A 115,343-nucleotide genomic window follows, 5' to 3' on the forward strand; every position below is an offset into this window, starting at 1 on the left:
CGTCCCCCCGCGACCGGCGCCCGGCCGAGGTCGCCCCCGGTTTCGCGTCGCTTCGGAAGCGCCCGGGAAGCACGGGGGAAGTGCGCGGAGCCGGATGATTCGGATCGCCCGCAACGGGCGGAAGCGGACGCGTACCTCAAGGGGGGAACCATGCCGGCTCCGAACGACGCCGAAACCATCCTGAACCTGCAGTCCGACGACGTCCCCGTCGTCATCAGCTCCGACGGCACCATCCACGCGGCCTCCGACGGCACGCGCGGCGTCTCCATCCACGACGCCAAGGGCGACTACCACGACCGGACCACGAGGTGACCGCCATGTCGGACTACGACTACGTGGTGCCGCGCGGCATGCTCATCATGGAGGGCGACGCCTCCAAGCGGCTGTACCTGGAGCAGCAGAAGCTCAAGACCTACTTCCCGCAGTTCGGCTTCTCACAGTCGTCGCGGACCGGCGAGCTCGGCGTCACCGGCCGCCTGCGCACCAACTCCGGCGCCCGGTACCCCCTGAGCCTCCAGCTCACCGAGAACTACCCCTACGAGTTCCCCTACGTCTTCCCGGTCGGCTGGGACTCCACCTGCCCGCACGTCTACCCGGCCGGGAACCTCTGCATCATGCGGCCGGACCAGTGGCGGCCGTTCTACTCGATCGCCTTCGCCATCGCCAAGTCCGCCATCTGGCTGAACAAGTTCGAGGTCTTCAAACGCCGCGGCTACTGGCCGGGCAACGAGCAGGACCACTGACGGCGCCGCACGGTCCGTACGGAAGGAGACCTCATGACCGACGCCCTGATCGGCGCGTCCACCGCCCTCGACACCGCGCGCATCGACCACCTGCTGGACGGCTTCGACGTCCGCGACGTCGAGATCACCCTCGTCGGGCTCGGCAGCGGGGGAGCGTCCCTGCTGCTCCCGCTCGTCATGTCCGGGATACGCCGCTGGCACCTGTACGACCCCGACGTGCTCGAACCGGTCAACCTCGTCAAGCACCCGGCGACGCGCGAGTGGCTCGGCAGGCCCAAGGTCGAGGCGATGAAGGCGTGGATCCTCGACCGCAACCCCGAGGCCGAGGTGGACGCCCACGCCGACGACGTGCGCAGGAGCCCCGGCTTCGAGACCGACGCGCGCGCCTCGTCGCTCGTCGTCTGCGCGGTGGACGACCCGGTGACGCGTGGCTGGCTGAACGCGCGGTGCGTGGAGACGGCCCGGCCGTGCCTGACCGGCTCGGTGATCCGCACCGGGCTCGGCGGCCAGGTCTACCTGTACGTCCCCGGCCAGACCGGGTGCTTCTCGTGCATGCAGCTCGTCGCCGACCGCAACCACGCCAACCTGGAGGACGCCCTCGACCTGACCGACGAGGAGCGCAGGCACCGCTACGGCCTCGGCGAGACCGGCTTCACCACCTCCGGCCTGGCCATCGACATCACGATGGTCGCCTCCTTCCAGGCGCACATGGCGTGGAGCGTGGTGGCCGGCGGCCGGTCCCGGTACGTGCCCCGGCTGACCTTCAACTGGCTGACCCTGGGCATCCGCCCGGAGAAAGGGGTCTTCTCCTTCCACTACCAGACCAACCGGATGCTCGTTCAGCCGCAGCGCGACTGCGTGCTCGGCTGCGGAGGAGGCGGCGCGTGAACTACCAGAACCTCCGCGCCACCGCGCGGGGACGCTTCGCGTCCCGCTACCTCGCCGGGCGGCGGCCCCTGGCCAGGATGCGGCTCGAACTGCACGAGGACGTCGTCGCGCGGGCGCGCGCCGAGATCAGGGCCAACCCGCGCATCGAGGTCGGCGGGAAGTTCGTCGGCTTCGTGCGCGGCCGGTTCTCCGCGACGTCCGAGGACTGGCGGACGGAACTGGAGGAACTGCAGATCTCCGTCGTCGCCTACCTGGACGCCGGGCCGGGCAAGGACCGGTCGGCCGTCCACCACTATTCCGACACCGACTACCAGTTCCGGCTGTTCCAGGATGTGGCCCGGGATTTCCCCGACCTCGATTTCCTCGGCATCTGGCACAGCCACCATCCGAACGGGCTCGGCGAACTCAGCCGCGGGGACGAGGAGACGGCGACGGTCACCGTGAGCAATCCCGGCCACGGGCACGATTTCCTGATCTCCTCCCTCGCGATCGACGAGCGCGGCCTCATGGCGGGCCGGCACTTCGTCTTCCTGCGGGGCCATGCCGATTTCCTGGAGATAGATCCGGATTTCGTGCAGGTAGTCAGAGGGCCGAATCCCGTCGCGGAAAGGGTGGAGGCCGCGGCCCGGCGGTTGCACGCCGCCGGAGACCGTCCGGCTCCGCCCCCGGCCGCGGCGCCGTCCGTTACCCGGCCGCCGGGCGGGACGGCGTCCTGGACGGCCTCCGCCGAGGGCAAGGCGATCCTGGCCGCCGACAAGGCGTGGCTGGGCGAGTTCCCTGACATGCGTCCCTTCATGCGCGGCGGATCGCTGGTGTGGCGGGGGACGGCCGGGGCGGCGGGGGTGACGGCCCACTGCGAGTACATCTGCCCGGAGGGCTTCCCCCAGGTCAGCCCGGTCGTCGACGTGCGCACCGCCGACGGCGCGCACGCGGTGCGGTACACGCTGCCGGACTCGTCGCACCGCCGCGAGGGCTTCCACCACGCCCTGCGCACCCTGGCCGGCCTGGTGGCCGCGGGCGGCGGTCAGGAGGACGGGGGAGAGGAGGGGGGCGCGGATCCGGACGCCCGGGAGGACGCGGCTTCCGAGGTGTAGACGGCGTGGATTGATCGCCGGTTTCGCGGCGGGGTCGGCAGGAATGCGGATCCGTCGCGTGGAAGACAGTCGGGATATTTCTGACTTTGCGGTGCTATGCGCATTAGGTGAGTATGCGCCGTTGATTGTCCAAGTACATCAGGTGGCCTTAGGGTATTAATCGAAAGACCAAAAGGTTCGCCGAACCGTACATTGCTAGGCTCGCTTCCACCGCTTTAGGGAGGAAGCGGGAGGATGACTGATCTGGGAGGCCTGGGTGGCGCGCATCCACGTAGGCGTTCTGGGACCCGCCACCTTCCACCGTGACGACCGCGAGATCCGTCTGACACCGTTCACGGTCAAACTGCTGCTGCGGCTGGTCGCCGCCGAGGGCGAACGGGTGTCGGCCCGGGAGCTCTACCACGACCTGTGGGGCGCCCCCGTCGGCAGGTTCGGCAGGGTCCACCGCACCGAGGTGCAGAAACGCGTCCTCGAACTGCGCAGGGCGATCGAGCCCGGCCAGCAGGCCGAGCCCTCCGCCGTCCTGCGCACCGAACAACTGCTCAACGGACGCGAACCCGAGTCCGCCTACCGGCTCGTCCTCGACGGCGACCAGCTCGACTGCCGGGAATTCGAGGACCTGGTCAACCGCGCGGCGCACGCGGCGCCCGCCACGGCCGTCGTCCTGCTCTCCCGGGCGCTCGCCCTCTGGCGCGGCGGCCCGCTGCCCGAGCTGAGCGAGGCCGAGTTCGCCGCCCCCCTCGCACACCGCCTGACGGCGACGCACCGGGCCGCCCGCCAGGCCCTCGTCCGCGCGTACACCGAGCTCAGCCACCCCGACCTCGCCCTCCCCCTGGCGGAAAGACTCGCCGCCGAGGACCCGGGCGACGCGGACGCCGCGGAGACGCTGCGCGGCCTGCGCGAGACCCTGCGCGCCCGGCACGGCGACGAGGTGTTCCGGCGCGAGTTCCCCCGCCTGCGCGTCACCGTCGTCGTCAAGCACGGCGACCTGTTCGCCCAGGACGACGCCAACCTCGTCGCGGGCTTCGGCGACACCTTCGACACCACCACCGACCACGACTTCGTCATCAGCAAAGAGAGCGTGCAGGGACAACTCCTGGAACGCCTCTTCCGCGGCGACCGCGAACTCCTCGACAAGGAGCTCAGGCGGGGGCTGCGCCAGGTCACCCCGGTCGGCAGGGAGACCGTCCAGGACAAGCCCCGCGGCAAGCGCACCCGCTACCCGATCGGCACCGTCGTCCCCATCCCGCTCCCCGGCCGCAGGGTCTTCGCCGTCGCCTACTGCCACCAGGGCAACGACTACGTCACCCGGTCCACCGCGGACGACCTGCGGCTCGGCCTGGAACGGCTGTGGGCGTCCGTCATGGTGCACGGGCTGCTCAAACCGGTCGCGATCCCCCTGGTGGGCTCCAAGCTCGCCCGGATCACCGAGCTCGACTGGGAACAGCTCATGATAATGATCATCGACACGTTCGTCGCGAGCTGCCGCGACAGGACGGTCACCCCCGAGCTGCGCATCGTCATCCGGCCCGGCGACCTGGCGCGCATCCGGCTGTCGGTCGTCGCCGACCACCTGAACTCCCTCGACGAGGACGGACGCCCGGCCCATGCCTGACCCTTCCGCACACCTAGTGGACGACGCCCGGGAACTGCTGGAGGACGTCCTCCAGTGGCAGATGTCCCCCGCCCGGTGGGACCACCTCGCCGGCATCCTGGACGCCGCCATCGCCGCCGCCGAATCCGGCGACCTGGACGCCCTGGACGCCGCGGTCGTCCGCATGGAGGTCGCCGGGCCGGTCCGCGTCCAGCGCATCGGCGAGGAGTCCGCCGACCCGCCGCCGCCCGTCGTCCGTGACCGCGTCAACCACCTGGTCCACCTCCTCGCCACCCCGCCCGGCGCCCCCTCCGGCCAGGCCGGCGAGTGACCCCACCGGCCCCCGTCACATCCCGGCCCGGCGCGCGATGACCACGATCCTCGACCAGCAGTTGGTGGCCCACCTCTACGCCCCGACCGACGGGCCCGACGCCGGGGCCGCCTACCGGGCACTGCGGGAGATCTGGCGCTACTGCCGGCTCTCCCTGCACATGACCGAGCCGATCCCCGGCATCGGACTGCCCAACCTGCTCCCGGAAACCCCGGACTCCTTCCCCGCCGGCGGCGAGGTCGCGCTGGCCGCGCAGGAACGCCCCGGCGCCGACTGCCAGGCCGTGCTGCGCCGCCACCACGACCTGTTCAACCTGTCGATCGCGCTCGCGCCCCCCGAGGCCACCGCCCCCGACGACGGCGACTGGCCCTGGTGGCGCATGCTCGACCTGCGGTGGGACGCCGTTCTCGCCCAGCACGGGCCACACCTCGTCGGCGAGGCCCGCCTGTACCTCGCCCGGGTCGGCGACGAGGCCGGCATCCGCGCCGCCGACCCCGCGCTCTACGACCACCTCAACGACCTGCTGCCCGAGGCCGCGCGCGGCCGGCTCGGACGGCGCGGGGTCTCCGCCTCCGACGGCCTGGCGCTGTGGGAGACCGTCCCCGCCCCTGACGAGCGCCCCGCGCGGCGCTTCCTCCTCGCGATCGCCCCCGACGCCGACCCCGCCGCCAGCGCCTGGGTCTGGTCGCGCGGCGACACCGCGATCCCCCCACTGGCCCGGTACCTGCTGCACGCGGCCAAGATCCGGTACGAGCTGCGCGTCTGGCTGCGCGACGGCCAGGCCCGGCACCTGCGGGACACGATCGAACGGCTCGCCACCGAAATGCGCCGGCTCGGCGCGGGCGCCGCCGCCCAGGCCGAGCTGCTCCGGCTGCGCCGGATGGACGCCCTCATGCTGCACACCGACCTGCGCGCCCTGCGCCACACCGTCGACATCGCCGCCGACAACCTCGGACGGGCCTTCGACCTGTCCGCGCTCATGGCCCCGAGCGGCCCGTTCGCCGACGACGCCGGCCTCGCCCGCTCCCTCCTCGAACGCCTCGACGACGAACTGGCCTACCTCGCCATGGCCACCGACCGCGCCACCCACCTGACCACGCACGACATCCCCGTCCTCACACCCCCCGCCACCGCCGTCATCCCCCCACCCCCCGCCGGCCTTGTCATCCCCCCACCCACCAAGCCCGAGGCCGCCTCCATGGCCGCCCGGCCCTCGATCGCCGTCCCCCTGGGGGTCCCGCCGATCACCGGGGTCGCCGACGCCAAGAACGTCTTCGTCGTCTACGGCAGGGACGAGCCCGTCCGCCAGGCCGTCTTCACGTTCCTGCGCGCCCTGGACCTGCGCCCCCTCCAATGGGAGGACCTGGTCAAGATGACCGGGAAGCCCTCGCCGTTCCTCGGCGAGGTCGTCGCCCGGTCCATGCTCCTCGCCCAGGCCGTCGTCGTCGTGATGACCCCGGAGGACGTCGTCCACCTGCACCCGGACCTGCACGAACCCCAGGAGTCATCCGCCGAGGCGCGCCACTCCCTGCAGGCCCGCCCCAACGTCCTGCTGGAACTCGGCATGGCCCTCGCCGTCCACCCCGACCGCACGCTGATCCTGCTGATCGGCGACCAGCGCCCCGTCACCGACCTCGGCGGACGCAACTACGTCCGCGTCACCGGCACGCCCGACTTCCGGGTGAAGATAGCCAACCGCCTGCGCCTGGCAGGCTGCCCCGTCGACACCACCGGCACCGACTGGCTCACCGCCGGCGACTTCACCACCCTCACCGCCCACAACCGCACACCTTGACCCCCGTCAGGTGTCGAAGCGGCGGCGGGAGTCCTCGATGTGACCGAGGTACCGGTGGGTCCAGTCGCACATCCTGTGGACCGTCTCCCGCAGGGCCCGGCCGGGCTCGGTGAGGGTGTACTCCACCCGCGGCGGCACGGTGGGATGCACGGTCCGCTCGACCAGCCCGTTGCGCTCCAGCATGCGCAGGTTCTGGGTGAGCATCTTGTGGCTGATGCCCTCGACGTCGTCCCGCACCTCGCCGAACCGCAGCGTGCTCTCCCCGAGGGCATCGATGATCAGGAGCGCCCACTTGTTGGCGACGTCCGAGAAGATCTCCCGCGCCAAGGAGTCCGCGCGCGTGAGATCCGCGTCCTCGGGCGAACCCCTGAACTGCTTGGTCACCATGAGGTTCCCCAGTCACCGAAAAGTGCGTTCTTCCATGTCAGCGTTCACTCTCCTACGGTTCCCGAGTAACCACAAGAAACCACGAGCGGGGGCGACCCCGTGAAGGCGAGCCCACGCGCTCGTACGACGAGGAGGCGGACGAATGGCCATCACCCTGGTCAACCCCAGCGGACTGCCGCGGATCGACGCCTACCATCAGGTGTCCATCGCCACCGGCTCCACGCTCGTCTTCGTCGCCGGACAGGTCTCCTGGGACGCCGACGGCACCACGGTCGCCCCCGGCGACCTCGCCGCCCAGGTGGAACAGTGCTACCTCAACATCGCCACCGCCCTGGCCGGCGTAGGCGCCTCCTTCGCCGACGTGGCCAAGCTGACCGTCTACGTCGTCGACTGGACCCCCGAAAAGATGCCCTTGCTACTGGAAGGCATCACCCGCGCCGCCACCAAGCTGGGCACCACCCCCACACCCCCCGGCACCCTGCTCGGCGTAGCCTCCCTGTCCTCCCCAGACCACCTGGTCGAAGTAGAAGCAACCGCCATCCTCGACTGACCCCAACTTAGATAAGGCGGCGGTATCTCAGTTCTGGGACTACTTCGTCGTGTACGTGCCAGGAGAGTTCGCCGCCGTCCCAGTGGAAGCCGGCGCGTTCGTAGAAGCGGCGGGCGCGGTGGTTGTCTCTGAGGACCCAGAGGGAGAGCGACGGGTATCCCGCCGCGTCGGCGCGTGCGACGAGCTCTCGCATCAGGGCGCGCCCGACTCCGGCGCCGATCACGGGGGGCGCCACGTACAGGGCGTGGATCTCGCCGTGGTCGCCCTCGCATCCCTCGTCCCGGCACGGCCCCACGACGCCCCATCCGACGACCTCGCCGCCGAGCTCCGCGACCAGGTTCTGCACGCGGGCGTCGCCGCCGAAGGAGTCCCTCCGCCGCTCGGCGTCGGCTTCGACGCTCATGCGGTCCAGGTAGCCGGCCGGGACGAGTCCGGCGTACGCCGCCTTCCACCCGGTGACCCGCACCGTGGAGACGGCGAGGACGTCGTCGGGCGTCATGCTCCTGACGACGGGGCTGTCAGCACGTCCAGCAGTAGACGCTTTCACCAGGGCTCCTCTTGCGGCGGATGAGGTCGGTCAGTCGGCGCAGGGTGTCCAGTGCGGTGAACGGGTCGAGGGCGAAGCCGTCGCGTGCCTTCTCCTCCGCCCACCATTGTGCGAGTTCTTCTATCCGCGGGTCCGACGCGGCCCTCAGCGCGCTCACGAGCGTGTCGGACAAGGCGAGGACCACGGCGTTCCCGCCGTCGGCGACGGTTTCGGGGAGGTCGTCCTCGGCGAGGTCGTCGAACGAGCGTCCGGTGAGGTGGGACTCCCAGTCCAGGAGCGCCTCCTCGGCGTCGAAGTCGCCGGACGAGGCCGTGGGAAAGGAACGGAGCGGGCCGGAGCCGAGGACGCCGGCCGCGTTCGGCCGCGTCGTCACGAAGAAATCCACGATCTTGTTCATGCCCGTCCTCGCCCTCGGCGACCGGTAACGCGTGCGCGTGCGTGTGCGCGTGCCAATTCTCCGGCAGGCATGCGCCTTCCGCGGCCGCCGCCTGTCGGCGCCCAACGTCCGGCACACGGCACCGCTCCGAATGCGATTCTCCTGCGGGTCTTGCGGAATCCGCATAAATTCGGAGGAATGGGGATCGGTAAAGCGTGTGTGATTCCATGCGCATAATGGCCACCTGATCGCCATTCCCGGATCCCGGACAAGTGCGTGAAACGGCTACGGACTTCCGTGGGCCCCGGCCGATGTACGGGTTTTCCCGGATGGCGTTCGATCACCCGGCGTCGAAGCATGGCATTGACGCGGGGGACAGGTCGGCCGTGGTTTTCGGGATGGTGGGAAGCCTGGTTTCCCATCGCCCTGAAAACCCGGCCCCGATCCGCGCGGGACAACGGGAATTTCGGATATGACTCCCCTGTATCCCCTCTCCTACCATGTCATCTGTTCACCTGACCAATGCTCCGAACCGGGAGTTCCCTCTTATCGGACATTTCCATTGTTTCTTATAGGCATCATTGACATGCATGTGGTGTGACCGTAAGAGTGGTAGTAATGGGGCTCATGAGGTGTCACTTACGGAAGTGGTGAGCGGGCGGGCTTTCGTCGTCAGAGGTATGGCTTTTGTCGTGACGGCGGTGCCGGGCGGACGTCCGGCCCACGTGCGCTTTCTTCCCCTCAAGTGACTTCTGCGGTGAAATGCCGCGCTTATTGGAGGTGCGATGCCGGTCACGCCGACCTATCCGGGCGTCTACATCGAAGAACTGCCGAGCACCGTCAGGACCATCACCGGGGTCTCGACCTCGGTCACGGCCTTCGTCGGGTACACCCCGCGCGGCCCGGTGAACACCCCTGTCACACTGACCGGCTTCGCCGACTACGAACGCCGGTTCGGCGGGCTCGCCGCCTCCAGCCTGCTGAGTTACGCCGTGCGGCAGTTCTTCCTCAAGGGCGGCGCGACGGCCATCGTGGTGCGGCTGGCGAGCGGCGCCGCGTCCGCGTCCGCCGTGATCCCCGGCGCCGGGGACGGCGGGTCGCTCACCGTCTCGGCCAGGGAGCAGGGCGCCTGGGCCGACTCGCTGCGCGTCGCGATCGACCCCGCCGGCGAGGGCGCCTTCGACCTGCGCGTCTTCGGCCCGTCGGGAGCGGTGCGCGAGACCTACGCCGGCCTCTCGCTCGACCCCGAGTCGCCCCGTTTCGCCGAGTCCGTGGTCGGCCAGTCGTCCGGCATGGTCACCCTGAAGGTCACCGGCACCGCATTCCCCGCGTACTCGGGCACGGTCTCGGCGCCGATCGGCCTGCCCCTTCCCGACGTCGCCGGACAAGAGATCACCGCGACCGCGGGCGGCGAAAGCCACACCTTCACGCTGTACGACGAGAACAGCCCGGACAAGCCGCGCACGTTACCCCAGCTCGCCCTGCTGCTCGAACGCAGGATCCGCGCCGCCGCGCCGACCGACCGCGCCTTCTCCGCCGCCCGGGTGCACGTCAGAGGCGACCGTCTGCACGTGCTCGCCGGCGACCCCGGTGCCGCCCTGAACCTGACCGGTGCCACCGCTTTGAACCTCGCCTCGTCCGTCCGCCCGCCCTCGTTCCCCTTCTCCGGCGGCGGGGACGGCTCCCCGCCCGGCGCGGCGGACTTCATCGGCAGCCCCGACGCCAAGACCGGCATCCACGCGCTGCGCGACGTCGAGGACGTCAACCTGCTCGTCCTGCCCGAACTCGCCGGCGAGGCGTTCGACGACACCCGGATCGACGTCATCGCCCAGGCCGTCGCCCTCTGCGAGGAGAAGCGGATCTTCCTCCTCCTCGACGCCCCCCGCTCCTGGTCCACCCTCGACCGCGCCCGGTCCGGCCTGGCGGAGTTCGACTCCGTGCGCAGCGACCACGCCGCGCTGTACTTCCCGCACATCCGCGTCACCGACCCCCTGACCGGCAGGCTCCGCGACCTCCCGCCCTCCGGCGCCGTCGCGGGGGTGTACGCCCGCACCGACGTCGACAGGGGCGTCTGGAAGGCCCCGGCCGGCACCGAGGCGACGCTGCCCGGCGTCCGCGCCTTCAACGTCCCCCTCACCGACCCGGAGAACGGCCTGATCAACGTGCTGGCGCTGAACGCCCTGCGCGCCTTCCCGGTCATCGGCCCCGTCGTGTGGGGGGCGCGCACGCTCGCGGGCGCCGACCGCGTCTCCTCCCCGTGGAAGTACGTCCCGGTGCGCCGCCTGGCGCTGTTCCTGGAGGAGAGCCTGTACCGCGGCACCAAGTGGGTGGTGTTCGAGCCGAACGACGAGCGGCTGTGGAGCCAGATCCGGCTCAACGTCGGCGCGTTCCTCCACACGCTGTTCCTGCGGGGCGCCTTCCAGGGCACGTCGCCGCGCGAGGCGTACTTCGTCCGCTGCGACGCGAGCACCACCACGCAGGACGACGTCAACCGCGGCGTGGTGAACGTCGTCGTCGGGTTCGCGCCGCTCAAGCCGGCGGAGTTCGTGATCGTGCAGATCGAGCAGATGGCCGGCCGGCTCCAGGTCTGACCGCCGGGCCCTTCCTTCCGACACAGGGGTGACAGTCGATGGCCGAGTTCACCGTGAACGCGCAACGCTTCGACCCGTACAAGAACTTCAAGTTCCTGGTGCTGTGGGACGGCAAGATCGTCGCCGGGATCAGCAAGATCAGCCCGATGAAGCGCACGACCGAGGTCGTCAAGCACCGCAGCGGCGGCGACTCCAGCTCGCCCCGCAAGTCGGCCGGGCGCACCGAGTTCGAGGCGATCACTCTGGAGCGCGGGGTCACCCACGACCCCGAGTTCGACCGCTGGGCCAACAAGGTGTGGCTGGTCGGCGCGGGCCGCGGGTCGGAGTCCTCGCTGCGCGACTTCCGCAAGAACATCGTGATCCAGGTGCTCAACGAGGCGGGCCAGGTCGCGATCGCCTACAACGTGTACCGGGCGTGGGTCAGCGAGTACCAGGCGCTCGGCGAGATGGACGCCAACGCCAACGCGGTCGCCATCCAGAGCCTGAAGCTGGAGTGCGAGGGCTGGGAACGCGATCCCGAGGTCCAGGAGCCGGAAGAGCCCACGATCACGCAGCCGGCGTGATGATCACGGCGGCCGACCTGCTGTCCGTCTGGGAGTCGGGCGCGGACGCGGGCAACGCCCAGCGCGCCGTGCTGCTGCACGCCGTCGCCCGGCCGGAGGCCCCCGACCTGCTCGACGCGCCGGTCGGAGCGCGCGACGCCGAGCTGTTCGCGCTGCGCCGGTCGCTGTTCGGCGCCCGCATCCCGGTGCTGCTGTCCTGTCCGGAGTGCGGCGAGCGGCTGGAGTTCGACTTCGACACCCGCGCCGTGCCCCCGCCGGAGCCTTCGCCGGTCGAGCCGATCACCCTCACCGTGGACTCCTGGACGGTCGTCGTGCGCGTCCCGACCTCCGGCGACCTGCTGGTCGCCGCCCGGTCGGCGAGCCCGCGCGCGGTCCTGCTCGAACGCTGCGTGCCGGAGGCTCGGCGGGACGGCGAGCCGGTCCCGGTGGCGGCGCTGCCCGCCGAAGTCGTCGCCCGGGTCGCGGAGGCGGCGGGCTGCGCCGATCCGGGGGCCGACGTCCGGTTGGACGTCCGGTGCCCGGAATGCGGTCGGATGGTGCGGGCCGGGCTGGACATCACCCTCTGCCTGTGGACCGAACTGGACGCCTGGGCACGTGCCACGTTGCTGGAGGTGTCCCTCCTCGCCGCCTCCTACGGGTGGGATGAGGCCGACATCCTGGCGATGAGCTCGGCACGGCGACGCTGCTACCTGGAGCTGGCCGGCCATGCATGACCACTTCGACCGTCTTCTGGCCCGGGTCTCGGGCGAACCGGGCCCGTCGCCGTTCGTACGCCCGCGCCTGCCGCACGTCTTCGAGCGGCCCGCCACCGGACCCGTCGCCGACCTGGAGGCGCACGACGAGGTGACGCCGCGTCCCTTCCTCACGCCCACCCCCGAGCGTCCACCCGGGGTGCCGGGGCCGGTCCGCCCCGAGCCGTCCGCGCCGCCTCCTCCCGCTCTTGTCGGCATACCGGAACACCGCGCCCACGGCCCGGCCGACGCGATCCCGGAGGGCATGCGGGCGGTGGAGCGGACGGAGCCGATGGGGGTCGCCGAGGCCGTGCGCCGCCTGGTCGAGCGCATCGAGGTGCGGCGCGGCCCGCTGCTCGCCCCGGCGAGCGTGCCGGGGCCGGTTCCGGCGGCGGGCGAGCGTTCCGCGCCGTCCGTCACCTCGCCGGGGACGCCGTTCTCCCATGCCGGAAACCCGGCCGTCCCTCCGGCGGGCGCCGCGCCCGGCGAGCGGTGGCGCGTGACCCCGGCCGTACGGCAGCGGGCCGAGCAGGGCCGCGAGGTCCGCATCAGCATCGGGCGCCTCGAAGTGAACGCCACCAGGCCCGAGCGTCCCACGCCGCCGCCCCGGCCAGGCCGTCCCGCCCCGACGGTCAGCCTGGAGGCCTACCTCGCCGGAGGGGACGGGCGCCCATGAGCAACTACCTGGCGATAGCCCAGACCACCCAGGCGTTGTGCGAGTTCATCGCCCGCTCTCTGCAGGCCGACGGACTGGAGCTCGGCGCCCAGGTCGTGCCGCGCAAGCCGCCCGCGGAGCCGCCGCAGGAGCCCCTGGTCACCGTCTTCCTCTACCGGACCACGCCGAACGGGGCGCTGCGCAACCTGGACGCCCCGACCCGTGGCCCGGACGGCACGCTGCTCACCAAGCCGCGGGCCGCCCTCGACCTGCACTACCTGATCAGCTGTTACGGCAACGAGGACGAGCTGGAGCCCCAGCGCATGCTGGGTTCGGTCGTGCGCGGGCTGCACGAGGAGCCGATCCTGTCCCAGCTCGACATCCGCGAGGCCGCGAACCGCCCGTTCCTGGCCGGCGGCGACCTGGCCGCCTCCCTGCAGAAGGTCCGCTTCACGCCCGCCAAGCTGGACCTGGACGACATGTCCAAGCTGTGGTCGATGCTGTTCCAGACCCCGTACGCCTACTCGGTGGTGTACGACGCCACGGCCGTCCTGCTGGACGGGCACGGCATTCCCGCGGCCGGTCGGCCGGTGCTGCGCCGCACGATCCGCGCCGTCCCGGGCACGCGACCGCACATCGCCCGCCTGCGGTCACGCCCCCGCGGCTCCTCCGCCGAACCACTGGAAGGCCCGTCCCCCGCCGACCACGAAATCTGGCTGGAGGGCGACTCCCTCACCACCGGCGAGGCCGTCCCTCCCGCCGTCGGCGAGGCGGTCTCCTCCTCCGCTGACGAGGCGATTTCGTCCGCCGGCCGAGAGGACGTCGGGGCCGCCGGTGGGGGAGTCGCCAAGGTCGCTCCTGGGAGAACCGCCCCTCTCTCGGTCGGCGAGGTCGTCGTCCGGGTCGGGGACCGGGATGTGACACCGGACCGGGCCGGCGCGGAGCGGGTCGTGTTCACCCCGCCCGAGGACCTGCCGCCCGGCATCTACCCGGTTCAGGTGCGGGCCGGCGTCGTCGAGTCCAACGCCGTTCCGCTGACCCGCCAGCCCCGCGTCACCGGCCCGGTCGAGGCGAGCGGGGACCCGCTCGTGGTCACCGTCCGCCTGGACATGCCCGTACGGGACGACCAGCGCGTCGAGTTGCTGCTCGACGAGCTGGACCCACCGCCGGGACGCCGCCCCGAGAGCCACCGCTTCCCCGCGACCCACCCACTCGACCGGCCCCCAGGGACGGACGACCACGTAATCCACGTCCCGGTCCACGGGGTACGCGCGCCGCTCACGTACCTCGTGCGCGTCCAGGTCGCGGGGGTGGCCGGCCGCACCGGCGACGACCTGCGCACGCCCGTCCTGGACCTGGAGGTCTGACCGTGGGGGAGGAGTCGCACGGGCACGCGCTGATGGCCGAGGTACGCGCCGTGCTGGCCGCCCTCGACGCCCACGCGTCCGGCCACTCCACCCCCCACCGCCCCCGTCCTCCAAAGCCCCGACGCACCACCCGCCGAGACACCCACCCGGTTCCCCCTGCAACCCCTCACCACCCGGCGACCGAGACGTCCACGCCACCCGCACCGACCACGCCACCCGTACCGGCTGCGCCAACCGGGTCGGCCGCGCCAGCCGGGCTAACCGGGCTATCCGGGCTATCCGTGTCATCCGGGCCGTCCCCGTTATCCGGGCTGACCGCGCCAGCCGGGTCATCCGCGCGATCCATGCCATCCGGGCGGGCGGACGCCGGGGGTCCCGGGATGTCCGGTGGGGCGGTGGAGCGGACGAGTGCCCTGGACATGTTGTGTTCGTGCTTCGGGCTGACCGTGTTCGAGCGGGACGTGCTCGTTCTCGCCGCCGCCATGGAGGTGGACGCGACCACCGCGTCGCGCTGCGCGGCGGCCGCGGGGGATCCGTACCGCGCCTACCCCACCTTCTCCCTGGCTCTCGCCGCGTTCCCCGACCCGCACTGGAGCGCGCTCACGCCCGTGGCCCCGCTGCGGCGCTGGGGTCTGGTCGAGCTGGACGCGACGGTGTCGCCGGTCACCGGACGCCTGCGCGTCGACGAACGCGTCCTGCACTTTCTCGCGGGCATCTCCTACCTCGACACCCGCCTGCGCGGCCTCGTCACGCCCGTCCCCGAACCGCCCGATCTGCCCCCGTCACACGCCGCGCTGTCCGCCCGCGTCGCGGACGCCTGGCGCGGCGCGCACGCCCGCCCCCACGCCGAGCTGACCGGCGGCGATCGGCGCACCCGCGAGGAGGTGGCCGCGGTGGCCGCCTTCCGGTCGGGCTTGACGCTGTACGCCGCCGATGCCGCCGACCTGCCCGCCCATCCGGACGAGAGGGACGCCCTGCGGCGGCTGTGGGAGCGGGAGGCCGTCCTGCTCCCGGCCGCGCTGCTGGTGGAGACCACCGCCGCCACCCGTGCCGCCGCCGACGCGTTCGCCGCGCCGCTGGAGGTCCCCGTGCTCGTCTCCGGCGCCGACCCGGGCACGGGCGATCGCCATCGGGCGCGCTTCACCGTCCCCGCGCTCACGGCCGACGAGCAGCATGACCTGTGGTCGGCGGCGCTGAACGGTGATGCGGTGACCGGTGATGCGCTGAACGGTGACACGGTGAACGGTGATCCGCTGAACGGCGACGTGGCGAACGGCGCACGCCCGGTCGGTGACGCCGAGCTCAACCGCCTCGTCGCGCAGTTCTCGCTGCCCGCGCACGTCATCCGCGAGGCCGGGCGCGCGGCGCGTACGGCGTCCGGCCCGGAGATGTCCCGGCTGGCGTGGCAGGCGGGGCTGACCGAGGCGCGCATGGTGCTCGACGAGCTGGGGCACCGCATCGAGCCCCGCGCCGGCGCCGAAGACCTGGTGCTGCCCGCGCAGCAACGCGGCGTGCTGGCCGAGATCGTCGCGCACGTCCGGCAGCGCGGCACCGTCTACCACGAGTGGGGATTCGCCTCGGTGCTGCGGCGCGGGCTCGGCGTCACCGCGCTCTTCGCCGGGGGCAGCGGGACCGGCAAGACGCTCGCCGCGGAGGTCGTCGCCGGACGGCTCGGGCTGGACCTCTTCGTCATCGACCTGTCCCAGGTGGTCAGCAAGTACATCGGCGAGACCGAGAAGAACCTGCGGCGGGTGTTCGACGCGGCCGAGCGCGGCGGCGCGGTGCTCCTCTTCGACGAGGCCGACGCGTTGTTCGGCAGGCGCAGCGAGATCAAGGACAGCCACGACCGCTACGCCAACCTGGAGGTCAGCTACCTGCTGATGCGCATGGAGGCCTACCGCGGGCTGGCCGTCCTCACCACGAACATGAAGAAGGCGCTGGACCCGGCGTTCCTGCGCCGCATCCGCTTCGTCGTGGACTTTCCCTTCCCTGGGCCGGCCGAGCGCGCCGAGATCTGGCGCCAGGTCATCCCCGGCCGCGCGCCGACCGGAGACCTCGACCTGGCACGGCTGTCCCAGCTCACCGTGACCGGCGGCAGCATCCGCAACATCGCGCTGTCCGCGGCCTTCCTCGCGGCCGAGGAGGGGACGGCGCTGGCCATGCGCCACATGCTCGCGGCGGCCCGCACCGAATACCTGAAGCTCGACCGCACCCTCACCCCGGGGGAGATCACCGGATGGGTATAGCGCCGCGGCGGATCGTCGTCCACGTGGACGAGTTCGCGCTCAACGGGTTCCCCATGGCCGACCGCGACCGGGTGGCCGCCGCCTTCGAGCGTGAGCTGACCCGCCTGTTGTACGCGGCCCCGCTGGACGGGGGCTCCTCACTGCCGGAGGGATCGCTGCTCGCCAGGTCGAGCCGGTCGCTGGACGCGATCGCGCTGCCCGCGCTGCCGCCCGCGGCCTCCTCCCGCAGGCTCGGAGAACTGCTCGCCCGCGCCGTACACGACGGGTTCACCCGAGGGGAGACGGACGCGTGAGGACCACCTCCGCCCGCCGGCGGACCGCCCCCGAACGGCGAGCCAAGCGACCCCGCGCCACCCGGCCCCCCGAGACCAGGGACGCCCTTATGCCGTCCCAGCTCACGGGCGTCCTCACGCCGTTCGCGGTCTCGGGCGTCTCCACTCGCTCCGCGGTCTCGGGCCTCTCCGCGCCATCCGCGGTCACGGGTATCCCCGATGCCGGCGTACGCCGTGGTCTCGCGGAGAGGCTGGGGCACGACCTTGGCCGGGTGCGCGTCCACGCGGGCCGCGATGCCGCCGCGCTGCTCGACCCGGCCGCCGTCGCCGACCGCGTGGTGGCAGGGGTGCTGCGCAGCCTGCGCGGCGACCCCGCGGACGCGTCTCGGCGGGTACGGCTGCAGGTCGTCCGGCTCGCCACCGGACTGCGCGAGCTCGTCCTCGACCGGCTGCGGGTCCGGCTGTCCTCGGCCGAGTACGGGCGGCTGCTCACCATGGTCCAGGAGACGGACACCGCGGCGGCCGGCGGTCCCGTCGAGTCGGCGATGGCGCCCGAGCCCGTACCCGACGCGACGGAGGCGGCCGACTCGGAGCGCGAGGCCGCGGAGGAGTCCCGCCAGGGCCTGGCCGAGCAGGACGAGCAGCGTGCGCGCGACGACGCCGAGGAGACCTGGGGCGAGGAGGAAACCCCTGATCGGGAGACGGCTGACAAGCAGGAAGAGCACGGGAAGCAGCGGGCGGCGAAGGAGTCCCGCGATCAGGAGGCGCCGGACGAGGCCGCGAGCGAAAGGGAAACCCGCGGCGACGGGGATCGGTCTGGAGAAGACGACGGCAAGCGCTCTACAGAAGGCGACGGCGAGCATTCCGCAGAGGGCGACGGGGAGCGCTCTGCAGAGAGCAAGGGGGAGCGCTCTGCAGAGGGTGACGGGGAGCGGTCTGAGGGGGGCGTCGAGGGTGCTCGGGCAGAGGCCGCTGGGGAGTCCATCGCCCAGGGGCTCGGCGCTGCAGGAGGCATGCCGTCCGCGTCGCAGGGACCGGCCGCGGGTGCGACCCCGGTCGCGGAGACGGGGGCCGGGCAGGCCGTAGTGGCCGGGGCGCAGCCGGTGCGTCCTGAGCGTGTGGAAGAGGCGGCCGGCGCGTCCGACAGTTCTCTCGTACGGCATGGCCTGCTGGGGCGCCAGGAGAACGACCCTCCGGAGGAGGCTGAGAGGCCACTCGGGTTGGAGTCCGGCGCGGACGCCGAGGTGCCGGTTCCTGAGGGGGAGTCCCAGGGAGCCGAGGATGAGCGTGACGCGGCCGGCGCCGGTCCCGATGCCCAGCCGGATCCCCGGCCCGAGGACTACCTTCCCGCCACCGACCTGGACGTCTCCGACGTGCCGACGGTCGGCGACACCGTCCGGGAGGGACGGACACCGCCACCGGCCGCCGAGGCCCCGGCCTTCCCCGCACCACCGCCCACCAAGGCCGAACAGCAGAACGACGAGGACGCCGAGTCCCCTGCCACCTCCGATACCGAGTCGCCTGCCGTCCTGGACGCCGAGTCCTCCGCCACCCCCGCTACCGAGTCCTCTGCCGTCCTGGACACCGAACCCTCTGCCACCCCGGATATCGAGTCCCCTGCGACCCCGCACACCGAGTCCTCAGCCGGCCTGGACGTCGAGTCCGCTTCCACCTCGGACGCATCCCCCATCGAGGCGCCGAACACCGCTCCCGAACCGTCCGTCGACTCTTCGATTTCTGCTGCCACGGGGCCGTCGGGGGAGGAGCCTTCCTCCGCCGGGTCGGGGTCGTCCGCCGAGACAGTGGGCGCCCGCGTCGCTTCCGCTGTGGGCGGCGATGCCGAGGTGGGGGGTGGTACGGGGGACGTGGGGGCGGTTGCGCCGGAGGCGTCGTTGGAGTCGGGGGGCGGGGCCTGCGCGGGGGCGCCGGAGGCGACGACCGAGGGGGCCAAGGCAGAGGGCGGTCAGGGGGGCTGCGCGGCCGGTGGGGGTGGTGGAGCGGGCGGGGGTGGGGCCGCGGCCGAAGAGAAGCCGCCCTCCGTTCCGGACGTGTCGGGGCAGCGGCCGGAGGCGGCGCTGGCCACGGTTTCGACGTTGCCGCCCGTCGCGATGCGCGGGTCGCTGGCCCAGGTGGACGGGGCGATCGGCCGGGACGTCGGGGAGCGGCAGGCCGCGCTCCAGGCCGCGCCGCCGACGGCCGAACGCCCGTCCGGAGCCCCGCGCACGTTGTCGGGCCCGCCCGAGGCGGCGCCGCCCGGCCACACCGAGCCGGTCAAGCCGGCGAAACTTCAGGCCCGGCAGGCGGAGCGGCAGAAGCAGGAGCGCGCCAGGGAGGTCCAGGGCAGCGACCCGGCCGCACGCGCGCCGCGGCCCCAGGTGGCGGGGACCGCCGACGGGAAGCTCTCCGAGCAGGAGGCCAGGAACGTCGAGCGGGCCGTGGACAGCGTCCCCACCAGCGATCCCGCGTTGCACGCCACCGTCGGCCCCGCGCGGAAGGTCGAGCTGAAGGGCGAGACCGACCCGGTCAGGACCGACGAGCAGTCCGCCGAGCTCGCCGAGGCGTCCCACGAGATCCACCAGGGGGGCCGCGAGGAGGCGGCCAAGCCGCTGGGAGAGGACCAGATATATCCGGACGTGCCCGCCGAGACCCTGACCGGGGATGTCCCCGCCCCAGGGAGCGGCGGGGGATCGGTCACCGGAAGCTCCGCAGGTAGCGGGGGTGGGGCGGTCACGGGGGGCTCGGCAGGTGGTGGGGGCGGACCGGTCGGGGAGGGCGGCGCGGGGCAGGCCGTTGCCGTCGTGGCGCGGCAGGAGCGCGGGGCGCAGATCCAGGCCGGGTTCACCGGCGGGCAGGCCCGGATGGGGTCCGAGCGGCAGAGCCAACGGCAAGGCGAGGCCGAGGCGAACGCCCGGCACCAGGCCGAGACGGCGCAGGCCGTCCAGGAGAACACGCAGGCTCAGGCGGACCAGCGGGGCAAGGTCGCCGAGGACGTCGCGGCGCGGCGCGCGGAGTGGCGGGCCGAGCAGGACGAGAAGGTCCGGGACACCGGCGTCCAGGCGGGCAAGGAGCACGAGAGCACCCGGTCCGGCATCCTCAGGGAGAAGGCCGACACCGACCGGGAGAACGAGGAGCGCAGGCAGCAGGACGACGAGCGGATCGCCCGCGAACGCGAGACGGCCGAGGCCAAGGCGCGCGAAGAGAAAGAGCGCAGGAAGAGGGAGTCCAGCGGCGGCGTACTCGGCTGGCTCGCCTCCAAGGTCAAGAGCTTCTTCGAGGCCCTGCTCACCGCGATCACCGCGATCTTCGACGCCGCGGTCAGGCTGGTCAACGGCATCATCAAGGGCTTCGCCGACTTCGTCACCGGCCTGATCGACCGGGCCAGGGACGCGATCGTCGGCCTGATCGGCAAGCTGGCCGATTTCCTGATCAAGCTGTGCGACGTCCTCGCGGTCTTCTTCCCCGAGCTGGCCGCGCGGGTCCGCAGGGCGATCGAGAGCCTGCGGGACGCCGCGATCGCCGCCGTCAACAGGCTCGCCGACGCGCTCAAGGCGGGCGTCCGGTTCTTGCTGAACAAGCTGGCCCAGGCGCTCACGGGACTGTTGCGGCTGCTGGAGGCCGGCCTGAAGGCGGCGGTCGAGGCCGTGCGGAGCGTCGTGAACGCCGCCGTCGAGTTCGCCAGGGCCGCGATCCAGATGCTGGGCCAGTTCGCCGAGATCGTCGCCGACATCGCGTCCATCGGGGTCGGGCCGTGGCTGGGACGGCTGGGCGGCGCGGCCAGGGAGGGCGTCCAGGTCCACCTGTGGGGGGCGATCAAGTCCGCGGTCAGGCAGTGGTTCGACCAGAAGGTGGAGTCGATCCTCGGGCTCGGCAGGACCGTGATGAACGTGCTGGTCAAGGGCTGTGTCTCCATGGCCAAGATCAGCAGGATGGCGTGGGACGCCCTGATCGCGTCACTCCCCGCGCTCATCGTCACGGTCGTCGTCGAGCGGCTGGTGTCGCTGATCGTCCCGGCGGCCGGGGCCGTGCTCGCGGTCGTGCAGGGGCTGATCGCCGCGTGGGGGACGGTCGGCAGGATCCTCGCCGCGATCGGGAAGTTCCTCGCCTTCCTGAAGGCGGTCAAGGCGGGGCCCGCGGCGTGCATGTTCGCCCGGGCGCTGGCGGCGGGCGTCGTGGCGCTGCTGGACTTCGTCACCAACTTCCTGATGTCCAAGCTGGCCGCGGCGGCCAAGGGGGTCGGCCGCACGCTTACCGGGATGGCCACAAAGATCCTCGCCGGGCTGCGGCGCGCGGGGAAGGGCGCGCGGAAGGCGGCGGGGAACGCGGTCAACGCGGCCCGTCGCGGCCTGCGCGCCGCGGGCGCGGCGCTGCGGCCGTCCCGCCGCGGTCCTGTTTCCAGCGGTCCGGGTAACCGCCGCCTCGGTCGCGTGGGTACCGGGCCGCGGGGCGGGCGCGTACGCGAGACGCCCGGTCTTCACAGCGGACGCCGGCGCGACGGCCGGGGAAGTGGCGGCCGGGAGACCGGGCGGCAGGAGGCCGGCGGGCGGGGACCCGGACGCCGGGAGCCCGGGCGGCAGGAGCGGCGGGAGATCAGGGGGCGGGAGTCCGGACGCCGTACCGTGGCGAGTCCGGGAAGCGGGGCACGTCAGGCCCTGCGCCTTAGGGGCGCCGCGGTCCGCGACGGCATCCGGAGGACCGGCGCGGCGCTGCGCGGGATCGGCCGGAGGCTCGCCGGGGGCAGGCTCGGGCGGGCGCTGCGTGACGGCGCGAAGAAGCTCCGTGACGCCTACCGGCGCACCCGTGAGCGGATCGAGGACAGGCGGACCAGGCGCGCCGAGCAGGACCGCCGGCGTCGCGACGATCGGCTCAGGAAGCGGGAGCAGGCGAAGAAGGACCGCCTCGCGCTCGTGGTGGCCCGCATCAGGCCACGCGTGGTCGGCCTGCTCCGGCGTGGTGTACGGGAACGCGTGATGGCGGCGGTGCTGGCGGGCCTGCGCGCCTGGTACCGGCTGACCGCCCTCACCGCCACGGCGTCCCGCGCGCCCCTGATCACCGCGACGCTGAACCCCGAGGCGGACGTCGCCAAGGCGCGCCGTGAGCGGGTCAAGGAGATCCTCGGCCCGGCCGCCGGCCAGGTGGTGGATCTGGAGGTCTGGTTCGACTTCCACAAGGGCAAGGACGAGGAGGCCTTCGAGAACGTCCTGAACGAGATGCGGGAGGCGCGGCGGCTGGCGGACGAGAACCCCGGCCGGTTCATCCACGCCGCCCGCGAGGAGACCGCGCCGCGCCGTGCCGGGACCGGCGACCCGTTGAAGGAGTTCGACCTGGCGCTGTCCGGGAAGCGGGTGCTCACGCCGGGGGTACAGGGCGGCGCGCGGCCCGCAGCCGCAGGACCTTTTCCTCATACCCCGCGGAAGGCAGGGCCAGAGTCGGGGCGGACATCGCAGGCAGGGCCCGAGCCCTTGCGAACACCACAGCCCGGTCCAGGGTCCTTGCGAACATCGCAGGCCGGACCAGAGTCCTCGCGAACGCCGCAGGCGAAGCCGGAGAAGGCGTCGCGTCCGGACGTGGAGGGGCCCGCGGCCGGGGACATCGAGCGGAGCGTCGAGGTCACGACCGTGCGCGCGGAGGTCACCCAGTTCAGCAACCTCAGCGAGGGCGTCCGGCACGGGGCGAGGAAGGCGGCGCAGCGGGCGGAGGCGGGCGTTCCGATTCCCGGGCGGAAAGAGGTGAGCATCTATATGCGGCTCGGCGTCGGCGAGAGAACGATGAAGAAAGGCCAGACGCGGCGCATAAATGCGGACGGAACCGTGCAACTATTGCGGCCGGACGGCACCCTGGTGACGTCCGATAACATCTACCACGCGTTCCAGAAGAATTTACCGAAAATCCAGGGGACCGAGCACCTGGACCGGGTCACGATCGTCGATCCCGATACCGGTGTGGCGGCGATGTTCGAACGGCTCGGCCAAACATGGGAAAGGGTGAGGTGAAACGATGGGCGACGCTCGCATGCGCGATTTCCCCGGCGCCGTGGTGCGCCTGGAATCGGAGGCGGACGTCCTGCAGGACCCGGAGGACCAGACGGCTCACGCCCGGTACGCGGTGGAGGGCCTGCTGGCGTTCTGCGATGAGTTCTGCGAACCGGTGTCGATGGACCTGTCGCTCGCCTACCACGAGCGCGATTTCGACTACCCCATGAGCGATCCCGTGCCGCCGAGGCCGTTCCACCTGCTCAGGGCCGCGTCCGTCCCGCCGGGCGTCGAGGTGCGGCCCGCGTGGGCGGGCGCGAAGGCCGCGGTCGTGGACGAGTTGTCCGTGGACACCGTCACGGATTTCGTGGCCCGCGCGCTCGACCAGGACGTGCCGGGGGGCGGAAGCCTGGGCTGGTACGAGTCGGCGTTCCGGGCGACGCGGGTGCGCCTGCCCGAGCCTCTCGGGACGCGCGGGTTCGTCGAATTGCAGGCCGAATCCGATGCCGTGCGATATCCGGTCGAACGGCGCGGCGACGGCCTGTGGGTCTCCGGGCCGGGCCCGGCGGGCGTGCTGAACGCGCCGATCGAGCTGAGAATGACCAAAGAATCGGGACTGCTCGTCTTCGAGGCGTCCGTCTATTGGTCGCTGTGGGCCGAGGACGGCCCGGGCCGCTCCTTTGTGAAGGACGGCGTCGAAAGAATGCGCGGTCTCGGCTGGACGGCCGCCGATGAGGGCTGACGGGCGGCGCGGCCGATGACCGCTTTTCTGGACATTCCAAAGCCGATCCGGTCGGGAATCGTGGTGCTCGATCCGGAACGCGGCACCCCGCGGCGGGTCATCGTGATGCAGTTCAACCCCGAGACGCTGGAGCGGTCGCTGACGCCGCAGGCGGCCGGGGGCGAGCAAGGGGACAGGACCGAGGTGCTCCGGCTGAAGGGGCCGGCGATCGAGACGTGGAAGTTCACGGCCGAGATCGACGCCACCGACCAGCCCGAGGTCCCGGCGCCGGACGGCGTCCATCCGCAGCTCGCGGCGCTGGAGATGCTGGTGCAGCCGCCGAGCGGCCGGATCCGCGCCGACCGGGCGCTCGCCGAGGCGGGCACGTTGGAGATCACCCCGGTCGAGACTCCGCTCACCCTGTTCACCTGGGGGCGGAGCAGGGTGCTGCCGGTGCGGCTGACCGAGCTGTCCATCGTCGAGGACGCGTTCGACCTGGACCTCAACCCGGTCAGGGCGACGGTCGGCGTGGGCATGCGCGTGCTGTCGTCCAGCGACCTGCCGGCCGGGCACCGCGGCGCCGAACTGTATCTGGCGCATCTGTCGCAGAAGGAACGCCTCGCCGGCGCGGCGCCCGCGGGCCGGTTGGACGCGCTCGGCGGCCTCGACTTTCAGGAGAAGTCATGACATATCCCCCGCAGGCACTGGCGCACGACCCGGCACGCACGCCGTACCCGCGCACGAGCCGGTACTTCGGCATCGCCCCGGCCGTCCACACCGACGCCTCGGGCCAGGCGATCCCCTACCTTCCGCCCCGGCCGGCGCCGCGGCCGGACGCCTTCGTCACCGTCCAGGCGCACGAGGTGCGCGTCGGCGACCGCGCCGACATCCTCGCCGGCCGCCATCTTGGCGACCCCGAGCAGTGGTGGCAGCTCGCCGACGCCAACCCCGTGCTCGACCCCCGCGACCTGACCGCCACCCCGGGCCGCCGCGTCCGGATCACCCTGCCCGCCGGCGTCCCGGGGAGCTGACGTGGACGACGTCACGCCGATCCGCCTCACCCTGCTCATGGGCCCGCAGATCGTCGCGCCCGCGCCGCGGCCGGTGACGGACGCCCTGCTGTCCGCCCAGGTCACGGTGACCGCGGGGCAGCGCAGCGGCTTCCAGCTCTCCTTCGACCTCAGCCGGGACGGGCTGATCAACCGCGACCTGCTGCCGGGCGGCGCGTTCGACCCCCAGGTCAGGGTGGTGCTCGCGGTCACCGTGCGCGGGACGGTCACGGTGCTGATGGACGGTGTGATCACCCGGCAGGAGGTCGGCGTCTCCAGCGCCCCCGGCCGGTCCACGCTGACCGTCACCGGCGAGGACCTGACCGTGCTCATGGACCTGGAGGAGCGTGCGGGCGTGCCGTACCCCGCCATGGGCCCGGCCGCCCGCGTCGCCGCGATCATCGACGGGTACGCGCAGTACGGCATCACGCCCCTGGTGATCCCCGAGCTGATCCCGCAGACCCCGATGCCCACCCGGAGGATCGACTTCCAGAAGGGCACCGACCTCGCCTACCTCAACGAGCTGGCCAAGGCCAACGGCTACGTCTTCTACCTCGACCCCGGCCCGGCGCCCGGGGTCAGCCGCGGCTACTGGGGCCCCGAAACGCGCATCGGCGTGCCGCAGCACGCGCTCACCGTCACCATGGACCACCTGTCCACCGTCGACCAGCTCACGTTCGGCTTCGACGGCACGGCGCGCGAGGAGCCGGTCGCCCGCGTGCAGATCCCCGCGACCAAGACCGACGTGCTGCTGCCGGTCCCCGAGGTCGGCGTCCTGCGCCCGCCCCTCGCGCGGCGGCCCGCGCCCGCGCTGAAGAAGAGGGTGATCGCCGACACCGCGAAGAAGGACGCCGCGCAGGCGTTCGCCGAGACCCTCGCCAAGGTCGTCGAGTCCTCGGACGCGGTCAGCGGCTCCGGCCGGCTGGACGTCACCCGGTACGGCCACGTGCTGCGCCCCCGCGAACTCGTGGGCGTGCGCGGCGCCGGCCTGACCTACGACGGCGAGTACTACGTCAAGAGCGTCACCCACGAGCTGCGGCGCGGCTCGTACACCCAGGACTTCACGCTCGCTCGGGAGGGCCTGGTCGCGCTGCGCCCGGCCGTCGTCCCGTGACCCACGGAGGAGGCACATGCCCCGCGACAACCGGTACCTCGGCAAGTACCGGGGGACCGTCGTCAACAACGCGGACCCCCTGCGGCAGGGCCGCATCCAGGTCCGCGTCCCCGACGTGCTCGGCGAGGCCACGTCCTCGTGGGCGATGCCGTGCCTGCCGGTCGCCGGGCCGCAGATGGGCCTCTACACGGTGCCTCTGGTCGGGGCGGGGGTGTGGGTGGAGTTCGAGCAGGGGGACGTGAGCTTCCCCATCTGGGTCGGCTGCTGGTACGGCGCGGGGGCCGAGGTCCCGTCCGAGGCGCTCGCCGGTGACCCGGGCCGTCCGAACATCCTCGTCCAGACCGGCGGCCGGCAGACGCTGCTCATGTCCGACCTGCCGGGCGGGCCGGGCATCACGCTGCGCGCCTCGTCCGGCGCGTCCATCGTGATCAACGACGCGGGGATCGTGCTCAGCAACGGCAAGGGCGCGTCGGTCTCGCTCGCCGGACAGACCGTGACCGTCAACGACGGCGCTTTCACGATCACCTGAAGGGGGTGCGCGATGCCAGGGAACCTTCTGCACGTCAACGCGACCGTGATGTGCCCGCACGGCGGCCGTGCCATTGCCCGGCCCGCCCGATCCGGGGTCCTGGTCGAGGGGCAGCCGGTCGTCACGCTCGCCGACTTCCACACCATCACCGGCTGTCCCTTCAACGTCTCCGGCACGCCGCGGCCCTGCGTGACCGTCCAGTGGGCCGGGGCGAGCACGCGGCTGCGGGCCGCGGGCTCCCCGGTGCTGCTGCGGGACTCGCCCGCCATCTGTCACAGCGCCGAGCGGATCCCCCAGGGCTCGCCGCTGATCACCGTCGTCCAGCAAAGGGGAAACGGGCAATGAGCCTGCTGAACATCGCCTTTCCTTTCCACACCGACGGACACGGCCACACCGCGGCGGCCGGGTACGACGACCACGTCCGCGACATGATCCTCCAGGTGCTGTTCACCAGTCCGGGGGAGCGCGTGATGCGTCCCGGTTTCGGCTGCGGCCTGCTGGACCTGGCGTTCGAGCCGAACAGCCCCGAACTCGCCGCGACCCTGCAGCTCTCGGTGCGGGCCGCGCTGCAGCGGTGGCTCGGCGACGTCATCGACATCGACGCGCTGGAGATCGTCGCCGAGGACGAGGTCTTACGCGTGCACCTGGCGTACGTCGTCACGGCCACCGGCACCCGGCGTGCCGACGTCTTCGAAGTGGGGGTGCCATGAACGGCCGCAGAGCGGACGTCCGGGCCGCCGGGCTCAACGGGCTGGACGGGATCGAGGTGAGCGACGACGGCACCGTGCTCACGGTCGCCTTCCTCGGCCGCGCGCCCCAGGGGCTCGGGCCGAGGAACATCCGCATCGACGGAGGGCGCCGCGTCACCGGCGTCCGCGCGGTGGCCGTCGCCGTGGACGCCGCCCGGGACCCCGGCCTCGACGACCGCATGCGCGTCACCGTCGACACCGCCGGGGACCACTCGCCCTACACGATGACGATCGTCGAGCCCGGCCCGCACGGACGGCCCGGCACCACGCCGTACCACGGCTTCGACCCCAGGTACGCGTCGGCGACCTTCACCTTCCGGCCCGCCTGTCCCACCGGCGCCGACTGCGCCGCGCCCCCCTGCGAGAGGGAGGAGCCGCCGCCCGCGCCGCCGGTCATCGACTACACCGCGCGCGACTACGCGTCGCTGCGCCGGGCGCTGCTCGACCGTATGACGCTCACCCTGCCCGGCTGGACCGAGCGGCACGCGGCGGACCTCGGCGTGACGCTCGTCGAGGCGCTCGCCTACGTGGGCGACCAGATCGCCTACCAGCAGGACGCCGTCGCCGGCGAGGCGTATCTCGACACCGCGCGGCACCGCGTATCGGTGCGCAGGCACGTGCGGCTGGTCGACTACGCCATGCACGACGGCTGCAACGCCCGCGCGTGGGTGGCTCTGCGAACCGGCCGCCCGCTGACGCTGGACGCGGGACGTTTCCGCTTCGCCGCCATCGACACCGGCGCGCTCGACCCCCGTGACCGGCCCGTGCTCGGCACGGTGATCGGCGAGGACGCCCTGGCGGCCCTGCCGCCCGCGGTCACCGTGCAGATCTTCGAACCCGTCCTCGCGGGCCCCGTCCGGCTCCGCCCCGAGCACAACGCCATCCGCTTCTGGACCTGGGGCGACGAGAAGGCATGCCTCCCTGAGGGCGCCACCTCCGCCACCCTCCGCGACACCTGGACCACCCCCACCGAGGCCGATCCCGACAACTCGCCGGACGTGCCCGCCGAAACCGCCCCCGGTGTGGCGGGACGGCGGGGGCGGGCATTGCGGCTGGCGCCGGGGGATGTGCTGGTCATCGAGGAGGCGCTCGGGCCGGGCACCGGCGCGGCGGCGGACGCCGACCCCGCGCGCCGCCAGGCCGTCCGCCTCACCTCCGTCACCCGGGTCGTCGACGCCCTGTACGACCAGCCGGTCGTCGAGGTCACCTGGGCCGAGGAGGACGCCCTGGAGTTCACGGCGTGCCTGGCCACCCGGGGCGGCCCGGACTGCGGCCCGCTGACCGACGTCACCGTGGCCACCGGCAACGTCGTGCTGGTCGACCACGGCGCGACCATCGCGTGCCCGGAGGAGTTCGACGTCCCTCCGGCCCCGACGCCCGCGTCGTCCTGTGCCCCGTCCGGCACCGGCTGTCCCGACCGGCGCGAGGAGGGCCCGGCGGTGGCCGCGATCCACGCGCTTCTGGTCAGGACGAAGGCCGGCGAGCCGCTGACCGGCGACGACGTCTCCCGGCTCGTGTCGCTGCTCGACCAGGCCGCGATCGACCGGGCGGGCCTGGTGGCGGACGTGCCCGCCGCCGAGCAGGTCGTCGCGCTGCGGGCCCTGATCGCGCGGCTCACCTACCCCGCCCTGCCGCCCCGCTTCCGTCCCGTGCTCCGCGACCGGCCGGTCACCCAGCGCACCGCCTTCCCCGAGCTCGCCCAGGTGGCGAGGTCCCAGGCCCGCCTGCTGGCCGCGATCCCCGACCGGGCGCGCGCCTGGCTGGACGCGCTGTGTCAACGGGTGCGCGACGGACACCGCCTCTCCCACGCGGACCTGGCACGGCTCCGCGTCCTGTTCGGCGACTCCGCCCTCCACGAGGTGGGCCTGGACGAGTCCGCTCCGGGCGACACGGGTCCGGACGGGGCACGCGAGGTGGACGCGGGCCCGGACGGGGCGCGGGAGGTGGACGCGGGTCCGGACGGGGCGCGGGAGGCGGACGCGCTGACCGAGCTGGGCGCCCGGTTCGAGCGGCTGCTCGCCGGGAAACTGCGCCGCGTCGCCACGCTCGCCGCGCGGGCCCGCGCCGGGGCCGTGCTCAGGGACGACGTGGCCTGGGAGGTCCGCCACGCCTGGGGAGCAGCGTACGCCGACGGGCTGACCCCGGCCGACCCTCGCCTTCTCGGCCCCGCCCGCGCGGCCCTCACCCAGAACCCCCGCACGGCGCTCCCCGCCGTCCAAGCCCGCACGGTCGAGCCGGCGACCCCCGACGCCGAGTCCGTCGGGGGCGAGGGGCCGGCGGTCTGGGAGCCGCGCAGAGATCTGCTCGCCGGCCGGCGGGAGGACCGTCACTTCGTCGGCGAGCTGGATGACGACGGCGGGCTCGTGCTGCGGTTCGGCGACGGAACGCAAGCCACTCCGCCGCCGCCCGGCTCCCGGCTGCGCGTGCGCTACCGCGTGGGCAACGGACCCGCGGGCAACGTGGGCGCGGACGTCATCAGCCACCTCGTGCTGAGCCGGGACATCGGCGAGAAGCCGGACCAGGGCGGGGGCGAGAGCCTGGACCCAGAGGTGGGTCGGGGTGTGCGGGATGGGGTTCTGGGGGTTCGCAATCCCATGGCCGCGGTCGGGGGGACGGAACCGGAGCCGGTGGAGCAGGTGCGGCAGGTGGCGCCGCTGTCCTCGCGGCGGGTCAAGCTGCGCGCGGTGACGGCGGCCGACTACGCCGAGCTGGCGGGCCGCGTTCCCGGCGTGGCGCGGGCCGCCGCCCAACTGCGCTGGACGGGCACCGCCGAGGAGGTCCACGTCGCGATCGACCCCGCCGCCCGTCCGGCGGCGGACCGCGCGCGGCCGGACGCGGCGCCCGGCTTACCCCAGGCAGTGGCCGGCTCACCCCAGGCAGTGGCCGGCTTGTCGCAGGTGGTGGCTCGGGTGGCGGAGGGTGGCCTGCCGCAGGTGGTGGCCGAAGTATTGGAAGGGTTCCGCAGGGTCGGGCATCGGGTGGTCGTACGGCACGCGGTGCTGGTGCCGGTCGATCTGGAGCTCCTCGTCTGCGTGGACCCCGGGTACCAGCGGGGGCACGTGGCCACGGCCGTGCGGCGGGCGCTCGGCGCCGGGCTGCTGCCGGGCGGACGGCCCGCCTTCTTCCACCCGGACGCGCTCACGTTCGGCGACCCCGTGCGGGTGAGCGCGCTCGTCGCGGCGGCGAGCGCGGTGCCCGGGGTGGTCGCCGCGCACGTCACCCGGCTCGAACGGCTCTTCGGCCCCCCGGCGGGCGAGCTGGAGGACGGCCTGCTCACGGTGGGCCCGCTGGAGATCGTCCAGATGGACGGCGACCCCGGCCGTCCGGAGAACGGCAGGCTGTCGATCAGGCTCGGAGGTGGACGATGAGTCGCGGGTGCGGGTGTCGTGGCGGAATCGAGATGGCGACACCGGTGCGGGACGCCAACCCACCGGGGCAGGACCACGTCTACTTACGGGTGGGGACGCACGCCGCGTTCCTGTCCGGTATGCGAGCCCGGCTGTCCAGCCCTGCCTACCCCGCGCTGGCGGGGCTGACGGCCCGCTCCGGCGACGACTTCGCGGTCGCGTTGCTCGACGCCTCGGCGTACCTGGCCGACCTGCTGGCGTTCTACACCGAGCGGTTCACCGGCGAGGGCTACCTGCGCACGGCGGCAGGTGAGCGCTCGCTGCGCCTGCTCGGCCGGCTGGTCGGCCACGTCCCGAGGCCGGGCGTGTCGGCGAGCACCCACCTGGCGTACACCGTGGACGAGGATCCGGCGCGCGGCCCGGCCACCGAGGTGACGATCCCCCGAGGGGCGCGCGGGCAGAGCGTGCCGGGGCAGGGCGAGGAGCCGGTGCCGTTCGAGACCGGCGAGGACCTGGTGGCCCGGCAGGCGTGGAACGACCTCGCGGTGCGGCGCCGGCGGCCCTACCAGCTCTCTCTGGCCGGGTTGGGGGAGCGGCGGGAGGTGCGGCTCGACGGCACCGCGAACAACGTCAAGCCCGGTGACCGGCTGCTGTTCGTCTTCGGCGCCGAGCGGGGCCGCCAGCGGCTGGTGGTCGTGCCGCGGGTGCGGATCGACGCCGAGGCCGGGGTCACGGTGGCCGGGCTGCCCGAGGCCGCGCCGGCCGGGTTCGCCGTCCTGGTCGAGCGGTTCCGCGCCGTGGTGCGGGAACTGCGCGGCGACCCGGTCCACGACCGCAGCCGCATCGTCCGCCGGTACGCCGAGGGAGTGCTCGGCCCGCTCGACCACGACCTTCCCGCCACCAGGGACGGCGGCGCGGCGCGGGACCCGGACGGTCCGGTGACGACGCCCGCCGAGTTCGCGGCGCGGCTCGACGAGGCGGTCCAGCGGCTGGACGAGACGGCCGAGCTGGCCCGGCCGTACGCGAACGTGTACCGCAGGCTGTCCGAGCTGCGGGCGGCCCTGTCCGACCTGCGCGCCCAGGTCGCCCGCCTGGAGTCCCCGGACCGGCGCTCGCCGTCCACGGCCCTGTCGCCGGGGGACCACGACGCCACGCCGCGGGACGCACGCGGTCGGGATGGGCAGGGGCGTCGCGGGCCCGGGTCGCTCTACGCGGACCTGCGGCTGGACCGGGAGGCCGGTGGCCGGACGCCGCCCGCGTTCGCGGGGCTGGGGGCGTTGCTCGGCGCGCTGCGGCTGCCGCCGTCGCGGACGCCCGACAACCCCCGGGACCTGGACCGCGACCCGGCCGCCCTCTACGGCCCCGGTTCGGATCTCGGGGCGCGGCTGCTCGGGCTGCTGGACGCCCGGCTGCGCGACACCCTGTACCCGGCCTGGCGCGGCGTCGATCTCACCGTGCCGCGCCGGTTGCGGGACCTCCAGGCGATGCGCGTCACGGCGACCCCGTTCGGCGCGACGGCCCCGCTCAAGCCGGACCACGACGCGGCGGGCCGCCCGATCGGCCAGGTGGACTGGCCGCTGCTCGGCAACCAGGTCCTGGACGTCAACGTGCTGTTCGAGGGCGACACCCCGCAGCGTGCCGTGCTGAACTGGAGCGACGCCGGGCAGACCTCCCGCAGCGAGCAGCGGCTGGAGACGGGCGTGCCCGCGTTCGACTTCGGCCCGGGCAGCGTGGTCATCGACGTGCGGACGCCCGGGCCGCCGGGCGAGCGGGGCGTCCTGTTCACCTTCCGGCCCAACCTGCCCGCGCGCACGGTGTTCGTCTCGCGTGTCGCCGACGGCGTCGTCCACCTGCGGGTCGGCGAGCCCGCCCAGGACTTCCGGCTGGCCGAGGGCGAGACCGTCCGCGTCCCGCACGGAGGGCTGCAGGTGACGATCCGGCGGCTCGCCGCCACCGCGACCACGCCCGCCTCCGTGGCCGTCTCGTTCGAGGCGTCGCTGGCGCTGAGCGCGCGCAACGTGCTGGCGCTGGACGCGCAGTACGAGGGCATCGCACCGGGAAGCTGGGCCGTGATCCAGCGCCCGCGCAAGGGCCAGGAGGGCGGGGTGCCCGGCGATCCCGCGCTGAACGAGGTGATCACGCGGGTGCGCGGGGTGCGGGTGGTGTCCAAGGCGGACTTCGGGATCACCGGCAAGGTCACCGAGCTGACCTTGGAGGCCGACTGGCTCGACACGCAGGACACGCTGCTGTCGCACATCAGGGACGCCACCGTGTACGTCAGGGGGCAGTCGCTGGACCTGGCCGCCGAGCCGATCACCGGCGACGTGGCCGGCCGCGTGATCGAGCTGGCGACCCTGTACGAGGGGCTGGCCCCGGGGCGCGGGCTCGTGGTGACGGGCGAGCGCACCGACGTGCCCGGCGCCTCGGGCGTCGCCGGCACCGAGCTGACCATGATCGCCGGGGTGACGCAGTCCGTGGACCCCGACCTGCCAGGCGACCACGTGCACACGATCATCACGCTGGCCGCCCCGCTCGCGTACGCCTACCGCCGCGACTCCGTGCACCTGTACGCCAACGTCGCGGCGGCCACCCACGGCGCCACCAAGGACGAGCCGATCGGCAGCGGCGACGCGGGCAAGGCCGGCCAGACGTTCACCCTGTTCTCCGGCCCGCTCACCTGGCTCGCCGACGACACGCCGCGCGGCGCGGCGAGCACCCTGGAGGTCCGCGTGGACGGGGTGCTCTGGCGGGAGGCCGACGGCCTCGCCGGGCGCGGGCCGCAGGAGAAGGTCTACGTCACCGGCCTGGACGACGACGGGCGGACCACCGTGACGTTCGGCGACGGCGTCCACGGCGCCAGGCTGCCCACGGGGAGCCAGAACGTGCGGGCCGCCTACCGCGTCGGACTCGGCCGCGCGGGGAACGTCGCCGCGGGCCGGATCACCCAGCTCACCACCCGGCCGCTGTGGGTGTCCGCGGTGACCAACCCGGTGCCCGCGACCGGTGGCGCCGACCGGGACGGGCCGGAGCACACCCGGCGGGCGATCCCGCTCGCCGTCACCGCGCTCGACCGGCTCGTCTCGGTGCCCGACTACGAGGACTTCGCGCGGGCCAGGGCGGGGATCGGGCGGGCGAGCGCGCGCAGGCTCTCCGACGGCGCCCGCGAGGTCGTCCACGTGACCGTGGCGGGCATGGACGACGCGCCCTTGTCCCCGGACTCGGGCGTCGTGCGCGCGCTGCGCTCCTCCCTGGCCGAGTACGGCTCGCCGCAGCTCCCCGTCGAGGTCGCGGTCAGGGAACTCGTGCTGCTGGTGGTCGCGGCCAAGGTCCGCGTCGCGCCCGGGCACACGTGGCGGCTGGTCGAGCCCGCCGTGCGCGCCGCGCTGCTCGACCGGCTCGGCTTCGCCCGCCGCGAACCGGCCCGGCCCGCTTACCTGTCCGAGGCCGTCGCGGTGGTCCACGCCGTGCCCGGCGTGGACCACGTGGACGTGGACGTGTTCGCCGGGGTGCCCGGCGGCATCACCCCGGCCGGCCTGGACGGCCTTGCCGCCACGCTCACCGTCGCCAACCCGGTCGTGCCCGCGCGGCCGGCCAGGTTCGAGCGCACCCGGTACACGGTCGTGCCCCCGGGCGCGGCCGGCGAGACGCTGATCGCCGTCGCCGCGAAGAACGGCGTCACCGTGGCCGAGCTGCTCCGGCTGAACCCCGACATCGCCGACGCCGCGCCGCTGCCCGCCGGACGGCAGGTGCTGGTGTTCCAGGGGATCCGCCCGGCGCAGCTCGCCGTCCTGTCCCCGGAGAGCCCGGACACGTTGATACTCAAGGAGATCCGCCGATGACGGGCACAGGGCCGAACCCCGACCGCCTGTACGAGCTGCTGCCGGTCTACCACCGCCGCCGCGACGCCGAGGCGGGCGGGCCGCTGCGCGCGCTGCTCGCCGTGGTCGCCGAGCAGATCGAGCTGGTCCAGGCCGGCGTCGAGCGGATGTACGAGAACTGGTTCATCGAGACCTGCGAGGACTGGGCGGTGCCCTACCTCGGCGACCTGGTCGGCCACCGGCTCCCCGCCGGGTACGCCGAGGCGCTCGCGGCGGGCGAGGCCGCGCGCGGGCTCGCGGCCCGCCTGGCCCCGCGCCGCGCGGTCGCCGGCACGGTGGCCGACCGGCGGCGCAAGGGCACGCTCCCGCTGCTGGAGGAGCTGGCCATGTCGGCGGCAGGCTGGCCGGCCCGCGCGGTGGAGTTCTCGCCCCTGACCGCGGGCACCGTTCCCGTACGGCTGTGGAACGCCTCTCCCGCGGGCCGCGCCCCGCACGCCCTCGGGTTCGTCGACCTGCGCGAAGGCGCGCGGCTGGACCTCCTCGGGTCGCCGTTCGACGACCTGGCGCACACCGTGGCGGCGCCCCGGATCACGGCCGCGCGCAGGCAGGGCAGGCACGCGCCGCCGCAGGTCGGCCTGTTCGTCTGGCGGCTCAAGCCGTACTCGATCACCCGGGCGCCCGCGTACTGCATCGACAAGGCGCGCAACCTGTACACCTTCTCGATCCTCGGCGACGACGTGCCCCTGGTGGCCAAGCCGGTGCCCGAGCCGTCCCCCGCGCACCTCGCGGCCGAGGAGAACGTGCCCGCGTTCATCCGGCGCCGCGCCCTGCGCGACCGGCTCGCCGACTTCTACGGCCCCGGCAAGAGCTTCGCCGTCTGGCGGGACGACGACCCCGAGCCGCTGCCCCCGGACGCCCTCGTGGTCGCCGACCTCGCCCGCTGGGCCTACCGTCCCCGGCGCGGACAGGTGCTGGTCGACCCGGTGCGCGGCCGTATCGCCTTCCACTCCGGGGAGGCGCCGAAGCGCGGGGTGTGGGTGAGCTACCACTACGCGTCCGGCGACGACCTGGGTGGCGGCGAGTACCCCCGGACCCGCGTCACCCCGCCCGAGGCGAAGGTGTATCGGGTCGGGCCGGGCGGGTTCGCGGGGATCAACGAGGCCTACACCGCCTGGAAGCGGGACAACGTCGAAGGCGGGCGGCCCGAGGCCGTCATCGAGATCGTGGGGAGCGGCGCCCACCAGGAGCGGCTGGAGTTCGCGCTCGACCCCGGCGACCGGCTCGAACTGCGGGCGGCCCCGGGCGCGCGGCCCGTGCTGCGCATGCTCGACTGGCACGGCAACCGCCCCGACTCCCTGCAGGTCACCGCGAACCCGCGCGAGGACGGCGACGACCGGCCGCCGCCCCGCGTCGTCCTGGACGGGCTGCTCGTCACCGGGCGGGGGGTGACGGTGAGCGGCCCGGTCGGAGCCCTGGTGGTCCGGCACAGCACGCTCGTGCCCGGCTGGTCGCTGGAATCCGGCTGCGGGCCCGCCCACCCGGAGGAGCCGAGCCTGATCCTGGAGAACACGACGGCCTGCGTGCAGATCGAGCGCAGCGTCGTCGGCACGATCCTGGTGATCGCCGACGAGGCGCGCGCCGACCCGCTGCCCATCCACCTCGCCGACAGCGTCCTGGACGCGACCGCACCCGGGCTCGCGGCCCTGTCCGCGCCCGACTGCCGCCACGCGAACGCCGTCCTGCACGCGCGCCGCAGCACGGTGATCGGCGAGGTCCACGCGCACGCCGTGCGGGTCGCCGAGAACACCCTTTTCGACGGGCGGGTGAGCGTCGCGCGGCGGGCGATCGGCTGCCTGCGGTTCTGCCACGTGCCGCCCGGCTCCCGTACGCCGCGGCGCTACCACTGCGAGCCCGACCGCACCTGGGCGGCGCTGCGGGAGGCCGCGGAGCGCGGCGACGTCGACCCGGCCGACCTGCCCGCGCTGCGCGCCGTCGAGGCGCAGCGTGTCCGGCCCCGCTTCACCGCCCGCCGCTACGGCGCGCCCGGCTACGTCCAGCTCGCCGCCGACGTGGCGGACGAGATCGCCCGGGGCGCCGAGGACGGCTCCGAGATGGGCGTCTGGCACGACCTGTACCAGCCGCAGCGCGCGGACGGCCTGCGCGCCCGGCTCCAGGAGTTCTCCCCGGCCGGGTTCGACGCCGGAATCCTCTACGCCACCTGACCGCACGTGACATCCGTCCGAGGAGGACATCGATGAAGGGCGACTTCACCCGGCAGACGTTCCGGGCCGACCGGCACTACTCCGCGGTCCTGTACCAACAGGGCCGGGTGCAGCTTGACGCCGACGCCAACGAGCAGGCGGCGATCCGGCTCGCGCTCGCCCGGCGCACGGCCGAGGACCTCATCGGGCCGCACGGCGGTCCCGGTACGGGGTTCGAGGTCCGCTACGTCCCCCGCGAGCAGCACAAGAACCCGGCGAACCTCACCATCACCCCCGGCCGCTACTACGTGAACGGCGTACTCGTCGACTCCACCCGGCCTCCCGCCGAGCACGCCGTCGGGGCACCGGCTCCCGCGACGGCCGCGCGTGACGTGGGGGGAACCGGTGGGCGGGGGACGGGGCCGGGCGGGGCCGAGCCGCCGGCGGGCGGGGACGCGTGGACGTACTGGGACCAGCCCTTCGCCTACCTCGACCAGGAGAGGGACGGCGACCACCTGCCGGACGAGTTCCCGTTCCTGGTCTGCCTCGCGGTGTCCGAGCGCCTGGTCACGGTCGTCGAGGACCCGTCCATCGGCGAGCCCGCGCTCGGCGCGCCGTCCCCGGACACCGCCGCGCGGGCGCAGGTCGTCTGGCAGGTGCTGCCGCTGCGGCTGGACGCCACGGAGGACCCGGAGAAGGCGTTCGACGCGTGGGTCGCCGGGCGCGCCGCCGCCCGCGGCCGGCTCGCGGCCCGCACGGAGAGACCGGAGCGGGTCGAGGACGACCCGTGCGTCCTCTCCCCGGACGCCGCCTACCGAGGGCCGGAGAACCAGCTCTACCGGGTGGAGATCCACCGGGGCGGCGGCGCGGGCGTCGCCACCTTCAAGTGGTCCCGCGACAACGGGTCGGTGATCTTCCCGATCGTGTCGCTGGACGGCGCGTGGGTGACGGTCGGCTCGCTCGGCAGGGACGAGAAGCTGGGGCTGCGCCCAGGCGACCTGGTGGAGGTCGTGGACGACGCCCACGCCGCCAGGCGCGAGGCGGCGGCGCTGCCGCGCGTCGAGGAGACCGACCCCGCGACCAGAAGGGCCCGGCTCTCCGAGGCGCCGCCGCCGGGCCCCGGCCACCGGCTCGACCTGCACCCCCTGCTCCGGCGCTGGGACCACCGCGGCGTCCCCGCCGCCCCCGTGTCCCCGGACATCGTTTCCACCGGGACGTCTTCCGGCGGACGGCTGGACGGTGGGGCCGTGAAGATCGTGGAGGGGCGGTGGCTGGACCTGGAGGACGGTGTCCAGGTGTGGTTCGAGCCCGGCGGCGAGTACGCGACCGGCGACTACTGGCAGATCCCCGCCCGCTGCCTCACCGCCGGCGTCGAATGGCCGCGCGACGCCGCCGGCCGCCCCGTCCTGTCCCCACCGCACGGCGTCCCCCGCCACTACGCCCCCCTGGCCTGGGTCCGCGGCGCCACCGACGTCCGATCGCTGCGCAGGACCTTCCGGCCCCTGGCCGTGCCGCCCTCCGCCTGACCGGCCGCCGCGCCCGGCTCTCAAGCGGGCTACCGGCGCGTCGCCGCTGGGTATGCCTCAGGCGGGGCGAAGGGAGAGGCGTGTGGCCGTGCGGGCGGTCGGAGCGGAGGCGGCCGGGCGGGTGACGACCGTCGTGGTCAGCCGTGACCGTGCCCTGGCGCTGACGCGGTCGCTGCCGCGCCACGACGGCCGGGTCGTCCTGGTCGACAACGGCTCCCGCGACGGCACCGCCGAGCTGGTACGGCGCCGGTTCCCGCACGTCGAGGTGGTCGAGCTGGACGAGAACCGGGGGGCGACCGCGCGCAACCTCGGCGTCCACCTGGCGCGCACGCCGTACGTGGCCTTCGCCGACGACGACTCCTGGTGGGCCCCCGGCGCGCTCGCCCGAGCGGCCGAGATCTTCGACGCGCACCCCCGGCTGGGGCTGCTCGCGGCCCGCGTGCTGGTCGGGCCGGGCGAGCGGCCCGACCCGGTGTGCGCGCTGATGGCCGCCTCCCCGCTGCCTGCGGAGCCGGGCATGCCAGGTCCCGGGGTGCTCGGCTTCCTGGCCTGCGGGGCCGTGGTGCGCAGGGAGGCGTTCCTGGCGTGCGGCGGGTTCGACGACGTCGTCTTCTTCTTCGGCGAGGAGGAACGCCTCGCGGCCGACATGGCGGCGGCCGGGTGGTGGCTCGCCTACGTCGACGACGTCGTGGCCCACCACCACCCCTCGCCTTCGCGCGACCCGGCGGCCCGGCGCGCCCTCGCCGCGCGCAACGCGGTCCTGACCGCCGTCCTGCGCCGCCCGTGGCGGGTCGTGGCCCGCAGAACGCTGGCGGCGGTTCTCGGCGATCCCGCCGCCCGCCGCGGCCTCCTGGCCGTGCCGCCCCGCCTGGGCCGGGCGCTGGCCTGCCGCCGGCGCCTGCCCGCGCCCATCGAGGAGGCGCTGCGGACGCTGGAGGGGCTCTGAGCGGTCGCGCCGGCCGGCATTCGCGGTATTTATCTGGGTGTTCTTCGTGTTCGGCGCTTTGCTGGTCTACGCCCGTTTCCATAAGCGCAGGACGAAGGGCTTTTCCCAGGTGGAGGCGTTTTCGCGGCTGGCCGGATATAGGGAAGCGGCGGTAGAAGTTGACGGGTGAAGCGGCTCATTGCAGACTGATGCCAAGTAGTACAGGAGGGGAGTATCCCTTCGCGGCGGCGTCGTCATCACGGTCATGCTTTCGGGACACCCTGGTAGTTCCCGAAGGACGCATCCCCGGCGCCGTCGGTCCGCGTTCAATCGACGCGGGCGGGAGAGACCTGCTGCCATGTTTCCGGGACGAACGTCCCTCCGAGAACAACTGCATGGGATTTCGGTCCCGTCTGAGAACCCGGCCAGGGCAGGGAACTCAGCTTCACCAGTGGGTGTCTACTGGTCGAGCTGAGCCCTGCGTGCCTGCTCGATCGGAGCAGGGACAAGAGGTATGGGTCATGGTTTTCTCGCTCCTCGCCGTCTGGCTGCTGGCCGCCGCGGTGCCCGCCACGACGCTCATGATCGTGGCGATCGTCGCCCTCCGCGGAACGGAACCGGACCAGCGGCCGGAGATATTGCGCGCGCTGGCCATACTCGCGCGGGCGAACCACCGGCATCTCCCTTTTCTCGGCGGGAAACAGGACGCCGCCCCATCGATTCGCGGATCCTCGGCGAAATGACGTGTTCCGGGAAGGCGCCGCGAGGAACCTGTTCCCGCCCGGTGGTCACGGGACGGGGGACCGGTGGGCGGTGATGAAGTCCATGTCGAGGGTTACGCCCAGGCCAGGGGTGTCGGGGACGGGGATCGTGCCGTCGGCGCAGAGGCGGAGGGGGGCGGCGGCCACGCCGCGGCTCAGGGTGCTCTGGGCGACGTTGAACTCGACCCAGTGCGCCTCGGGCAGCGTGGACAGGTAGTGGAGGCTGTAGGCGTGCAGCAGGTCGGTGAGCCACGAGTGGGTGACGATCTCGCGGCCCGCCGCGGCGGCCTCCGGGGCGAGGGCCGTCGCGACGGTGAGGCCGCCGCACCGGGACAGGTCCGGCTGCAGGACGTCCACCCGGCCCTCCTGGACGAGGCGGCGGAAGTCCCACAAGGTGGCCTGCTGTTCGCCCGCGGCGGCGCGCAGCCAGGGGAACTCCCGCTTGGCCTCGGCGTACGCCTCCGGGCACTCGGGGTGGGCGAAGTCCTCCACCCAGTACGGGTCCGCCTCGCGCAGCGTCGCGAGCATCGCCCGCGTCTGCGCCGCCGTCCGCGTCCGGGGACGGCCGGCGTCCTCCACGTACCAGCCGGGGTCCACCATCAGCGTCCGGCCGGGGCCGAGGGCGGCGCGGATCGCGGCCAGGTTCTCGCGGTCGCGCCCGTGGTCCACGCCGAAGCCGCCCCAGCCGAACTTCACCCCGCGAAAGCCCAGCCCGGCGTACCGGGCGGCGGCGGAGGCGTTGGCGTCGGGCGTGGCGCGGAACAGCGTCGAGGCGTAGGCGGGGAGCCGGTCGCGGCGGCGCACGCCCAGCAGGCCGGACAGGGGAACGCCCTCGGCTTGGGCGCGGATCGACCACAGGCAGTTGTCCACGGCCGAGACGCAGTGCATGGTCACCCCGCGGCGGCCGTAGTACGCCGTGGCGATGTACAGCTCGTCCCAGATGCCGCGGATGTCGAGCGGGTCGCGCCCGACGAGCTGCTCGCCGATCGTGCGGAACCCCAGTGCGCCCATGCCGTGCCCGCTCAGCACGCGCGCGGCCACCGGGCCGAGCGTCTCGATGTCGGCCCACCCCTCGATCCCCTCGTCGGTGGCGACCCGGACGAGCAGCAGCCAGTCGCCCTGGTCGGTCGCCTCCTCGCGGTCGTCGCGGGCGCCGTACCGCTCGTCGCCGCGCAGCAGGATCGGCGTGACCTCGGTGATCCTCACAGGCCGGCCTCCTCGCAGGTGAGCGGGCCGGGCAGGCTCGTGGGCCAGGGGACGCGCCGCTCCGCCAGGCACGGCCGGAACGCCTCGGCGTACTCCACCATCAGCCGGCCGCCCTGCCGCCGGTCCTCGGCGGCCATCTCGTCGGCGTAGTCGTGCCCGCGCATCCGCCGCATGACGTCCATCTGGCTGCGGTGCAGCCGGATCAGCCGGGTCTTCTCCGCGTGATGGTCGGCCGAGAGCTGCACGAAATGGGTGGCCTCGAACCCGTACCCTTCGCCGGGATGCGTGTGGAAGATGCCCGGCACCCGCTCCAGCGCGGGCACGTCCGGGCGGATCGAGGCGATGGTCGTGAACAGGGCCGCGTCGGTCACCGCCTTCGCCGTCACCACGTGGTCGTCGTTGTAGTCGCTCGTCCAGTGCGTGAAGACCAGGTCGGCGCGCAGCTCGCGCAACGTGGTGATCAGGTCGTGGCGCAGCGCCGCGTCGTCGGCGAGGAAGCCGTCCTCGCGGCCCAGGCAGCGGTACGACGCGCCGAGGCTCGCCGCGACCGACCGTATCTCGCGGTCCCGTATCTCCGTCGCGGCGTCGTACCCCACCGCGGTGTCGAAGGCCAACCCCTTGTCCCCGAGGGTCACGCAGACCAGGGCGAGCGCGTGCCCGGCCTCGCGCAGCCGGAGCAGCGTGCCGGCGCAGCGCATCTCGTCGTCCTGGTGGGCGAAGACGCATACGACGTTCATGGGAGCTCGCCTCCGGGAAGCCGGGCCAGGGACGCGGCCAGGCCGCCGTCGACCTTGAGGAACGCGCCGGAGACGTAGGCGGCCTCCGGCGAGGACAGGTACGCCACGGCGCCGGCCACGTCGGCGGGGGTGCCGAACCGTCCCATGGGCAGCGATCCCGCGACGCGGTCCAGGTGGGCCGGGTCGTACAGGACCTCCTCACCGCGGGTGCGTATCCACCCGGGGACGACGGCGTTGACGCGGATGCCGCGGTCCGCCCACTCGTGCGCCAGCGTGCGCACCACCTGGGCGAGGGCGCCCTGCGCGGCGTTGTACCCCAGGCACCCCGCGAAGGGACGGTCGGCGTGCAGCGACCCGATCACGGTCAGCGCCGAGCCGGGGCCGAGGCAGCCGGTCACCAGCAGCTCGGTGAACAGTCCGTACGCGGCGAGCGGCCCGGCGGCGAGGCTTCGCTCGACGCTGGCCCTGCCGAGGGACTCGGCGGGCGCGTGCTCCTCGTGGGCCACCGCGTGGACGACCGCCGTGGCGCGGCCGAGCGGACGGACGGCCTCGGCCACGGCCGCGCCGAAGCCGGGGCCGGTGGCGTCGGCGGTCAGCGCCACCGCCCGCCCGCCCCGCGCGGTCAGGTCGCGGACGGTGCCGCGCGCCCGCGCCGCTTCCAGGTCGACGCAGACCACCACGTCGGCGGAGGCCGCCAGCCGCGCCGCGCAGGCCCCGCCGATGTCCCCGCCCGCCCCGGTGACGACGGCGACCCGGCCGTCCATCGTGCTAGTCACCGTGTCCCCCTCTGTGCTGTTCGCTGCCCTGGTCGCCGTGCCGGTCGTCGTCCACCGCCTCGCGCAGCAGCGCCATGCGGCGCTCGACCTCGGCCACGGTCTCGTCGTCCAGCACGTCCGAGACCGGGCCGCGCATCGCCGCCGACCGCAGCACCCCCTGCTTGACCAGCAGATGCTTCTCGACGGCGACGAAGCTGTCCAGGCTGTGCTGCAGGGACACCATGAGCGCGAGCGGCCCGGCGATGCGGTACGCCCGCGCGTGGTCGCCCGCCCGCAGCGCCCGCCACAGCGCGGCCAGCGCCCACACCAGGTCGCCCGCGGGCATCGTGCCCACGGCCCCCCTGCGGAAGCCGTCGATCAGATACAGGCCGCCCGTGCCCTCGAACACCTGGGCCCGGCCTCCGGTGGCCGCCATCAGCTCGGTCATGCGCGGCCCGACCGGCGGCGCCTCCGGCTTGTACATCACCCGGTCGCCGAGTTCCCGATGCAGGCGCCGCTGCAGGTCGATGGACAGCGGCGTGCCGACGTACCCGCTGGCGTCCTGGACGATCAGCGGCACGCTCACCGTGCCGGCGATGGCCATGAAGTACCGCATCAGCTCGTCGTCGGTGGCCCGGACCAGGCCCGGCGGGGTGGCCATCACCGCGTCGGCGCCCATCTCGGCGGCGTGCGCGGCGTGGCGGACCGCCACCGTCGTCGACTCGGCCCCGACGCTCACCACCGAGGCGCCGCGCCCCCGCGTCAGCTTGCACGTCAGCGTCACCATCTCGTCCCGCTCCTCGGAGGACAGCCGCAGGACCTCGCTGACCATGGCGAACACGACGCCGTCCGCGCCGTTGGCGAAAAGCCAGTCGAACTGGGTCTCAAGCTGCGCGGGGTCGACGCGCCCGTCCTCGGTGAAAGGGGTCTGGAACACCGCGAGCACGCCGGCGACCGGCGCGGCGGGATGCGGCGTGGGTGGAGTGAACTCGGGCTGCACGTCTTCCCCTGTCTGGAACGGGCCGTGATGGCCGGGTTGTTCAGCCGTCCGCCGGGCGGGCGAGGCTGGGCAGGGACGGCGCGTCCCTGCCGCAGATCTGGTCGATGAGCTCGGCGCCGCCGGGCGTCCCGCCCAGGCCGGCGCCCTCGCGCGGGCCCGCCGCCGTGCGCCCCGGGCGGGTCACGAAGCGTCCCGCCCGCCGAAGCCCACCCGGTGCGCCACCTCGGTCAGCGCGGCGATCAGCTCGTCCAGCCGTTCGTCGATGCGCGCGGTGGGCCCGCTGACGCTCAGCGCGTGCGAGTACTGGCCGCGGTCGTCGCGGATCGGCACGCCGACGCACTTCAGCCCGATCTCCGACTCCTCGTCGTCCAGCGCGTACCCGCGGTCCCGGACGGCGGCGAGGTCGGCGAGCACGTCGTGCGGCTCGGTGCGGGTGAACCGCGTGCGGCGCACCGGGGGCCGGGTGCCCATCAGGTGCTCCACCTCCCGCTCGGACAGGTGGGCGAGGACGCACTTGCCGAGGCTGGAGACGAACCAGTCGTCGCGGTCGCCGACGCTGGCGCCGCGCCGGATCGACCTGCCGCTCTCCAGCGCCTCGATGATGACCACCTCGCCGCCCTCGTGGAGGGCGAGGTTCACGGTCTCGTCGAAGCGGGCCAGCAGCTCGCGCATGTGCGGCAGCACCCGGGCGCGCAGCGGGCGCGCGGTGCGCGCGGCCTGCCCGATCGTGATCAGCCGCACGCCGAGCGTGTAGGCGCGGGTCAGCTCGTCGCGCTCCAGCCAGCCGTGCGCGACGAGCCGGCGCAGATACCGGGTGGCCGTCGAGGGGTCGATGCCGCAGGCGGCCGACACCTCCGACAGGCTCTGCCGGGGAGCCTCCACGAAGGACTCCACGATGGCGATCAGCCGGTCGCTCGACTTGGCCGACACCGTACTTCTCATCCGTTCACCCCTGGGTAGTGACAGGCCACGAAGGCCGGGGGCGATCCGGCCCCGAGCAGCGGCGGGTCCTGAGCGGCGCACAGATCCCGGCCGGCGCCGACCGGGCAGCGCGGCAGGAAACGGCACCCGCCGGCCGCGACGGCCTCCGTGACCGGGGCGGCGCCGCTCGTGCGGGCGCGCCGCCGCGCGGGGTCGGCCGCCGGGACGGCGTCCAGGAGCAGTCTGGTGTACGGGTGCCGGGGCGCGGAGAAGAAGACCTCGCGCGGCGCCTCCTCGACGATCCGGCCCCGGTACATGACGCCGACGCGCCGGGCCATGTACCGGACGATGCCGAGGTCGTGCGAGATGAACAGGTACGTGAGGCCCAGCTCGCGCTGCAGCCCGGACAGCAGGTTCAGGATCTGCGCGCGCACCGAGACGTCCAGCGCCGAGACCGCCTCGTCCAGCACGACGAAGTCCGGGCGCAGGGCCAGCGCGCGGGCGATCGCCACGCGCTGCGCCTGGCCGCCCGACAGCTCCCGCGGACGCCGCCCACCCACGCCCGCGGGCAGTCGCACCAGGTCGAGCAGCTCGGCCACCCGCGCCTCGCGCTCCCGCGCGATGCCCACGCCGTGGGCGCGCAGCGGGGCCGCCACGATGTCGCGGACGGTCTGCCTGCGGTTGAGCGACCCGTGCGGATCCTGGAACACCACCTGCACCCGGGCGCGCAGCCGCCGCAGGCTCCTCGGCGGCAGCGCGCCCACGTCCCGGCCGTCGAACAGCACCGTGCCCGCGTCCGGTTCGGTCAGCCGCAGCACGCAGCGGCCGAGCGTCGACTTGCCCGAGCCGGACTCGCCGACCAGCCCGTAGGTCTCGCCGCGCGGCACGGAGAGCGACACGCCGTCGACGGCCCGCGTCCTGCCGCCCCCGGGCGCGGGGAACGTCTTCACCAGGTCGCGCACGTCGAGCAGCGGCGCGACGGTCGGATCACGCATCGGCGGCCTCGATCTCCTCCGCGCGGACGCAGCGCACCAGCGCGTCGCCGACGTGCCGCAACGCCACGGGTTCGCCGCAGCGGTCCACGGCCAGGGGGCAGCGCGGGCGGAAGTCGCAGCCCTGGTGGAGCGACTCCGGCGGCGGTGGCTGGCCGGGGATCGCGGGAATGGGCACGTCGAGCGGGGTGGTCAGGTCGACGGTGGCCGCCAGCAGGGCCCGGCCGTACGGGTGGCGCGGGCCCGCGTACAGCCGGACGGTGGCGGCGCGCTCGACCACCCGGCCCGCGTACATGACGGCGATCTCGTCGCAGAACCCGGCCGCGACGCCGAGGTCGTGGGTGATGAGGACGGCGGCCAGCCCGCGTTCCCGGCAGATGCGGTCGATCAGGTCCAGCACCTGGGCCTGGGTGGTGACGTCCAGGGCGGTGGTGGGCTCGTCGCAGAGCAGCACGTCCGGCTCGCCCGCCAGCGCCATCGCGATCATGACGCGCTGGCGCATCCCGCCGGACAGCTCGTGCGGGTAGGCCCCGGCCCGGTGCCGCAGCACGCCGACCTCGGCCAGCAGGTCGCCCGCCCGCGCGGCCGCCTGGGCGCGGCCCGCGTCGTGGTGCAGGCGGATGGCCTCGACGATCTGCGCGCCGACCGTCATCAGGGGGTTGAGCGACGTCCCGGGGTCCTGGTAGATCATCGAGATGCGGCGGCCCCGCACCCGGTCCAGCCGCCGCCGGCTCAGCCGCAGCAGGTCCGTGCCGCCGAGCACGACCTCGCCCCCGGCGACCCGGACGGGCGGCCGGAGCAGGCCCATCACGGCCAGCGCGGTGAGCGTCTTGCCGCATCCGGACTCGCCGACGACGCCCAGCCGGCGTCCGGCCGCCACGTCGAGGCTGACGCCTCGCACGACCGGCACGCCGCCGACCTCCACCCGCAGATCCCGCACCTGAAGCACCGGCGCGCTCACCGTGCCCACCGCCGTGCCCACCGCCGTGCCCACCGCCGGGCCGACCGCCGTGCCCCGCCGCCGAGCCGGTCGGCCGCCAGGTTGAGGCACAGGATCGTGGCCAGGATCGCCACCGCCGGGCACACCGCGTACTTCGGGTCGCTGTAGAGGTAGCCGTACCCCTGTTGCAGCAGCACCCCCCACGACATGGCCGGCGGCTGCACGCCGAGGCCCACGAAGCTCAGACTCGCCTCCAAAATCATCGCGCTCGCCGCGTTGATCACCGCCTGGCTCGCCAGCGCGGGCGCGGTGTTCGGCAGCACCTCCCGCAGCATCAGCCGCAGCGGCCCCGCGCCGTACGCGATGCCCGCCGTGTAGTAGTCCAGGGTCATCTCGCCGAGGACGACCGCCCGCGCCATGCGCGCCGACGACGGGGCCAGCAGCAGGCCGGTGATGACGATCAGGGACGTCAGCGACGCCCCGAACGCGGCCACGCACACCAGCCCGAACAGGATCTGCGGCACGGCCATCGCCATGTCGGCGCCGCGCATCAGCAACTCGTCCGCCAGGCCGCCGCGCCGTGCGGCCAGCACCCCCCAGGACGTGCCGAGCACGAACGCGATCGCGACGCCGCCCGCGGCCACGGCCAGCGAGAGCCGCCCGCCGTACAGCAGCCGGGCCAGCATGTCGCGGCCCAGCTCGTCGGTGCCGAGCCAGTGCGCCCCGCCGGGCGGCGCGAAGCTCGCGGCCGGGTCGGTGAGGTTCGGGTCGAGGCCCAGCACCCACGGCCCCGCGACGCAGGCGGCGGCGATGATCGCCACGGCGACCAGACCGGCCGGGGGGAGCACGGCCCGCGCTCGCGGGCGCAGCGGGAGCGCCAGGGCGCGGGCGCTAGGCACGACGGCTCCGCGTCCGCGGGTCCAGCGCCCACACGGTCAGGTCCACGGCCAGGGAGACCGCGATGAACAAGGCGCTGACCAGCAGGACCACCGACTGCAGCACCGCGTAGTCGCGCTGGAACGCCGACTCCACCGACAGCGCGCCGAGACCGGAGAAGCCGAACGTGTACTCCACGATCACGCTGCCTCCCAGGGTGTATCCGACGATGAGGCCGAGCATCGTCAGGCTCGGCAGCGCGGCGTTGCGCAGCGCGTGCCGGACGACGACCACCCGCCGCGGCGCGCCCTTGCCCTCGGCGGTGCGCGCGTACGCCGACGCCAGCGCCGTGATCAGCTCGCCGCGCAGGTACCGCAGCACCAGCGGCGCCGCGACCACCGACAGCGAGACCGCGGGCAGCGCCAGCCCGGCGAGGTTGCCCCCGACGCTCTCCGACAGCGGGACGAAGCCGCGGGCCGGCAGCCAGTGCAGGGTCACGCTGAAGGCCAGGATGAGCAGGATGCCCGCGACGAACGGAGGGAACGCCATGCCCGCCGAGGCCAGCGCGCCGATCAGGCGGTCCGCCCAGCCGCCCGGGCGGATCGCGGCGGCGATCGCGGCCGGCGTCGCGACCGCCACCGACAGGGCCACCGCCAGCACGGTCAGCTCCAGCGTCGGGCCGAGCCGGGCCGCGATCAGGTCGGACACCGGCATGCGGTTGAAGTAGGAGTCGCCGAGGTCGCCGCTCAGCATGCCCGAGATCCAGGCGAAGTACTGCGTGACCAGCGGACGGTCGAGCCCGGCCGCGGCGCGCAGCCGGTCGATGGCCGCCTGGTCGAAGCCCTGCGCGGCGCCCAGCCGCGCGGTCACGGGATCCCCGGGCAGCGCCCGCAGCACCACGAAGATCACCACTGACAGCCCGGCGAGCATGCCGACACTGATCAGCACACGCCGCACCACGTACCGCACCACGTCACCTCCGATCGGGTTTCCGTGCTCGTCGAGGGGCTGCCGGGTCCATCGACGGGGCCGAGGAGCACTCGCCGGGAGACTCGTTCGAGGGATCACCGGGGGCACGGTGGGCCGAGCGAGCTCACCGGGCGGGTCATCTGGCGAATCCGGCGTTCTCCAGGTGCGGGTTGCCCGCGCCGTCCACCCACAGGCCCGTCACCGTCCGCTTGGCAGCGGTCAGCGTGGCGAACTGGAGCGGCACGTAGATGGGCACCTGACGGTTGACGATCTCCTGCATCTGGTGCCAGATCGCCCGGCGCCCGGTGTCGTCGGCCGTGGCCAGCGCCTTCTCGTAGAGCGCGTCGAACTCGGCGTTGTTCCAGTTGCACTCGCAGCGGCCCTTGAGCAGGAAAAGGAACTCGTTGGCGGGGTCGGCGGGGAAGGACTGGAAGTTCGGGATGATCATGCCGGGAAACTTCTTGCCCGCCGGGTAGAACTTGGCGGCCCAGGCGGCGATGTCGGTGTTCTCGATCTTCAGGTTGATGCCGATCTTCTTCAGGCTCGCCTGGAGGATCTGCCCGCTGATGTTCCACTCCGGGTACTGCCCGGCGACGCCCCACCACGTCAGCGTGCTGCCCTGCGTGATGCCCGCCTCCGCGAACAGCGCCTTCGCCTTGTCCAGGTCATAGGTGTAGTCGGTGAGCACGCCGCCGTGGTCCGGGCTGTTGCTCGGCAGCGGGTTGTTGGTGGTCGAGACGATGCCCTGCCCGAAGTAGGCCGCCTTGAGGTTCGCGGTCTGGTCGATGGCGTACGCGAGCGCCTGGCGCGCCTTCGGGTCGTCGAACGGCGGCGAGGTGGTGTCCACCTCCCAGCTCACGTACTGGCCGATCACCGCCGGCCGCACCACGGCCAGCCGCGGGTCGTTCTCGATGGACGAGACCTGGGAGAGCGGGACCGACCACAGCACGTCCAGGTCCCCGGCCCGCAGCGCGGTGACCGCAGAGGACGAGTCGGCGGCCTTGACGATCTTGATGCCGTCGAGCGGCGGCTTGGCCCCGAAGTAGCCGGGGTTGCGCTCCAGGACCAGGTGGTCGTTGGGGACGTACTCCTTGACCCTGAACGGGCCGGTGACGGCCGGGTCCTTGTCCATCGCCGCTAGTGCGCCGGTGTCGACGATCTTCACCATCTGGATCGAGGAGGGGAACAGCGCGTTCGGCTTCTTCAGCGTGAAGACCACCGCGTCACCGGAGCCGGGCTCGACCTTCGCGATCGGGGCCACGTTGTTCTTGAGCTGGGTCGCGGTGTCGGGATCCTTGTAGTACTCGATCGTCGAGACGACGTCGGCCGGGGTGAGCGCCTTGCCGTTGGAGAACTTCACGCCGGGCCGCAGCGTGAACGTCCAGACCTTCTGGGTGGCGTCGGCCTTCCAGCTCAGCGCGAGATCCGGCTCCAGTCGCTCGTTCCTGTCCGCTTTGACCAGCCCGTTCCACATCAGCGGAAACAGGGCCTCCTGCCAGGCGTTCTCCTTGGTGACCGGGTTGAGCCCGGTCAGCCCCTGCGCCGCGGCGATCGTCAGCACACCCCCCGCCCGCGGCGTCCCCGACGGCGCCCGCGACCCCGCCGTCCCCCCACCCGCCCCACCGCACGCACTCACGCCGGCCAGGCATAAGACCCCCGCGACGACCAGACTCCCTCGCCTCATCCCGAGGCCCCTCCTCCGGTCATGCCGGCCCCCGCCACGGCTATTTTCATTGAGTGAAAACCACTCTCACTCAATGCAAACAGCGCACGCCACACCTCGTCAAGACTCGGGATGACCGCGCACGGGTCGCGGAACCCTGTGCGCGGTTGCTGTCCCGGCACCGGAGACGCGAGCCTGCGCCGTCGTACGAACACCTGCGATGGAGGCAGAATCAAGCGCGCAAATTGTCATTCGCCTCTGTCATCATGTCCGCGTGAGCACAGCCGATCTCCCCACTTACAAACAGCTCTTGTGGCCCACCCTGCAAGCCGTGCGAGCGCTCGGTGGGGCGGCGTCGATAGCTGAAATCGATGCCGAAGTGCATCGTCAGCAGACATTCTCAGAAGAGCAGCAGTCCGTGGTGCATGGAAACGGGCCGCGAACCGAAATCGAATATCGCATCGCATGGGCGCGTAGCTACCTCAAGGGCATGGGCCTGCTTGCGAACAGCGGCCGGGGCACCTGGTCGCTGACTCCGGACGGAAAGGGCGCGGAGGAGGCGGATATCGAACCCCTTCGTCAGGCTTACGATCGCGATCGCCTTCGTCGTTCGGCGCGGTCGCCAGAGGGGCAGGCGATGCTCGGGGATGGGTTCGGCTTGATGAACGCCTCCGTAGATGGGGCTACCGAGATCGACATGCCTGTGGACATTGAGCATGTGACATCGGAGACCTGCGAACCGGATGAGGTCTCCCTCACCCCACCACCTGATCCATCGTGGCAGGACGTCCTTCTCGACGCGCTCACGAAAATGGCCCCGGACGCATTCGAACGACTCGCCGGTCGGCTGCTTGAGAGAGCCGGCTATGAGAACGTGGAGGTCACTGGACGAACTGGTGACGGGGGCATCGACGGCTACGGCACCTCGTGGTACAAGCTGACGAGCCTGCGCGTCTATATCCAATGCAAGCGCTACACGAAACCCGTCGGACCCGAACTGGTCCGCGACTTCCGAGGGGCGCTGGACGGCAGAGGAGAACGAGGACTCCTGATCACGACGAGTCGCTTCACACAGGCCGCCAGAGAAGAGGCGCAGCGTCCAGGCGCCAGGACGATCGACCTGATCGACGGGCTTCGTCTTTGTGAACTGCTTCGCGAGTACGAGTTAGGGGTGAGTACCACGATTCGCCAGGTCGAGGACGTGACGGTCGACACCGAATTCTTTCGCGACATCTAGTATCACGGCGAAGCGAACCAGTGCTTGGGCGGGTCGGTTTTCGGGTCGATGACGCGTAGTCGGCTCGCCGGGGTCGGGTCGATTCCCCGTAAGATGATCAATCGCTGACCGTCCGCCTCTTTCAGCGCCGTCAAGGCTGTCGGGAGTCCCGCGACGACCGTCGCGATCGCGATGCCCATGCCGACCAGCCCGGCGTGTTTGTGGGGATACTCGATCCTGTGCAGACCTGAAGCCTTTATGGCCGCGACCTCGCGTGGGCGCTCCATCTGTTTGCCGTCGTTCGTCAGGATCGCTTGGAATCCCTCGGCCGCGGCGCGTGGGTACAGGCTCTCATCCCGTGTTCCCGACCAGCCCGGAAGATCGAGTAAATGGACGACTTCGTGGTCTACGATGAGGCTGATGAGCGTCTGACGGAGTGGTTTGAGGACGTTCTCATCCAGCAGCAGCCGCACGGGGCTCCCCGGAAGGCTGGTAACTGTCGACGTAGTCGGCGAAATCGGCGGCGTCTCTCGCGGCCGAGGCCGTGACGCCGGGGTAATAGTCGGAGACTCGTTCGGCGGGAACGCCGTCACGCAGCAAGGCCGCGACCTCGTCGTACGGGATCCGCGTCCCCTCGATCACCGGGACTCCGCCGCGGACTGCGGGATCCACGGTCACGTGCTCCCGTGGCTGGAGGAGGTCGGGGATGTGCCGGCCGTCGCGATAGAAAGGACGCAGCACGTCGACCATCTCGTGAATGACAATGTTCGCCTTGCGGTGCACGAGGTCGGTCGCCTGTTCGGGCTCCACCAAGTAAATGCTGCCGCCGTCCGCCACCAGCCGATAGGCGGACAGATGCTCACGCTCCCGCAGGCCTTCGCGCAACGCGTCCAGTGCCCGTCTGATTCTCTGCAACGAGGCGTCCTGCCGGAGCTTGACGCAGGTCCGGAGCGCGACGACGTCCCTGAACGAATAGAGGATCGGCCGTACATCGGAGAGCTCGGGCACCAGCACGGCCCCGTGACGCGACGAAGCCTTCCGCCAGTGAGCGAGCTGGCGAAGCGTCGCACCGGACAGCGCCGCGGCGAGCGTTGGACTGTAAGACATTCCGCCTCCTTCCCTCCTGCCGGGAGACACGAGCTACCGCGCCATCATCGCAAAGATCTCGACGATGTTCATGGTGTATCTCGCGCCGGTTCGACGATCGCGCACATTTCATGGGGGCACACCTAGAAGGACGCAGATGAACCGGTACAAGTGCGCATATTGTTGTGGATCTCGTGATCCGGATCGGGTAATCGGCAGTGGCTACACCGAAGTTCCGGATCGACGAATTCAGAGAAGCGTTTCAGCAGTGGCCGCGCATCAGTTGGGCGAGTTCGTCGGGGGTGAGGGGGGGTTCGGGGAGGGGGTGGGCGGCGGGGGGGCGCATGGCGTCGAGGAGGAGGGACAGGTGGCGGCGCCATGCCTGGGGGCGGATGATGGCGGTGGCCTCGACGGTGCGGGCGGTGCCCCAGGTCACGAAGGCGACGTCCTCAAGGGTGAAGTCGGGGCGCAGCGCGCCTGAGTTTCTGGCCCGGTCGATGATGCGTTTCATCAGCGCATACCCGTGGGCGTGGGCCTCGCTCGGCGGGCCTTGGGGGAGGCGGCCGGAGACCAGGTCGTTGTAGCCGCGGTCGGACGCCTGGAGTTCGCAGACACCCTCCAGGAAGTGGACCAGCCCTTCCCAGGGGTCGTCCATGGCGAGGGCGTGTTCGGCGATGCGCGTCACGGTGGCGGCGCGGTCGGCGAAGACGGCCTCGACCAGGTCGGCGCGGTCGGGGAAGTGGTTGTACAGGGTGCCGCTGCTCACGCCGGCCGTGCGGGCGATCTCGTCGAGGGAGACGTCGAGGCCCCGGGCGGCGTACAGCTCGCGCGCCGCCTTGATCAGCAGGTCGCGGTTGCGCTGGGCGTCCTTCCTCAGCGGCCTGGTGCGAGCTTCCTCCGGCGGCCTGGTGCGAGCGGTCATGCGCCGATCCTATCGAAGTTGACCGTGCTCCCAACTTCTGCGTAGGCTCGATCAAGTTGAGAGTGCAGTCAACTTTCCGGTCACCCCTGTCCTAGGAGCTGATATCCGCATGCCCGGAACACTCGCGATCTTCGGCGCCGGCCCCGTCCTCGGCCTGTCCCTCGCCCGCCGCTTCGGCCGGGAGGGCTTCCGCGTCGCGCTCGTGGCCCGCACCGAACGCACCCTCGCCCCGCTCGCCGCCGCGCTCGCCGCGGACGGCGTCGAGGCGGCCGGTTTCCGCGCCGACGTCTACGACCACGACGCGACGGCGAGCGCCGTCGCGGCCGTCAAGCGCGCGTACGGGCGGATCGACGTCGCGGTGTTCAGCCCGGGCGGCGGCGACATGGGGGAGGGCGTCGCGGCCACGCTGGACGTGGACGTCGCGAACGTCCGGCTGCTCCTCGACCGCTTCGTGGTCTCGGCGGTGTCCCTCGTCCGGCAGGTCCTGCCGGACATGGTCGAACGGCGCGAGGGCGCCGTCCTGTTCACCGGCGGGCAGTCCGGCATCCACCCGACGCCGTACCTGGGCAACGTCGGCATGGCCCAGGCCGCGCTGCGCAACTACGTCCACACGCTCCACGAGTCCCTGGCGGGCACGGGCGTCTACGCGGGCGTGGTGAACATCGGCGCGCTCATCGAGGGCAGCGTGCCGCACCGTGCCGTCACCGCGTCCGGGCAGCCGCTCGCCTTCGACCCGGAGGTGATCCACCCCGACGTGTTCGCCGACGCCTTCTGGGACCTGTACGCCGGCCGTGACCGCGCGGAGGCCCTGGTCGGCGCCTTCGGCCGGTAGGCGGGCCGTCCCGGCGGCGCCCGGGTCAGGGCTCGAACTCGGTCAGCCAGCGGGTCAGGATCTCTTCGAGCAGCACCGCCTGGTCGGCGGGGAGGGCGGCGAGGAGGCGGTGCTCGTTGCGCATGTGGGCGGTGAAGGCGGCGTCGATCAGGTCGCGGCCGGCGGGGGTGAGCGCGACCACGCGGGCGCGGCCGTCGGCGCGGGAGCGGCGGCGGGTGACGAGGCCGGCGCGTTCGAGGCGGTCGAGCCGCTTGGTCATCGCCCCGGTGGTGACCATGGTGTGCCGGGCCAGCTCGCCCGGCGCGCGTTCGAAGGGCTCCCCGGTGCGGCGCAGCGTGGCGAGGACGTCGAACTCGCCCTCTTCGAGCCCGTGCCCGCGGTAGACGGTGACGAGCTCGCCGGTCAGGTGCGCGGCGAGGCGGTGCAGGCGGCCGATGACGCCCTGCGGGGTGACGTCCACGTCGGGACGCTCCCGCCGCCATTCCGCCTGGATTCTGGCCACATGATCCATGTCCGTCACACCTCCCAATATACCTTCCGGGGAAGTTATAGTAGCTTCCATGGAAGCTACTTGGTGGTGGATCATCGTGACCGCGATCGCGCCGGTGGCGTGGGGCGCCAACTACTTCGTCACCCACGAGTACCTGCCCACCGGCCACCCGCTGTGGGGCGCGGTGCTCCGGGCCCTGCCCGCGGGCCTGCTGCTGCTCGCCGCGGGCCGGCGACTGCCGTCCGGCCCGTGGTGGTGGCGCTCGGCGGTGCTCGGCGTGCTCAACATGGGCGCGTTCTTCGCCCTGATCTACGTCGCGGCGCAGCTCCTGCCGACCGGCGTGGCCGCCACGATCATGGCGTCCGCGCCGGTGGTGATGATGCTCATCGCCTGGGCGATGCTGGGCGAACGCCCCACCCTGCCCGCCTGCGCCGGAGCGGCGCTCGGCGTCACCGGGGTGTGCCTGATGCTGCTCGGCGGGCTCACGGCCGTGAACCCGTGGGGCGTGGCCGCCTCGGTCACGGCCATGCTGCTGTCCTCGCTCGGGTACGTGCTGGCCAAGCGGTGGAGCGACGGCACCGGCGTGCTCGCGACCACCTCCTGGCAGCTCATCGCCGGGGGGCTCGTGCTCGTGCCGTTCGCCGTCGTCGCCGAGGGCGCGCCGCCCGCGCTGGACGGCCCCGCCGCCGCCGGGTTCGCCTACGTCGCGGTCGTCGCCACGGCGGTGGCCTTCGCGGCCTGGTTCACCGGCCTGAAGCACCTGCGCGCCGGGACGGTCGGGCTGGTGGGCCTGCTCAACCCCGTCACCGGAGTGCTGCTCGGCACGTTCGTGGCCGCCGAGGCCCTCACCGCGCGGCAGGGAGCGGGTCTGGTGCTCGTCCTGGCGGGCATCCTCCTCGGCCGTCCCAGGGCCCGGCGGCCACGCGTCCCCGCGGAGACCGGCACGGCCCCCGCGCCGTGCGCCCGGAGAGGGAGGGCTTGAACCTCCCGTAGCGTGAGGTCCTACCGTCGGGTCCGTGAGGGCGGACGAGCGCGGCGCGCGGCGATGGAGCATCGGAGAGCTGGCACGGGCCACCGGTGTCACCGTCCGCACGCTGCACCACTATGACGAGATCGGGCTGGTGCCCGCGAGCGAGCGCACCGCGTCGGGGCACCGCCGCTACACCGAGGGCGACCTGCGCCGCCTGCGCGCCGCCGGGGAAGGCGGCACGCCAAGCGGAACACCTTCGACGACGTCCACGCCGTCGCCGAGCGGCTCATCGCCGACGGCGTGACCGCTCCGGACCGGCTGGCCTTCCAGGGCGCGTCCAACGGCGGCATGCTCGCCGGGGTCGTGCTGACCCGGCGTCCCGAGTTGTGGCGGGCGGCGGTCTGCACCGCCCCGAAGCTGGACCTGATGCGCGTGGCCCGCGACCCGGTGGGGGCGGCCGCGACCCTGCCCGAGTACGGGAATCCGGGCGACCCCGCCGACGCCGCCGTGCTGATCTCCTACTCGCCGTACCACAACGTCAGGCCCGGGACCGCCTACCCGGCGGTGCTGCTGGAGGCGGGCGCGAACGACCCCCGCTGCCCCGCCTGGCACGCCCGCAAGTTCGCGGCGCGCCTGCAGGCCGCCACGACGTCCGGCCATCCGGTGCTGCTGCGCGTCTGGCCCGGCGCCGGCCACGGCGCGACCGCCTGGACGGCCGTCGTCGCCCAGCAGACCGACTGGCTGGCGTTCGTCATGCGGGAGCTCGGGCTCAGGCCCGCGACGGCCTGACGCGCGCCGCCGTCCACCCGGGCCGCGGTCTCATGTCGCGCGGGGGGCGCAGGAGATGCCGGTGAGGAGGAGGGTGGGGGCGATGTTGCGGTTGGCCACGGTCTGCTGCTGTTTGACGCAGCCGGTGTCGTAGACGGCCGGGTCGTCGCAGACGGCCCTGATCGAGGACAGGGCCTCCACGACGTCGCCGGTGACGTGGACGGGGGACAGGGGCTCGCACAGGCGGCCGTCGCGTATCCGGCGGGCCAGGTCGACCTGGGCGACGAAGCGGCCGGTCACCGGGTCGCAGGTCGCGCGGCCGATCGCCTCGGCGTAGACGCCGTCGCGGACGTCGGCGAGCACGCCGGGCGCGGAGTCCGCGCCGGGGAGCACCGACATCGTGGTCATGCGCGGCAGGGCCGCGTAGCGGTAGTCGGCGCGGCGCGCGTGCCCGCCCGGGTCGCCGGCTGCTCCGGGCACCTGATCCATGGACGGCCCGCCCGCCGGGGTGAGCGCCCCGGAGGTGAGCGTGCCCGCGACGTGGCCGGAGTCCAGGAGGGTGACCGCGCGGCCGGGGTTGCCGTGGTCGTCGGCGCGCAGGCCGGCCCACGAGGACGGGTCGGCGGAGTCGTCCACCACGGTCAGGCGGGGGTGGGAGATCCGCCGGCCCATCAGCGCGCGCAGCCGGTTCCCGGGGTGCCGGAACACGTCGGCCTCCAGCAGGTGGCCGCACAGCTCGTGGAGCAGCACGCCCGCGCAGGCGGGCGCGACGAGCACGACCGTCTCGCCCTCGGGGGGCGGGACGCGGACGGCGTGCAGGCGGGACGCGGCGACGGCCTCGTCCGCCGCGGCGCCCACGGCGTCGAGCGGGAGGCGCGTGCCCGTGAAGGCGGGGCCGGCGAAGACCGGGCCCGCCCAGAGCAGCAGGCGGCTGCGGTGACGGTCGGCGGACCGCACCGGGCCGCCCCTGCGGTACGCGGCGATCGACTCCAGCAGGACGAACACCCGGCCGTGGACGGAGACGCCGCCGGCACGGTCGCGCACGGCCGCCACCGCCGCGAGCAGCTCGTCCAGAACGCCCGCGTAGGCGTCCCCGCCGAACCCGCCGGGCCCGGACGGCGCGTGGCCGCCGAGGCCGGCCACCGCGTGTTCGCGGCGGGATGCCAGGCCGGACAGCGTCATGCCCTCGATGCCGTGATACGAGCCGCGTTCGCCGTGTTCGTCGAAATCGACGATGAGGGCGCCGCGGGCCTGCGCGTAGACGTGGGCGGCGTCGGCGTCGCGGGCGACGGCACGGTGGGCCGCGTCCTGGACGGCCGCGGCCGTCCGCGCCCAGGCGGCGGCGAGATCGGCCTGCGCGCCGTCCGCCACGGTAAAGGTCATATCCCCCGATATTAGCTGCCGAGTTGCGGGTGCGCGCATATCTCACGCGTATAACGCCGACTAAAGGAAGTGCCGGGCGCGTACCGTGATCACCTGGCCGCTGACCGTGTGTAAAGTGCGCTCCGGTGTCGGGACAATTGTTAAGGTGCGCCTTGAATAAAGGTGGCTCCACCGGCCTTCACCTGCGGTTATCGGTGTTATCGATTGCCGGGATTCCGCGATGCACAATGGTGTGGAATGCTGGCTTTACGGGTCTTGCGATGCCCCAAACCGGCTACTACGATCGAGCCTCAATCCCGGTTTGATGGGGACGTCTTCCCCATCTTCAAGCGTGCTTTGGAGGTGAACTATGGGCGAGGACATCGTGGTCGAAGAGGAGCTGGGCACGAACGCCATCTGATTCCCCTTCGAATGCGCCGGCGTCGTATAACGCCGTGAAACGGCCACGGCGGCGCCGGGTCGACTGGATTCGGACAATGCGTGTTCGTCCTCGTAGATCGAGCCCGCAGGGCCCGGTCTACGAGGACCTGAGTCCGCTGGAACGCTTCCTGGAGGGATGAATTCATTGGCCACCGCACCGCCCGCCCCCGGCGAGGGCTGGGCACTGAGCGACGAGGTTGAGCACCTTATTCGCTGGGCGGCGAAGGTCGCGGAGGAGGAGTTCACGGGCGCCGGCGGCGTCGACTCGGTCTACCTGGGCGGTTCGCTGCTCGCCGGGCTGGGCAGCCCCACCAGCGACATCGACGTCTTCGTGGTGCGGCAGGGCGTCACGGGCGACGAGGTCCCGGCGCAGGTGGTATCCGATTCCCGGCGTTTCGACGTCGAGTCGCTCCCTCCCGGCCACCTCCTGAGACTCGCGCGCGACGTCACCGCGTTCCCGCGGGCGGCGTACACGAACCTGGAGGTCGTCCACCTCAGCGAGAGCCGGTACGACGCCGCGGTCCGCCTGCTGTACAGCAGGCCGGTGGCAGAGGGCTCCGAGTATCGCGAGGCGGTCGCCCACCTGCGCGAGAACTTCGTTTCGCTGACCCGCATGGTCATGGCGAAATGGTCGACCGAGTGCATCAACATCCTGGAGGACGCGCTCGGCGCCGTGGCCGGGGAATCGTACGACGACGCGCTGTTCAGTTCCGCGGAGCTGATGCAGCCCGCGGCGCAGGTGTTCCTCGCCGGATGCGGCGACCTGTACGTCAAGTACAAGTGGATTCTCCGCAAGCTCCGCAGGAGCGCGGGGGAGAATTTCCCTTACGACAGGTTCTGCCGGCTCATGGGCGCGTGGCCGGACGATGTCGCGGACAAGAAGCGGCTGGTCGAGGACCGGATTCGCCTGTGCCAGGCCATGGCGGTCGCCGGGCTCACCGACGGCTGGGACGGGCCCGCGGCGTCGCGCTGGTCCACCTGGGACGTCCACGGCCCGGGCCTGGTGCGCTCGCCGGAATGGATGCCGCTGCGCGCCGCCGACCGCATCGTGCTGGCGAAGTCCATCGACTCGGTGTACCGGCTGTCGGAGCAGGGCCTGACGCTGTGGGGCCTCTGCGACGGCCGCGAGTACCCGGTGGTCGTGGACGACATGGTGCGCCGGCTCGGCGATCCGGGGCTGCGGCCCGACGTCGAGAGATACCTCGACAGGTTCCTCCAGATGGGGCTGGTACGCGCGGGAGCGGGGGACTAGGCGATGGGGACCGCGGAAGGTCCGGAGCCCGCGCTGCACGCGGGCGTGGTGCTCGGCGCGGAGGGGCCGCGTGCCCAGACGGCTCGCCTGGAGGGCCGTGAGCTGGTGTTCGAGAGCGGGTCCGGGGCGCCGCGCGAGCTCGACGGCGGCGGGTACTTCGTCGAGGCGCTCCCGGTGGAGATGCACTGCCACAGCATCGGCCAGGTTGATTTCTCCGACTTCTCCGGCATCGACCTGATCGAGCTCAACGCCGCCGCCGCCCGCGAAGGCGTCGTCTGCGTGCCCACGGTCTACCTCCGGCACGACAGGCTGGAGGAGTTCGTCCTGTTCATGCGCCGCTTCCACGAACTGCGCAAGCGCGGCGCGCTGCCGTTCGTGCCCGGCATGGCTCTGGAGGGCCCGCTGCTGGCCAGCCACGGCGGCACCCCCGCCGCCACGGTGTGGCCGCCGAACCGGCACGAATGGGAACGCCTGGCCATGTGCGGGCGGCTCGGCCTGCTCTACATGGTCATCTCGCCCGACGCGCTGACGCCCGACTCCGACCTGTACGACCGGCTCGACCGCAAGCACCCGGACCTGCTGTGGATCATCAGGCTCCTGGTCGAGTCCGGCGTGCGCCCCGCGCTCGGCCACTACACCAAGGCCGACGCCGCGCGGGCCGCCGAGCTGACCTACGAGCTCGTGAACGTCGCCTGGTCGGTGGAGACGCCGCTCAAGGGCACCCGGGTGGTCACCGACCACCTGTTCAACGACATGCCCCTGCCGATCAGGCACGCGTTCCGCACCCGCAAGGCCCGGGAGCGGCGCGACGCCCTGATCGCCTCCTACGACCTGCCGTCCTGGAACCTGTCGGACCTCCCCGAGCAGGTCGGCCCGGTGGCCGCCGCCATCATGCGGCTGTGCGCGGCCGGCCGGGTCGCCTCCTGCGTGAACTTCGACGGCGAGCACGTCGACCTGGCGATCGCCGCCCGCGCGGTCGAGGTCGTGGACCGCAGGAACATCATGCTCATGACCGACCGCTGCGACGCCGCCCGGCTCGGCGGCCAGGCGCTGCACCACAACCCCGAGAACTCCCTGTGGTACCAGGACGACGACGTCGTGGCCGCCGGGTCGCAGCCCATCGACCGCCAGATCGGCAACGCCCGCGCGGCCGGCGTCGCGGAGGACCAGATCTGGGACCTGGTCTCCTTCACCGCCTACGCCGCGCTCGGTCTCGGCGACGACCCCTGGCTGGGGCCGGGCGCCGGCTCGTTCGTGCTGCCCAAGGACGCGGCGGGGGACGCCTCGCTGCGACGCGTCGCGACGCTCGCCGCCCCCGCCCCGCCGGCCGGGCGGAGGCCCCGGTGAGCGGCCCCGCGCCGCACGACGGCCTCGCCGTACGCGAGCTGCGCCGCGTCTTCACGAGCAGGAAGAAGCCGCCCCGCACGGCGCTGGACGGCGTCAGCTTCGACGTCGCGCCCGGCGAGCTGGTGACCCTGCTCGGCCCGAACGGCGCGGGCAAGACCACGACCGCGCGCATTCTCGTCACGCTGCTCGAACCCACCTCGGGGACGGCCACCGTGGCGGGCGCGGATGTGCGGACCGAGCCCCGTGCGGTCCGCCGCCGCTGCGGGTTCTCCTTCGGCGGCGACACCGGCCTCTACCCCCGGCTCACCGCGCTGGAGAACCTCAAGTTCTTCGGCACCATGTACGGCATGGCGGGCCGCCCGCTGACCGCGCGGGCGTCCCACCTGCTCGGCGAGATGGGCCTCGGCGACCGCGCCGGCGACAAGGTGGAGACCTTCTCGCGCGGCATGCGGCAGCGCCTGCACATCGCCAGGGCCCTGCTGCACGACCCGCCCGTCCTGGTCCTGGACGAGCCGTCCGCGGGCCTGGACCCGGCGGCGGGACGTCAGCTCAGGACGCTGGTGCGCAAGCTCGTCGACGAAGGCCGCGCCGTGCTGCTGACCACCCACGACCTGGTGGAGGCCGAGCAGCTCAGCGACCGTGTGCTGGTGCTGCGCGCGGGCACGGTGGTCGCCGAGGCGTCCCCCGCCCGGCTGCGCGCGCTCGCCGGCGACGCGCTGGGCACGCGCATCCAGCTCGAACTGCACGAGGACGTGGCGGCGCCGGAGACGGCCCTGGCCGCGTGCCCGGGGCTGCGCGGCGTGCGCACGGAGGGCGGGGTGTGGGTGGTCGACGTGGCCGACGGCCCCGCCGCCGCGACGTGGATCCTCCAGACGTTCGGCCCCCAGGTCGTCAACCTCAGCGTCGCGCCGCCGTCGCTGGAGGACGCCTACCTGGACCTGGTCGGGGACCCGGCGTGACCGCCGTCGTCCTCGGCGCGGCGCGCACCCACCTGCGCCAGCAGGGCATGACCCCGCTGACGTGGATGACCGGCGGGGTGCTGCCCGTCTGCCTGGCGTGGATCCTGCACGTCAAGACCGGCGAGTCCGGGCTGCGCCTCGTCGCGGGGGTCAGCGCCGCCGCCATGATCGACACCGTGGCGATCCTCATCGTCTTCGCCGTCCTGTTCGAGCGTCAGTGGAACACGCTGGAGATGGCAGCCGCCGCGCCCCGGGGCGTCCTGCCCGTGCTCGCCGGGCGGTTCCTCGGCATCGCCGTGCAGGCCCTGCCGACGCTCGCCGTCAGCGGCGTCTTCGTCCAGCTCGCCTGGGGCGGGGTCAGGATCGACCGGCCGCTGCCCACGCTGCTCGGCATGCTCGTCCTCACGCTGTCCGTCGTGGTCGTCATGCTCCCGCTCGCCGTGGTCGTGCTCCGGTTCCGCTACGCCGCCGGCATGACCAACGGCGTGCCGGCCCTGCTGCTCGCGGTCAGCGGCGCGCTGATCCCCATCTGGCAGATGCCGCCGCTCCTGCAGAGCTGGGCCAAGGCGCTGCCGCTCACGTGGGCCGTCGACGCCGTCGAGGCCGGCGACTGGAACGACCTCGGCGTCGCTACCGTGCTCGTGGCGGCGTGGGCCGTGCTGGGCGCCGCGCTGTTCCATCTGGCCCTGCGCGGCATGCGCGGCGACCCCGACGCCTACCGGATGTGACGCGATGATCGCCGCCCGAGTGCTCACCCACGCCTGGCTCTCCTACAAGGGCCTGTTCACGTGGCTCAACCCCTGGGGGTACCTGTCGTCGCGGGTCGTGCGCCCGCTGGCCCTCGGCGCGGTGTTCGTCTCGCTCGGCGCGGGCGTCTTCGCCGACCGGGGGCGGCTGCTGGTCGGCGCGACGCTGCTGACGATGTCCGGCAGCGTCCTGCTCGGCGTCGGGCTCGCGGTGGGCAACGAGCGCGGGTACGGCACGATGGGCGGCCTGCTCGCCGCGCCGCACCGCCTCCCGGGCACGCTCGTCGTCCGGGCGCTCCCGCACGTGGTGGACGGCCTGATCACCACCGCGATCACCGCGGCCGTCGTGGCGGGCCTGTTCGGCGTCTCCCTGGACGGCGGCCAGTGGCTGCGGCTCGCCGCCGCGGTGGTGGCCGTCGGGCTGAGCAGCGCGGGCCTCGGCCTGGCCGCCTCCTCGTACGCCGTGCGTTACCGCGACGTGTTCCTCGTGCCGAACCTGTCCCAGGTCGTGCTGATCGGCCTGTCCGGGGCACTGGTTGAGGTGGAGCACCTGCCGGAGGTCCTGCGGTGGGTGTCGGCCGTCCTGCCCGTGCACCACGCGATGGAGGCCGTCGCCCCGGGCGGCGGCCTGGCCGCCGGGCTCGCCGCGGAGCTGCTCGTCGGCGTGGCCTGGGGGGCCGCCGGGTGCGCGCTGATCACCTGGACCGCGCGCCTGGCGCGCACGCGCGGTTCGTTCGACCTGACCTGATGGCAAGGACTGGAGGGTGAACCGACGTGTCCGATGTTCTCGATGCGCTCGACAAGCTCGACGTGGACTGGACGAACCTGCCCGAGACGCACCGCACGACCCGCGAGATCCTCGCCGAGCTGGCCGCCGACCGGCGGACGCTGCGGACGATGATCGACCGGGTCCGTGAGACGCCCTCGCTGATGGCGCTGTGCGAACGGCACCGCCTGCTCGACAAGATCGTCGTGCACGACGCGCCGAACGGCGTGCGGCTGCGCGTCCACATCTCCACCAAGGAGCACCGCGACCGCCCGCACGACCACCGGTTCTCCTTCACCAGCAGAATCCTCACCGGCGCCTACCGGCACACCCGCCACGAGCTGGTCGGCGAGCTGGACGAGTCCGTCCCCTGGCACGTGCAGGACGACGCCGACGCGGTGCTGTCCGAGGTCAAGGCGGTGCCGCGCTTCGTCACCCGGCAGACCGCGGGCAGCACGTACTCGCTGCACCACACCGAGGTCCACACCACCTTCACCACGCCGGACACCGTCTCGCTGTTCCTGCGCGGCCCCTCCGAGAAGGACCGCTCGCTGATCACCGAACGGGAGACCGGGCGGCTGTGGTGGCGCTACGGCGCGGACAAGGAACGGGAGGACCGCCGCGTCCGCAAGCAGATGCAGCCGGCGGAGTTCGAGGAACTGGTCGGCCGGCTGCACCGGCTCGACGTGATCTGACGGGGGGACGCGCACGTGACTTCCATCCAGACCTCAGGGACCCGCCCGGCGCCGGCCGAGGACGAGATCCTGGCCGTGATGCACGGCCTGCCCGCGGTGAACTGGGACGACATCGAGGACGCCGCCCGGGTCACCCACGAGATCGCCCACCGGCTCGGCGACGACCGCGCGCTGCTCGCCGCCCTCGTGGACCGGGTGCCCGGGGTGCCCGCGCTGCGGGAGAAGTGCGAGTGCCACGCCCTCGACGACAAGATCGTCATCTGGGACGAGCCGGAGAAGGGCCTGCGCATCCGGCTGCGCCTCGCCAACACCGACCAGTACGAGCGGGTGCACAACCACCGCTACTCGTTCACCGCCTACCTGCTGCACGGCGTCTACCACCACACGCTGTACGCCACCGACCAGGTCTTGGACGAGAACGCCGACGTCGACCGGTTCTGGCCGTACTTCGTGCGCGAGGAGCGCGCCGGCGACGTGATCACCCTGCACCACGAGCAGCTCCACACCACCATCACCGATCCGGACACGATCTCGCTGATGATCCAGAGCCCCGCCCAGAAGCGCAGGGCCTTCCTGATCAGAAGGTCGGACGGCCACGTGTGGTGGCGGCTCGGCGCGGCCGACGAGGACGACGCCCGCAGACGCGAGGTCCGCATGCCCGACGAGCGCTTCACCTACTGGCGCGACCGCCTCGCGCACCTGGGCGTCCTGTGAACGACCTGCTCCCCACGACCGACCCGGTCCTCGCGACCCCGGCGACGTCGGCCACCGGAACGTCCGATAAGTCCGGCACCTCCGGCGGGACCGGTGGGTCCGGCACCTCCGGCGGGACCGGTACGTCCGGTGCGACCCGGCTGGCCTACGGGCCCGGCGAGCGTCAACACGTGCTGGTCCACCGGCCCGCCACTCCCGTCGGGGCCGCGGTGGTGCTCGTGCACGGCGGGTTCTGGCGGCCGGAGAAGGACGCGGCGAGCATGGAAGCCGCCTGCCGGGACCTCGCCGCGCGCGGGGTCCTCGCCGCGAGCGTCGAATACCGGACCGTGGGCGCGGGCGGCGAGTGGCCGGGCTGCGCCGACGACGTGACGGCGGCCGTGCGGGCGCTGTGCGAGAGCTCCGGCGTGCCGCTCGGGGCGACGGTCCTCGCCGGGCACTCGGCGGGCGGGCACCTCGCGCTGGTCGCCGCCGCGCGCCTCGGCGGGCTCGCCGCCGTGGCGGGCCTGGCCCCGATCACCGACCTGGAGGCCGCCGAACGCGACGACCTCGGCACGGGAGCCGTACGCGGCCTGCTCGGGGGCCGGCCCGCCGCCGAGCTCCCGGACGCGTCTCCCGTGCACGGTCCCGTGCCCGGCTGTCCGGTGCTGCTCGTGCACGGCGCCGCCGACCAGGCCGTCCCGGTCTCCCAGACCACCTCCTACGCCGACGCCCTGCGCGCGAAGGGCGGTCGGGTCCGGGTCCGCCTGATCCCGGAGGCCCGCCACATGCACCTGGTCAAACCCGGCCGCCCGGCCTGGCGGGACGTGTCCGCCGAACTCCTGTCCCTCACCGGGGCCCTCGGATGACCGCCGCGCCGCCGCCATGCCACGGACCGGCCGGTGCGAGTCCCCTGACGCCGAATCCCGACAGGACGCATGGGGCATCTTCGATGCCACGGCTCCACCGGAGTCTTCGATGCCTGCCGTGACGCCGCTGCTCGCCGGGCGGCCGCGGCCGTTGCGGGTGATGGCGCTGGTCTCGGCCACGGGGGCGAACCTGACGACCACCCTGGACCTGGCCGCCGAGCGCCCCGACCTGCTGCGGGTCGTGCTCGTCGCCTCCGACCGCGAGCGGGCGGGCGCCCTGGACGTCGCGGCCCGCGCGGGCGTGCCCACCTGGCCGGGCCGGTTCGCCGCCGAGTGCGGCGGCCACCGCGCCTGCGTCACCGAGGAGGACCGCGCCGCCTACCGGGCGCGCGCCGAGGCGTTCCACGACCGCCTGCTGGCCCGGGTACGGGACTTCGAGCGCGCCGACGGCGAGATCGACCTCGTCGTGCTGGCCTACCACCGCTGGATCCACGGCCGGTTCCTCGCCCACTTCCGTAACCGGATCATCAACCAGCACCCCGGCGACCTGGCGTCCCTGGACGGCTCCGGCGCGCGGGCCCTGGTCGGGATGGACCCGGTGGGCGTCGCGCTGCGCCGCGGCGACACGGCCACCCGCACCTCGACGTTCCTCGTCGACGACACCCACGACGGCGGCCCCGTGCTGGCCCGCGGCCCCGCGCTGGAGTACCACGGCCCGAGGCCGCCGTCCCGCGAGGACGTCGACGCGCACGAGCGGCGCCAGAAGGCGCACAGCGACCGGCCGGTGCTGCGCTGGGTCCTCACCGCGCTCGCCGAGGGCCGCCTCGCCCTCGACCCGTCCCGCCCCCGCCCGGACGGCACCGCCGCGGTCCTGCTGGACGGCGCCGAGACCCCTCCCGGCGGCCACGACCTCGCCGGGGACCTAGCCCAGGCCGCGGACCCCGCCCGGCTTGTGAGCCCCGCGCGGGCCGCCGGCCGGGATCCGGAGCGGGCCGCCGGTCGCGACCACGGCCACGAGCAGGACCGTGCCGGGACGAAGGCGGGTGCCTCATGACCACGCTCGCCGACGCCGCCCTCGGCGCCAGCGACGTGCCCGAGGAGTACTGCGCGGCGCTGACCAGGGCCGCCGTCAAGGCGGAGCTCTACCGGACCGACCCGTACTTCCGGCACGGCGCCTTCCGCACGGACGTCGCCGACGCGCTGGCCACGACGTTCGTGGTCGCCAAGCCGGACGCGGTCGCGGGCCGCCGCGTCCCGCCCGTGCTGGAGTTCCTGGACGAGAACGGCTTCGCCGTCGTCGCGGCGGCGCGCTTCCGGTTCACGCCGCTGCTGACCCGCGAGGTGTGGCGGTACCAGTTCAACATCGCGAGCTGGGCACGCGCCGAGGTCGTCGACCTGCTGCTGCCCGCCGGCGACAGCCTCCTGCTCACCCTGCGCGACACCCTGCCCGACACCACGCGCGGCCCGCTGCCCGCCGCGTGCCGGCTGGCCGCGCTGAAGGGCGCCGCCGACCCGCGCTCGCGGCGCGGCGACACCCTGCGCACCCGCCTCGGCGGCCCGACCACCCTGTTCAACTTCGTCCACACCGCCGACGAGCCCGCCGACGTGGTCCGTGAGCTGGCCCTGCTGGAGCTGGCCACCGGCGCCCCGGTGATCGCCACGGCCCGCCGTAAGGACCCGGTGCCGGACGCCGAGCTGTCCGCCGCCGTCCGGGCTTTGCACGACGCCTGCCCCGCGCACGACCTGGACGCGCGGGCGAGCCTGCGCCGCCTCGCCGCCTGCCCGGACGAGGAGGTCGCGCGCCTCGCGCGGCGTGCGCTGGACGGCGACCCGTCCGCGGACTGGTCGGCCCTGCTCGACCTGTTCCCCGGCCGCACCCCGCCCGCCCCGCTGCTGTGGGACGTGCTCTCCGTCGCCACCAGCCAGATCGAGAGCAACGTGCCCGGCCTCAGCCCCCAGATCCCCACCGTCGCCGCCCACACCTGGCTCGGCGGCACGGAGGAGACATCGTGACGGCCCGAGAGATCCCCGGCTGGGTCGCGGCCGGCGACCTGGTCTACCGGACCCCGCCCGAGGTGCGCTTCGCCCGCGCCTCCGGCGTGCGCCTCTACGACGAGGAGGGCCGCGAGTACATCGACGCCGAGGCGGCCAACGGAGCCCTCGCCCTCGGCTACGACCCCGGCATCCTCCGCGAGGCGTGCGAGCGGGCCATGGACCTGCCCGCGCTGCCGTCGTTCTGCGAGTCCGGCCTGCGGCTGCGGGTGCTGGAACGGCTGGCGGACCGCTTCTCGCGCGCCGTCGGCGTCCCCGGCCGGGTGGCGGTCGAGCTGGGCGGGGCGCAGGGCATCGAGATGGCCATGCGCGTCGTCGCCGCCAACCGCGGCGGCGGCACGGTGCTGACCTTCCAGGGCGGCTACCACGGCCGCTCGCCGTTCACCGCGCACCTCAGCGCCAGCAGCCGGTACCGCGCCGCCCAGCCCTGGCCCGGCCCCGACGTGGTACGCCTGCCGTACCCCGACTGCGCGACCTGCGCCCACCGTCCCTCCAGCGGCGGCTGCAACCCCGCCTGCGCCGCGGCGGTCGAACGCCTCGGCGTGGAGGACCCGTTCGGCGTCCCGCCCACCGGGGTCGCCGCGCTCGTCGTCGAACCCCTGCTGAACGTCGGCGGCTTCGTGCTGCCGGACACCGGCCACCTGCGGCGCGTCGTGGACCACGTCCGCTCCCTGGGCGGGCTGATCGTCGTGGACGAGATCTTCACCGGCCTGCACCGGCTCGGCCCCGAATGGGGCTTCCAGCTGCACGGCATCGAGCCGGACATCGTGGTGGCCGGTAAGGCCCTGACCAACGGCCTCACCGCGTTCAGCTGCGTGTGGGCGCGCGAACCCCTGGCCGCGCCCGAGGTCTTCCCGCCCGGAAGCCACTCGTCGACCTTCGCCGGCAACCCGTTCGCGCTCGCCGCCGTGGACACCGTCCTCGACCGCTGGGACGGGCCGGACACCCCCGCGCGGACGGTGCCGGCGCTCGCCGCCCGCCTGGAGGACGTCCTGTCGGCCCTGGTCAAGCGGCACCTGGTCCGCGCCGTGCGCGTCGTGGGCGGCGTGGCCGTGGTCGAGCTGGAGGGGCCGTACGCGTCCCGGCTGCGCGCGATCGCCGCCCGCCCGCGCGCGGGGCGGCCCGGCCTGCTGCTCGCGAGCACCGGCATGGCGCCCTCGGCCGTCGCCCTGCATCCGCCGTTGATCACACCGGGCGAAGACGTCAGCCTGGTGGCGGAGCTGTTGGAACAGGCCATAGGGGAGCTGGAAAATGGGATCTGAGTCGCCGCTGTACTCCTGGCAGCCGAAGGCCGTCGTGTTCGACTGCGACGGGCTGCTCATGGACACCGAGCCGTGCTGGACGGTCGCCGAGACCGAGCTGTTCGCCCGGCGCGGGCTGCCGTTCGGCGTGGAGCAGAAGGCGCTGGTGATCGGCAGGTCGCTCCCCGACGCCGCCGAGGCGATCGCCGAGCTCTTCCAGGAGCCGGGCCAGGGCCCCGCCATCGCCGGCGAACTGCTCGGCCTCGTCGCCGAGGTCGTCGGGAGCCGGGCCGAGGCGATGCCGGGCGCGCACGACCTGGTCGCCGCCGCCGCGTCCGCCGTGCCGGTCGCGGTGGCCAGCAACTCGCCGCGCGCGCTGCTGGAGGCGGCGCTGCTGCGCGGCGGCTTCACCGGCGTCTTCCCGGTGAGCATCGCCGCCGACGAGGTCGACGACCCCAAGCCCGCGCCGGACATGTACCTGCGGGCGTGCGAGATGCTCGGCGTCGCGCCCGGTGACGCGCTCGCCTTCGAGGACTCGATGACCGGCCTGCGCTCGGCCCGCGCCGCCGGGCTGCGCGTCGTGGGGGTGCCCACGCTGCACCACGACGACTTCCCCGCCGACCAGGTCGTCGCGTCCCTGGGGGACGACGGCCTGGTCGGCTGGGTCCGGCGGTGGCCGATATGACGTGGGACGACCCGATCGTCTGCGTGTGCCGTCACGTCAGCGAGGACACGATCGTCCGTGCCATCCGGGCGGGCGCCGACACGCTGGAGAAGGTGCGTGTCACGAGCGGCGCGAACACCGGCTGCGGCGGCTGCGCGGACGAGATCGACGAACTGATCGAGGACGTGATGAGCGAGACCTGCGCCCCGGACCTCGGATGAACGACGCCACCGGGCGCCCGTCCGCGACCGGCGTGCCCCGTCCGGTGCCCGGCCCGGGTGAGGCCGCCGGGCGTCTCGCCGGGGCCGGGCCCGCCGACCTGCTGACCGTGGCCAGGTCGGACGCCGTCCTGTCCGGCGACCTCGCGGCCCCGGCGCTGCGCACCACCCACGACATGGGCGCGGTGTGCCGGGTGTGGACGCCCGACGGGTCCGGCTTCGGCGAGGCGGCGCTGCCGTGGCAGGGCATGGCCACGGTCGCCGCGGGCCGCCGGCTCGCGGAGGCGCTGGCCCGGTGCCGCCACCCGGTGCGTCCCGCCCCGCCCGGCGAACGCCCGCTCCCCGGTTTCGCGGGCCGCGTCGAGGAGGGGTTCGAGGAGGAGCCGTGTGACCCGGCCGAGATCCGTGCCGCCTGGGCGGTGGTGACGGACACGCTGGCCACGCTGCTCGGCGACCGCCTGCACCGGGTGCTGCTCGGGCACAGGACGCTGCGCCGCGTCTACGTCGACTCGCTCGGCGCCGCCGCGGCGGAGCGCGTCGAGCTGGCCTGGTGCACGGTGTCGGCGAAGACGGGCGGCCTCGTGCTGACCCGCACCTGGCTCGGCCCCTCGCCGGCCGCGATGCGCCGCGCCCTGGACGGGCGGCTGCCCGAGCCGCTGTCCGACCTGCTGGCGCCCGAGCCGGGGGGCGAGGGCTGCGCGGTCTCGCCGTGGGCCACCGCCCAGTTGCTGCAGGTGCTGGCCGGCCAGCTCACCGGACGGGACGGCAGCCTCGACGCCCCGGCGGGCGGGCGCGCCGGCATCCCGGGCCTCGGCGCGCAGGAGGGGCGTGTCGGCATCCTGGACCACGCCTCGTGGGGCTTCGCCGACCGGCTCTTCGACGACGAGGGCGTCCCGGCCAGGCCCGCCGTGCTGCTCGCGCACGGCAGGCCTGCCGACGGCATCGTGGACCTGCGCGGCGCCGCGCGGACGGGCGCGCGGCCGATGGGGCACGCGGCCCGTCCCCGCTGGGACGACCCGGTCGAGGCGTGGCCCCGGTGCCTGGAGTTCGCCGACCTGCCCGCAGGGCGGGGGAGCGGGACCCCGCTCCGCCTGCTCGAACTGCGGGGCGGCGCGGTCGGGCACGACAGGGCGAGCGGGTCGCTGCGCCTCACGGGCCTGCTGGCCGGCGAGGACGGCGCGATACGCCCGGTCTCGATGACCACCCGGTCGAGGCGGTCCTGCGCCGCGTCGCCCGCCACCCGGACTTCGGACCCGTGACCGTTCCCCTGCCCAAGGGCGTCGCCAGGGCGGCGACGCTCACCGTCGATCCCGGCGAGTGGAACATGATCTGACCCCGCGCCGCTCACCCGGCGGACGACCGGGAACGGCCCTTCGCGGCCGCACGCCGTGAAACAGGACAAGGCGAGAGGAACGTGATCGTGACAGAGGGAACCCAGGACCTGGTGGGGCCGGTCGCCGAGCGGCTGCGCGCCGCGAAGATCGGCCTGCGCGCCGGGGAGATCGCCGACTGGGACCGGGAGGCCGCGCTCCTGGTGGCGAGCGCCTCGGCGGACGACCCGGCCCGCGGCCTCGACCGGCTCGTGGCCGACCGCGTGCGCGGGGTGCCACTCGGCTACCTGACCGGCGCCGAGACCTTCCTCGGCGACGACTTCGAGGTCGAACCCGGCGTGATCATCCCGCACCCGGCCACCGAGCTGCTCGCCCTGCTCGCCGTCCGGGCCGTGGACCTCTACGCGGGAGGGGAGGCCCGTCCCGGCCTCCTGGAGGTCGGCGTGGGGTCGGGCGCCGTCGCGGTGTCGGTGCTCAGGCGCCGTCCGGCCGTCGACGCCTACGGCAGCGAGCTGTCGGCCGCGGCGCTCCGTCTCACCAGGAACAACGCGGCCCGGCTCCTCCGGCCCCCGTACACCCTCAAGCTCTACCAGTGCTACTTCACCGACGAGCTCTTCTCGCCGTTCACGGCCGACCCGCCGCGGAACGTCCAGGTCGTGGTGTCCAACCCGCCCTACCTGGCGGACACCGACCAGCTCTCGGAGGCCACCAGGAAGTCCGGCCTGGCCCACCTCAGCTACTCGCCCGACAACGACCCGTCGTGGTTCCTCCGCCAGGTCACCGCGGACCCCGAGGGCTACCTGGCCCCCTCGTGCAGCATCGTCATGGAGTGCGCCGAGTGGTACTTCACCGACCACGAGAAGGTGCTCACGGAGGCCGGCTGGCAGGTCGAGCTGTTCGACCGGCAGAAGTACGTCTCGACGTTCGGCGCCTCGCCGGACATGAGGCCCATGAGGCCGAGCGGCCACCGGGTCCTGCACGCCTGGCGCGGCGAGGGCCGTCCCCTGGCCTGACCCCCCTCCGACCCCGACGCCTCCGGCTGACGCCTCCGACCCCGACGCTTCTGGGCTGACGCCTCCTGGCCCCGGCCGTACGGCGCCGTGCCGCGCGGCCGGGGCCCGTTCTAGGCTCGTGGTATGCGCATCGTGTCGCTGCTGCCCGCCGCCACCGACCTGGTGGCCTGCCTCGGCCTGGCCGGCGACCTGGTGGGGCGCACCCACGAGTGCGACTGGCCTCCGGAGGAGGTCGGGTCCGTCCCCGTGGTCACCCGGGCCGAGCTGGCGACCGACCGGATGACCAGCCGCGAGATCTCGGACGCGGTGGGCGGCGCGGCGCACCGCGGCTCGTCCCTCTACGCCATCGACGTCCCGCGGCTGGCCGGGCTGGCCCCGGACGTGATCCTCACCCAGGACCTGTGCGACGTGTGCGCCGTCTCCTACACCGCCGTGTCCGAGGCGGTGCGGGTCATGGGCGCGGCGCCCCGCGTGATCAGCCTGGAGCCCCGCACGCTGGACGACGTCCTCGGATGCCTCCTGCGGGTGGGGCAGGTCCTCGGCGTGCCCGAGGTCGCCGCGCAGAGGGCCGGCGAGCTGCGCGACCGGCTCGCCGCCGTACGGGACGCGGTGGCCGGACGCCCGCGCCCGCGCGTGGCCGCGATCGAATGGCTGGACCCGCTGTGGCCGGCCGGTCACTGGGTTCCCGAGCAGATCGGCACGGCCGGCGGCGAGCCGCTGCTCGCCGCGGCGGGCGAGCACACCGGGCCGATGGAATGGGAGCGCCTGCGCGCCGCCGGGCCCGAGGCGGTCGTGCTGATCCCGTGCGGCTTCACGCCCGAGCGCACCGAGGCGGAATGTCCGGTGCTCACCCGCCTGCCCGGCTGGTCCGACCTGCCCGCGGCGCGGGACGGGCGCGTGTGGGTGCTCGACGGGCCCGCCTTCTTCAACCGTCCCGGCCCCCGCGTGGTGCGCGGCGCCGAGATCCTCGCTCACGTCGTGCACGGCGTCACCGCCGGCGCGCCGGTCACCCCCGCCGAGGCGCGCCGCGTCCTTGCGTAGCCGGCGTGCCCCGCCATTTCACGTCCACCTGCGCCGGAAACCTCGAAAGCCACACTCCGCATAATGCGGCCGCCCTACAAGTACGCAATTTTCCTGATATGCCACCTCCTGTCGGCTGATGCATTGTTTGCTCGGTCGCCGAGAAGATCGACGACCCCCAGGAGTTCACCCGATAACGGGCGAGCTAAATCAGCCAAAAGGAGGCTTCCATGAAGTCGACCACGACGATCAAGAAGATCACCGTCCGGCGCACCAGCGACGTCCGCCTGACCTCCGCCACCTGCCAGTGCACCTACCCGGCAGCCAACTGACGCACGGCGGCGCATGAACAGGTGCTGTGCGCGCGTCGCCGTGCGCACAGCACCCGCCGCGCCAGGCGCCCGCCACATCCAGCCGCGGGGGAATGGAGTAGATCATGAACGACGTCGCGGTCGCCTTCCACGAGCTGAGCTTCGTCTCCGAGGGGGACGAGGTCGTGGTCGGCAGGGTCGACACCGACTCCTACGCGGTGCTTCCCGGCGACGGCGCCGCCCTGCTGAGGAAGATGGCAGAGGGCATGCCCCCGGACCAGGCCGCGCGGTGGTACGAGTCCACCTACGGCGAGCAGGTCGACATGGACGAGTTCCTGGAGACGCTGCACGAACTGGGGTTCGTCCGCTCCGGCGAGACGGCGGACGGGGAGGCGCACGGCGCGGGAGACCAGGAAGCCGCGCCCTCCGGCCGCCTCCCGCTGCGATGGCTCGCCCGCGCGGCGTTCTCGCCCCTCGCCGTCGTCGCCTACGTCGCGGTCTTCGCCGCCTGGCTGCTCACCGCCACCCGCCACGACGACCTGCTGCCCCGCCCCGGCCACATGTTCTTCACCGATTCGCTGCTCGTCGTCCAGTTCGGCATCCTCTTCGGCCAGCTTCCGCTGATCTACCTGCACGAGGCCTCGCACATGCTCGCCGGGCGCCGCCTCGGCCTGCGCAGCCGGCTCGGCATCAGCAACCGGTACTTCTACATCGTCTTCGAGACGAAGATGAACGGCCTGCTCAGCGTGGAGCGCCGCAAGCGGTACATGCCGTTCATGTCCGGCATGGCGTGCGATGTCGTGGTTTTCAGCCTGCTCGGACTGCTCGCGGACCTCACGCGCGAGCCCGGAGGGGGCTTCTCCTTGACCGGCCGGGTCGCGCTCGCCCTGGCCTTCACCGTCCTGACGCGCTTCGTCTGGCAGTTCCAGCTCTACCTGCGCACCGACCTCTACTACGTGTTCGCCACCGCGCTCAACTGCCACGACCTGCACGACGCCAGCACGGCGCTGCTGCGCAACAGGATCTGGCGGCTGCTCGGCAAACCGCACCGCGCCGTCGACGAGCAGCGGTGGACCGAGCACGACCGCAGGGTCGGCCGATGGTACGGGCCGTTCATCGTCCTCGGCGTCGTCGTCATGCTCGGCTTCGTGGTGCTGGGCTCGCTGCCCGTCACGGTGCAGTACGTCGAGGTCGCCGTCCAGGGCCTGGGCGCCGGGCCGTCACACGCCGCCTTCTGGGACGGGGCGGTGGCGATGGTCCTGCTCGTCACCTGGCTGGTCCTGCCGGCCTACCTGTCCTGGCGCAAGCGCCGGCCCGCCCGGACCCGGCCCGCCGGACCCGTCGTCACCGAGGGAGTGAACTGATATGCCAGTCCAGGGCCGTCACCCGGCTCGCCGGCCCCACCTGAGGCTCACCGGGGCCCGCCGCGCCGACCGGCTGCGCCGCGCCGCCGAGGAGACCGGCGAGCACGCCGTCGTCTGCGTGTGCCACCGTCGGCTGCGCGGCCCCTACACCGGAGCCGACACGGCGCTGCGCGCCCTGCTGCCCGACGCCTACGCCCGGTGGCCCGAGCTGGTCGACCATCACCGGGTCGAGCTCCTGTACGGCATCCCGGAGCTCGCCGAGATCGTCGGGCCCGCGCCCCAGCAGCTCGCCTTCACCGGCCCCTTCGAGCAGCGGACCCGCTTCTACGGCGCCCACATGATCCGCTGCATGAACCAGGGCATCGTGACGTTCCTGGCCGAGTACGCGCGACGGGTGGCCGACGCGGGCGGCGCGCCGCCGTGCCTGGTGTTCGAGGACGTCCACGCGGCCGAGCACACGACCCAGGAGCTCGTCGCGCTGCTCCTGCGCAGGTGCGACCCCGGCACGCTGCGGGTCGTGGTCTCCGGCGCGGACGAGGAGCTGCTGCCGGAGCTGGCCGAGGCGCTGGCGCACCACGCCGACACCGTCCACGTGGCCGAGCCGCACCCGGACGCCGAAGACCGGCGAACGGCCGAGGAGCTGGTCAGGGCCTACGTCACCGCCGACGGCACCAGCGACGACCCCGCCGAGATCGCCGCCTACGCCGCCGCGGAGCAGGCGTTCGTCCGCGAACTGCACGACCTGCGCGCCGACGAGCTGACGCCGGGCGCGAGCTCGGGGACCAAGATGGGCGCGATCCCGTACCACCGGGAACGCGGCGCGGACCCGGGCGGCCGCGGGCGCGAGGCGCTCACCGACGCCCTGCGGGTCAGCGCCGTCATCGGCTTCTCCACCGCCACCCTCGACTTCGGGCATCGTGGCCGGGCGGTCACCGATCCGTCCGCCCACCCCGACGACTTCCGCCGGTTCACCGCCTTGGCCGCCAACGCGCTCGTGCCGCTCAACCGCCTGGAGGAGTCGCACGAGCTCTGCATGGATCTGCGCAGGCGGTTCACCGACCCCAACGCCCACATGATCAGCAGCTACGGCATCGCCATGCTGTACACCCGCTTCTACTCGCCGCGCGACCACGAGACCGCGCTGGCCTGGCAGAACAACGCGGTGGCGATCGCCGCCCTGCTCCCCGACCCCAAGGAACGCCTGCTGCGCCAGGTCTTCAACGACAACGCGCTGGCCCTCATCGAGATGCACCGCGGCAACCTGCACCACGCCCTCGACCTGGTCCGCACGGGCATGGAGAGGCTGGACGCCGCGCTCGACCCCGACGAGTGGGTGGTGCACCGCTCGCAGCTCCTCTACAACCGCACCCGCCTGCTGGCCGCGCTCGGCCGCCACGACGAGGCCTACGCCGGCTTCACCACGCTCATCGAGATGGACCCGTACTACACCGACTACCTCAGCGAACGCGCCAAGCTCGCCCGCAAGCGGGGGGACATCGCCGCCGCGCTCGCCGACTACGACCGCGCCGTCGTCATGGCCCCGCCCTTCCCCGAGCTGTACTACAACCGGGCGACCGCGCGGCTGGAGGTGGGCGACGTCGAGGGCGCGCTGGCCGACCTCGGCTACGTGCTGGAGATGGAGCCGCAGGACATGCCCACCCGGCTGCGGCGCGCGGAGCTGCACCTGGACGGCGGCGACCTGGACGCGGCCGAGGCCGATGTGGCGGCGGGCCTCGCGCTGCGGCCCTCCGACCCGGACCTGCTGTGCATGCAGGGCACGATCGCCCTCGAACGCGGCGACGACGAGGAGGCCGTCCGCCGGCTGGACGCCGCGATCGCCGCCCAGCCCGAATACGCGGGGGCGCTCGTCAACCGGGCGGTGGCCCGCTTCCGCCTCGGCAGGCCCTCGGACGCGGCGGACGACCTGACCCGCGCGCTCGACATCGTCGGCGACCACCCGGACGTGCTGCTCAACCGCGGCCTCGCCCACGAGGCGGCCGGGCGTCCCGGCCCGGCGCTGGCGGACTTCGAGGCCGCGCTCGCGCTGCCCGGCGCCGACACCGCCGAGCTGACCGCCGCGCGGGACCGGTGCCTGGCGCTGCTGGCCGGTGTCTGACCATGCCCCTGTCGGCGGACGGCTTCCGTGACGCGCTGGCGACGGTGCCCACCGCGGTGTCGGTGGCCGCGACCGTCGACGGGCACGGCCTGCCGCGCGTGGTGACGATCGGGTCGCTGTGCTCGCTGTCGCTCGACCCGCCGCTGGTGCTGTTCTGCCTGGCCCGCGACGGCGCGTCCCACCAGGTGTTCTGCGCGGCGGACAGGTTCGCCGTCACCGTCCTGGCCGAGGACCAGGCGGACGTCGCCCGGCGCTGCGCCGGACGCCGCTCCGCCCGGTTCTCGGCCCCGCTCGCGCTCCTGGACGGCCTGCCGGTCGTGCCGGACGCGCTGGCGTACCTGCTCTGCTCGTCCCACGCGCTGGTCGCGGGCGGTGACCACACCATCGTCATCGGACGGGTCGAGCGCGCCGAGGTGCATCCCGGCAGGCCCTTGCTCTACCACCGGCGCGACTTCCACACCCTGGCGCCGCCGGAGCCCACCGGCATGCCGGTGGGCTCCGCGGCGGGGTTCACGAAGGCGCGCTGACCAGGCCGAGCCGCTGCGCGAGCAGGACGGCGTTGACCCGGTCGCAGACGCCCAGCTTGCGGTACAGCCGCTCCTGGTGCTTGGTGACCGTACGCGGCGACAGCCGCAGCCGGCGGGCGATCGCGGTCGCGCTCAGCCCCGCGGACAGCAGGGACAGCACGTCGTGCTCCCGGGGCGTGAGCCGGACCTCCGCGGCGTGGGACGACCGCACCCGGCTGATCGCCGCCAGCGGTTCCGCGAGCGGCTTGATCAATGTTTCCAGGGCCGTGAGCTGTGCGCCGGTCAGCTCTTCGGCCCGTGACTCGATCAGCTCGGCCAGTCGCCGCGCCGCCGCCCCGGGCCTGCCGCCCCAGCGCCACGTCTGGTTCTGGCGCTCCAGCGCCCCGCACTCCAGCCCGCCCCGCACGAGTTCGAGCGCCAAGGTGGCGTCCCCGAGCGAGGCCGTCCACAGCAGGCGCAAGGTGTCGGCCGCCACCGGGCCGCCGAGCGCCGCCAGCACACGCTCGTCGGCCCGCACCCGATCGGCGGACGACTTACCTTCAGGACCCCGTTCCGTCAGCATCGCGATCCATTCTCGAATGCCGGTCGGTACGCGCGGATTTTCGCGCCCCCCGGCTTTTAATTTCGAAGGCCCTGCGCCGTTGTCACGGCCTCGGGCCACAAATGGATCGCGCGTCCCGGCCCCCTGGATTTACGGTCGCCGGGTCTTTTTTCACGTGCTTCTGGGGTCGCCCGATAATGTCGTGATTACCGGGAATTCCGAGCGGTAATTCTAGTTTTCCTCGTCATCCTCGAAGATCTCCTCGACCACCTCGCCGGCGACGATGCCCCCGACCACTCCCGCGGCCCCCGCCGCCGCCACCGTCCCCCAGCCCGGCCCGCCGCGGTGGTGCTCCTGGTCGCCGTACCCGCCCGGGTGCCCGTCGTGGCCGTACGCCTCATACGGCCCCGCCTCGCCGTACTGTCCGGGCCGGCCGTACTCTCCGTGCTCGGCGAGCCCGGTCAGCCACCGGTCCAGCTCGCCGGCCCAGTCGGTCCGCAGCGCCTCCTCGTGTCCGATCCGGAAACGGCCGATGGCGTCGCCCGAGAACCGCCCGGCGCTCTTGTCGGCCTCCAGGATGACCTCCAGCCCCTCCGGGGAGGCCACGAAGGTCAGCTCGATCTCGTTCACCAGCCCCGCGTGCCGCGCGGACGGGTAGAACTCGATCTCCTGGTAGAACGGCAGCTCCTGCTCCACCCCGAACAGCCGCCCGGCCTCCAGGTCCGCGGACTTGAACCGGAAGCCGAGGTCGATGATCGCCTGCAGAATGGCGACCTGGGAGGGCAGCGGCTCGACGGTGAACGGGTCCAGATCGCCCTTGTCCACGGCCTTGGCGATCGCGAGCTCCGTGCGCACGCCGAGGGCCATACCGGTCAGAGGATGCCCTCCGACCTCGCTGACGGGCAGCTCCCAGGACAGCGGGATCTCGAAGGGGATCGCCTTGTCCTCTCCCTTGTGCAGCGTGAACGGCCCCGACACCGAAACCCGATGGAACTCCCCGAGCCCGGCCTGCTCCGCCTCGCCGTGCTCCACCTCCACCCCCGCGACCAGCCCGAGGGTGACGTGCTCGATCTCGGCGTCGAACTCGCCCCCGTCGAGCCGCACCTCCCCCCTCAACACCCCGCCCGGCCGAACCCGCGAATCGGCCAGAACGGTGTCCACCGAAGGCGCCCCCACACCGAAGGTGCCCAGCAGCCGTTTGAAGACCACGCTTCTCTCCCATCGAAGATCGTCCGCCGATACACGGCGCCAGCCGACCGCCAGAACGATCGACACCCCCACCGCGTTCCACAAGACAGCAAACTCAGGCGGCCGGCGAGGACAAGCTCCATCTAGGGTCCGTGGCCGGCGGGATCAGGCACCGGCGTGGATGTAGGCGGCCCACAGGGACGGGGTGGCGGGGTATTCATCCCGGGCGGAGCGAACGGCGTGGTGCAGAGCGCAGGCCGCCAGCGCGGGATCCAGGGTGCCGTCGCTGGTGGTCAGGTGGGTGTAGAAGGCATCGGCGATGGTGACGGCGATATCGTCGTCGATAGGCCACAGGGTGCCGATGACGTGGGGGAATCCGGCGAGCTGAAAAGCTGTGGTCAGTTGGGTGGCCTCATCCAGCAACGTGGTGGCGGCGATGAGAGCGGTGCTGCAGGCCGACAGGTAGGCCAGGCGCGCCTGGTCCAGAGAGATGGGGGCCAGGGCGGCGATGGTCAGTGGTGTGGTCTGGTGGTCGTGCAGCAGCAACCGGCTCGCTGAGGGGTCGGCGGGATCGCTGTGACCGTGGCAGGCGAAGTGCGCGATCGTGCAGGCGGGCAGATGGGCCAGCACGTTGGCGAAGGTGGGCGCCTGGCTGGAGTCGGCGGGTGTGACGTCGTCGGGTTCGGCCAGCAGCGTCGAGTGGGGCAGGTGGGCGCGCACCGTGGCGGCTTCGGCGGGCACGTTCGGCAGTCGGCCCTGATCGGGCAGGCCAGGGGTGGTGGGCATCGCCACGATCAACCCCCGGTGCGCCGGCCCGGGATGGGCGGCGCTGCGCCGGCGGGCGTGGCGCAGGGCGCCGACGGTCGGGGTGTAGGAAGAGATGACCCGATCCATCACCGTGCGCCGTCCTGGCCCGGGTGGATCGGTGTGGTGGCCGGCGGCATGGATGGGCAGCAGGCTCAGCAGGCCGCCTGGTGCCCACCACACCCGCGGCCACGGCTGACCTGCCGCGGGCGGCTGGTGATGGCCCAGTTCACGCAGGATGGGTTCGGCGGTGGCGTCCCACAGCCAGCCAAGGATGCCTCGGATCGTGTCCTGGGCGCCGATTCGCTCGGCGCGGGTGCTGTCGGGGTTGGTGGTGATGTGCAGCGCTTGGTGGAAGGTGTTGATCTGGCCGACCACGATGGCGTGGGTAAGGGCGGGTAGTTCGAGCGTGGTGATGCCACCTGGGGTGAGGAGCAGGGCGTCGCTACGGTGGCCGGTATTGAGCACCACGACGGGGCCGGATTCGGTCTGCGCCAGCAGTTGCTCGGTGGTGGGGGGAAGGGCGAAGGAGGCGAAGCCCTCCAAGGTGCGGATGTGGTCCAGCAGGGTGGCGAACTCCTCGGCCAGGTGGCGCCGATCATGTCTCGTCTGCCGATAGGGAGCGGTGTCATCTTCCGCCGCGGCGGTCATGAGGGCCGGAGCCGACGCGCCGGTCGGCCGGTCCAACATCTCTCGTAGTTCGACGAACCGCGTGGCGAGTTCGGGGTGGCGTTCGCGCAGATCGGTCAGGTCGCTACGGGTGTGAAGGGCTTCGCTGAGCAGGACCGCCCGGGCGGCTTCGAGCAGCCCTAACGCCCGCGTGGCCCGCCGCTGAGCAGGCTGGCTCGGGTCGTCCAGGGCCAGGGCGGCGGCATCGGCGGCGAGCCCGGCGAAGGTGCCGATGGCATGCTGCTGGTCGGAGCGCTCCAGCCGCCGCGGGGCGACTTGCGGCAGCAGCCGCACCGCCTCCTCCAACAGGGCGGCAGCCCGCCCGGGACACGAGCGTGCGCAGAGGGAAGCGGCCAGGCGGGCCGCGAGGATTCGGGTCGATGGCGGAGCCGAATCGATTTCGGCCGCACCGGCGTAAGCCGACAGTGCCGCATCAAGATCACTCTGTAGGCGCGTGTGCTGATACCGGGCCTGCAGCGCGTTGCCCAGGCTGGACAGTATCGTGGCGCGGTCGGGGTGCCCGGCGGGAGCGGCCCGTACCGCCTCCCCACCTGTCTCGATCGCCCTCTCCAGATCGGCCACCACTCCGGTGCGCTCGAACCGCACCCGCAGGGCGATCCCTAGATTGGACAGGTACCCAGCCTGGTAGGGGTGGCCGGCCGGGGTGGCCTGCACGGCCTCACCGAACGCGATGATCGCCTCATCGAGATCGGCCATCGCTCCGGTGAGTCCGAACCGGACCCGCAGCGCGTTGCCCAGGTTGGACAGGCGTCCGGCGTGGTCCGGCTGGCCGGTCGGGGTGATCCGCACCGCCTCCCGGCCGGCTTCGATCGCCTGCTCAAGATCGGCCATCACTTCGGTGCGCCTGAACCGGGCCTGCAGCGCGCCCCCCAGATTGGACAGCATCGTGGCGCGGTACAGGTGGCCGGCGGGAGCGGCCCGCAGCGCCTCGCGGCCGGCCTCGATCGCCTCTTCCAGGTCGGCCATCACGCCGATGCGCTCGAACCGGACCTGCAGGGCGATGGCCAGGTTGGACAGCATCGTGACGCGGTCGGGATGGCCGGCGGGAGCGACCCGCAGCGCCTCGCGGCCTGCTTCGATCGCCTCTTCCAGGTCGGCCATCAGCCCGGTGCGCCGGAACCGGGCCTGCAGGGCGATCCCCAGGTTGGACAGACGTCCGGCGTGGTAGGGGTGGCCGGCGACGGTGGCACGCAGCACCTCGCGGCTTGCCTCGATCGCCTCCTCCAGATTGGCCATCAGCCCGGTGCGATCGAATCGGAGCCGCAGCGCGCCCCCCAGGTTGGACAGCATCGCGGCGCGATCGGGATGGCCCGTGGGGGTGGCCTGTACCGCTTTCCGGCCTGCCTCGATCGCCTCTTCCAGGTCGTCCATCACGCCGATGCGCTCGAACCGGACGTGCAGCGCGTTCCCCAGTTCAGACAGGCGTCCGGCGCGGTGGGGGTGGTCGGTGGGGGTGGCCTGCAGCGCTTCCCGGCCTGCTTCGATCGCCTCCTCCAGGTCGCCCGGTACTCCGATGCGCTCGAACTGGAGCCGCAGCACAGTGGCCAGGTTGGACAGCATCGCGGCGCGGCCGGGGTGGCCGGTGGGGGTGGCCTGTACTGCTTCCCGGCCTGCTTCGATCGCCTGTTCCAGGTCGTCCGGTACCCCGGTGCGCTCGAACCGGACCTGCAGCGCGATGGCCAGGTTGGACAGCATCGTGGTGCGGCCGGGGTGGCCGGTGGGGGTGTGCCGAACGATGCGTTGCCATAGCTCGACCACGTTCGACAAAGGTGCGTTATCGGCCGAGTCGAGTACCTGCTGGAGCATCTCCGTCGCGATAGGGGCCGCCTTATCGGCCAGGGCGGGAAGCAGCGGTTCGGGCACGGCATCGATGCCGTAGACGAAGGAGGGAGTCAACATGCCGACTGCGGCTTCCAGGTGGGAATCTTCAGGTGAGGCCCAATAGCGACACCAGTGCAGCCAGCCGAGCAGGTGCGCCACCTCCAGATCGATCGCACCGTCATCGCCAATGATCTGGGCACGTCCGACTTGAAGGAACGCGGCCTCTTCCAATGCCGGCGACAGATCTCCCGTGGCGATCCGGCGCACGCTTTCCCATAAGGCGTGTAGAAGATCGTCTCGTTCCGCCACGCATCCTCCCGGATCAGGCACTGAAGGTGATCGTAATACCACCTTGGGTACAGCCACCGATTCAGCCGATAAGGTCGCAACCATCCCGTCCCCCGTCCTGCACAGGCTTCACAAGGCGTACAGCTGCGCAGCCCAGGCAAAGGAGAGGCGAGAACCAGTGAACGAGGAAACCTGTCGAAGGGCCGGCCAGATCGCTGATGGCCTGGCGTGGGTGTGCGCGGAGCTGGACTCCCTGAACGCCGTCATGCCCGACAAGAAGACCTCGCCGCTGCGGCACCTGCTGGCAGCGGTACGGAATGGCCAGGACCCAGCCGATCAGCTGCAGGCGCTGCACATCGCGCTGCGCAAAGCCGGGGACCAGCTGGGAGTGTGGGGACACCTGCGCACGGGGCCCCTGACGGGGGTTGACGAACAGCGGCCCTTCGAACCGGTCTACCTGTGCCCGCTGGGCCGCTGCTCGGGACGTCAGGTGGACAGCGCCACCACATTTCCGCTCACCTGCGCCATAACCGGCCGGCAACTACGCCGGGACCAGTTGTAGCCGTGGGCGGATTCCTGGAGGAGCTCGGCAAGAAACTCGCCGAGCGCTGGCTGTCCCTGCTGGTGCTGCCCGGCGTGTTGTACCTGGCCATCGCCACCACTGCCGCGACCCTGGGCCACCGCCATGCCCTTGACGTCCCTTACCTCACCGCACGCGTCACCAGCTGGACCACAACCCCGGCCGCTACCGGCGCCGGAGGCCAGGTAGTCCTGGTCGCCGCCGTCCTGGCGGCCGCCGCGGGGGTCGGACTGGCCACTCAGGGCGTAGGGTCGGCGGCCGAACGGCTCATCCTCGCCGCCGACTGGCGCACCTGGCCGGGCCCGTTGCGCCGGCTGGCCCGGCGACGCGTCACCAGTCGCCGCACCCGATGGGACATGGCACACGCCGAATACCACCGGCTCTACCACCAGGCCGAGCAGGCCCGCCGCAGCGGAACCTCGCCGGATTCGGAACTACGCGCCCGGCGGCACCTCTCGTACCGCACGTACACGCGCATCTGCCTGGAACCCCCCGACCGCCCCACCTGGAGCGGCGACCGCGTCAACGCCGCTGTCATTCGCCTGGACCGGGTGCTGCAGGTGGACCTGCCGACCATCTGGCCGACGCTGTGGCTGCACCTGCCCGACACCACCCGTACCGAGATCACCACCGCTCGCAGCGCTCTGTCCCGTGCCACCAGCTTGATCGGCTGGTCCCTGCTGTATCTGCCCCTGACCGGATGGTGGTGGCCCGCAGTACTGATCAGCACCGTCCTGGCCGGCGTCGCCTGGCAGCGAATCCGCGCCACCGCCGGCGCCTACGCCCTGCTGCTGGAGGCCGCCACCCACCTGCACCTTGCCGGCTTGGCCGAAAACCTGGGCGTCGATACCACCGGCAAGACTCCATCCGCCATCGGCCAGACCCTAACGCACCTGCTGCACACCCCACCCCTGTCGGCGACCGACCTTCCCGCACGTATCCCATCCGCATCACCGCCCGCGACGTGACCGGCTCGCCTGACGCTCCTCGCCGAGGCAGAGCTGCTGCTGTGGCCGAAACGATCAGCCCCGGGTATGGTCGCTGCCTCACCGCCACTCGCTGCGCTGTTGGCCCGTGAGGAACGTCCCGGGGTCCTTCTGTTTCCAGGGCCGAGCCGGATCGGACACAGCCGCGACGACACCTCCCGCACCACCGCCCAAGTATTCGCGGCCGCATGGACGACACGCGGTGGCAAGGTACTCACCGTCGTCGACTGGCCGGAGACAGCCGCCTCCTGGCTGCGACCGGCGATCCGGCTGACGGCCCGGACTCCCGACGCGTGGGTGATCGCCGCCGGGCTGCTCGGCTTCGCCCGGCTCGCGCGCCGCCTGCGCCATTCCACGGACTTCGATCCGGCCCGCACCGTCGCGTTCGCCTCCCTCGGGGACCCTTGCCTGACCGCGCTCGCCGGGCCCCACTCCCTGCACGGACTGCGCGGCGCGAGCGCCGACGGCGGAACCTGGGACGTGCGCCAGGGAAGGGTCACTTCCCATCCGCCTACTGGGACGGGCGCAGCGCGCTGATCTCCCGTACGGCGGAGCCCTGGGTTCGACGCGAGATCGGTGAAGCGCTGGACAGCTGGTCCACATGGCTGCGCCGTGGATTCGGTGGCTCAGGTCTGTCGGGGGGAGCGGATCAGCAGGGTGGCCAGTGCTTCGTCTGGGCCGACAGTGCTGTAGATGTGTGGGACGTCGGCCTGCCAGGAGATGTGCTCGCCCGGCGCGGCCAGCAGGGGGGCGTCGGCCGGGCCGGCACGCAGCACGCCCGTGTAGACCGTGATGTGTTCGGTCACGCCGGGGGCGTGGGGTGGCGAGTGCTGCACGAGGCCGGGGCGGACGCGCATGCGCAGCAACTCGAATGTCGCGGTCGGCTCCTCCCAGACCTCCAGCAGTGTGGCCGTTACGGCGGAGCCGGGCACGGGGACGGCCTCTGAGGGCGGTGCGCCCGGCTCCAGAACCAATGCCGTCAACGGTACGCCCAAGGCTCCTGCCACCGCGTAGAGCGTCTCCAGGGTCGGGTTGCGGGTGCCCAGTTCCAGGCCGGACAGGGTGGCCTTGCCGATGCCGGCGCTGCGGGCCAGCGCCGACAGGGAGATGCCGCGGGACTCCCGCAATCGCCGCAGCCGGCTCCCGATATCCGTGTCACGGCCGTCCACCCGGCAATCCTTGCATTCCGCCGCCGGGCTTGTCCGCACGGTGGCGACGTGGCTATGGTTCGTTCCGTAAACGGAACGATTGTGAGTCTGGCGACACCGAGGGGTGGGCGTGCGGGTACAGGCCGTCATGTCGGGGCTGGTCAGCGCGGTGGTCGGCTACGCCAGTTCGTTCACCGTCGTGCTCGCCGGGCTGCGTGCCGTCGGGGCGACGCCGGGGCAGGCCGCGTCCGGGCTGCTCGCCCTGTGCTGCGGTATCGGGGCGGCGGCGGTCTTCCTTGGGCTGCGGTACCGCATGCCGATCAGCATCGCCTGGTCCACTCCTGGCGCGGCGCTGCTGGTGGCGACCGGTCCCGTGCCCGGGGGCTTCCCGGCCGCGGTCGGCGCGTTCATCGTCTGCGCCGGGCTCATGGTCCTCGCGGGTCTGTCGCCCTGGCCGGCCCGGGCGATCGCAGCCATCCCGCGTCCGATCGCCGGTGCCATGCTGGCGGGCGTCATCCTCAGCCTGTGCACCGCACCGGTCCGCGCCGTCGTCGACATCCCCCTGTTGGCCGTGCCCGTCATCCTGACCTGGGCGGTGTTGCAGCGGTACCTGCGGCAGTGGGCCGTTCCGGGTGCGCTCGTCGCGGCGGTCATCGCCATCGCGGTGCACGGGCCCGGCGGCGGCCTGTCCGGCGCGGCGCTGCGGCCCGCGGTCGAGCTGACCACCCCGACGCTGAACCCGTCCGTAGTGGTGAGCATCGCCATCCCGCTGTTTCTCGTCACCATGGCCGCGCAGAACGTCCCCGGTATGGCGGTCATGGCGACATACGGGTACACGCCGCCCCTGCGCCCGGTCCTCGTCGTGACCGGCCTGGCGAGCGCGGCGGCGGCGCCGTTCGGCGGTCACGCCGTCAACCTGGCCGCGATCACCGCAGCGCTGACCGCCGGTCCGGACACTCACCCTGACCCTGGGCGCCGGTGGATCGCGACGGTGGCCCTCGGCACCGGGCAGCTGACCCTTGGCCTCGGAGCCGGCCTGGCCATGGCTCTGGTGCTGCTATCCCCACCCGTGCTGGTCATCGCGGTGGCCGGCCTCGCCTTGCTGCCGGCGCTCGGCTCGTCGCTGGCCGGCGCGGTGACCGAGCCGGAGGGACGGGAGGCCGCGGTGGTCACTTTCGTGGTCACCGCGTCGGGGATGACGATCCTGAGCATCGGCGCGGCGTTCTGGGGCCTGGTCGCGGGCGGCCTGACCGCACTCCTGCTGCACAGACGACCACCGTTGGAACGGCAATCGTCGTCCACTGCGGAAACCGGGGTGGAACGCCGGGTTCATCACGCAGGTCGAAGACCATCTTGACGGCTCGATCACGCAACTCTTGGGGTACTTCCGCTGTACGGGCACGGCTCCCGAGATCGGCGCGAAGAAACGACCCTCGCACCGCTCGACACCGCCATTGCACTTGATGTGAGCACGAACGACGACCCCTCATGACCGCCCCTGTCTCCCTGAAGGAACGCCGCAGACGGCGCGGGTGGAGTCGGCCCCCTTCGGTTCCGCCCATTGCTCAGCGCTCGCTGTCGCTGGGTACCCACGCTCGCAGCCTCGCAGCGCGACAGTACACCGACGAGTCTTTCAGTTACTCCCTTTTGTTCATGCCATAACTCAGCGTATTGATCGCCTGTAATATTATTTAGGACTTCGCCGCATTGACGGCGCAGCCTCCCGAATGCCCTCTTGTCTGCCAATGATCGCCGTGCGACTATCTAAAAGGAATATCGACGATCTTCACGGGCGGGCAACTTCTGGCCGAGCCGGCTACGCGAGACCACCTGCGTGGGCAGCGGTCACATAGGGGCGGAGCTGGGTCGATGCGCGTTGGGGTACGTTTTCGGATTGTCGCTTCCGTTCTGACCGCGATCATGATTCCGCCGGCTCTTCCGGCGGGAGCGGTGACGACTGTCACGGACTTGGCACAGGAAAAGGGCAGGGTCGCCACGGCCGCATCGGCCGCGAGGAATACCGCCGTCAAACGGGCGGCCGCGAAAACCGGCTCGCCCGTTCAAGGGCCGGTCGCCAGGCGGGCGGTCTCACCGCCGGGCCCGGCGACCTACGCCTACGACGCCGCCGGACGCATGGTCGGGGTAACCCAACCCTCAGGGGACACGGCCCGCTACCGCTACGACCCCACCGGCAACCTGCTCGGCGTGGACCGCTTCCCGTCCAGCGACCTTTCGGTGCTGAGCGTGGTCCCCACCTCCGGCCGGCCGGGGGGCACCGTCACCGTCAACGGCACCGGCTTCTCCACCACCCCGTCGGCGAACCAGGTGACCTTCAACGGCACCTCGGCGACGGTCACAAAGGTGACCCCGACCTCGCTCGAAGTGGAGGTGCCGCCCGCGGTGACAGCGGGCCCGGTGCGCGTGCAGGTCGGCGGTACCACGGTCACCGGGGAGACGTTCACCGTCGCCGCTGCGCCACCGGTCGTCACCGCGATCTCGCCGGCGACCGGGCCCCCGTCCACGACGGTGACGCTGACCGGCTCGGGGTTCGATCCGGTGCTCGCCAACAACGTGGTGGACATCAACGGCACCCTCGCGGAGGTGACGGCGGTCACCGCGACCAGCCTGCAGTTCGTGGTCCCCCTCAGAGCGACCACCGGCGACGTTCTGGTCACGACCCCCGCGGGCGGCACCCAGGCGCCCGGCCAGTTCTCGGTGCCCTACCCGGGCGTCGACGCGGTCCTCATCGAGAGCGTCACCCCGATGACGGTCGGCGGTGCGGCCCAGGCCGTCAGCGTCGGCACCGCGGGCAAGGCGGCGCTGGTGGTGTTCCGCGCCCCCGACGACGGCCGGGTCGGCGTCGGGCTGACGGCCTCGACCTTCAGCAGCTCGATCGATGCTCAGGTGGTCGGTCCCCGGGGCAAGGTGGTCGCCGAGCTGTCCGGCATTCCGGCTCGCGATCTGGAGCTGACACGTCTGGAGGCCGGCGCCACCTACCAGTTGCTGCTGGACCCCAACGTCGCGTCGGACACCGGTCAAGTTCAGGTGACCCTTAGCGCTCCAGCCGGCGGGCAGCTCGCCGTGAACGGCACTGCGTCGGTCGCCGCGATGTCCAGGCCCGGCCAGGACGGCTTGTTCACCTTCACCGGCCAGGAGGGCGACGATCTCAGCCTGGGCTTCACCGCCAACACGCTGACCAGCTACGCCTACGTCGACGTCCTGGCCCCCGACCTGTCGGTTCTGGTCGACGACTACCAGGTCGGCACCGGGGGGATCGCCGACATCGACCTTCCCGTGCTGGACGCGTCAGGCACGTACGTGGTCCGCATCGATCCCAACCAGGCGGCGACCGGCAACGTCACCCTCACGCTGTCGGCCGCGCAGACCGCCGTCCTGACCTCCTCGGGCGCCGCGACCCAGATCTCCATCGCCCGCCCCGGTCAGGACACTGTCGTGACCTTCAGCGGCACCGAGGGCGAAATGGCCAACATCGGGCTCACCTCCAACACCCTCAACCAGGACACCAAGTTCACCGTCAAGGACCCCTCTGGGAACGTCCTGGTGGACTGGACCTTCCTGAAGATCTACCCCGCCTCCGACATCGATCTCACGCGGCTGCCGGCCACCGGCACCTACACCATGCGGCTCGACCCCGCGTCGGCCGGCACCGGCGGGGTGCGGCTGACGCTGTCGTCTCCCGCCACCGCCGGGCCGCTCACGGCGAACGGTTCCGCGCTGACCGCGTCGATCACCCGCCCCGGCCAGGACGCCGTCTTCACCTTCACCGGCACGGCCGGCACGAAGGTCAACCTCGGGCTGAGCACCACGCTGTCCAAGAACGCCTACATCTACATCAGCAAACCGGACGGCTCGCTCCTGGTGGACGGCCGGCTTCTCGTGGCCTACAGCAAGGGCAACGTCGACTTGACGCCGCCGGCCGACGGCACCTACCGGCTCCGGCTCGACATCGTCGACGCCGGGACGGGCAACGTCACCGCGACGCTCTCCACTCCCGTCGCGGCGGGCGAGGTCACCACCACGGGAGCCGCGAAGACGGTGACGATCAGCCGTCTCGGTCAGAACGCGGTCCTCACCTTCGTCGGGACGGCCGGGCAGGCGGTCAACTTCGGGTTCACCTCCAACACGTTCACCGACCAGATCTACCTGGATTTCGTCGCACCCGACGGGACGGTCGTGGTCAACGATCGGAGCGTCGCCGCTTACTCGAAGAGCGACCTGGACCTGCCGTCGCTCCCGGCGTCGGGCACCTATCAGATCGTCATCGACCCGGCGTACGGGGTGACGGGAAGCATCACCGTGACCGGCGCCATGTCCGTCCTGCCCGGCGGGCTGGCCGTGGACGGCGCGGCGCTGCCCGCCACGCTCACCCGGGCGGGGCAGGACGCGATCTACACCTTCAGCGGCACCAGTGGGCAGCTTCTGCGGCTGAACGTGTCCGGCGTGGCGTCGTTCGGCGGTAGCAACGTGTTCGTCACAGTGATCAAACCCGACGGCGCCGAGCTGAGCCCTTACGCCACGCTCAGCGCCGACGGGGCGGTCACGGTTCCGGCCCTGCCCGTCTCCGGGGCCTACAAGGTCGTGGTCGACATCGGCAACGCGGCCACGGGAACGGTCACCCTCGCGCTCGCCACCAGGACGGCGGCCGCCGTCGCTCCGGGGGCGCGGACCGCGCTCACTCCTGCTCCCACGCCCGTGCCGTCCCCCTCGGGGTTCACGCCCGCACACGTCCAGGCCATGGCGGGGGAGGCGATGAGAAAGGGCCCGTCATGGCAGCCGGACCACGTCAACCTGAGTGGTTTCGACTGGAACATCCGGCGCGGCCCCGCACAGCAGGCGCGGACGCTGACCGCCGCGTCCGGCCAGACCGCGCTGGCGGGCCAGGTCCGTACGGTCGATGGGCGGGCGCTGCCGCGCGTCGACGTACGGCTCGGCGCGGCGCGCGGGGAGACGGACGCCCAGGGCAGGTTCCTGCTCACCGGAGCACCCGCAGGCACGGGAACCCTGGTCGTCGACGGTGGCCCGGCGGGCCGCAGGGGCGTCAGGTACGGCCACTACGAGCTCAAGGTGGAGGTGGCCGCCGGCCGGACCACCGCGTTGCCGTACACCATCTGGATGCAGCAGCTCGACACCGAGCACATGGTGCGTTTCCCCTCGCCGACGACCGCGGAAACGGTGCTGCGCACCCCGAAGATCCCGGGCCTGGAGGTGCGCATCCCCGCCGGCTCGGTCATCCGCGACGGCGAGGGCCGGGTCGTGACCGAGCTGGGGATCACACCGATCCCGATCGACCGGCCGCCGTTCCCGCTGCCCGAGCGCGGCATCGTGCCGGTGTACTTCACCGTGCAGCCGGGCGGTACGTACATCTTCCCCGACGGGGCGCGGATCATCTATCCGAACTACACCAAGCTGCCGGCCGGCACCCGCGTGGACTTCTGGAACTACGACCCCGAGCGGCGCGGCTGGTACGTCTACGGCAAGGGCCGGGTGAGCGCCGACGCCCGCCAGGTCGTCCCGGACCCGGGCACCAAGGTGTGGGCGTTCCACGGTGCCATGTTCAACACCGAGTTCATCCCGCCCTGGCTGAAGAAGTGGATGAAGGACTTCACCGACTGGCTCTCGGGCGACCCGGTGGAACTGTCGTCGGGCCTGATGTCCGACACCCGGACCGACCTCGCCGTCGACGACGTGATGCCGATCGACGTGACCCGCGTCCTGTGGCAGGGCGACGTCGAGTCGCGTGAGTTCGGGGCCGGGATCACCTCCCGCTACGGCATGATCCTCCACTCGGAGGACCAGTACACCGAGGTGGACCTCTACATCCCCGGGGGCGGCAAGGTCCACTACGTGCGGACCTCGCCCGGCAGCAGCTTCACCGACGCCGTGTTCGAGGCGCGCGGCACCACCGGGGAGTTCCAGGGCTCGAAGGTGTGGTTCAAGGGAGACGGCGGCTGGGTCGGCGACTGGCGCCTGACCCTCCGCGACGGCACGGAGTACGTCTTCCCGCAGTACTCGCGGCTCAGCGCGATCCGGGACCGGTACGGCAACGAGATCCGGCTCACCCGGGCCGCCAATCCGACCGAGGACCTGACGCAGATCACCTCCCCCAGCGGTAAGTGGATCAAGCTGAGCTACGACGCCCAGCACCGCGTCGTCCAAGCCCGCGACAACATCGGCCGCACGGTCGGATACACCTACGACGCCGCCGGGCGCCTCGCGACCGTGACCGACCCGGCGGGCAAGGTGGCCCGCTACACCTACGACTCCGCCGGACGCCTCGCCACCGCCAGGGACGGCCGCGGGATCACCTATCTGACCAACGAGTACGACACCGCGGGGCGCGTCCGGCACCAGACGCTCACCGACGGGCGGGTGTACGACTTCGCCTACACCACCGACGCGAACGGCCAGATCACCGAGACGCGCGTCACCGAACCCGGCGGCAGGGTGCGGCGCGTCACCTTCGTCAACGGCCTGGTCAGCACGGACACCACCGCGTACGGCACGCCGCTGGCGCGCACCGTCACCTACGAACGCGGCACCGACCAGCGGGTGGACGCCGTCGTCGACCCCTTCGGACGGCGCAGGACCTACCACTACGACACGAAGGGGAACGTCACCCACACCACCACCCTGGCCGGCACCGCGAACGCCACCGACTCCGCCAAGGTCACCTACGCGGGACCGCACGGCCAGCCAACCAAGATCGTCGACGAGCTGGGCAAGACGACGAGGTTCGGCTACGACCAGAACGGCAACCTAGCCTCGGTCACCGACCCGATGGGCCGCTCCGCCACCTACGTACACAACCGCGCGGGGCAGCCCACCTCGGTCACCGACCTCACCGGACAGACCACCACATTCGCCTACCGCCACGGCCAGATGGTCAGTGCCACCGACCCGGCGGGGGCCAAGACGACCCTCTTCAGCGACGCCGCGGGGCGCCGGATCGCGGTCACCGCCCCCAACGGCACGACCTCCCGTGTGGTCTACGACGCCCGCAACCAGGTCACCCAGACCCTCAACCCGCTCGGCCACACGCTGACCTTCGGCTACGACGACACCGGTAACCTGCGTACGCTCACCGACGCCCGCCAGCACAGCATCACCTGGAACTACGACGACTCCGACCGGGTCATCGGGATCACCGACCCGCTGGGCCGTTCCTCCTCCACCACCTATGACGCCGCGGGACGGCCCGCCACGGCCGTGAGCCGCAAGGGCACGGTCACCCAGCTCGACTACGACACGCTGAACCGGCCCACCCGCGTCTCCTACGGCGTCAGCGGCACCACCGCCGAGTCGCGCACCACGCTCACCTACGACGCCTTCGACCGGTTGCAGCAGGTCGCCGACACCGCGACCACCACCCCGGCCACCTTCGGCTACGACAGCCTCGACCGTCCGACGCTGGTGACGACGGCGAACGGCGCGATCGGCTACACCTACGACACCGCGCACCGGCTCGCCACCATGACCACCACCGGTCAGGCTTCCGTCACGTACACCTACGACGACGCCGGGGACGTCACCCGCATCGCGCAGGGGGCACAGCAGACCGACGTCCACCGCGACGGCTCGGGCCGCGTCGACCGTCTCGACATGCCCGGCTCCTGGAGCCAGAACTACACCTACGACGCACGCAACCGGGTCACCGTGGTGAGCTACGAACACGGCACCACCGTCAAGGGCGTGCTCAACCAGGCGTACGGCCCCAGCGGCGACCTGGTCGAGGCCACCGGCGACTTCGCCAGGATCGCCCTGCCCCAGGCGATCACCGGCCTGACCTACGACGACGCCAACCGCCTGACCGGCCGGGATGGCCAGACGCTCACCTACGACGACGACGGCAACCTCACCGGTGACGGCACCACCAGCTACACCTGGAACGCCCGAGGCGAGCTCACCGGGCTCAACCGCACCGGCCTGAGCGCCACCTTCGGCTACGACCCCCTCGGAGAGCGGGATCGCCGCACCGTCGCGGGGAGCACCCGGAGCTACCTGTACGGCCAGGGCAACCCCGTCACCGAGACCGACGGCACCGGCCCCGCCACAACCCTGCTCTCCGCAGGCACCGACCGCTGGCTCACCCGCACCTCGCCTGCCGGCACCCGGGCGTACCTGACCGATCCCCTCGGCTCGGTCCTCGCGCTCGGCGACGCCTCCGGCCAGATCACCGCCTCCTACGCCTACGACCCGTACGGCAACACCTCCGTCAGCGGCGACCCGGAGGGCAACGCCCTGACCTACACCGGCAGGGAGGACGACGGCACCGGCCTGATGTACTACCGGGCCCGCTACTACAGCCCCACACTGCAGCGCTTCATCAGCGAGGACCCCATCGGCGTCGCCGGCGGCACCAACCTGTACGCCTACGCCGCGAACTCCCCGACGAACTACACCGACCCCTCCGGTAACAACCCCCTGGTCGTCGGCTGCCTGGTCGGAGGGCTCACCGACGGCGCCATCGACTACCTGAGCCAGCGTCTGTCCGGCCGCAAGGTCGACTGGGGGCTGAGCGGCGTGGGCGGGGCCGCACTCAGTGGCTGCCTGCTGGGCGGCCTGTTCGGAGCGTTCGCCAAGCTGCCCAAGTTCGGGGGGTGCCTGCCCAACAGCTTCACCGCCGACACCCTCGTGGCGATGGCCGACGGCAGCCGCAAGCCGATCTCCGCCGTACGCGTCGGCGACAAGGTGCTGGCCGCCGACCCGGAGACCGGCGAGACCCGCGGCGAAGAGATCACCGGCCTCATTACCGGGGAAGGCGACAAACAGCTCGTACGCATAACCGTCGACACGGACGGCCCCGGTGGCACCGCGGCAGGAACGGTCACCGCCACGGACGGGCATCCCTTCTGGGAACCGGTCCTCGGAGAGTGGCTCACCGCCGACCGGTTGAAGCCGGGCATGTGGCTGCGCACCGGCGCGGGCACCCATGTTCAGATCACCGCGGTCGCCAGGGAGACCTCTCACACGCGGGTCTACAACCTGACCGTCGCCCATCTGCACACCTACCATGTACTCGCCGGCTCCACGCCGGTACTCGTCCACAACACCTGCCCAGTCCTTGGTACCGGCGCGCCGAAGGCCGGGAACGTGGCGGTCGTCGGTCGCCTTGACGACACTGCTATAGCGCGCGGTTGGCCGGGACATGATGTTCTCAACATCCCGGACTGGACGATCGCCAAGAATGATGCATGGGTCAACGCGGTGATCAAGAACAAGCAGGATGTATACGTCGCGTCACCGCTTACCCACAGGAACCTGTGGGATGCGGTCAACCACCGGCGGACCGTCCTGGCCCGAGAACTGAAGATGTTGACAGACGCCGGATACAAGTGGGATGGAGACTATCTACGCCCCCCGAGGAGTTGATCACTGTGAGTCTCGACGCACGGTCATTTGGCATTCTTGAGCCGGCCGAGAACGTGAACTATGGCCGGGATGAGGTGCCGTCCGCGAGGGACGGGCAGATTCGGGACTTGGTTCTTCACGCGGCGGGGAGTTGGGCGTTCGAGGAGATCGTACGGATTGTTCCGCGTGGCGCTGATCGGGTTCTCGGCGCCTTCGCGGAGCGGGCCGCCTCCATGGCGGTGCGTCGCCAGGACGTACGCGAGCTTCGCGCTGGTCTCCTGGCCGCGGCCATCGCCCAGGAAACTTCTGGAGATCCCAGAGAGGCGTTGGCGGCGCTTTCCCTGCTCTATCGCGCGGCTGAGATGATCGGCCATGATCCCGATGTGGAGTTCTCCGCGCTCAACGAGTTCTCGGGCGGCCGGGCCGGTGGCCTGCTCGACTTCCTGCGGCGGTCGCCTGAAGACAAGGCGATCGAGGCGATGGGCTACGAAGAAGGGGATGACAAGCGCGGCTTCAGGTTCCTCCGAAATTGGTAGCGTGCGCTCGCCGAGGTCGGCGGCCATGACGCGCCCCTGCATGGTGGCGGCCGAACCAGTCCGGCCGATGGCGGCAACACAGGAGTGCGACCGCAAATCGACGACCACGGGCGATCCGTTATGTAGACCTGGGTGTGCACCAGTATATGACTGACCGAAAACGCCGATCGCCGGCGCTCGCGACATGTAGCGGTCCGATATCCCGGCGTAGGGTGCTGGCAACGGCCGGAATGGTGATGGGCAGTGCTCTGTTCATGGGCGGCAGCGATGGATACAGCCCGCGCCCTTCTCAGCCGGTCATGCTCATGTCACCGCCACCATCGTACGCTCAATTCACTTCTCTCGACATCGTCGAGGCCGAGCCATTTTTCCGCAGGCTCAAGGACTCGACGCTGATGTTACCTGCGTCAATCGAGGTCACGGTTGGGTTGGGGGCATCGTTGTTCGATAAGGAGATACCTCTTGAACGCCCCCGGCAGCTGAGGCTGATGCCCCCATTCCCAGGGGATCTGCTCAACCCGAAATCAACACATGGAGATGTACTGATCCAGATTTGCTCTGAGACTCCGGAAAAAGTACGGAGTGCGACGCAGTACCTGCTGGACCGAATTCCAGGTCACGAAATCAGATGGTCGGCACACGGCTTCAGAAACGACAATCGCGAGGAGAACGGACGGGCGCTCACTCGTAATTCGCTTGGGTTCATGGAAGGCCACGGCAATCCGGATCGCAGAGGAAGCCGACGTGCATTCCACGACATGATCGAGGTGTCCGACGCTGGAGAGCCGGCCTGGGCGCGCCACGGCACTTACCAGGTGGTCCGGCTCATACGACTGGCTCAGAAGCTGTGGGACGCCGACCCCGTGGACGTGCAGGAGAAGATCATCGGGCGGCGGCGCGACGGAACGCGCCTGGATGGGGTCGCCCCGTTCGACGACATGCCGTTCACCGGAGACGCGGATGGATCGATCACCCCGCTGGACTCCCACGTTCGTCGCGCGAATCCCCATCTCCCAGGCATCGAACCGCCACCCATGCTCCGCCGCAGCTTCTCCTACGGACGGGGCGAAGACGCCTTCGGCAACGTGGACGAGGGTCTGCTGTTCGTGTGCTACCAAGCGGACCTTGCACGGGGGTTCGAAGCCGTCCAGAGACGCTTGGCGGGCGAGGCCCTGAGCCGGTACATGCTCACAACGGGCGGGGGCTATTTCTTCGTTCCCGCTCGGCTGGAGCCCGATCGTTGGTGGAACAGCTGACATGAGAAACACCTCGCCTGCCATCACTTGAGCTTCCACGCACCACCCCAGCGCCTTGCGCGCGGACAGGTCATCGCAGATCACGTGAACCGCCCGGCAGGGGCTAGGTCTGGCGGTCGCTCTCAGCCCGGAGGTCACGGAAGTCGACGGCACGGTGCCGGCCCGGCAGCCTGCCGATCACTCTGCCAGCGGCGGTTTCCAGGGCCGTGAACAAGCCGTTCTCCACCTCGGCATACTCCGGCGTCTGACAGTGGGCTAGGGCCTGTTTCGAAGTCCGCTGTGTGACGGCGTGTCATGTCCGGACATGCAGTGAGGTCTCCGATAGAAGGTTGATCGACCAAGAAGAACCTTCACACCGGAGACCTCGTGGCCACCTTAGCGGTGACGAGGCGGTTTGACCTGACCGATGCGCAATGGGCACGCCTGGAGCCGCTGCTGCCCGCGCCAAGGAGATCAGGACGGCCGTCGAAGTGGAGCAAGCGGCAGCTCATCGATGGGATCCGCTGGCGGGCACGGGTGGGAGCGCCCTGGCGGGATGTGCCGGAGTGTTACGGCTCCTGGCAGGCGGTGTACGGGCTGTTTCGCCGCTGGCAGCGTGCCGGTGCCTGGCACAAGATCGCCACTGGGCTGCAGGCCCTGGCCGATGCCGCCGGCTTGATCGGCTGGCAGGTCGGAGTGGACTCCACAATCGTGCGTGCCCATCAACACGCGGCCGGCGCAGCGCGGCACCCGCAGGCGCAGGCCGAGTCACCCGGTGGGGTGCGTACCGAGCCCGCCGATCACGCTCTGGGGCGCTCACGGGGTGGGTGGACGACCAAGCTGCATCTGGCCTGTGAGCAGAGCAGGCGGATGCTGTCGCTGGTGGTGACCGCCGGGCAGCGCGGGGATGCGCCGCAGTTCGAGGCGGTCATGGCTGCGATCAGAGTTCCCCGGCCGGGCGTGGGACGGCCGCGGACCCGGCCTGAGGTGGTGCTGGCCGACAAGGCCTACTCCTCACGGGCGATCCGTGCTCACCTGCGCAGACGCCGGATCAGGTGCATCATCCCCGAACCGGCCGACCGCGTTGCCGCCCGGTTACGGCGTGGCAGCCATGGTGGCCGTCCTCCGAAGTTCGACCTCACCGGCTACCGCGCCCGCCACGCGGTGGAGTGCGGTATCAACCTACTCAAACGCCATCGAGCCATCGCGACCAGGTACGACAAGCTCGCCGTCCGCTATGAGGCCACCATCCACGTCGCGTCCATCAACGACTGGCTCACCGGTCTTTGAAACAGGCCCTAGGCGTGGGGCGTTGACCGCCGAACAGGTCGTGTCGCCGCCGGATGCTCGTCCCTACGATCTGCGACATGCGGCGGTTTCACTGTGGCTCAACGCCGGCGTCCCCGCTATCCCGCAGCGGCTGACATGCGGCTGTACATGGCAGCCTACATTTGCTCAAGATCGTAAAAGCTGCTAGGAGAAACCGCAGGTAGATGCCGGTTTCGCCTGATCAGGAGGTGCCCCCGGCAGGATTCGAACCTGCGGCACCCGCTCTAGGAGAGCGGTGGTTCCTCTAACGGGCCGATGGCCTCGACCTGCGAGAACAGTGCATTTACTGATCACATCAAACATGATCATCCCGTGTATGCCCCGGCGTTCACAGTCAGTCACCACCTGGCTTTGCCAACCGAGCTGGCGGTTACATGCTCATGCGCCAGTTGGCTCACACCGCTAAGCGAGCTCGGCGCCAATTTCCTGGGGCCTGGGGGTAAAGGCTTGCCGAGGTCGATGGCTCTGCTGGGACCCCGGTTGTCGACCATTAGCGCTGAATAGCGGAGGTTGGCTCGAAGGATCTAGTTCAGTGATGCGCGATACCCGCAGGGATGCGGACTGCTCCAGCCCAAGGTCCCCGCGTCGGCGGTCGGGCGTCGCAGATTCTGGAAGGATCGTCGCCAGCATCCAATGGACGGGCGGGGCACAGCGTGAGGATCAGCAGGATCACGGCACAGGGCTTCTTGTCCTTCGCCGATCTGAGCATGGACTTGGGGCAGGGCCTAACCGTGGTAACCGGCCCCAACGCTGCGGGCAAGTCGAACCTGTGCCAAGTACTCGGCGCTGTATCCGCGTTCCTGGGCCGCCACCGCGACTCGGAGCAGCGCGATCTGCTCTCCCTGTACGAGCAGGCCGGCCACAACGGGGCCTCCGCTTTCACGTTGACGGTCTCCTTCGAGCTGGACCAGCCTTGGGAACAGGATCTGGTCGCCACGTTCGTGAAGGCTTCTTACATCGGCATCGCCGCCCGGAATGCCGACGGGCGAGGCCCCAGCACCGAACTGTTCGAGGAGAAAGCCGAGACCAACATCACCACTGACTCAGTGGCCGCACTATTCCACGGCACACTCCGGTTGGACTTCGACTCCCACCGGCACACTGGCTGGTCCTGCGCCTGGCAGTTCAACTACGGCGACGACATTTTTCACATCCAACTGGAGGGTCCATGGCAGCAGCAGCTTCGCTCCGGAGCGGCCCAGGGCTGGAAGACCGTAGCCATGGAGCAGGTGACCGAAGAGCCCGTGCCTGAGCTGGCCGAATTCCCAGCCATCCTGGATGGGCTTGAGCAGCCGATCGTGTTCAGCGTGCCCACGCTCTACGACGGCAGGTCCAATCTCCGGCCCGTCTCCATGACCGCGCTCGCACAGGCGCTGCGGCTGACCGAGCAGCATTCCGTATCCTTCGTCGCGGTGCTCGAAAAGATTTGGGCCGCAGGCGTCTCGGTGACCGTCAATCGGCGCCTGCCCGCGCGCCGGCACTTCTCTCTCGATGAACTGACAGGCCCCCTCGATCTGAGCGACGGCAGTCGCGTCTCGGCCGAGTTGTACAGGTTGAAGAACGGTGCGCATGAACAGCGCGAGGGCTTCCGCAGAGCCCAGAAAATATTTCACACCATCACTGGGGCACACCTGGAAGTCCAGGCATCTCCCGAGACGGACGGGATGGCCATCGATGTCGTGATCGATGCTGGTCACGGTGAACGACGTGCTGAGTTCTGCGGAGCAGGACTGCAGGAGGCCGTCCTGCTAGCGGTCCTGACAGCGGGTGGCCCCGGTCGCGTGATCGTACTGGACGAACCGGCGGTCCAGTTGCATCCGACCATGCAGCGACGGATCGCCACAACCGCTCTGCGTGACGTACAAGCCCTCCTGATCACCCACAGCGCGGACCTGGTCCCGGTGGCCACGACGGCCGACCTCAAGCGCATCGTCCGCCTAGCCCCAAGGCCGGATGGAGCAACCACTATCCGTCGCGCCCCGGCCACGACCGCTTCAACCCTGGCTGGCTGGATCCAGAACCTAGCCGCCGCTGACACCAGAGCCCTGCTTTTCGCCCGCGCCGTGATCCTTTGCGAGGGCGCGTCGGAGACCGGCGCGCTGGGCCAATGGTGGAACACAGCCACCCAGCTAGGGCCGGAGGCGCTTAACGTCCCGCTGCTGGACGTCGGAGGTCAGAACAACTTCGGCGGCTACATCAATTACCTCACCGCCTTCGGCATCCCCTGGGCCGTCATTGCCGACGGACCAGCCCTGCGCGGCGCCAGTGCACTCGCCAAACAACTAGCCAAGCAGCGACTTCGACCCCCCAACCCCCCTGATGACGCGAACGACTTCACCGCCTGGACCAACTACTGGAAGACAGCGGGCGTGTTCACCCTCGCCGACCAGTTCGGCGATGACGGCAGCAAGTCCGGCGAACTAGAGGCGTACCTGCGACGCCTGGACCCCCAGATCCTCGACCAGGCCCAGAGGGACACCACCAGCAAGCCGCGGGTGGGAGCCCTCTTCGCTACCCGCTACCCCCACGGAATGCCGCCGGAGGTTGCCGTCCTGTATAAGGACGTGGCCGCGTACCTGAATCTCGACTGACGCCTCTGCATGCATTCGAACCTTCCCTGCCGCTGGGGTGCTGGTGAGCGCTTTGCAGTCGCGCTGCCGACTCAGCCTCGATGACTCAGCGACTGGCCGGGGTCCGTGAAGCTTTCCGCCCGTGCACCGCATCGGCCCCGATCGGTTCCAGCGTGTGGCGCACGGTCGAGCCCGATGGCGCACCACGGCCTCCACAAAAGCCGGCGCGGTTCACCTTGCAAGCGGCACGGCTCTTCGCCAACAAGCGCTATACCGACTCGGGCGCGGTGCACGACGATCGCGGTCTGAAACACCGGGCGGACAAGAACACGCGGCCGGTGCCGATTCCTCCGGCTCTGGTGAAGATCCTGCGCGAGCACATCGAAGAGTTCGGCGTAGCTGGCGACGGCAGGCTGTTCGTCACGAGCAAGGGCGGTCTCTACACCAACTCGGTGATCTCCCGCGTGTGGAAGTCGGTACGCAAGCAGGCGTTCACGCCTGAGCAGGTGGTCTCTTCTTTAGCGGCGAGGAAGACCGGGTGCGCTGGACGAGCGCCTGGCGGCACTTCATGGTGCCTGTCCCTGCGGTCAGGATTCAGCAGTCGCCGACACTTCGGCTCACCGGACCTGATTGCTCGGTCACGTCCAGCGAAGTGGTGTATGGGTCAGCCTTCGCGTGATCCGTTTCTGCAGGTTAAGCGGTGAGTGTCTCGGGGAGTTGGTGCGGGGGCGGTGTGTCGCCGTGGATGAGGTGCAGGCGTGCTTTGGCCAGGACCTCCACGCCCATGTAGCGGCGGGCTTCGCTCCATTCGTCGGTCTGTTCAGACAGCACTGCGCCGATGAGGCGGATGATGGCGGGCCGGTCGGGGAAGATCCCGACGACGTCGGTGCGGCGGCGGATCTCCTTGTTCAGCCGTTCTTGCGGGTTGTTGGACCAGATCTGACACCGTTGGCGAATCCGTGGTCACGCGCAGGCAACTGCCTGGAGTTGCTCAAGGTGATGGCTGCGGGTGGTGGCGAGTGGTGTGCCGGTAAGCCAGGCGTCGATGCGGACGAGGTTGATCGCAACTGCGGTCAGGACGTGCTGCAGGTGGGTCTTGGCCAGGCCGAGATAGCGGGATCGGCGCAGGTGAAAACCTCGAACGGCTTGAGATATCGTGCCTTCGATCCCCGAACGCAGCGCGTACTGCTTCTTCCAGGATTCGGTGCGTTGTGCGGCCCTTGCATGGTGCAGGGCTTGGTGGACGTCGCGGGCGTGAAGGGTGAGTTGACGGGGTTCGCGTTTAGCGCGGGTGCATTTTGAGCGGGCCGGGCAGGGTGTGCAGTCGGCTTTGGAGAAGTCGATGTGGATGGACTCCTCACCGGCTTTGGTCCGCCAGGGTGCCCAATTGATCGAGGACTTGCCCTGCGGGCAGGTGACCGTCTGGGTATCCCAGTCGATGGTGAACCCGGAGGTGTCGAAGCCCTCGCCCGCCTTGGCCTGCCAGCTGCAGTCCTGCCGGGCCGGGCCGAACAGGTCCACCCCGTAGAGGTTGCGGCTGATGACCAGCAACTCGCCGCCGGTATATCCCGAGTCGATCAGATGAACCTGCGGCAGCAGGTCGCGCCTGGCCAGGCCGGCATGGATGGCAGGAATCATGTCGTTGTCGGCGACCTGTCCAGCAGTCGTGGTGACGTTCACGATCACGTGCGGGGCGTCCGGTTCACAGGTCTCGGTCAGGTGGGTCTTGTAGCCGACCCAGCCACTACCACGTTTGACCGCGTAGCGAGCGTCTGGGTCATAAGGTGAGGCCAGGCGCTCCCCAGAAGGGAGCAGATCTTTGGAATCGCGCCAGCGTAGGTTCCCGTGCTCATCAGTTAGATACTGCTGGTCCCAGATCCGGACAAGTGTCGTGATCGCTGGAACCTCTTGCAGCCAAGACGGTGCGTCCTGAGAGGTGATATGCGCCAGCAGACCAGCGCCATCGGCACCGATGCTCTGTGCGTAGGCGAGCCTTTCGGTGTCGTCTTTGGGCAACTGGTACTCCTCCACCCGATGCCCGTATCGATCGGCCCAGTGCTGTTCGATAAGCGGGGCCAGCCAATCGGGAGCAGCCACGGCCAAGGCGCTCAGTGCCGCTCGCATCGTCTCGCCCACCAGTTCCAGCCGGTTGACCGTGCGGATCGCCGCAAGCACGTGCGTGGAGTCGGTCCGCTGGCGGCCACCTGCATTGATCAGGCCAGCCTTCCGCAGCCGCTGCAGCATCAGATCCAGTAGCCGGTCGGCGCCGGCCTCCACCAGCCGAGACCGAAACTCGCTCAATACCGAGAAGTCAAAGCCCGGGTCGGCCAGGTCCAGGCCCAGGGCGTATTTCCAGTCGATCCGGCCCCTCACCGCATCCGCAGCCTGCCGGTCCGACAGTCCTTCCGCGAACTGCAACACGCTGACCAGCGCTAACCGCCCTGGCGATAACCCGGGCCGGCCACGACGCGAGAACATACCAGTGAACTGGTCGTCCTCGAACAATGGCCCCAGCCCATCTCGCAACCGGACAGACAGACTGCCCTTGGGAAAGGCCGCCCTGCAGACTCGAACGGTCTCTTCAGGGATCTTGTGAACCTGAACCGGACGCAGGGACACTACCGACTCCCTCGACCACCTGTCCCCGACCGACAAGGCCACCATGATCTCAATGTGATCACCCTCCGCGCATGCGATCGCACGGATTCGCCAACGGTGTCAGATCTGCTTCCAGATGTCTTTGGGGAAGGCGGCGAAGGCCGGCAGGTCCTCGCGGGAGACCTCCAGATGGTCGGCGGCGGCCGGATACTTGGCGGCCAGGGCGTCGATGACCCACTGGTGCTGGGCGAGCACGGCCTGGGCGGTGTCCTGGTCGAAGATGGTGCGCACCAAGGTGGCGACCCAGGGCTGGGCGGATTTGGGGACACAGGTCAAAAGGTTGCGCAGGTAGTGGATGCGGCAACGCTGCCAGGACGCGCCTGGCAGGCAGGCGCCGATGGCGTCCACCAGCCCGGCGTGGGCGTCGGAGATGACCAGATGGACCCCCGACAGGCCGCGGGCGACCAGGCCGCGCAGGAAGGACAGCCACCCGGCGCCGTCCTCACGGCTGCTCACCTCCAGCCCCAGGATCTCCCGCTGGCCGCCTGCGTTCACCGCCGTGGCGACCAGAACATGAACGTTGATGATCCGCCCGCCCTCGCGGACCTTCTGGGTCAGGGCGTCCAGCCACACGAAGGTGTAAGGGCCGGCGTCCAGCGTGCGGGTACGAAACGCCTCGACCTGGGCATCCAGAGTCTTGGCCATCTGGCTGACCTGGCTTTTGGAGATACCCGCGATGCCCAGCTGCTCCACCAGCTCGTCCACCCGGCGGGTGGACACTCCCAGCAGGTAGGAGGTGGCCACGACACTGATCAGTGCCTGCTCGGCCCGGCGGCGGCGCTCCAGCAGCCAGTCGGGGAAGTAGGACCCTTGCCGCAGCTTCGGGATCGCCAGTGCCACGGTGCCTGCCCGAGTGTCCCAGTCACGGGTGCGATATCCGTTGCGGGAGTTGGTGCGCTCGCTGCTGCGCTCGCCGTAGCCGGCTCCGCACCGGCTGTCGGCCTCGGCCGACATCAACGCCTCGGCCATGGTCTTCACCATGGATCGCAACAGATCCGGATCCTGGGTCTCGATCTGCTTCGCCAGCCAGGTTGCGGGGTCCACACTGTCGTTCACGGCCATCGCTCGGTTCTCCTTCGATCTTGGAACATCGAAAGGATCACGCGATGGCCGTCCTCATTTCACGACGCCACGCCCACGACCAGCGGAAACTCGTACACCACCTCCGTGGACGCAACCGATTGCTCATGAAGAAAGGGGGCCCGCGCCAGTCTGTGTTCGGGTCCCTTCCTCGCAGGTTGACACAATCAAGGCCGTATACGTGTCGCCTGCGGGGTTGGTCAAGCGGAGCAGCCTGGGTGCCCGAGGTGCCGCAGCAGGGCCGGTGATGGATGCGGATCCGTCTCGGGGAAGACCTCACCGGGCGAACTCGGCTTCAAGATCACTGCACATCGCGCCTTCTGGTTCGAGGTGCTCGCTCAGCTTCCGCGCGCAATCTACTCTGACCTACAGTCGCCGGATGTCTATTCTTGCCATCTCTCAATGATGTCCTGAACGGCAACGTCCAGCCAATCACGCTGCCACTCAGTATGAAAGTCAATGTCACGCGAATCTGGGCGAGCTTCAACGTAATCAACTTTGACCAGTGACGGAATTAGGATCGAATCGCCGATTACTATAACTTCACGCTTCTCCAAAGTAGGGAGTGCATCCGTAATGGCACCCACATTATCCGGAAGAAGTCGCCTAACGTAATGCTGATCAACCGGATTGGTTAAGCGCATGGCAACAAAGTTATTACACTGAGAAAATACGGTTTCCGACACTTCCGACGGTCGTTGACTTACAATCATCAACGAGACTCCATATTTGCGACCCTCTTTCGCGATGCGCTCGATTGCTTTCTTGACAGAGCTATACCTAGCCCCATCACTCTGAGGTATGTAGTTATGCGCCTCTTCGTAAACAAGAAGAAAGGGGAGATCGCCTTCGGTGGAGTGCTTATACTTTTTGAGGTAAAAGTTGAAAGTAAATATCAACCGGGTAATGAGTGACACGACAACACTAAGCACCTCGAACGGTATGCCACTTAAATCGATTATGGTTACATTGCTTCTGTCTTCCCGATTGCGGCCGTAGCCAGTGAACTGACCAAGGATCTCCGCTAGATCTTCTGTTCCATACTCGGCTCCGGCTTCTCCACCTCTACGAGGGTCCAGCAGGAAGGCAAGCCGCATGTCATTTTGGCGGGCGTCTAGGCGCATCAGAAAGCGGTTGAACTCTCCATGGAAAGGACCATTGCTGGCCTTTGATGCACTTGACGCCGACTGCTGCACGAATTCAAGGACATCCGAAAAATAGTAATGAGATCGACTTTGAACGAGATCACCATTGGCTAACTTAGGCAGAGATTCACCTGGGAGTTTTCCTATGACCTCAGAGTTTAGATTGCTCAAGTAATTAATGACTTCTCTGAGGCTAAAATACACGGGCGAATCATACGACACCATCCTGCTTACATCTCTCAGGTGGAGCTTCTTGTTTTCGATGACGGCTTGCCTAAACTGCGATATCTGATTATGAGAGTTATTTTCATGACTCTCAATGAACATTTCCTCCAGTTCCTCAGAATTCATTAGCCAGTAGGGCAATTTAAGATTATTGGTATCCACCACGTTCGCTTCAGGGAACGCCGTTCGATACTCGCCGTGTAGGTCGAATATAATGACATGAGAATTATTTAGAATACCCCCCTCCTGTTGCTCGGTTGAACGCTTCGTTCCTTCCTGTAGAATCTTGGCAACAGTACACGACTTCCCGGACCCGGTAGATCCGATGACGCCGATATGCTTACCGAAGAACTTGTCGCCATCTACTACCACGCGAACAGCTGCATTTTGGGCGAGCGAGCCAAAACTAAATCTTTTTTCTCCTTCGACTCCGCTATAGATTTCTTCAAGAACATCTCTCTCTGCAATCTCAATGCGCGTTGGCGGGATTGCGATTTGTTTCCCACCACGACTGAACTTTCCCTTTTGAAGCCTACCCACAGGCTGGGTGTCGATAATGAAGCTCAGCGTGGCCAGCTCATGACCGCTTACGTTCGGACGGTCCTTGATACGGTAGCTCTTCACGATGACGACCATAGAAAGGCCGTTATCATCGGAAATCTTTAGATAGCTTCCGATTTCTACTTCAACATTTAAATCTCGATACTCCTCGGACGAGACTACCTCGATCTGCACTAGATCGGGAGCTACGCTTACGACACTTGCGACATCGCTTAGATCAGTCATCCTTTCCTCCTGAGAATGCCGACCATTTCCTCTAGATCCGTCAGGTTGATTTGATAGCCGTGTGGTACCTTGTCTAGAGAATAGTGATCAGGATGGGAATTACTGAAGCTAATGATTAGATCCGAGCCCTTCAGTTCGTCAACGTGTTTCACGTATGTTTCCGCACTGACGAGTCGGACGCTATAAGATGCCCGAGAGATCTTGCTACCACCTTTCGTCGTATTAGTTATGGGGGGCGCATCAAACATCTCAGGACTAAAGAGTATCCCTTCGTAGCCATCGTTGAAACTTATCCTATTGTCGATCAGTCCGGCTTTGATGGCCTCCACATCAGCATTAGTTCCCTCAATAACTACAGTCCATGGTCTAGCCGAAGTGAGCTGGCCCGGCCCATAATGCTCCGTCGCTAGGAACTTGATCAAATAGGCTAACTCCCGAGACCTTCCAATCGAAGCAGCACCCAGGCCATCTATTATCAGCATTCGCCGATTCCTTGGTTTAAGGGCGTCCGTGGCCTTCAAACGCTTCTGAATCATCTTGACGATATGTTCTCTGCCGAGGACCTCTTCTTTCCATCGAGTAAAAAGCATTTGACGCTTGTTGACTCGCGAAATGAATTCGCTCTTGGTTGTCTTACGCTCACCCTCCCTTGGTCGCATTGCCAGATCCATGACGTAGGAGATGGCATTCCCGTAGTGAAGATCTAGGGCATCGTCCGAAGAGCTGGAGAAATTATCACAGAGCGCTTGTATGACTTGCCTTCGCTGCTCCTCGAAAGAGTCTCCAGACGTAATAGTAAAGTGCTGCAGGAAGCCATTCAAGATATCGTCAGAGAAAGCTTTGTAGTGCTCGATGAGCACCGAAGGCTTACGCCTAGTTTCGGTAAGGCATTCTTTTAGTTCGTCTAGCGTCAAGCGAGTAGGCGCTTGAACCCCCTCCGAAAAGTAAGCATATAATCGATACTGCCAATACCTCCCATCATTGTAAGCTTGCAGCATGGGGAGGATAACGCTTCTCAAGCTAGGCAAAGAATACTTAGTGCTAGAAAGATATTTGCACTGAATAGTCTCGATTGACACGCCGTTATTGATATCGATATCTTCGCATCCCTCGACGGTTATTGTGCTCCCTTGCTCGGCTTGCAAGATCTCTATAACTGTGCGATCGAACTGATACACATAACCGCGGATAGCTGGGCCGGCTGCACGGATCCCCGACTGACGCGAGCTGATCATGGACCTTGGTACGCCTAACTTTCCCGACGGAGACTGGCAGTCGCGGCCACATCGCTCAAGATCGCGAAAGCTAGCGCCGCGACATCGCCCCTCGATCAAGTTGGACAGGCCGCCTTGGCTCTCAGGACCGTCTTCATCATGCCTGTGTTCATCTAGCAGTGGTAACTTTAGCAACATCTTCACCGCAGGTATCAGGGTTCTCAGTACCGCTCCAAGGCTCGAGACTTGCGAATCGGCCGACACGTTCCGTGGTCGTAGATCAAGTTGGACTAGCCGTAGGGTGATCGGGGGAATGTGTGGCAGAAACGGAACTTGCTATCGGTTTTGGGCGTGGTGCGCAAATCGGGAATCGCCGCCCCATCTGATTTGGACAATTAAGACAAAATCGGCACCGCCTTTATGCTGCTAGTCCAGAGAGTCTGTAGACAGGAACGAAATGCCAGATCGCTCAGCAGGTCAGGCGTAGTTCTCTGCAACCCCTCTCAGAGCGTCATCTCCTCGTCGGGGCATCCCTTCAAGGTGGTCGGGGAGGAGGTGATCTCATCCCACCCGCACCCGCCCGGCTCATCTCGGAGACCTCCCGCAGGCGTTGGCTGTCAGGCGCATCTCCATCGGAGGACCTAGAGCGGAGGAGGAGCCCTTTTGCGGCTCTTCTCTCCGGGGCCATCTTGGCGAGTTGAACCGCGTCGCCCTGGCCGCCTTGGTCTTCGATTGTTGGGCGTTCCGTCTCGCCTCGGGAGCGCGAGGTCGGCGCTGGCCGGGACCGGCCGGAGAGCCGCAGCCCGGCCAGCTGGCAGACCGGCGCGCGAGGCGGGTCGCCGTAGGCGGCTCGCCCTTGATAGACGTACAGATAAGTTACTTTCTGATCTTGATCAGGTGCCCGCGTCGCTGGCCTGCGGGAGTGGGATGGCACTGGTCCAGGTGTTGTCCAAGCTTGTGAGGTAGGTCGTTGCGGTGCTGGTGTCGTCACCGGCTTGGATGTGCATCAGGGGGGCTTGGGCGGCGGGGGTGGCGTAGGCGTGGAGGTTGACGAGGAGGTTGTCGTCTGCGCGGTAGATGGAGTTGTAGAGGACGGTGCGGTGTAGGCGGATCTCTACGCCTTTGGTGGCTTGGAGTGGTTCGTAGAGTTTGATGGCGTTGTGGATACGGGCGGTCATGAGGTCGGGGCCGATGCCTTCGTCTGTTCCGCGGGCGGCGACGTGGGGGCTCTCCGGGTCGCCGAGCATGATGCGGACCTGGGCGCCCGCTTGGGCTCGTTCGGTGATGGTCTGGAGGATGCCGGCGTTCTCGGCGAGGAACAGGCCGCTGTAGACCAGGATGTCGATCTGGTGGCGGGCTGAGGCGAAGAACTGGCGCCAGAGGGTCTGAGGGACTGTCCAGCGGTGGGGGTAGACGGCTTTGACGTCCCGGCCGATCGGGCGGTGTGGTTTGGTGGCCTCGGGCCAGAGGTCGGCGGGGCTTTCCCCGTAAACGTGGACACCGATTTCAAGCGGCAGAGTTCAGGCTATCTGTCGTCTTCTCGTAGGCGATCGGGCTGAGCTGGCCGAGCCGGGAGTGCCGCCGGATCGTGTTGTAACGGGTGATCCAGCCGAACACGGCCAGGCGGGCGGTGCGGGCGTCGGGCCAGCCGGGCGAGCCCTTCAGCGTCTCGCGTTTCAGACTCGCGTTGAAAGACTCGGCCGCCGCGTTGTCGGCGCTGGTGCCGACCGCACCACGCGAGCGGATGACACCGAGCCGGCGACAGGCCCGCGCGAACTCCTGCGAGCAGTACTGCGCCCCGTTGTCGCTGTGAAACACCCACCCCGTCCAGACGGCCCCGGGTCTGCGCCGCGGCCTGCAGCGCGTCGACGACAAGCTCGGTGCGCATGTGATCGGCGATCGACCAGCCCACCAGCCGACGCGAATACAAGTCCACGACCGTGGCCAGGTAGAGGAACCGGCCGCCGCCCACCGGCAGGTAGGTGATGTCGCCGACGTAGCGGATGTTGGGCCGCTGGGCGGTGAAGTCGCGCTGGAGCAGATCCGGCACCGGCACGGCGTCCGGCTCGGGGATCGTGGTGCGGACCCTCTTACGCAGCCGTAGCCCGGCGATGCCGTACTCGCGCATCACCCGCTCCACCCGCTTGTGGTTGACCCCCATCCCGGCCGTGCGCAACTCGGCCGTCATCCGGGGCGAGCCGTAGGTACCGTCATGCTCGGCGTGGATCCGCCGCATCCGTGCAGCCAACTGCTCATCGGCCTGTTGGCGGGCCAGCCGCGCCGCGGCGCCCTTCAACCATCGGTAGAAGCCCGAGCGCGACACCTGCAGCACCCGGCACAACCGCTTCACGCCGTAGAGCGCTTTGTGATCCTCAACGAACTGAAAGCGGTTCACCAGTTCGTCTCGCCCGCGAAAAGCTTGGCCGCCTTACGCAGAATGTCCCGCTCCTGCTCCAGCTCCCGAATCCGGGCCCTGAGCTGCTTGTTCTCCTCTTCCAACACGTCGTCCGAGGGTACGTGCCCGGCTGATGGGTCCTGACGGGCAGCAGTGCCGCCGGCCGCTCGTTGCCCACCTTCACCCCGCGCCTGCGCGGCGCGTACCCACACCCGCAGCGTCTCGCGGCTGACTCCCAGGTCCCGCGCGATCGACGTGATCGTCCGGTCCGGCCTCGACAGCACCAACGCCACCGCGTCGGCCTTGAACTCGGGCGGGTAGTTCTTCATCACCATCAGTGACATCTCTTCCCTGGACCTCAAGATCCAGTCTCCAAGGTGTTCACGTTCAAGGGGAAAGGCCCGAGGTCTCGCCCTGCCACCCCCGGCGCGACGCCAAACCCTGCCCACACGGCCGCGTCATCTCCTGCACCGTCCGCCACACCGCCGACGACCCGCAGCTCGGCGAACCCCTGTGCCCGGACTGCTACGACTACACCTGCTCGGTGCTGTTCAACGCCGCCGCCTCCCTGCTGTGGGCACGTTTCGCCGACGCCCTACGCCGCCGACTCGCCACAGCTGGCGGACTCAGCCTGCGCGAACTCCGCCAACACCTGGTCCTCTCCTTCGCCAAGGTCGTCGAATACCAGCGCCGCGGCGTCGTCCACCTGCACGCCGTGATCCGCCTCGACGGCCCGGACGGGCCAACCTCCCCGCCCCCGGCCTGGGCCACCACCGACCTTCTCACCACAGCCATACAGGGCGCCGCCCCGGCCGTCTCCGTCCGCATCTCCACCACTCAAGACCAGCCCGTACGCATCCTGCGCTGGGGCCGACAGCTCGACATCCGTCCCATCTCCGCGGACGGCGGCCTGTCCGAACAGAGCGTCGCCGCCTACATCGCCAAGTACGCCACCAAAGCCGCCGAATGCGTCGGCACCCTTGACCGGCCCATCCGTCCACTGGAGGACCTCGACGCCCTCGGCCTGCGCGACCACCCCCGCCGGCTGATCGCCGAGTGCTTTCGCCTCGGCGCCCTGCCCCGCCTGGCCGAACTCCGCCTCACCCACTGGGCCCACATGCTCGGCTACCGCGGCCACTTCTCGACCCGTAGCCGTCGCTACTCCTTCACCCTTGGCCGACTCCGCACCATCCGCATCGACCACGCCCGAGAGCAAGACATCACCACTGGCAGGCTCCCCCTGTTCGCTGACGACGCCCCGATCAAGGTCACCCACTGGCGCTACGCCGGGAAGGGTCTGCCCATCGGAGACGCCGTCCTGGCGGTCGCCTTGGCGACTTCCAAGCGCGGTGCCTCGGCAGGTGAGGTCCGATGATGCGTCAGGACAAGCTGTTGACACTGCCTGAGGTCCTCGACGAACTCGGCGGTGTTTCCCGCCGGACCTTCTACCGCTGGCGTGAACTGGGCCGCGCCCCGGTCTGCCTCCAACTTCCGAACGACGAACTCCGCGTCTGGCGCAGCGACCTCCTCGCCTGGCTCGACTCCCTCCGGCAGGCGGCATGAACACCAGCTATGACGTGAAGTTCTGGGAGGTTCGACGAAACCAGTCGAGTAAGCGGCCCTCCTATGAGGTTCGCTGGAAGGTCGGCGGTAAAGCGAAGTCGAAGACTCTTCGTACCAAGGCGCTGGCAGAGAACTTCCTTTCGGATCTGCGGCAGGCTGCCAAAGCAGGGGAAGCGTTCGACATCGCCAGTGGATTGCCAGTGTCGATGCTGGCCGCCGCATCGATCTCGGGGCCGTCAGTTCTGGAATTCGGGCGCTTTTACGTGGTGAGTCGATGGCGTGGCTCTGCAGCTCGTACCCGCGAAACGGACGTTTACGGCCTGCTGTCGCTCATCCCCGCACTTGTCGCCGACCTACCGGGCCGACCAGACGATCCGGCAGTACGGACGCTGCTCCGCGAGTACGTATTGCTGCCGGATGACCGACGCCCCGAGGTGCCGCTGCACCTCCGACCTGTCTTGACTTGGTTGGAGAAAGCGTCATTGCCCTTGGCGGATCTTCAAGACTCCCGTGTGATCCGCACGGCCCTCGACGCCATCTCGATGACCTTCGCGGGTAAGGACGCCGCTGCCAATACGGTTCGCCGGAAGCGCGAAGTCCTTAATCACATGCTGGAACTCGCCGTAGAGCAAAAGGAACTCCAGGCTAACCCGCTGCACGCAATCAAGTGGAAGCCGCCAAAGGCCGCCGGTGCCGTCGACCCACGCACCGTCGTGAACCCTCAACAGGCTCGTGCACTACTGGCGGCTGTTCCGAAGATCGGCCGTACGCGGGGGAAGCGGCTACATGGGCTGTTCGCCTGTATGTATTACGCCGCTCTCCGGCCGGAGGAGGCCGCCGGGCTGCGCCAAGAGAACTGTGACCTGCCTGAGGAGGGATGGGGCCTGCTCACGGTCGAGAAAGGCGCGTCCCCAGGCCAACAAGAGGTGGACCAATTCGGGGGAGACCCACGATTCCCGGGGGCTCAAGCACCGTGCCAAGAACGACACCAGGGAGATCCCGATCCCTCCCGTCCTGGTGGCCGTCTTGCGAGCGCACATCAGCCGGTACGGCGTCGCCGATGACGGTCGGCTGTTTCGCACGTCCAAGGGCAAGCCGTTCTCTTCCTCGGCGTACTCAGGTGTCTGGCAGCAGGCTCGGCGCGCGGTCTTGGCCGCGGAACAAGTCGCCTCGCCGCTGGCTGCACGGCCTTACGATCTGCGGCATGCAGCGGTGTCGCTGTGGCTCAACGCCGGCGTGTCGGCCACCGAGGTCGCCCAGCGCGCTGGCCACAGTGTCGATGTGTTGTTGCGCGTCTACGCCAAATGCATCGAAGGGCAGCAGTCCCGTGCGAACCGCAAGATCGGTGAAGCCCTGAACGACTGATCCACATCGACGCGCCGTGGACCCCGGGTCATCCCGGGGTCCTTCTGCTTTCTAGGGCTGAGCTGGTAGAACGCGCCGAGCTTCATCCCCCGTATATCCCGCAGCGGCTGACATGCGGCTGCGCACGGCGGCCTACGGTTGCTCAAGATCGTCGAAGCTGTCAGGGGAAACCGCAGGTAGATGGCAGTTTCACCTGATCAGAAGGTGCCCCCGGCAGGATTCGAACCTGCGGCACCCGCTTTAGGAGAGCGGAGGCTATGCAGCTGGGATGCACCCTCTGAGCTCGGCAGATGCCTCACGCGGCGTGCGCCACCCCAAAGATCATCCCGTACATGTCCCACAAGCGGCATGCGCTCGGACGGTCCCGCGGCGGGCTGACAACCAGGTTGCACTTGCTCATCGAAGCTGCAGGCTGACGCTGCACCTGACCCCGCCGGCAACATTGAACTGCACCGCGCCTTCAAGCGGTGCTTGCCAAAGCTCCGGCTGCGCGCCACCGAGGCTCGTTCTCCTAGGGCCATTTCCAGGTGGCGGGGCGGTTCGATCCTCTGGCGGCGACTCACTTTTCGTCACCCTTGCCTGGTGGCCCACTGCGTACCTCTATCGCGATCAAGTGGAGTTGCACCTCACTGATGGCATCCTCCGTGCTGGGCTCCAGGCGGAGATGGCCGACGACCGTGCCGCCGTGGCAGTCGTCGCTGCTGGCCCGTACGCAGGACCTAGCGAGGTTTACGCGTTGCTAAACGGCAGGGTCATTGTGACGGCCGCCTGATCGCAGGTAGGCGCTCCGCCCACATCCTTGGAGGGAGATGGGCGGGTTCGCGGTTTGGCCAGTGGAGACGCCAGTTTTAAGTCTGTGCACGGGTGCTGCCCTGATCTGTCGTGATCTGTCAGCAATCGTCGCTACAGTACGGCTCGCACCACCCTTCGCCCCTGTCCGTCTGCTGACCGTTGCGTCGGCCGTCGTTCCGAAGGAGCGCTCTCGTGGCGTTGCGTTGTCTGTACCAGGGCAGTGCCGAGGAACTCGCCGAGGTCATCGCCCAAGGTCATCTGGTCGAGGAACTGCGCCGACGCTTCGTCGCGATGCACGGAGCGAAGCCGCGAGAGAGCGAGAGCGCCTCGTGGGGCGGCAGCATCCCCACCGTCGTCGACCTGCTGATCAGCGCTGGCCTGCAAGACGTACAGGTGCTGGTCGAGCTGACCGCGCCGATCTGCGACGTACGCATGGACATCGTCTTGGTCGGAAGCGAGCGCGAGACCGGCGAGATCTGCGTCGTGGTGGTGGAGAACAAACAGTGGTCGCAGGTCCGGCCGGTGCGCGGCACGCAGATGGTGCACGTGCCGAACGCGCCTGGCCGCAACCCGCGCCTTCACCCGGCCGTCCAGGCTGACGGGTACCGGCAGGTTCTGCGCGACTTCGTGCCGATGCTGCGGACCGCCAAGGTGATGAGCCTGGTCAACCTGCACAACATGCCCGCTGCGGTCCTCGAGACGATCCAGGGCGACAGCCAGGAACTGGAGGGCGGCGCGAAGCGCACGCAGATGTACGGCCAGGAACCGGAGGACCGTGAACGGTTCGCGGCCATGCTTACGAAGGCCCTCTCGGGCGAAATGGCGCTCGAGCATGCTCACGACCTACTGTCCGCCCGCGTGTCACCGACCGACAGCCTGATGACCGCGGTCAACAAGAGCGTGCGGGGACGCCCCGGCTTCCCCTTGCTGGACGAGCAGCGCAAAGCCGTCGAGTACGTCAAGGTCCAGTTGGCAGCGAGCCGCCGGGGCAACAAGCGGGTCGTGCTGATCGTGGGTGGCCCCGGCACCGGCAAGAGCGTGATCGCCTTGGAGCTGCTGGCCGCGTGCAGCAAAGACGGGCTGAAGGTCGCGCACGCCACCGGCAGCCGATCCTTCACCCGCACGCTGTGGGAGTACGCCGGCGAGGACAAGCGCGCCAGGCGCATTTTCCGGTACTTCAACAGCTTCGAAACCCTCCGCTCGAAGCTGGATGTGCTCATCGCCGACGAGGCGCACCGGCTCCGGCGCCAGGCATCCGGCACGGGCCCGTCCCAGGTCGAGCAGCTCATTAGTGCGGCGGACGTGCCCGTCTTCCTGCTGGACGAGCATCAGGTGGTGCGTCCCGGCGAAGACGGCACCATCCAGCTGATTGAGAACGCGGCCAAGGAGATGAAGCACGAGGTCCTGCGGATCGACCTGCGCAGCCAGTTCCGCTGCGGCGGCGACCCGGAGTATATCCGCTGGGTCGAACAGCTGCTCGGGCTGGTGGCTGGGGAACCGCCACGCCGGTGGCGGCCGCTGGAGAACTACGAGCTGTACGTCGCCCCCACCCCCGAGGCGATGGAGAAATTTCTCAACAGGCGCGCTGCCGAGACCAACAGCACCGCCCGCATCGCGGCAGGCTTCTGCTGGCCCTGGTCGTCCCCCCGCAAAGACGGCACCCTGGTCGACAATATACGCATCAATGGCTGGAACAGGCCATGGAACGTCCAGGGTGACGAGTGGGTCGGCGACAGGCCGCCGCACACACTGTGGGCGACACACCCAGGCGGCCACGGCCAGATCGGCTGCATCTACACCGCGCAGGGCTTCGAGTACGCCTGGGCCGGCGTCATCTTCGGCCCAGACCTGGTCTGGCACGACGGAGGCTGGCAGGCCGACATCAGCCAGAACCGCGACAGGGCGGTCGAGGACGCGCTCGACTTCGACTTCCTGGTCCGCAACACTTACAGGGTGCTTGCTACCCGCGGAATGCGCGGCACCGTGTTGTACTCCGTCGACCGCACCACCAACGTGATGCTGGCCAAGCTTGGTGCTCGTCTGCTCGACTACGAAGGCGTGCCCATGAACGCTCCGCGGTAGGAGAACGGTAGCTACTCCGTCGGCCCAGGCGCCTTGAACTGGGCAAATAGCCAAGAGAACGTGAGGGCGCCGCAGGGTTATACCACGCATGTCCCGCACTTGCCGACTAAGAGGCTGCCGCAGCATCCTCCACTTTAAGTTGATGCTTCAAGGGGTGTGTTTGGCGCGAAAGTCGGCGAGTGACTGC

At 70.9% G+C, this 115,343-nt stretch carries 94 protein-coding genes, 1 tRNA gene and 5 pseudogenes (1 of these 100 only partly in view); 68 read left to right on the forward strand and 32 right to left on the reverse strand.

Annotation, left to right across the window (positions count from 1 at the left end; translation table 11 throughout):
• Positions 1-150: 150 nt before the first annotated feature.
• From BJ982_RS10400 to BJ982_RS10430, 7 genes are all read left to right on the forward strand, one after another.
• Positions 151-312: a hypothetical protein gene (locus BJ982_RS10400; protein ID WP_184878859.1), complete on the forward strand. Its 162-nt coding sequence runs from the start codon at positions 151-153 to the stop codon at positions 310-312.
• A 5-nt stretch (positions 313-317) separates the two neighbouring features.
• Entirely contained in the window at positions 318-743 is a 426-nt protein-coding gene (locus tag BJ982_RS10405) for a type II CBASS E2 protein (RefSeq protein WP_184878862.1), read from the forward strand.
• Positions 744-776: 33 nt separating this feature from the next.
• Positions 777-1,631 (forward strand): ThiF family adenylyltransferase, encoded by an 855-nt coding sequence (locus tag BJ982_RS10410; protein WP_184878865.1) that lies wholly within the window; start codon positions 777-779, stop codon positions 1,629-1,631.
• The gene (locus tag BJ982_RS10415; RefSeq protein ID WP_184878868.1) at positions 1,628-2,725 is read left to right on the forward strand and encodes a hypothetical protein; all 1,098 of its coding nucleotides are present in this window, start codon (positions 1,628-1,630) and stop codon (positions 2,723-2,725) included. Before BJ982_RS10410 ends, BJ982_RS10415 begins: the two co-directional genes overlap by 4 nt.
• Before the next feature lie 256 nt (positions 2,726-2,981).
• Complete coding sequence (locus tag BJ982_RS10420) at positions 2,982-4,340, forward strand: AfsR/SARP family transcriptional regulator (protein WP_184878870.1); 1,359 nt, start codon at positions 2,982-2,984, stop codon at positions 4,338-4,340.
• Positions 4,333-4,650, forward strand: a complete 318-nt coding sequence (locus BJ982_RS10425; RefSeq protein WP_184878873.1) for a CATRA system-associated protein — start codon at positions 4,333-4,335, stop codon at positions 4,648-4,650. The genes BJ982_RS10420 and BJ982_RS10425 overlap by 8 nt, the downstream gene beginning before the upstream one ends.
• 37 nt (positions 4,651-4,687) lie before the next feature.
• Positions 4,688-6,445 carry a CATRA conflict system CASPASE/TPR repeat-associated protein gene (locus BJ982_RS10430; RefSeq protein ID WP_184878878.1) on the forward strand — a complete coding sequence of 586 codons (1,758 nt, stop codon included), beginning with the start codon at positions 4,688-4,690 and terminating at the stop codon, positions 6,443-6,445.
• Positions 6,446-6,451: 6 nt separating this feature from the next.
• Here BJ982_RS10430 and BJ982_RS10435 read toward each other — a convergent pair whose 3' ends face one another.
• Positions 6,452-6,832 (reverse strand): winged helix-turn-helix transcriptional regulator, encoded by a 381-nt coding sequence (locus BJ982_RS10435; protein ID WP_184878881.1) that lies wholly within the window; start codon positions 6,830-6,832, stop codon positions 6,452-6,454.
• 142 nt (positions 6,833-6,974) lie between these two features.
• On the opposite strand from BJ982_RS10435, the gene BJ982_RS10440 reads away from it, so the two are divergent.
• Complete coding sequence (locus tag BJ982_RS10440; RefSeq protein ID WP_184878884.1) at positions 6,975-7,382, forward strand: RidA family protein; 408 nt, start codon at positions 6,975-6,977, stop codon at positions 7,380-7,382.
• A 7-nt stretch (positions 7,383-7,389) separates the two neighbouring features.
• Here the strand turns inward: BJ982_RS10440 and BJ982_RS10445 are convergent, their stop codons facing one another.
• A complete protein-coding gene (locus BJ982_RS10445; RefSeq protein WP_184878887.1) occupies positions 7,390-7,881 on the reverse strand; it encodes a GNAT family N-acetyltransferase in 492 nt (163 codons plus the stop codon).
• A 19-nt stretch (positions 7,882-7,900) separates the two neighbouring features.
• The gene (locus tag BJ982_RS10450; RefSeq protein WP_184878890.1) at positions 7,901-8,326 is read right to left on the reverse strand and encodes a hypothetical protein; all 426 of its coding nucleotides are present in this window, start codon (positions 8,324-8,326) and stop codon (positions 7,901-7,903) included.
• A gap of 764 nt (positions 8,327-9,090) precedes the next feature.
• Here BJ982_RS10450 and BJ982_RS10455 point away from each other — a divergent pair.
• The 21 genes from BJ982_RS10455 (at position 9,091) to BJ982_RS10555 (ending at position 39,421) form a co-directional block, all read left to right on the forward strand.
• A complete protein-coding gene (locus BJ982_RS10455) occupies positions 9,091-10,896 on the forward strand; it encodes a phage tail sheath C-terminal domain-containing protein (protein ID WP_184878893.1) in 1,806 nt (601 codons plus the stop codon).
• A gap of 38 nt (positions 10,897-10,934) precedes the next feature.
• Positions 10,935-11,459, forward strand: coding sequence for a phage tail protein (locus BJ982_RS10460; RefSeq protein ID WP_184878896.1), 525 nt, complete (start codon positions 10,935-10,937; stop codon positions 11,457-11,459).
• On the forward strand, positions 11,459-12,172 hold the full coding sequence (locus BJ982_RS10465; RefSeq protein ID WP_184888660.1) for a T4 family baseplate hub assembly chaperone: 714 nt from the start codon (positions 11,459-11,461) through the stop codon (positions 12,170-12,172). Before BJ982_RS10460 ends, BJ982_RS10465 begins: the two co-directional genes overlap by 1 nt.
• Positions 12,165-12,866 (forward strand): hypothetical protein, encoded by a 702-nt coding sequence (locus tag BJ982_RS10470; RefSeq protein ID WP_184878898.1) that lies wholly within the window; start codon positions 12,165-12,167, stop codon positions 12,864-12,866. Before BJ982_RS10465 ends, BJ982_RS10470 begins: the two co-directional genes overlap by 8 nt.
• Entirely contained in the window at positions 12,863-14,212 is a 1,350-nt protein-coding gene (locus BJ982_RS10475; RefSeq protein WP_184878901.1) for a Pvc16 family protein, read from the forward strand. Before BJ982_RS10470 ends, BJ982_RS10475 begins: the two co-directional genes overlap by 4 nt.
• A gap of 395 nt (positions 14,213-14,607) precedes the next feature.
• Entirely contained in the window at positions 14,608-16,458 is a 1,851-nt protein-coding gene (locus tag BJ982_RS40365) for an ATP-binding protein (RefSeq protein ID WP_203959436.1), read from the forward strand.
• On the forward strand, positions 16,449-16,751 hold the full coding sequence (locus tag BJ982_RS10485; protein WP_184878905.1) for a hypothetical protein: 303 nt from the start codon (positions 16,449-16,451) through the stop codon (positions 16,749-16,751). Before BJ982_RS40365 ends, BJ982_RS10485 begins: the two co-directional genes overlap by 10 nt.
• Entirely contained in the window at positions 16,748-22,720 is a 5,973-nt protein-coding gene (locus tag BJ982_RS10490; RefSeq protein WP_184878908.1) for a hypothetical protein, read from the forward strand. Before BJ982_RS10485 ends, BJ982_RS10490 begins: the two co-directional genes overlap by 4 nt.
• A gap of 4 nt (positions 22,721-22,724) precedes the next feature.
• Entirely contained in the window at positions 22,725-23,441 is a 717-nt protein-coding gene (locus BJ982_RS10495; RefSeq protein WP_184878910.1) for a hypothetical protein, read from the forward strand.
• Positions 23,442-23,456: 15 nt separating this feature from the next.
• Positions 23,457-24,107 (forward strand): hypothetical protein, encoded by a 651-nt coding sequence (locus BJ982_RS10500; protein WP_184878912.1) that lies wholly within the window; start codon positions 23,457-23,459, stop codon positions 24,105-24,107.
• Positions 24,104-24,451 (forward strand): LysM domain-containing protein, encoded by a 348-nt coding sequence (locus tag BJ982_RS10505; protein WP_184878914.1) that lies wholly within the window; start codon positions 24,104-24,106, stop codon positions 24,449-24,451. The genes BJ982_RS10500 and BJ982_RS10505 overlap by 4 nt, the downstream gene beginning before the upstream one ends.
• A 1-nt stretch (position 24,452) precedes the next feature.
• The gene (locus BJ982_RS10510; protein WP_203959435.1) at positions 24,453-25,583 is read left to right on the forward strand and encodes a hypothetical protein; all 1,131 of its coding nucleotides are present in this window, start codon (positions 24,453-24,455) and stop codon (positions 25,581-25,583) included.
• A 16-nt stretch (positions 25,584-25,599) separates the two neighbouring features.
• A complete protein-coding gene (locus BJ982_RS10515; RefSeq protein ID WP_184878916.1) occupies positions 25,600-26,112 on the forward strand; it encodes a phage baseplate assembly protein V in 513 nt (170 codons plus the stop codon).
• Positions 26,113-26,124: 12 nt separating this feature from the next.
• Positions 26,125-26,457, forward strand: a complete 333-nt coding sequence (locus BJ982_RS10520; RefSeq protein ID WP_184878918.1) for a hypothetical protein — start codon at positions 26,125-26,127, stop codon at positions 26,455-26,457.
• Positions 26,454-26,822, forward strand: coding sequence for a GPW/gp25 family protein (locus BJ982_RS10525; RefSeq protein ID WP_184878920.1), 369 nt, complete (start codon positions 26,454-26,456; stop codon positions 26,820-26,822). Before BJ982_RS10520 ends, BJ982_RS10525 begins: the two co-directional genes overlap by 4 nt.
• Positions 26,819-30,229: a putative baseplate assembly protein gene (locus BJ982_RS10530; protein ID WP_184878922.1), complete on the forward strand. Its 3,411-nt coding sequence runs from the start codon at positions 26,819-26,821 to the stop codon at positions 30,227-30,229. The genes BJ982_RS10525 and BJ982_RS10530 overlap by 4 nt, the downstream gene beginning before the upstream one ends.
• A gap of 32 nt (positions 30,230-30,261) precedes the next feature.
• The gene (locus BJ982_RS10535) at positions 30,262-34,047 is read left to right on the forward strand and encodes a putative baseplate assembly protein (protein ID WP_184878925.1); all 3,786 of its coding nucleotides are present in this window, start codon (positions 30,262-30,264) and stop codon (positions 34,045-34,047) included.
• Positions 34,044-36,248, forward strand: a complete 2,205-nt coding sequence (locus BJ982_RS10540) for a hypothetical protein (protein WP_184878928.1) — start codon at positions 34,044-34,046, stop codon at positions 36,246-36,248. Before BJ982_RS10535 ends, BJ982_RS10540 begins: the two co-directional genes overlap by 4 nt.
• A 32-nt stretch (positions 36,249-36,280) precedes the next feature.
• Positions 36,281-37,753, forward strand: coding sequence for a DUF6519 domain-containing protein (locus BJ982_RS10545; RefSeq protein ID WP_184878931.1), 1,473 nt, complete (start codon positions 36,281-36,283; stop codon positions 37,751-37,753).
• A 52-nt stretch (positions 37,754-37,805) separates the two neighbouring features.
• Positions 37,806-38,699: a glycosyltransferase family 2 protein gene (locus tag BJ982_RS10550; protein ID WP_184878934.1), complete on the forward strand. Its 894-nt coding sequence runs from the start codon at positions 37,806-37,808 to the stop codon at positions 38,697-38,699.
• A gap of 500 nt (positions 38,700-39,199) precedes the next feature.
• The gene (locus BJ982_RS10555; RefSeq protein ID WP_184878937.1) at positions 39,200-39,421 is read left to right on the forward strand and encodes a hypothetical protein; all 222 of its coding nucleotides are present in this window, start codon (positions 39,200-39,202) and stop codon (positions 39,419-39,421) included.
• A gap of 45 nt (positions 39,422-39,466) precedes the next feature.
• On the opposite strand, the gene BJ982_RS10560 is transcribed toward BJ982_RS10555, so the two are convergent.
• From BJ982_RS10560 to BJ982_RS10610, 11 genes are all read right to left on the reverse strand, one after another.
• Complete coding sequence (locus BJ982_RS10560) at positions 39,467-40,645, reverse strand: mandelate racemase/muconate lactonizing enzyme family protein (RefSeq protein ID WP_184878939.1); 1,179 nt, start codon at positions 40,643-40,645, stop codon at positions 39,467-39,469.
• Positions 40,642-41,382, reverse strand: coding sequence for a PIG-L deacetylase family protein (locus tag BJ982_RS10565; protein WP_184878941.1), 741 nt, complete (start codon positions 41,380-41,382; stop codon positions 40,642-40,644). The genes BJ982_RS10560 and BJ982_RS10565 overlap by 4 nt, the downstream gene beginning before the upstream one ends.
• Positions 41,379-42,158, reverse strand: coding sequence for an SDR family NAD(P)-dependent oxidoreductase (locus BJ982_RS10570; RefSeq protein WP_184878944.1), 780 nt, complete (start codon positions 42,156-42,158; stop codon positions 41,379-41,381). The genes BJ982_RS10565 and BJ982_RS10570 overlap by 4 nt, the downstream gene beginning before the upstream one ends.
• On the reverse strand, positions 42,151-43,137 hold the full coding sequence (locus BJ982_RS10575) for a dihydrodipicolinate synthase family protein (RefSeq protein WP_184878945.1): 987 nt from the start codon (positions 43,135-43,137) through the stop codon (positions 42,151-42,153). The genes BJ982_RS10570 and BJ982_RS10575 overlap by 8 nt, the downstream gene beginning before the upstream one ends.
• A 40-nt stretch (positions 43,138-43,177) precedes the next feature.
• On the reverse strand, positions 43,178-43,321 hold the full coding sequence (locus tag BJ982_RS10580) for a hypothetical protein (protein ID WP_184878946.1): 144 nt from the start codon (positions 43,319-43,321) through the stop codon (positions 43,178-43,180).
• On the reverse strand, positions 43,318-44,079 hold the full coding sequence (locus BJ982_RS10585; RefSeq protein ID WP_184878948.1) for an IclR family transcriptional regulator: 762 nt from the start codon (positions 44,077-44,079) through the stop codon (positions 43,318-43,320). Before BJ982_RS10585 ends, BJ982_RS10580 begins: the two co-directional genes overlap by 4 nt.
• A complete protein-coding gene (locus tag BJ982_RS10590; RefSeq protein ID WP_184878949.1) occupies positions 44,076-45,053 on the reverse strand; it encodes an ABC transporter ATP-binding protein in 978 nt (325 codons plus the stop codon). The genes BJ982_RS10585 and BJ982_RS10590 overlap by 4 nt, the downstream gene beginning before the upstream one ends.
• Positions 45,046-46,011: an ABC transporter ATP-binding protein gene (locus BJ982_RS10595; RefSeq protein WP_184878950.1), complete on the reverse strand. Its 966-nt coding sequence runs from the start codon at positions 46,009-46,011 to the stop codon at positions 45,046-45,048. Before BJ982_RS10595 ends, BJ982_RS10590 begins: the two co-directional genes overlap by 8 nt.
• The gene (locus tag BJ982_RS40370) at positions 46,008-46,889 is read right to left on the reverse strand and encodes an ABC transporter permease (RefSeq protein ID WP_184878953.1); all 882 of its coding nucleotides are present in this window, start codon (positions 46,887-46,889) and stop codon (positions 46,008-46,010) included. The genes BJ982_RS10595 and BJ982_RS40370 overlap by 4 nt, the downstream gene beginning before the upstream one ends.
• Positions 46,882-47,835 (reverse strand): ABC transporter permease, encoded by a 954-nt coding sequence (locus BJ982_RS10605; RefSeq protein WP_203959434.1) that lies wholly within the window; start codon positions 47,833-47,835, stop codon positions 46,882-46,884. Before BJ982_RS10605 ends, BJ982_RS40370 begins: the two co-directional genes overlap by 8 nt.
• Before the next feature lie 136 nt (positions 47,836-47,971).
• Positions 47,972-49,396: an ABC transporter substrate-binding protein gene (locus BJ982_RS10610; protein ID WP_184878957.1), complete on the reverse strand. Its 1,425-nt coding sequence runs from the start codon at positions 49,394-49,396 to the stop codon at positions 47,972-47,974.
• A gap of 376 nt (positions 49,397-49,772) precedes the next feature.
• Here BJ982_RS10610 and BJ982_RS10615 point away from each other — a divergent pair, with 376 nt between their 5' ends.
• A complete protein-coding gene (locus tag BJ982_RS10615; RefSeq protein ID WP_203959433.1) occupies positions 49,773-50,735 on the forward strand; it encodes a restriction endonuclease in 963 nt (320 codons plus the stop codon).
• Between the two features lie 2 nt (positions 50,736-50,737).
• Here the strand turns inward: BJ982_RS10615 and BJ982_RS10620 are convergent, their stop codons facing one another.
• The 3 genes from BJ982_RS10620 to BJ982_RS10630 form a co-directional block, all read right to left on the reverse strand.
• Positions 50,738-51,187 carry a PIN-like domain-containing protein gene (locus tag BJ982_RS10620; protein ID WP_184878961.1) on the reverse strand — a complete coding sequence of 150 codons (450 nt, stop codon included), beginning with the start codon at positions 51,185-51,187 and terminating at the stop codon, positions 50,738-50,740.
• Complete coding sequence (locus BJ982_RS10625; RefSeq protein ID WP_184878963.1) at positions 51,168-51,821, reverse strand: DUF433 domain-containing protein; 654 nt, start codon at positions 51,819-51,821, stop codon at positions 51,168-51,170. Before BJ982_RS10625 ends, BJ982_RS10620 begins: the two co-directional genes overlap by 20 nt.
• 241 nt (positions 51,822-52,062) lie before the next feature.
• A complete protein-coding gene (locus tag BJ982_RS10630) occupies positions 52,063-52,722 on the reverse strand; it encodes a TetR/AcrR family transcriptional regulator (RefSeq protein WP_184878965.1) in 660 nt (219 codons plus the stop codon).
• Positions 52,723-52,831: 109 nt separating this feature from the next.
• On the opposite strand from BJ982_RS10630, the gene BJ982_RS10635 reads away from it, so the two are divergent.
• Positions 52,832-53,554, forward strand: a complete 723-nt coding sequence (locus tag BJ982_RS10635; RefSeq protein WP_184878967.1) for an SDR family NAD(P)-dependent oxidoreductase — start codon at positions 52,832-52,834, stop codon at positions 53,552-53,554.
• Between the two features lie 25 nt (positions 53,555-53,579).
• On the opposite strand, the gene BJ982_RS10640 is transcribed toward BJ982_RS10635, so the two are convergent.
• Complete coding sequence (locus tag BJ982_RS10640; protein WP_184888666.1) at positions 53,580-54,065, reverse strand: MarR family winged helix-turn-helix transcriptional regulator; 486 nt, start codon at positions 54,063-54,065, stop codon at positions 53,580-53,582.
• A 49-nt stretch (positions 54,066-54,114) separates the two neighbouring features.
• On the opposite strand from BJ982_RS10640, the gene BJ982_RS10645 reads away from it, so the two are divergent.
• The 3 genes and pseudogenes from BJ982_RS10645 to BJ982_RS10655 all read left to right on the forward strand — a co-directional run.
• A complete protein-coding gene (locus tag BJ982_RS10645) occupies positions 54,115-55,026 on the forward strand; it encodes a DMT family transporter (RefSeq protein ID WP_184878970.1) in 912 nt (303 codons plus the stop codon).
• Positions 55,027-55,060: 34 nt separating this feature from the next.
• A pseudogene (locus BJ982_RS39215) lies at positions 55,061-55,258 on the forward strand (MerR family transcriptional regulator); the annotation flags it as partial.
• 38 nt (positions 55,259-55,296) lie between these two features.
• A pseudogene (locus BJ982_RS10655) lies at positions 55,297-55,803 on the forward strand (prolyl oligopeptidase family serine peptidase); the annotation flags it as partial.
• A 30-nt stretch (positions 55,804-55,833) separates the two neighbouring features.
• Here BJ982_RS10655 and BJ982_RS10660 read toward each other — a convergent pair.
• A complete protein-coding gene (locus tag BJ982_RS10660; protein ID WP_184878972.1) occupies positions 55,834-57,165 on the reverse strand; it encodes a metallopeptidase TldD-related protein in 1,332 nt (443 codons plus the stop codon).
• 565 nt (positions 57,166-57,730) lie between these two features.
• Here BJ982_RS10660 and BJ982_RS10665 point away from each other — a divergent pair.
• The 19 genes from BJ982_RS10665 (at position 57,731) to BJ982_RS10755 (ending at position 76,766) form a co-directional block, all read left to right on the forward strand.
• Positions 57,731-58,837, forward strand: coding sequence for a nucleotidyltransferase domain-containing protein (locus BJ982_RS10665; RefSeq protein ID WP_184878974.1), 1,107 nt, complete (start codon positions 57,731-57,733; stop codon positions 58,835-58,837).
• 3 nt (positions 58,838-58,840) lie between these two features.
• Entirely contained in the window at positions 58,841-60,184 is a 1,344-nt protein-coding gene (locus tag BJ982_RS10670) for a hypothetical protein (RefSeq protein WP_184878975.1), read from the forward strand.
• Positions 60,181-61,143, forward strand: coding sequence for an ABC transporter ATP-binding protein (locus BJ982_RS10675; protein WP_184878977.1), 963 nt, complete (start codon positions 60,181-60,183; stop codon positions 61,141-61,143). The genes BJ982_RS10670 and BJ982_RS10675 overlap by 4 nt, the downstream gene beginning before the upstream one ends.
• The gene (locus BJ982_RS10680) at positions 61,140-61,871 is read left to right on the forward strand and encodes an ABC transporter permease (RefSeq protein ID WP_184878979.1); all 732 of its coding nucleotides are present in this window, start codon (positions 61,140-61,142) and stop codon (positions 61,869-61,871) included. Before BJ982_RS10675 ends, BJ982_RS10680 begins: the two co-directional genes overlap by 4 nt.
• Before the next feature lie 4 nt (positions 61,872-61,875).
• On the forward strand, positions 61,876-62,637 hold the full coding sequence (locus BJ982_RS10685) for an ABC transporter permease (RefSeq protein WP_184878981.1): 762 nt from the start codon (positions 61,876-61,878) through the stop codon (positions 62,635-62,637).
• A gap of 26 nt (positions 62,638-62,663) precedes the next feature.
• Positions 62,664-63,350, forward strand: coding sequence for a hypothetical protein (locus tag BJ982_RS10690; RefSeq protein WP_184878983.1), 687 nt, complete (start codon positions 62,664-62,666; stop codon positions 63,348-63,350).
• Positions 63,351-63,365: 15 nt separating this feature from the next.
• Entirely contained in the window at positions 63,366-64,064 is a 699-nt protein-coding gene (locus BJ982_RS10695; RefSeq protein WP_239123690.1) for a hypothetical protein, read from the forward strand.
• Positions 64,061-64,909 (forward strand): alpha/beta hydrolase family protein, encoded by an 849-nt coding sequence (locus BJ982_RS10700; protein WP_184878986.1) that lies wholly within the window; start codon positions 64,061-64,063, stop codon positions 64,907-64,909. The genes BJ982_RS10695 and BJ982_RS10700 overlap by 4 nt, the downstream gene beginning before the upstream one ends.
• A gap of 109 nt (positions 64,910-65,018) precedes the next feature.
• Positions 65,019-65,963: a formyltransferase family protein gene (locus BJ982_RS10705; protein ID WP_184878988.1), complete on the forward strand. Its 945-nt coding sequence runs from the start codon at positions 65,019-65,021 to the stop codon at positions 65,961-65,963.
• Positions 65,960-66,922 (forward strand): nucleoside-diphosphate kinase, encoded by a 963-nt coding sequence (locus BJ982_RS10710; protein WP_184878991.1) that lies wholly within the window; start codon positions 65,960-65,962, stop codon positions 66,920-66,922. Before BJ982_RS10705 ends, BJ982_RS10710 begins: the two co-directional genes overlap by 4 nt.
• Positions 66,919-68,223: an aminotransferase class III-fold pyridoxal phosphate-dependent enzyme gene (locus tag BJ982_RS10715; protein ID WP_184878994.1), complete on the forward strand. Its 1,305-nt coding sequence runs from the start codon at positions 66,919-66,921 to the stop codon at positions 68,221-68,223. Before BJ982_RS10710 ends, BJ982_RS10715 begins: the two co-directional genes overlap by 4 nt.
• Complete coding sequence (locus tag BJ982_RS10720; RefSeq protein WP_184878997.1) at positions 68,213-68,887, forward strand: HAD family hydrolase; 675 nt, start codon at positions 68,213-68,215, stop codon at positions 68,885-68,887. The genes BJ982_RS10715 and BJ982_RS10720 overlap by 11 nt, the downstream gene beginning before the upstream one ends.
• Positions 68,884-69,087, forward strand: a complete 204-nt coding sequence (locus tag BJ982_RS10725) for a (2Fe-2S)-binding protein (RefSeq protein ID WP_184879000.1) — start codon at positions 68,884-68,886, stop codon at positions 69,085-69,087. The genes BJ982_RS10720 and BJ982_RS10725 overlap by 4 nt, the downstream gene beginning before the upstream one ends.
• On the forward strand, positions 69,084-70,343 hold the full coding sequence (locus BJ982_RS10730; protein WP_184879002.1) for a metallopeptidase TldD-related protein: 1,260 nt from the start codon (positions 69,084-69,086) through the stop codon (positions 70,341-70,343). Before BJ982_RS10725 ends, BJ982_RS10730 begins: the two co-directional genes overlap by 4 nt.
• Positions 70,344-70,504: 161 nt before the next feature.
• Positions 70,505-71,428: a class I SAM-dependent methyltransferase gene (locus BJ982_RS40375; RefSeq protein WP_184879004.1), complete on the forward strand. Its 924-nt coding sequence runs from the start codon at positions 70,505-70,507 to the stop codon at positions 71,426-71,428.
• A gap of 123 nt (positions 71,429-71,551) precedes the next feature.
• The gene (locus BJ982_RS10740) at positions 71,552-72,469 is read left to right on the forward strand and encodes a cobalamin-binding protein (RefSeq protein WP_184879006.1); all 918 of its coding nucleotides are present in this window, start codon (positions 71,552-71,554) and stop codon (positions 72,467-72,469) included.
• A gap of 415 nt (positions 72,470-72,884) precedes the next feature.
• On the forward strand, positions 72,885-74,123 hold the full coding sequence (locus tag BJ982_RS10745; RefSeq protein WP_184879008.1) for a hypothetical protein: 1,239 nt from the start codon (positions 72,885-72,887) through the stop codon (positions 74,121-74,123).
• A gap of 1 nt (position 74,124) precedes the next feature.
• Positions 74,125-76,239 carry a tetratricopeptide repeat protein gene (locus tag BJ982_RS10750; RefSeq protein WP_184879010.1) on the forward strand — a complete coding sequence of 705 codons (2,115 nt, stop codon included), beginning with the start codon at positions 74,125-74,127 and terminating at the stop codon, positions 76,237-76,239.
• Between the two features lie 2 nt (positions 76,240-76,241).
• The gene (locus BJ982_RS10755; protein WP_184879012.1) at positions 76,242-76,766 is read left to right on the forward strand and encodes a flavin reductase family protein; all 525 of its coding nucleotides are present in this window, start codon (positions 76,242-76,244) and stop codon (positions 76,764-76,766) included.
• On the opposite strand, the gene BJ982_RS10760 is transcribed toward BJ982_RS10755, so the two are convergent.
• From BJ982_RS10760 to BJ982_RS10770, 3 genes are all read right to left on the reverse strand, one after another.
• Positions 76,750-77,328, reverse strand: a complete 579-nt coding sequence (locus BJ982_RS10760) for a helix-turn-helix transcriptional regulator (RefSeq protein ID WP_184879015.1) — start codon at positions 77,326-77,328, stop codon at positions 76,750-76,752. The genes BJ982_RS10755 and BJ982_RS10760 overlap by 17 nt on opposite strands.
• Before the next feature lie 210 nt (positions 77,329-77,538).
• Entirely contained in the window at positions 77,539-78,516 is a 978-nt protein-coding gene (locus BJ982_RS10765) for a sporulation protein (protein ID WP_184879018.1), read from the reverse strand.
• Between the two features lie 144 nt (positions 78,517-78,660).
• Positions 78,661-82,119 carry a CHAT domain-containing tetratricopeptide repeat protein gene (locus BJ982_RS10770; RefSeq protein ID WP_184879020.1) on the reverse strand — a complete coding sequence of 1,153 codons (3,459 nt, stop codon included), beginning with the start codon at positions 82,117-82,119 and terminating at the stop codon, positions 78,661-78,663.
• 157 nt (positions 82,120-82,276) lie between these two features.
• Here BJ982_RS10770 and BJ982_RS10775 point away from each other — a divergent pair, with 157 nt between their 5' ends.
• From BJ982_RS10775 to BJ982_RS10785, 3 genes are all read left to right on the forward strand, one after another.
• Entirely contained in the window at positions 82,277-82,660 is a 384-nt protein-coding gene (locus BJ982_RS10775) for a hypothetical protein (protein WP_184879022.1), read from the forward strand.
• A 2-nt stretch (positions 82,661-82,662) separates the two neighbouring features.
• Entirely contained in the window at positions 82,663-83,646 is a 984-nt protein-coding gene (locus tag BJ982_RS10780) for a hypothetical protein (protein ID WP_184879024.1), read from the forward strand.
• 99 nt (positions 83,647-83,745) lie between these two features.
• Positions 83,746-84,201, forward strand: a complete 456-nt coding sequence (locus BJ982_RS10785) for a hypothetical protein (protein WP_203959430.1) — start codon at positions 83,746-83,748, stop codon at positions 84,199-84,201.
• Positions 84,202-84,290: 89 nt separating this feature from the next.
• On the opposite strand, the gene BJ982_RS10790 is transcribed toward BJ982_RS10785, so the two are convergent.
• The gene (locus BJ982_RS10790) at positions 84,291-84,872 is read right to left on the reverse strand and encodes a helix-turn-helix domain-containing protein (RefSeq protein WP_311772258.1); all 582 of its coding nucleotides are present in this window, start codon (positions 84,870-84,872) and stop codon (positions 84,291-84,293) included.
• Between the two features lie 70 nt (positions 84,873-84,942).
• Here BJ982_RS10790 and BJ982_RS10795 point away from each other — a divergent pair, with 70 nt between their 5' ends.
• From BJ982_RS10795 to BJ982_RS10825, 7 genes are all read left to right on the forward strand, one after another.
• On the forward strand, positions 84,943-86,169 hold the full coding sequence (locus BJ982_RS10795; RefSeq protein ID WP_239123688.1) for a benzoate/H(+) symporter BenE family transporter: 1,227 nt from the start codon (positions 84,943-84,945) through the stop codon (positions 86,167-86,169).
• 611 nt (positions 86,170-86,780) lie between these two features.
• Entirely contained in the window at positions 86,781-94,202 is a 7,422-nt protein-coding gene (locus BJ982_RS10800) for an RHS repeat-associated core domain-containing protein (RefSeq protein WP_184879028.1), read from the forward strand.
• Positions 94,203-94,207: 5 nt separating this feature from the next.
• Positions 94,208-94,717, forward strand: a complete 510-nt coding sequence (locus BJ982_RS10805) for a hypothetical protein (RefSeq protein WP_184879031.1) — start codon at positions 94,208-94,210, stop codon at positions 94,715-94,717.
• Positions 94,718-94,929: 212 nt separating this feature from the next.
• Positions 94,930-95,973: a Dyp-type peroxidase gene (locus BJ982_RS10810; protein ID WP_184879034.1), complete on the forward strand. Its 1,044-nt coding sequence runs from the start codon at positions 94,930-94,932 to the stop codon at positions 95,971-95,973.
• Between the two features lie 381 nt (positions 95,974-96,354).
• Positions 96,355-97,242, forward strand: a complete 888-nt coding sequence (locus BJ982_RS10815; protein WP_311772259.1) for an IS5 family transposase — start codon at positions 96,355-96,357, stop codon at positions 97,240-97,242.
• Positions 97,243-97,934: 692 nt separating this feature from the next.
• Positions 97,935-99,872: an AAA family ATPase gene (locus tag BJ982_RS10820; RefSeq protein ID WP_203959524.1), complete on the forward strand. Its 1,938-nt coding sequence runs from the start codon at positions 97,935-97,937 to the stop codon at positions 99,870-99,872.
• 80 nt (positions 99,873-99,952) lie between these two features.
• The gene (locus BJ982_RS10825; RefSeq protein WP_184879044.1) at positions 99,953-100,555 is read left to right on the forward strand and encodes a site-specific integrase; all 603 of its coding nucleotides are present in this window, start codon (positions 99,953-99,955) and stop codon (positions 100,553-100,555) included.
• Here the strand turns inward: BJ982_RS10825 and BJ982_RS10830 are convergent.
• The 7 genes and pseudogenes from BJ982_RS10830 to BJ982_RS10860 all read right to left on the reverse strand — a co-directional run.
• Positions 100,545-100,793: pseudogene (locus tag BJ982_RS10830) on the reverse strand (transposase); the annotation flags it as partial. The gene BJ982_RS10825 and the pseudogene BJ982_RS10830 sit on opposite strands and share 11 nt — an antisense overlap.
• A gap of 21 nt (positions 100,794-100,814) precedes the next feature.
• A complete protein-coding gene (locus BJ982_RS10835) occupies positions 100,815-102,470 on the reverse strand; it encodes an IS1182 family transposase (protein ID WP_184875834.1) in 1,656 nt (551 codons plus the stop codon).
• Between the two features lie 102 nt (positions 102,471-102,572).
• Positions 102,573-103,571, reverse strand: a pseudogene (locus BJ982_RS10840) (IS256 family transposase); the annotation flags it as partial.
• Positions 103,572-103,972: 401 nt separating this feature from the next.
• Entirely contained in the window at positions 103,973-105,745 is a 1,773-nt protein-coding gene (locus tag BJ982_RS10845; protein ID WP_184879050.1) for an ATP-binding protein, read from the reverse strand.
• Positions 105,742-106,605, reverse strand: a complete 864-nt coding sequence (locus BJ982_RS10850; RefSeq protein WP_184879053.1) for a hypothetical protein — start codon at positions 106,603-106,605, stop codon at positions 105,742-105,744. Before BJ982_RS10850 ends, BJ982_RS10845 begins: the two co-directional genes overlap by 4 nt.
• Positions 106,606-107,852: 1,247 nt before the next feature.
• Positions 107,853-108,206, reverse strand: coding sequence for a hypothetical protein (locus BJ982_RS10855; RefSeq protein WP_184879056.1), 354 nt, complete (start codon positions 108,204-108,206; stop codon positions 107,853-107,855).
• Between the two features lie 259 nt (positions 108,207-108,465).
• Positions 108,466-109,689 (reverse strand): annotated as a pseudogene (locus BJ982_RS10860) (IS3 family transposase).
• Between the two features lie 2 nt (positions 109,690-109,691).
• On the opposite strand from BJ982_RS10860, the gene BJ982_RS10865 reads away from it, so the two are divergent.
• From BJ982_RS10865 to BJ982_RS39225, 4 genes are read left to right on the forward strand one after another with little or no spacing between them, the layout of a single operon-like run.
• On the forward strand, positions 109,692-110,729 hold the full coding sequence (locus tag BJ982_RS10865) for a replication initiator (protein WP_184879059.1): 1,038 nt from the start codon (positions 109,692-109,694) through the stop codon (positions 110,727-110,729).
• Complete coding sequence (locus tag BJ982_RS10870; protein ID WP_184879062.1) at positions 110,726-110,917, forward strand: helix-turn-helix transcriptional regulator; 192 nt, start codon at positions 110,726-110,728, stop codon at positions 110,915-110,917. Before BJ982_RS10865 ends, BJ982_RS10870 begins: the two co-directional genes overlap by 4 nt.
• Entirely contained in the window at positions 110,914-111,981 is a 1,068-nt protein-coding gene (locus BJ982_RS10875; RefSeq protein WP_239123805.1) for a site-specific integrase, read from the forward strand. Before BJ982_RS10870 ends, BJ982_RS10875 begins: the two co-directional genes overlap by 4 nt.
• Positions 111,944-112,282, forward strand: a complete 339-nt coding sequence (locus BJ982_RS39225; protein WP_239123803.1) for a site-specific integrase — start codon at positions 111,944-111,946, stop codon at positions 112,280-112,282. The genes BJ982_RS10875 and BJ982_RS39225 overlap by 38 nt, the downstream gene beginning before the upstream one ends.
• Before the next feature lie 205 nt (positions 112,283-112,487).
• On the opposite strand, the gene BJ982_RS10880 is transcribed toward BJ982_RS39225, so the two are convergent.
• A tRNA-Arg gene (locus BJ982_RS10880) sits at positions 112,488-112,570 on the reverse strand.
• Between the two features lie 696 nt (positions 112,571-113,266).
• Here BJ982_RS10880 and BJ982_RS10885 point away from each other — a divergent pair.
• The gene (locus tag BJ982_RS10885) at positions 113,267-115,156 is read left to right on the forward strand and encodes a DUF2075 domain-containing protein (protein ID WP_184879065.1); all 1,890 of its coding nucleotides are present in this window, start codon (positions 113,267-113,269) and stop codon (positions 115,154-115,156) included.
• A gap of 147 nt (positions 115,157-115,303) precedes the next feature.
• Here BJ982_RS10885 and BJ982_RS10890 read toward each other — a convergent pair whose 3' ends face one another.
• On the reverse strand, positions 115,304-115,343 hold the final stretch of the coding sequence (locus BJ982_RS10890; protein WP_221482295.1) for a hypothetical protein. It continues 989 nt past the right edge of the window; 40 of the gene's 1,029 nt are visible here — the last part of the coding sequence; its start codon lies beyond the right edge, outside the window; it ends in the stop codon at positions 115,304-115,306.

The organism is Sphaerisporangium siamense, from assembly GCF_014205275.1.
GTDB lineage: Bacteria > Actinomycetota > Actinomycetes > Streptosporangiales > Streptosporangiaceae > Sphaerisporangium > Sphaerisporangium siamense.

Coding starts and splice junctions, on each gene's coding strand:
- BJ982_RS10875 (WP_239123805.1), top strand. CDS start 110,914: ATGAACACCAGCTATGACGTGAAGTTCTGGGAGGTTCGACGAAACCAG.
- BJ982_RS10760 (WP_184879015.1), bottom strand. CDS start 77,328: ATGCTGACGGAACGGGGTCCTGAAGGTAAGTCGTCCGCCGATCGGGTG.
- BJ982_RS10550 (WP_184878934.1), top strand. CDS start 37,806: ATGCCTCAGGCGGGGCGAAGGGAGAGGCGTGTGGCCGTGCGGGCGGTC.
- BJ982_RS10495 (WP_184878910.1), top strand. CDS start 22,725: ATGGGCGACGCTCGCATGCGCGATTTCCCCGGCGCCGTGGTGCGCCTG.
- BJ982_RS10730 (WP_184879002.1), top strand. CDS start 69,084: ATGAACGACGCCACCGGGCGCCCGTCCGCGACCGGCGTGCCCCGTCCG.
- BJ982_RS10450 (WP_184878890.1), bottom strand. CDS start 8,326: ATGAACAAGATCGTGGATTTCTTCGTGACGACGCGGCCGAACGCGGCC.
- BJ982_RS10470 (WP_184878898.1), top strand. CDS start 12,165: ATGCATGACCACTTCGACCGTCTTCTGGCCCGGGTCTCGGGCGAACCG.
- BJ982_RS10400 (WP_184878859.1), top strand. CDS start 151: ATGCCGGCTCCGAACGACGCCGAAACCATCCTGAACCTGCAGTCCGAC.
- BJ982_RS10685 (WP_184878981.1), top strand. CDS start 61,876: ATGATCGCCGCCCGAGTGCTCACCCACGCCTGGCTCTCCTACAAGGGC.
- BJ982_RS10405 (WP_184878862.1), top strand. CDS start 318: ATGTCGGACTACGACTACGTGGTGCCGCGCGGCATGCTCATCATGGAG.
- BJ982_RS10870 (WP_184879062.1), top strand. CDS start 110,726: ATGATGCGTCAGGACAAGCTGTTGACACTGCCTGAGGTCCTCGACGAA.
- BJ982_RS10475 (WP_184878901.1), top strand. CDS start 12,863: ATGAGCAACTACCTGGCGATAGCCCAGACCACCCAGGCGTTGTGCGAG.
- BJ982_RS10440 (WP_184878884.1), top strand. CDS start 6,975: ATGGCCATCACCCTGGTCAACCCCAGCGGACTGCCGCGGATCGACGCC.
- BJ982_RS10435 (WP_184878881.1), bottom strand. CDS start 6,832: ATGGTGACCAAGCAGTTCAGGGGTTCGCCCGAGGACGCGGATCTCACG.
- BJ982_RS10530 (WP_184878922.1), top strand. CDS start 26,819: ATGAACGGCCGCAGAGCGGACGTCCGGGCCGCCGGGCTCAACGGGCTG.
- BJ982_RS10855 (WP_184879056.1), bottom strand. CDS start 108,206: ATGCTCGGCGACCCGGAGAGCCCCCACGTCGCCGCCCGCGGAACAGAC.
- BJ982_RS10635 (WP_184878967.1), top strand. CDS start 52,832: ATGCCCGGAACACTCGCGATCTTCGGCGCCGGCCCCGTCCTCGGCCTG.
- BJ982_RS10540 (WP_184878928.1), top strand. CDS start 34,044: ATGACGGGCACAGGGCCGAACCCCGACCGCCTGTACGAGCTGCTGCCG.
- BJ982_RS10670 (WP_184878975.1), top strand. CDS start 58,841: ATGGGGACCGCGGAAGGTCCGGAGCCCGCGCTGCACGCGGGCGTGGTG.
- BJ982_RS10485 (WP_184878905.1), top strand. CDS start 16,449: ATGGGTATAGCGCCGCGGCGGATCGTCGTCCACGTGGACGAGTTCGCG.
- BJ982_RS10520 (WP_184878918.1), top strand. CDS start 26,125: ATGCCAGGGAACCTTCTGCACGTCAACGCGACCGTGATGTGCCCGCAC.
- BJ982_RS10515 (WP_184878916.1), top strand. CDS start 25,600: ATGCCCCGCGACAACCGGTACCTCGGCAAGTACCGGGGGACCGTCGTC.
- BJ982_RS10590 (WP_184878949.1), bottom strand. CDS start 45,053: ATGCGTGATCCGACCGTCGCGCCGCTGCTCGACGTGCGCGACCTGGTG.
- BJ982_RS10535 (WP_184878925.1), top strand. CDS start 30,262: ATGGCGACACCGGTGCGGGACGCCAACCCACCGGGGCAGGACCACGTC.
- BJ982_RS10555 (WP_184878937.1), top strand. CDS start 39,200: ATGGTTTTCTCGCTCCTCGCCGTCTGGCTGCTGGCCGCCGCGGTGCCC.
- BJ982_RS10755 (WP_184879012.1), top strand. CDS start 76,242: ATGCCCCTGTCGGCGGACGGCTTCCGTGACGCGCTGGCGACGGTGCCC.
- BJ982_RS10705 (WP_184878988.1), top strand. CDS start 65,019: ATGCCTGCCGTGACGCCGCTGCTCGCCGGGCGGCCGCGGCCGTTGCGG.
- BJ982_RS10710 (WP_184878991.1), top strand. CDS start 65,960: ATGACCACGCTCGCCGACGCCGCCCTCGGCGCCAGCGACGTGCCCGAG.
- BJ982_RS10410 (WP_184878865.1), top strand. CDS start 777: ATGACCGACGCCCTGATCGGCGCGTCCACCGCCCTCGACACCGCGCGC.
- BJ982_RS10740 (WP_184879006.1), top strand. CDS start 71,552: ATGCGCATCGTGTCGCTGCTGCCCGCCGCCACCGACCTGGTGGCCTGC.
- BJ982_RS10825 (WP_184879044.1), top strand. CDS start 99,953: ATGACTCAGCGACTGGCCGGGGTCCGTGAAGCTTTCCGCCCGTGCACC.
- BJ982_RS10565 (WP_184878941.1), bottom strand. CDS start 41,382: ATGAACGTCGTATGCGTCTTCGCCCACCAGGACGACGAGATGCGCTGC.
- BJ982_RS10425 (WP_184878873.1), top strand. CDS start 4,333: ATGCCTGACCCTTCCGCACACCTAGTGGACGACGCCCGGGAACTGCTG.
- BJ982_RS10625 (WP_184878963.1), bottom strand. CDS start 51,821: ATGTCTTACAGTCCAACGCTCGCCGCGGCGCTGTCCGGTGCGACGCTT.
- BJ982_RS10545 (WP_184878931.1), top strand. CDS start 36,281: ATGAAGGGCGACTTCACCCGGCAGACGTTCCGGGCCGACCGGCACTAC.
- BJ982_RS10445 (WP_184878887.1), bottom strand. CDS start 7,881: ATGACGCCCGACGACGTCCTCGCCGTCTCCACGGTGCGGGTCACCGGG.
- BJ982_RS10745 (WP_184879008.1), top strand. CDS start 72,885: ATGAACGACGTCGCGGTCGCCTTCCACGAGCTGAGCTTCGTCTCCGAG.
- BJ982_RS10845 (WP_184879050.1), bottom strand. CDS start 105,745: ATGACTGATCTAAGCGATGTCGCAAGTGTCGTAAGCGTAGCTCCCGAT.
- BJ982_RS10750 (WP_184879010.1), top strand. CDS start 74,125: ATGCCAGTCCAGGGCCGTCACCCGGCTCGCCGGCCCCACCTGAGGCTC.
- BJ982_RS10465 (WP_184888660.1), top strand. CDS start 11,459: ATGATCACGGCGGCCGACCTGCTGTCCGTCTGGGAGTCGGGCGCGGAC.
- BJ982_RS10500 (WP_184878912.1), top strand. CDS start 23,457: ATGACCGCTTTTCTGGACATTCCAAAGCCGATCCGGTCGGGAATCGTG.
- BJ982_RS10660 (WP_184878972.1), bottom strand. CDS start 57,165: ATGACCTTTACCGTGGCGGACGGCGCGCAGGCCGATCTCGCCGCCGCC.
- BJ982_RS10455 (WP_184878893.1), top strand. CDS start 9,091: ATGCCGGTCACGCCGACCTATCCGGGCGTCTACATCGAAGAACTGCCG.
- BJ982_RS10525 (WP_184878920.1), top strand. CDS start 26,454: ATGAGCCTGCTGAACATCGCCTTTCCTTTCCACACCGACGGACACGGC.
- BJ982_RS10505 (WP_184878914.1), top strand. CDS start 24,104: ATGACATATCCCCCGCAGGCACTGGCGCACGACCCGGCACGCACGCCG.
- BJ982_RS10460 (WP_184878896.1), top strand. CDS start 10,935: ATGGCCGAGTTCACCGTGAACGCGCAACGCTTCGACCCGTACAAGAAC.
- BJ982_RS10430 (WP_184878878.1), top strand. CDS start 4,688: ATGACCACGATCCTCGACCAGCAGTTGGTGGCCCACCTCTACGCCCCG.
- BJ982_RS10720 (WP_184878997.1), top strand. CDS start 68,213: ATGGGATCTGAGTCGCCGCTGTACTCCTGGCAGCCGAAGGCCGTCGTG.
- BJ982_RS10645 (WP_184878970.1), top strand. CDS start 54,115: ATGGAAGCTACTTGGTGGTGGATCATCGTGACCGCGATCGCGCCGGTG.
- BJ982_RS10640 (WP_184888666.1), bottom strand. CDS start 54,065: ATGGATCATGTGGCCAGAATCCAGGCGGAATGGCGGCGGGAGCGTCCC.
- BJ982_RS10585 (WP_184878948.1), bottom strand. CDS start 44,079: ATGAGAAGTACGGTGTCGGCCAAGTCGAGCGACCGGCTGATCGCCATC.
- BJ982_RS10725 (WP_184879000.1), top strand. CDS start 68,884: ATGACGTGGGACGACCCGATCGTCTGCGTGTGCCGTCACGTCAGCGAG.
- BJ982_RS10630 (WP_184878965.1), bottom strand. CDS start 52,722: ATGACCGCTCGCACCAGGCCGCCGGAGGAAGCTCGCACCAGGCCGCTG.